This is a genomic window from Nocardioides marmoribigeumensis, from assembly GCF_031458325.1.
In the GTDB taxonomy this organism is placed as follows: Bacteria; Actinomycetota; Actinomycetes; order Propionibacteriales; family Nocardioidaceae; genus Marmoricola_A; species Marmoricola_A marmoribigeumensis.
On the sequence record NZ_JAVDYG010000001.1, the window covers coordinates 2816560 to 2929404 of the forward strand.

Sequence of the window (112845 nt, forward strand, 5' to 3'; positions counted from 1 at the left end):
GTCCCTCACCACGGTGCGCATCGGAGCCCGGGCAGTCAGCCGGCTCGTCCAGCAGCGCGCCAACTCAGCTGGCTTTGACGGCATCCCGGTCACGGGTCACTCGCTGCGGGCCGGTCACGCCACGACGGCCGCTGTCAACGGTGCCCCGATCGACCGAATCGCCGCGCAGACACGGCACCGCGACCTCGGCACTCTCCTCAACCACTACATCCGACCGGCGGAGGCACTGGCGCATACGACCAGCCGCGACCTGGGTCTCTAGGTACCTCCGAGCCCAGGGTGCAGGAGACGTGGGCCGACTGGCGAACGCCGAGCTCGTCCGATGCTTCCGCACGTGTCCTGGCAAGTGACGAGCAACCGTTGCTACCGAGCCTGGGTCAGGTCCAACCGATGGTCTCCGGGTTGCGCCACTCGGTGTCGGAGAGCTGGGCGATTCGCCAGGCGAGGGCCGCCGCTGTCGCCACCGCGAGTGCGTACTTGACGGCTGCGGCCGCCGGCACGTCGCCCGGGGCCACCACCTCGAGGACGAACGCGGTGCCGGCAAGTCCGACAACCCAGAGGGGCGCCAGTCGGCGACGGTAGAAGGCGATCGGGAGCAGGACCACAGACAGCGCGTAGGCCACGATGAGCGGCATCACGAGCAGTCCGATCGCCGCGTCGCTGTTGATGCTGTCGAGAGTCTCGAGCGCCGCTGCGCGGCTTGGTGACGCGTCCACGATCTTGATCGTGATGAGAGAGAAGGTCGCGTAGGCGACATGGCCGAGAGCGCCCATCACCCCGAAGAGGGCGGCAGCCCAGGCGAGGCGCCTCCCGCGGCCGCGGACGACACGTGCGGCACCGATCACCCCAACGACGAGCAGGATGGATGAGATGGTGATTACGACGGCCTCGACCGTCAGGCGCCCGGGGGCGGACGACGCCGCGTCGTACAGGCCAGCTGCCTGCCCGTCGTTCGGCGGCGCGATGAGCCCGCCGATGCCGATCAGCGCGGCTGTGCCGGCGAGCGCCGCTGCCGTGACCATGCGATGGGTGGGCGAGGCGTCTGCGTCGACGCGGCTCGTTCGGGACAACACCTGGGGTTCGTTCAGCATCGGAGTGGCTCCTCGTTGACGGGATCTGACCTGACAAGTCCAGCCGTCATCGCCGGCTCGCGCGTCGGTCTGAGAGGCGGTTCCGCTAGCTCGTGGCTTCAAGGATCGCGGAGCCGGTTCCACCCGCAGGTTGAGGGAACTCGCCGCAAGGTGGATGCCGCCCGCGGCGGTGTCTGGCACGCTGGCCCAATGTCGCGGGGCGGTCGTGGGCTCGACGTTCGCTCGGTCACATCTGCGGTCCGGACGATGGGTGTGGACCGTCGAGAGGATGTCCTGCTGGCGGTCATCCTCGGACTCGCTGGTCTGGTCGAGGTGGCGCTCGGGGCGGTCCCCGGCCACGCGCTGGTTGCGAGCCTGTCCCTGCTGGTCATGACCGCTGCGCTGATGGTGCGGCGGCTTCGTCCCCGGCTGTGTCTCGTGCTCGTCCTGCTGGCGCTGATCGTCCAGTCGCTCCTTGGTGTCCCTGTCAACGCTCAACTGATGACGATGCCGTTCGTCCTGGCCGCCGCGTACTCGGTCGGGGCGCACCTAGATCGGAGGGCCTCGGCGATCGGTCTCGCGATCGGTGCCACGCTGATCTCGGTTGCGATCGCGGCCGCGGGCACGGGTGGCTCCGACTATGGCTTCGGGCTGTTCCTCGTCACGGGCCCCTGGATCGCCGGTGCTCTGGTGTACGCCCGGTCCGCCGCCGAGGCGGAGGCGGTTGCCGGCGCCCGGAGCCGGGCCAGACAGGCGGCCGACGACGAACGAGAGCGCATCGCGCGCGAGCTTCACGACATCGTGTCCCACGGCCTCTCCGCGATGGTCGTGCAGGCCGCCGCGGCCGCAGAGCTGATCGACCGGTCGCCCGAGGCTGCTCGCAAGGCCATGCACGAGGTGCAGGCAACAGGCGCCGACGCGATGAGCGAGATGCGTCACATGTTGGGGCTGATGCGTGGGGGCGACTCTGCCGGACGCCGACCGCAACCGGCCCTCGAGGACGTGCAGGAGCTCATCGAGGCCGAGCGGGCCGCAGGTCGCTCGGTGACCCTGACCGTCCAGGGGACACCGCGTGAGCTGCCGCGCGGCCTGGGTCTCTCGGTCTTCCGGATCGTCCAGGAGTCACTCACCAACGTGCGCAAGCATGCGAGCGCGAGCCGTTGCGAGGTCTCCATCACCTACACCCCCGTCGCACTCGAGGTCGAGGTCGTCGACGACGGATTCGGTGGGGCTCAGCGCCCGGAGAGCCCTGGGTTCGGAATCGTCGGGATGTGCGAGCGTGCCCGGCTGTATGGCGGGGACCTCGAAGCCGGACCACGCTCGCCGGGTGGCGGCTGGGTCGTCCGGGCCCGGTTCCCGATGGAGCATCACGTGGTCGAGTCATGATCCGAGTACTCGTGGTGGATGATCAGGCACTGGTGCGTGACGGGTTCCGAGCGATCCTGGAGTCTCAACCGGACTGCGAGGTCGTGGGCGCGGCGGAGGATGGAATCGATGCCGTCGAGCAGACCCTTCGGTTGGCTCCGGACGTCGTCCTGATGGACATCAGGATGCCGCGGCTCGACGGCGTCGAGGCAGCTCGCCGGATCTGCTCCGACAAGCGCTGGACCGGACGGGTCATCGTGCTGACGACGTACGGAGACGATGAGAACGTCTGGGACGCCTTCCACGCAGGCGCCTCGGGCTTCCTCCTGAAGACCACCACTGCCGGCGACCTCGTGCAAGGCGTACGGTCCGTCGCCGCGGGCACGGAGCTCCTCGCCCCCGAGGTGACCCGGCGGCTGGTGCGCCAGTTCATGTCGAAGCCACGCCCCGGTGAGGCGGCACCTGGAATCGCTGAGCTCAGCGAGCGGGAACGGCAGGTCCTTGGGCACCTGGCCCGCGGTCGTTCGAACGCCGACATCGCCCGCGCGATGTTCGTGTCCGAAGCAACGGTGAAAACACACATCAACCGGCTCTTCGCCAAGCTGGAAGTGCGTGACCGCGTGCAAGCGGTGATCTTCGCCTACGAGTCCGGATTCGTGTCCCCTGGGCCACGTGCCGAGCAATAGCGGGGAAGTGCAGCGTCATGTGGGCGAAGCGAGCCGATGCTGCGGGCCGCAGCGGGACTTGATTGCCCTCCCCTTACCCTCCGGAATCTGTCGACCTGAGCCGGTACCGATCGGGTACGCTCGGAATCGTTCGAGACAGCGGACACCGCGACAACACAAGCGATTCGGCTGTTTCCCGCAACGTTCGGTAGCACTCGGAACGCCCTGTGCGACTCCAGAGGTCGCAGGTTCAAATCCTGCCCCCGCTACAAGATGTGAGAGGCCCGCACAAGTCACTGTGCGGGCCTCTCGCTCGTCCGCAACCATTCGCGCGTTCGTTCCGCGGGCGGCGTGCGACGATCCGATGTCGAGCGCTACTGTGACGATGCCAGTCGTGCTCCACTCGTGGAGTCAGGGAACCCGGTGAGACTCCGGGACTGACGCGCAGCGGTGAGGGTGACGGCCGGAGCACGTCAGCGATGGCAGCCACTGGGAACTCCCTGGGAAGGCGCTCCGGGCCGAACGATCCCGAGTCCGAAGACCTGCTGGCCCTAGCGGCGCCAGCCGCCAGGTCACAGACGGACCCCGCGACAGGGTCCCGGACCCGAAGGCGTTCCCGTGACGAGCACCCGCAACCGGCGCGACCAGTGCCCCGGCGTGCTCCGCCCGTGGCCGGCGGACGACGGGCTCCTCGTGCGCCTGCGGCTGGTCGGCGGGCGGCTGCCCGTGGCCGACCTGCTCTCCCTGCTCGACGTGGCCGAGAGGTACGGCGACGGGCGGGTCCACGTGACCGGCCGGGCCAACCTCCAGGTCCGCGCGTTCCCCGGCGCGGACGGACGGCTGACGGACGAGGCGCTCGGCGCGCTGCGCTCCACCGGCCTCGTGCCGAGCCTGACCCACGACCTCGTGCGCAACGTCATGGTCTCGCCGCAGACCGGTCTCGCCGGTGGGCGTGCGGACCTGCGGCCCGTGGCCGCGCGCCTCGACCGCGAGCTGCAGTCGGAGGCCTCCCTGTCGACGCTGCCGGGACGCTTCCTCTTCGTCCTCGACGACGGTCGCGGGGACCTGCTCGACCGGCCGTGCGACCTGGGCCTCGTGGCGCTGACCGACCGGCTCGCCCAGCTTCGGGTGGGACCGCGATGGGGCGAGGTGGTCGACCTGGACGGGGCCAGCGGGCACCTTCTCGCCCGGGCACGGGAGTTCCAGGAGGCACGGGGGGACGGGCCGGGGGCCCCGTGGCACGTCGCCGAGCTGTCAGCGCCGCTCGGGCGGCCGGCGGCACCCGACCCACGCCTCCCGTCGCCCGCACCGCCCCTGCCCTTCGGTGCGGTGCCCGGCGGCACGCACCGCCCGTGGCCCGAGTCCGGGCTGAGCCGAACCGACCTGCCGGCACTGCCCGGCGGCACCGACCTCGTCGTGACGCCGTGGCACGGCGTCCTCGTCCCAGGAGCACCGCGATGACCGAGCTGACCGAGCCGACCCCGCTGACCGCACCGACCGGGCTCCGCCGTCCACCCCAGCGCTACGAGTACGTCGACCGCGGTACGGCGATCTACGTCGACTCCTTCGCCACGATCCGCCGCGAGGCCGACCTGAGGGGCGTGCCGGCCCAGGCCGAGAAGCTCGCCGTGCGGATGATCCACGGCAGCGGGCAGGTGGACCTCGCGCGGGACCTGGTCATCCACCCCGGTCTCGTCGGCGCGGCCCGCGAGGCGTTGGAGGCCGGCGCCCCGATCCTCTGCGACGCGACGATGGTTGCGACCGGCGTCACGCGCAGCCGCCTGCCGCGCGACAACGACGTGGTCTGCCTGCTCAACGACCCCCGCGTCCCCGATCTCGCCTCAGCCTGGGGCACGACGCGGACCGCGGCCGCGGTGTCGTTGTGGGAGCCCGACCTCGACGGAGCGGTGGTCGCGATCGGCAACGCCCCGACCGCGCTGTTCCACCTGCTCGAGCTGCTGCTGGACGGGGGACCTCGGCCGGCAGCGGTGGTCGGCTGTCCCGTCGGGTTCATCGGGGCGGCGGAGTCCAAGCAGGCGCTGGTCGACCTCGCTGACCAGCACGGCATCGACGTCCCCTACGTCACCGTGCGCGGCCGCCGCGGGGGCTCCGCGATGACCTCGTCCGCCCTCAACGCCCTGGCCCAGGAGGTCGAGTGACCGGCCGCTTCACCGTCGTGGGCATCGGCCCCGGCGACCCCGAGCTCGTCACCATCAAGGCGGCCCGCCTCATCGGCGCCGCCGACGTCGTGGCCTTCCACGCCGGCGTCCGCAAGGAGTCGCACGCGCGGCGCATCGCCGCCGACCTGTTCCCGCCGGGCGTGGTGGAGGAGGAGCTGCGCTACCCCGTCACCACCGGCACGACCGACCACCCCGGCGGCTACGTCGGCGCGATGACCGACTTCTACGCCGCCTGCGAGGACCGGCTCGCCGCGCACCTCGACGAGGGCCGCGACGTCGTGCTCCTCGCCGAGGGCGACCCGCTGTTCTACGGGTCGTCGATGTATCTCCTCGACCGCTTCAAGGAGGTCTACGACACCTCGGTGGTGCCCGGCGTCCCCGCCTTCGCGGCGGCGACCGCCGCGCTGGCGCAGCCCCTGGTGCGGCAGACCGACGTGCTCACCGTGCTGCCCGGCACGCTGCCCGGGCCCGAGCTCGCGCGACGCCTGGCCGACACCGACGCCGCGGTGATCATGAAGCTCGGCCGCACCTTCCCCGTCGTACTGTCGGCGCTCGAGGAGGCCGGCCGGCTCGAGGGGGCGTGGTACGTCGAGCGTGCGTCCCAGCCCGAGGAGCACTGGGTGCCGGTCAGCGAGGTCGACCCCGGGTCGGTGCCGTACTTCTCCCTCGTCGTGGTGCCGGGCGACACCGCCCGAGTGGCGACCGCCGACCGGATGCGGACGATCGCGGGGCCGAGCCCCGTCCCGGCCACCAGCGACACCGCCGCGGCCGAGCTCCTCGTCGTGGGCCTCGGTCCCGGCCCCGACCACTGGCTGACCCCGGAGGCGTCGGCGGTCCTCGCCGAGGTCGACCACGTCGTCGGCTACGCGCCGTACGTCGCCCGCGTGCCGCAGCGTGCGGGGCTGACCCGGCACGCGTCGGGCAACACCGTCGAGGTCGAGCGGGCGCGCGTCGCCCTCGACCTGGCCCGCGCCGGCGAGCGCGTGGCCGTCGTGTCCGGCGGCGACGCCGGTGTCTTCGGCATGGCCGCCGCGGTGTTCGAGGCCGCCGAGGACCCGGCGTACGCCGACGTGGCCGTCCACGTCATCCCGGGCGTCAGCGCGGTGCAGGCCGTGGCCGCGCGAGCGGGTGCGCCGATCGGCGCGGACTTCGCGGTGCTGAGCCTCTCGGACCGGCTCAAGCCGTGGGAGGTCGTCGAGCGACGGCTGCGCGCCGTGGCCGAGGCTGACCTCGTGCTCGCGGTCTACAACCCCGCGTCGCGCTCGCGCACCGAGCAGGTCGCCCGTGCGCAGGAGGTGCTGCTCGAGCACCGCAAGCGCGAGACCGTCGTCGTCGTGGGGCGCGACGTCGGCCGTGCCGAGGAATCGCTGCTCGTCACCACCCTGGGCGAGCTCGTCCCGTCGAGCATCGACATGAAGTGCCTGCTGATCGTCGGCGCCGAGAGCACCCGCGTCGGCCCGGCGGGCGTGTGGACCCCGAGGTTCGTCCGGTGACGGTCCACTTCGTCGGCGCCGGACCCGGTGCGGCCGACCTGCTCACCGTGCGCGCCACGCGTCTGCTCGGCGCGGCGGACGTCGTGCTCTTCCCCGGCACCTACCTCGACCCCGACGTGCTGTCGCACGTCAGTCCGGCAGCCGAGCTGGTCGACACCCAGGACCTCGACCTGGACCGGATCACCGACCGGGTCGTCACCGCCCACCGTGCGGGCCAGGACGTCGTCCGGCTCGCCTCGGGCGACCTCTCGGTCTACTCCGCGCTGTCCGAGCAGACCCGCCGGCTCGACGAGGCGGGCGTCCCGTGGGACGTGACGCCCGGCGTCCCGGCGTACGCCGCTGCTGCCGCGCTGGTCGGGCGCGAGCTGACCGTCCCGCTCGTCGCGCAGTCGGTGGTGCTGACGCGCACGCAGGCGCGCTCGACCGCGATGCCGGCGACCGAGCAGCTGGCCGCGTTCGCCGCGACCCGCGCGACCCTCGTGCTGCACCTCGCGATCACGCGCACCCGCTCGCTCATGGCGGAGCTGGAGCCGGACTACGGGCCCGACTGCCCGGTCGTCGTGGTGCACCGCGCGAGCCAGCCCGAGGAGCTGGTGCTCCGCGGGACCGTCGCCACCATCGCGGACGCGGTCGAGGAGGCGGGCCTGCGCCAGGCGGCGGTGGTCATGGTGGGGCGCGCGCTCGACCCGTGCGGTGCGGGGGAGTCGCACCTCTACGACCCCCGGCGCGACCGGGAGCATCGGCATGACTCCTGAGCAAGGGGTCTACGACGTCATCAACCGGCGTCGCGACACCCGGCGCGAGTTCACCGGCGCACCCGTCGACCCGGAGGCGCTGCGTCGGGTCCTCTCGGCGGCCCACTGCGCGCCGAGCGTGGGCATGAGCCAGCCGTGGGACTTCGTGATCGTCCGGTCGCCCGGGACGCTCGCGCGGTTCGCGGCCCACGTCGCGCAGGAGAGGGCGACGTTCGCCGGCACCCTCAGCGGCGAGCGCGCGGAGACCTTCAGCCGGATCAAGGTCGGGGGCGTCACCGAGTCGGGGCTCGGCATCGTGGTCGGCTACGACCCCGGTCGCGGCGGGCCGCAGGTCCTCGGCCGTCACGCGATCGCGGACGCCGGGCTCTACTCGGTCGTCTGCGCGATCCAGAACCTCTGGCTGGCCGCCACCGCCGAGGGGCTGGGCGTGGGGTGGGTGAGCTTCTACCGCGAGGAGTTCCTCCGCGACCTCGTCGGCATGCCCGCGCACGTGCGGCCCGTCGCGTGGCTCTGCCTCGGCGCCGTGGAGGGCGTGCCCGACGTCCCCGACCTGGAGCGCTTCGGGTGGCGGCACCGGTCGCCGCTCTCCACCGTGGTGCACGAGGGCGAGTACGGCGTGCCGTGCTCGCTCAGCGGTGGAGCGTCCACTGGGTGACGCCCCGCGCCGGCGTCCAGCCGGTGAAGCCCCCGATCGGCGCCGCGGTCTCGACGGACAGGCGGGTCAGCTCGCCGCCGTGCGCTCGGTAGGACTCCGCGAGCAGCTGCTCGGTCTCCAGGGTGACGCCGTGGACCACGAGCCGCCCACCCGGACGCAGGGCCGCCAGGCACGTGTCGAGGACGCCGGGTCTCGTCGCGCCGCCGCCGACGAAGACCGCGTCGGGGGCGGGCAGCCCGGCCAGCGCGTCGGGCGCGCGGCCGGACACGACGGAGAGTCCCGGGACGCCGAGGGCCGAGGCGTTGCGGGCGATCCGGGCCGCCCGGTCGGTGTCGGCCTCGACCGCCGTGGCCGAGCACGACGGGTGCGCGCGCATCCACTCGATGCCGACCGAGCCGGCACCTGCACCGACGTCCCAGAGGTGATCGCCGGGGGTGGGTGCGAGTCGCGCCAGGGCGCTCGCCCGGAGGTCGCGCTTGGTGAGCTGCCCGTCGTGCTCGAACGCCTCGTCGGGCAGCCCGGCCACCCAGCCGCCGCGATGCGGGCCGGAGCACGCAATGGCCACAATCGCCAAGCGGGGTTGGGGATCCGGGTGGTCCAGCAGCTCGCGGGCCGAGGCGAACGACAGGTGCTGCTCCTGCTCGCCGCCGAGGTCGCCGAGGACGGTGACCGCGCTGTCGGCGTACCCCGTCTCGAGGAGGAGTCGCGCCACCTCGGCCGGCGTGCGCTCGTCGGAGGCGAGCACCAGCACGCGACGTCCGGGCGCGAGCTCGCGGCGCACCAGGTCGACGTCGCGCCCGACGACGCTGACCACCGCACAGGACTCGGCCGGCCACCGCATCGCCGCGCGGGCCAGCGCCACCGAGGAGACCGCCGGGACCACCGCGACCCGGTCGGCGCCGAGCAGGTCGACCAGGGTCGTCGCGATGCCGGAGACCAGCGGGTCGCCGGACGCGAGGGCGACGACGTCCTCGTCCCCGAGGGAGTCGAGCAGCGCGGGCAGGCCCTCGCGCAGGGGCGACGGCCACGGCTCGCGGCGCTGGCCCGGGACCGGCGGGAGGAGGTCGAGGTGGCGGCGTCCGCCGAGGACGACCGCGGCGGACTCGACGAGGCCCCGGGCCGGCGGCGCCAGCCCCTCCCAGCCGTCGGCTCCTGTCCCCACCACGGTGATCACGGGGGGTGACGCTATCGTGAGCGGCGCAAGGCGAGAGGTGCCCCAACGGCCCACCCATCGGAAACGGTGGCGACGGTGGCTGGGGAGAATCTGGGAAGCCGGTGAGATTCCGGCACAGGCCCGCTGCGGTGAACCGAGCCTCCGACACGAGGACTCGGCAAGTCCGAAGACCGGCCTCCCGCCCGACCAGCACGACTGGCGAAACGAGCGGGAGCCTCCCATGCCACAGCACTATCCCTTCACCGCCGTCCTCGGCTGCGACGCCAGTGACGGCACCGCCCTCGACGACCTGGGCCTCGCGCTCGTCCTCACCGCGGTCAGTCCCGAGATCGGCGGCGTCCTCGTCCGCGGGCAGAAGGGCACCGCCAAGTCCACCGCCGTGCGGGCCCTGGCCGCGGTGCTCCCTCCGATCGACGTCTTCGCCGACGACCGCTTCTCGATCGATCCCGAGGACCCCGCCGCGACCTCGCCCGACGGGCCCTTCCACGACGCCGCGACCAGCAGCCGGCCGGTGCGGCTCGTGGAGCTGCCGGTCGGCGCCACCGAGGACCGCGTCGTCGGCTCGCTGCAGCTCGAGCGCGCGCTGTCGCAGGGCAAGGTGGAGTACGAGCCCGGCCTGCTCGCCCGCGCCCACCGCGGGATCCTCTACGTTGACGAGGTCAACCTGCTGCACGACCACCTGGTCGACCTGCTGCTCGACGCGGCCGCCACCGGACAGGTGAGCGTCGAGCGCGACGGCATCTCGGTGGAGCACGCGGCCCGGTTCGTCCTCATCGGCACGATGAACCCGGAGGAGGGCGAGCTGCGGCCGCAGCTGCTCGACCGGTTCGGGCTCACGGTCGAGGTCGCGGCCCCGCGCGACCCCACCCGACGGGTCGAGGTCGTCCGCCGGCGCCTCGCGTTCGACAGCGACCCCGCGGCCTTCGTCGCGCGTCACCACGCCTCCGAGCGGGCGCTCACCGGGAGGATCGGGGACGCCCGGGACCGCTTGCCGAAGGTGCGGCTGGCCGAGGCCGCGCTGCTCAAGGTCGCCGAGGTGTGCGCCGCCTTCGAGGTCGACGGGCTGCGCGCCGACATCGTCACCGCGCGCACGGCCGTTGCGCACGCGGCGTGGGAGGGGCGCGACGAGGTCACCCTCGCCGACATCCGTCGTGCCGCCCTGCTCGCACTGCCGCACCGGCGCCGCCGCAACCCGTTCGACGCGCCCGGCCTCGACGAGGAGCTGCTCGACCGGGTGCTGGGCGACGACGAGCTGCCGCCGGACCCGCCCGAGGGGCCGCCGCCGGGTGACGGTGGGTTGGAGCACGAGTCCGACTCCGAGCCCCAGTCCGAGTCCGCGCCCGACGGTGGCACGGGACCCGAGACCGAGACCGAGCCGCCCGCCGAGCCGGGTCGGCCCGACCAGACCGGGGCTGACGCACCCGAACCGGGTCCGGGCGGACCCGCGCAGGTGCAGGCGCCGGTCGCCGCCGGGCCGGCGTACCGTCCCCGGCTGCTGTCGGTTCCCGGCCTCGGCGACGGCGAGGCCGGCCGTCGCAGCCGTGCCCGCAGCACCACCGGCCGACGGGTCGGCGCGCGGCCGGGCGCCGACGGGACGCTCGACCTCGTCGAGACCCTCAAGGCCGCAGCGGGAGCCCAGGCGGACCGCGGGGTCCAGGGCCGCGTCGCCCTGCGAGGCACCGACCTGCGGGTCGCGGTGCGCGAGGGCAAGGAGTCCAACCTCGTGCTGTTCTGCGTCGACGCCTCCGGCTCGATGGCCGCGCGGCGCCGGATGGTGCAGGTCAAGACGGCCGTGCTGTCGCTGCTGCTCGACGCCTACCGCCGCCGCGACCGGGTCGGCCTGGTGACCTTCCGCGGGTCGGGCGCCGAGGTCGCGCTGCCGCCGACCCGCTCGGTCGACGTCGCGGCCGTCCGGCTCGAGGAGCTCCCCGCAGGCGGACGCACGCCGCTCGCCGAGGGGCTGCTGGAGTGCGCGCGCGTCATCGAGCGCGAGCGGCTGCGCGACCCGCACCGCCGCCCCCTGCTCGTCGTCGTCACCGACGGCCGCGCGACCGGCGGCGCCGACGCCGTCGCCCGCTCCCAACTGGCCGCACGCCACGTCGCCTCGCTCGGGGTCGCGACGGTCGTGGTCGACGGCGAGTCCGGGCCGTTGCGCCTCGGCCTGGCCGCGCGCCTGGCCGAGCTCCTCGGTGCCGAGCACCTGCCCGTCGCCGACGTCAGCGCCGCGGTGCTGACCGAGTCGGTGCGCCACCACACCCGCACGACGAACGGAGCAGCCTGATGCCCCAGGGCAAGCCCACCACGGTCCCCGACGACGGCCTGACCACCCGGCAGCGCCGCAACCGCCCGCTGCTCGTCGTGCACACCGGCGCCGGCAAGGGGAAGTCCACCGCCGCGTTCGGGCTCGCCCTGCGCGGCTGGAACCAAGGCTGGCGGATCGGGGTCTTCCAGTTCGTGAAGTCGGCCAAGTGGCGCATCGGCGAGCAGACCGTGCTCGAGCGCCTGGGCCGATTGCACGAGGAGACCGGCGAGGGCGGGCCCGTGCAGTGGCACAAGATGGGGTCCGGCTGGTCCTGGTCGCGCAAGCAGGGCGAGGCCGAGGACCACGAGCTCGCGGCGCGCGAGGGCTGGGCCGAGATCAAGCGCCGCCTGGCCGACGAGACGCACGACCTGCTCGTGCTCGACGAGTTCACCTACCCGATGAAGTGGGGCTGGGTCGACGTCGACGACGTGGTCGAGGCGCTCACCTCGCGCCCGGGTCACCAGCACGTGGTCATCACCGGGCGCGACGCCCACCCGACGCTGGTCGAGGCCGCCGACCTGGTGACCGAGATGGCCAAGGTCAAGCACCCGATGGACGTCGGCCAGAAGGGGCAGAAGGGCATCGAGTGGTAGCCCTGCCGCGCCTCGTGGTCGCGGCCCCCTCCACCGGGCAGGGCAAGACCACGGTCGCGACCGGCCTCATGGCCGCGCTGCGCGCCGCGGGCCACCTGGTCAGCGGGCACAAGGTGGGGCCGGACTACATCGACCCCGGCTACCACGCGCTGGCCACGGGTCGCCCCGGCCGCAACCTCGATCCGCACCTGGTCGGGGAGGACCGAGTCGTGCCGTTGCTGCTGCACGGTGCGGCGGGCGCCGACGTCGCGGTTGTCGAGGGCGTGATGGGCCTGCACGACGGCCGTGTCGGCACCGACGGGTTCGCCTCGACCGCGCACGTCGCCGCCCTCACCGCGAGCCCCGTGGTCCTGGTCCTCGACGTCGCGCGCAGCTCGCGCTCCCTCGGCGCGGTGGCCGCCGGCATGGCGGCGTACGACGGGCGCGTGCGGGTCGGCGGTGTGGTCCTCAACCGTACCGGCTCGGACCGCAACACCGCCGAGGTCGTCGCCTCGCTCGAGCGGACCGGGCTGCCCGTCCTCGGCTCGCTGCCGCGCGACGAGAGCCTGGCCACCCCCTCGCGCCACCTCGGCCTCGTGACCGCGGCCGAGCGTGACGGGTCCGAGCGGCTGGTGGAGCGCCTCGGCGAGCAGGTCGCGCGGCACCTCGACCTCGACGGGCTCCTCGCCCTCGCGCGCACGGCCGAGGACCTGCCCAGCGAGCCGTGGGACCCGGCGCGCGAGGTGACCGCGAGGACCGGGTCGCGGCCCCGGGTGGCGGTGGCCGGCGGGCGCGCCTTCACCTTCCGCTACGCCGAGACCGACGAGCTCCTGCGGGCCGCGGGCTGCGAGGTCGTCACGTTCGACCCGCTCACCGATCCGACGCTCCCCGCCGGCACGCAGGCGGTCTACCTCGGCGGTGGCTTCCCCGAGGTGCACGCCGCCGAGCTGTCCGCCAACCACAGCCTGCTGCGCGACCTCCGATTGGCCGTGGAGTCCGGCGTCCCGACCGTCGCCGAGTGCGCGGGCCTGCTCTACCTCGCCCGGACGCTCGACGGCTCCCCGATGGCCGGTGCCGTCGACGCGGAGGCGGCGATGAGCGAGCGGCTCACGCTGCGCTACCCGGTCGCGACCGCGCCTGCCGACTCGCTGCTGGCCCGGGCGGGGGAGCAGGTCACCGGGCACGAGTTCCACCGCACCCGCACGAGCCCGGTCGCTGAGGGCGACGGTGCCTGGGTGGTCGACGGGGCCGCGACCGGCTTCGCGACACCGACCACGCACGCGTCGTACCTCCACGTCCACTGGGCCGGTCACCCCCGGCTCGCCCAGCGGTTCGCCGACGCCGCGCACGCCGCGACGCCGCACGTGCCGCACGCCGTCCCGGAGCCGGTCGCCGAGCCTGTCTCGGGGGACCACGGACCAGTGGACCCGTTGCGTCACCACGGCGACCGCGAGGTCGGCCCCGGCCTGCTCGACCTCGCCGTCAACGTGTACGCCGGGGCGCGCCCGGCCTGGCTGGACCGTGCGCTGCACGCGGCGATCGACGACGCCGCGAGCTACCCGGACGCGAGGCCGGCCGCGGAGGCGCTGGCCCACCACGTGGGCCGTCCGACGGGCGACGTGCTGCCGACCGCCGGCGCCGCCGAGGCGTTCACTCTCGTCGCCCGGCTGCGGGCGTGGCAGCGGCCCGTCGTCGTGCACCCGCAGTTCACCGAGCCCCAGGCGGCCCTGGAGGCAACGGGCCACCGGGTCACCGAGGTCCTCTGCCGTGCCGAGGACGGCTTCGCCCTGCGGCCGGGGTCCGTCCCCGCCGACGCGGACCTCGTCGTGGTCGGCAACCCGACCAACCCCACCGGCGTGCTGCATCCCCGCGAGACGATCGCCGCGCTGCGCCGGCCGGGTCGGCTGGTGGTGGTCGACGAGGCGTTCATGGACGGCGTGCCGGACGAGCCCGAGTCCCTCGTGGGCGAGGCGTCCGAGGACGTGCTCGTGGTCCGCAGCCTCACCAAGCAGTGGTCGGTCCCGGGCATCCGGGCCGGCTTCGTGGTCGGCGGCCCTGCGCTGGTGGAGGAGCTGGTCCGCCTGCAGACCCCGTGGTCCGTGTCGGGTCCGGCCGTCGCCGCGATCGTCGCCTGCTGCTCCGGGGAGGCGCGTGCGGAGTCGGCCGCGCGGGCGTATCGGCTCGACGCCTGGCGTGCTCACCTCGAGGCCGGGCTGCGCGACCGGGGGCTCGAGCACGTCGCCTCCGCCGCCCCGTTCGTGCTCGTCCGCCTCGGCCGCGGCGCACGGGAAGCCCTGCGGGAGCACGGCGTCGCGGTGCGCCGCGGTGACACGTTCCCCGGGCTCGACCCGTCATGGGTCCGCGTGGCGGTGCGGCCGCCCGCGACCACCGACCGCTTCCTCGCCGTCCTCGACGAGCTGCTCGTCACCACCTGACAGGAGTCCCCGATGCCCTACGTCTCCGCCCCCTCGGACGTCGTCGCCCGCCACGCCGCCCGCCGGCTGGCGGCCCTGGCCACGCCACCGGGCGCCCTCGGTCGCCTCGGCGAGCTCGGCGCCTGGATCGCCTCCTGCCAGGGCCAGGTGCCGCCGGTCCCGGTCGAGCGCGTCAGCCTGGTGATCTTCGCCGGCGACCACGGCGTCGCCGAGCACGGCGTCTCAGCCTTCCCCAGCGCCGTCACGGGTGCGATGGTCCGCACCTTCGTGCTGGGCCGTGCCTCGGTCAACGCGCTCGCCGCCCAGCACGACGTGCGGGTCCGCGTGCTCGACCTCGGTGTGGACGACGACTTCGAGGACCTGGACCCCGCGGTCCGGGCCGCGCTCACCCAGCACAAGGTGCGCCGGTCGAGCGGCGCGATCCACCTCGAGGACGCGCTGACCGAGGAGCAGGCGCGCGGCGCGATGGCGGCCGGGGCGACGGTGGCCCGCGAGGAGGTCCGGGCCGGCGCCCAGCTGCTGCTCAGCGGCGACATGGGCATCGGCAACACCACCCCCGCCGCGGCGATGGTCGCCGCCGGCCTCGGCGTGCCCGCGACTGAGGTGGTCGGACGGGGGACCGGTGTCGACGACGAGACCCTGGCGCACAAGGTCGCCGTGGTCGAGGCCGCGCTCGCCAGGGCCGGCGACCGGGCCGCCGACCCGCTGCAGACGCTGTGCGCCCTGGGCAGCGCCGACCTGGCCGCTACCACCGGCTACCTCCTCGCCGCCGCCCAGGACGGCGTGCCCGTGCTGCTCGACGGCCTCATGAGCGTGGCGTGCGCACTCACCGCCGACCGCTTCGAGCCCGGTGCTGCCGCGTGGTTCGCGGCGGGCCACCGCTCCACCGAGCCGGCGCAGAGCCTCGCCCTGGCCAAGCTCGGGCTCGAGCCGCTGCTCGACCTCGGCATGCGGCTCGGCGAGGGCTCGGGCGCGGTCGCTGCGGTGCCTCTCCTGCGCAGCGCCACCGCGTTGCTGCGCGACGTCGCGCTGCTCCACGAGCTCGGCACGTGATGCTGCTGGACTCCTGGCGGCTGTCGGTCGGGACGCTCACCTCGGTGCCCGTGCGTCCGCCGGTCGAGGTCGACCGGCGACGCGCAGGTACGGCGATGCTGCTCGCGCCGCTCGCGGTGCTGCCCCTCGGCGTCGCCGTGGCTGCGGTCGTCCTGGTGGGCACCTGGCTCGGCCTCCCGGCGTACGTCGTCGCGCTGCTGGCCGTGGCGGCCGTCGTCCTGGGCAACCGGGCGCTCCACGTCGACGGGCTGGCGGACACCGTGGACGGGCTGGCCGCCTCCTTCGACCGCGAGCGGTCGCTCGAGGTGATGCGGACGGGGACGTCGGGGCCTGCCGGCGTCGCGGCCGTGGTGCTCGTCCTCGGCCTGCAGGCCGCAGGGCTGATGGGTCTCCTGGCCCAGGACGCGACGGTCGCCACCGCGGCGCTCGCCGGTGCCGCCGTGTGCGCCTCCCGGGTCGCCCTGCTGGTCTGCTGCTCCCGCGGCGTGCCCACGGCGCGTCCTGGTGGGCTCGGAGCCGTCGTGGCCGGCACGGTCGGCCGGTCGTGGCTCGTCGGCGGATCGGTCGTGGCGGCGGCGGTCCTCGCCCTCCTCGGCGTCGCCGCGGGCCTGCCGTGGTGGCGGGGTGCCCTGGCGGTGGCCCTCGCGCTGGTCGCGGTGGTCGTGCTGGTCGCCCGCGCGGTCCGCCGGCTCGGCGGCGTGACCGGGGACGTGTTCGGCGCGGCCGTCGAGATCTCCCTCGCGACTGTCCTGGTCGCGCTGTCATGACACCGCGGGCGGCCGGGCTCGCGCTCGGCTTCGCAGCGGACCGCCTGCTGGGCGACCCGCGCCGGCTCCACCCCGTCGCGGGCTTCGGCACCCTCGCCGCCGGCCTCGAGAGACGTCTGCACGCGGACTCCCGGGCCCGCGGTGGCGTGCACACGGTCCTGCTGGTCGGCGGCGCGGTCGGCCTCGGCATCGCGGTCGAGCGCGCGTGCGCGACACCGGCGACGCGGACGGTGGCGACGGCGGCGGCCACCTGGGTGGTGCTCGGCGGCCGCTCGCTGGAGCGTGAGGCTCTCGCCGTGCAGGCGCACCTGGACGCCGGCGACCTCCCGGCCGCCCGGCAGCGGGTCACGCACCTGGTGGGCCGGGACCCGAGCACGCTCACCTCCGACGAAGTGGCCCGTGCGGCCGTGGAGTCGGTCGCGGAGAACACCTCCGACGCCGTCGTGGCGCCGCTGGTCTGGGGAGCGGTGGCCGGGGTGCCCGGTCTGCTCGGCCACCGCGCGGCCAACACCCTGGACGCGATGGTGGGCCACCGCACCCCCCGCTACGAACGGTTCGGCTGGTCCGCGGCCCGTCTCGACGACCTGCTCAACCTCCCGGGCTCGAGGCTCGCCGGCGTCCTCGTGGTGCCCGCGTCCCCGGGGACGGCCCGCGACGCGCTGGCTGCCTGGCGGAGCGACGCTCGGCACCACCCGAGCCCCAACGCAGGCGTCGTCGAGGCGGCGTTCGCCGGCGCGCTCGGCCTGAGGCTCGGCGGTGCCAACACCTACGGCGACCGGGTCGAACACCGTGCGGTCCTCGGGGGTGGGCGTGCGCCGCAAGCCGCAGACATCGGCCGCAGCACACGGTTGGCGGCGCGGGTCGGGGTCCTGAGCACCGCTGTCGCGACCGCGATCGCCCTGCGTCCGGGCCGTCGTACGACGGCCGGCGTGGACGGGTGCAGGAGCCGGTCCGGGGTGCGCTAGTCTCCGAGCACGGACACGAGGAAGCCGGTGGGAATCCGGCACAGTCGCGCTACTGTGACACCGCCTCCGGGCGGTGGAGTCAGACCCGAGTGTCCGTTCATCCCATCACGACAGGGACGCACGAATCCCTGAGGAGGACACATGTCGCAGGTCTCTGCGGCGCCGGTCGCCGGCGCCCCCGTTCCCACCGTCCCGGTCGCGCAGCTCGCACCGTGGGCCCTGTTCCTCGGCCTGCTGGCCACCCTGGTGCTGTTCTTCGTGAGCACCGACCAGGGCGCGGTCTCGGTCTTCTCCGGCACCGCCCTGCACGAGTTCGTGCACGACGGCCGGCACCTGCTCGGCTTCCCCTGCCACTGAGCAGCGGGGGGCCTGCATGACTGCACGCGCCCTGCTCGTCCGAGGACTCCTCGCCGGCCTCCTGGCCGGCCTGGCCACGTTCGTCGTCGCCTACGCGGCCGGTGAGCCGCACGTCGAGGCGGCCATCGCGCTGGAGGACGGCGGCGACGCCGCCCACACGCACGAGCACGCCACCACGGACGACCACACCCACACCCACGACGGGGACGCCGTCGTCTCCCGCGCCGACCAGCGGACCTGGGGCCTGCTCACCGGCACCCTGGCGGTGGGCGTCTCCCTCGGCGGGATCGTCGCGCTGGTCGCGGCCGGCATCGTCGGACGCATCGGCACCCTGCTGCCCGCCCAGTCGACCGCCCTGGTCGCCGTGGTGGGCTTCGTGTCGGTGGCCCTGGTGCCGTTCCTGAAGTACCCCGCCAACCCGCCCGGGGTCGGCAGCGGTGACACGATCGGCCAGCGGACGGCGCTCTACTTCGGGTTCCTGCTGCTCTCGGTCGTGTCCGCGGTCGCCGCGACGTACGCCGGGGTGCGGCTGCGCGGGCGCCTCGGGTCCTACGTCGCCGCCGTGGTCGCGGTGGTCGCCTACCTGGCGGTCGTCGTGGTGGCCGGGCAGCTGTTCGCGACCGTGGACGAGGTGGGCGACTTCCCGGGCGACCTGCTGTGGTCGTTCCGCACCGCCTCGCTGCTCACCCTGGCCACGACGTGGGGCGTCCTCGGGGTCGCCCTCGCCGGGATGGTCGGACGCCTGCACGCGCAGCAGAGCGCGGTGCTGCGGCGCCGCGAGCTGGCTGCGGCCCTCTGACGCGGCGCTCCTACGCGGCCGTGGGACGCGACCCCGGGACGAGGCCGTGGGCTGCCGGTCAGCGGGGGAGCCGACGGCCCTCGACCGGGCGCCCGTCGACGAGGTGGTCGGTCACGATGAGGCGCGCCGACGAGGCGTCGACGCCGCCGTACCAGACGTCGTCGGGCTGCACGGTGACCACGGGCGCCTGGTTGCAGGGGAGCTGGCAGCCGGTGTGGGTGACCAGCACGTCGTGGTCGCCGAGCCCGGCCTCCACCAGGCCCAGGACGAGCGCGCGCACGACGTCGTCGGAGCCCCGGGCGGTGCACCGGGGGCCCCGGCACACCAGCACCTGGTGGCGGTGGCCGTCGACGTGCTCCCAGGCGTCGCTGGTCAGGCCGGGTTCGTCGCCGCGGACGGGCCGCACGTCGACCAGGGCGGCCTCCACCTGGTCGAGCGAGGTGACCAGGCGCGTCGCGACGACGACCGACGGGCGTTGCCCCGCACGCTCGCGCCACCAGTGCGCCGCGATCCGCCGCAGCCACGAGTGACCGGGCGCCAGCAGGCCGAGGCTCACCGCGACCAGCGTGACCTCCTCGGCGCCGAGGTCGGCCAGACGCGTCAGCTCGCGCGACAGGCTGGGGTCGCCCATCTGCAGGAAGGCCACCGTCGCGTCCAGCCGGTCCGCCGCGGCCAGGAGCTCCGCCCGTCGGTCCACGTCGGAGACGGACATGCCGACCAGCACGAGCGCGCTCACAGCCGCAGCACCCGCCCCGCGACGACGAGGTGCACCTCGTCGCACGCCGCCGCCAGCCGCTGGTTGACCAGGCCGAGGAGGTCGCGGAACAACCGCCCCGACCGGTGCTCAGGCACGACGCCGAGGCCGACCTCGTTGGTCACCAGGACGACGTCGTCGGTGCGTCCGGCCAGGGCAGCGGTCGCCTCCCCAGCCAGGTGCTCGACGAGCGCGGTCACCTCCGCGGAGGGCGCCTCCCACAGGGCGTGCTGGTCGACCACCGCGGTCAGCCAGGTCCCGAGGCAGTCGACGAGGACCGGCCCCGGCGTTGCCAGCGCAGCCGCGAGGTCGTGGGTCTCCAGCGTGGTCCAGCTGCTCGGGCGTCGGGCCCGGTGGGCCGCGACGCGCGCCTGCCAGTCGGCGTCGTCGACCAGCGGGCCGGGCGCCACGTACGTCGCAGCGACGCCGTCCAGCAACGACTCCGCGTGCCGCGACTTGCCCGACCGGACCCCGCCGGTCACCAGGACCCTCACACCCGCTCCCGCACCCACGCGACGGCCTCGGCCACGTCGCTCACGCAGCGGGTCCCCTCGGGCCCGGCCGGCCGGCGTACGACGACCACGGGGACACCGAGCTCGGCGGCAGCCTCGAGCTTGGGCCGGGTGTAGGTCCCGCCGGAGTCCTTGGTCACGAGCACGCCGCTGCCGTGGCGACGCATCAGCTCCAGCTCGCCGGACAGCGTGTAGGGGCCGCGGCTGGTCACGACCTCCCACGTCGGCGGCACCTCCAGGTCGGGCACGTCGACCACGCGCGCGAGCACGGCGTGGCGGCCGAGCGCCGGCACGAAGCGACCGAGCTCTTGGCGACCCACCGTGACGAACGGACGCTCGCCCAGTCTCGCTGCCGTCGTCGCCGCCTGCTCGTGGTCGTCGACGAGGTGCCAGTCGGGCTGTGGGTCCCAGCCGGGTCGCTCGAGCCTCAGCAGCGGCACGCCGTCGAGCGCGCACGCCCGGGCGACGTTGGCCGTCATGCCGAGCGCGAACGGGTGCGTCGCGTCGACCACGGCGTCGTACTCCCGCAGCGCGGAGCGCAGGCCGTCCACGCCGCCGAAGCCGCCGATCCGCACGCGGCCGACGGGCAGCCGGGGCTGGGCGACGCGGCCGGCGAGCGAGCTCGTGACGTTGACCCCGGACCCGACCAGCGCGGCGGCGAGCTCGCGCGCCTCGCCGGTCCCGCCCAGGAGCAGCAGCCTCACGCGGCACCTCCGGGCGGGAGCACGGGAAGGCCGGCGGGTGCGCCGTCGCGGGCCAGGCCCAGCAGCGCGTCGACGTCGAGGTGCTCCTCGACCAGGTCGCCCAGCCGGTCGAGGCGGGCCTCGCGGGCGGCGGGGAAGCTGACCTCCGACGGTGTCCGGCCGAGCAGCTCGTGCAGCAGGGCGCCCCGCAGCGCGTCACCCTCCAGGGCCCCGTGCCACATCGTGCCCACGACGGAACCCGAGCGGGCACCGCCGAGCAGCTCCTCGTCCGTGCCGGGGGTGATCCGGCCGTGGTGGATCTCGTAGCCCGACGCCTCGACCCCGAGGGCGGTGCCTGTCGGCAGCCGGAGCACCTTGTCCGGCTCGAAGTCCGTGCGCACGTCGAGCAGCCCGAGCCCCTCGACCTCGGTTCCGGGGGGCCCCTCGACGCCGTGCGGGTCTGCGATCGTGCGGCCGAGCATCTGGAAGCCGCCGCAGATCCCCAGCACGGGCCGGCCGCGGCGGGCGTGGTCGAGGACCGCCACGTCGAGGCCGCGCGCACGCAGCCAGCGCAGGTCGCTGATCGTGGACCGCGTGCCGGGCAGTACGACCAGGTCGGCGCCGGTGAGGTCGCGGGGATCGGAGGCGAAGACGACGTCGAGGTCGGGCTCGAGCCCGAGCGCGTCGAGGTCGGTGAAGTTGCTGATCCGCGGCAGCCGCACGACGGCGACGCGGAGGGCCGCGTCGCCGCGGGAGCGCCGACCCTCGAGGTCGAGGGCGTCCTCGGAGTCCAGCCACAGCGACGGGTCCCACGGCAGCACGCCGAGCAGGGGGCGTCCGGTGAGGCGCTGCAGCGAGTCGAGGCCGGGGGAGAGCAGCACGCGGTCGCCCCGGAACTTGTTGACCACGAAGCCGGCCACGAGCCGCTGGTCCTCGGGCCCGAGCAGCGCGACGGTGCCGAACATCGCGGCGAAGACGCCCCCACGGTCGATGTCGCCGACGACGACCGTCGGCAGGGAGGCGTGGCGGGCCAGGCCCATGTTGACGAAGTCGCCCGCGCGCAGGTTGATCTCCGCGGGGCTGCCCGCACCCTCGGCGACCACCACGTCGACGCGCAGGGCGAGGTCGTCGTACGCCGCGTGGGCGGCCTGCGCGAGGTGGCGCCGCCCGGTCTCCCAGTCCGTGGAGGAGACCTCGCCGGCGGGGTGGCCGAGGAGCACCACGTGGCTGCGCCGGTCGCTGCCGGGCTTGAGCAGCACGGGGTTCATGGCCGGCTCGGGCGTGACCCGCGCGGCGAGGGCCTGCACCCACTGGGCGCGGCCGATCTCTGCGGTCGTGCCGTCGGCGGCCTCGCAGACCATGGAGTTGTTGGACATGTTCTGCGCCTTGAACGGCGCGACCCTCACGCCGCGGCGGGCGAACGCCCGGCACAGGCCGGTGGTGACGACCGACTTGCCGGCGTCGGAGGTGGTGCCGGCGACCAGGAGCCCGCTCACGCGACCGTTTCGGGGGCGCGGAGGAGGAAGACGTCCATGACCCAGCCGGCTGCCGCCCGGGCGCGGGCGCGGGCCTCGACGAGCCGGGGCAGCACGTCGAGGACCACGCCGGTCGCCAGCTCCTCCGACGCGGTGCCGAGGTTGGCGCCCCACCACACCGACCAGTCGGCGAGCCGGGGTGCCCCCAGCGCGCGGTCGAGGTCACCGGTCAGCATCACGCAGAGGTTGGTCTGTCCCGCAGCCACGTCGTCGTGCAGCCGGCGGGCCGTGGTCACGTGCACGGGACGGCCGACCGGGTGGAGCACCGTGCGGTGCCGGGCGGCGAGCAGCTGCGGGGCGCTGATGCCGGGCAGCACGTCGTACTCCACCCCGAGCTGCTCGACGACGCGGATCGTCGAGTCGAAGAGCGACGGGTCGCCCCACACGAGGAAGGCCGCCGTGCCGCCGCGGGACCGCAGCACATCGGCGTATGCCGCCACGCGGGCGCCGTGCCAGTTGCGCACCGCGGCGGGGTAGTCGGCGGGATCGGCGCGGTCGCGCTCGGGGTCGCGGACCGTGACCACCTCGACTCCGTGGGCGTCCGCGATCTCGCGGCGCACCGCGAGCAGGCCGTCCTCGTCGGACTTCTCGGCGGCGAGGACGTAGTCGACCGTGGCGAGCGCGGCGGAGACCTCGGGGGTGACGTGCTGCGGTCCCATGCCGATGCCCAGGACGCGCACCCTCATCCGCGGTCCTCGAGCTCGCCCTCGACGTCCAGGTAGACCGCCTGCATCGCGGCCAGGGTGTCCGGGTCGGGCTCGGCCCATAGGCCGCGCTCGGCTGCCTCGTGCAGCCGCTCGACGATGCCGCGCAGCGCCCAGGGGTTGGAGCGGCGCAGGAACTCCTGGTTGGTCTCGTCGAGGACGTACTCGTGGGCGAGCGTGGCGTACATCCAGTCGTGGACGACCCCGGCCGTGGCGTCGAAGCCGAACAGGTAGTCGACGGTCGCTGCCAGCTCGAAGGCGCCCTTGTAGCCGTGGCGCTGCATCGCGCCGATCCAGCGCGGGTTGACCACCCGTGCCCGGAACACGCGGTTGGTCTCCTCCTGCAGGGTCCGTGTGCGGACAGCGTCCGGCGTCGTGGAGTCGCCGACGTAGGCCTTGGGGTCCTGCCCGCTCAGCGCGCGGACCGTGGCGACCATGCCGCCGTGGTACTGGAAGTAGTCGTCGCTGTCGGCGATGTCGTGCTCACGGGTGTCGACGTTCTTGGCCGCCACCTTGATCCGCCGGTAGTTGGCGCGCATGTCGTCGGCCGCCGGCGCGCCGTCGAGGTCGCGGCCGTAGGCGAAGCCGCCCCAGGTCGTGTAGACCTCGGCCAGGTCCTGGTCGCTTCGCCACGTGCCCGACTCGACGACCTGGAGGATGCCGGCCCCGTAGGAGCCGGGCTTGGAGCCGAAGATGCGCGTGGTGGCACGCCGGTCGTCGCCGTGCTCGGCGAGGTCGGCCTGCGCGTGCGCCCGGACGTAGTTGACCTCCTCCGGCTCGTCGAGCGCGGCCACGAGACGGACGGCGTCGTCGAGCATCCCGACCACGTGCGGGAAGGCGTCGCGGAAGAAGCCCGAGATCCGCACGGTCACGTCGATGCGTGGGCGACCGAGCTCCTCCAGCGGCACGACCTGCAGCTCGCTGACCCGGCGGGACGCCTCGTCCCAGACCGGGCGCACGCCGAGCAGCGCGAGCACCTCCGCGACGTCGTCGCCGCTGGTGCGCATCGCGCTCGTGCCCCACACCGACAGGCCCACCGAGCGCGGGTGCGTGCCGGTCTCCTCGACGTACTTCGCGACGAGGGACTCGGCCATCGCCTGGCCGGTCTGCCAGGCCAGGCGGGACGGGACCGCGCGCGGGTCGACGGTGTAGAAGTTGCGGCCGGTCGGCAGCACGTTGACCAGGCCGCGCAGCGGCGAGCCCGAGGGCCCGGCCGCGACGAAGCCACCGTCGAGGGCGTGCAGCACGGCGTCGAGCTCGTCTGTGGTGCGGGCCAGTCGCGGCACCACCTGCGTGGCCGCGAACTCCAGCACCCGCTGCACCTCGGGGTCGTCGTGCAGGGTCGCCGCGGTCGCGACGTCCCAGCCGGCGTCGTCCATCGCTTGGACCAGGGCGCGTGCCTGGGCCTCGATGGCGTCGACCGCGGTCGTCGCCTCGGCGCCCTCCTTGAGGCCCAGCGCGGCACGCAGCCCCGGCACGGCCTGCGCCTGGCCGCCGAAGACCTGCGCCGCGCGCAGGATCGCCAGCACCAGGCTGACCCGCGCCTCGCCGGCCGGCGCCTCGCCGAGCACGTGCAGGCCGTCGCGGATCTGGGCGTCCTTGATCTCGCACAGCCAGCCGTCGACGTGCAGCAGGAAGTCGTCGAAGTCCTCGGCGTCGGGCTGCTCGTCCAGGCCGAGGTCGCGGTGCATCTCCGCGGCGTGCATGAGCTGCCAGATCTCGCCGCGGACCGCCGGCAGCTTGGCCGGGTCCATGGAGGCGATGTTGGCGTGCTCGTCGAGGAGCTGCTCGAGGCGCGCGATGTCGCCGTACGTCTCCGCGCGCGCCATCGGTGGCACGAGGTGGTCGACGATCGTCGCGTGCGCACGCCGCTTGGCCTGCGCGCCCTCGCCCGGGTCGTTGACCAGGAAGGGGTAGACCAGCGGCAGGTCGCCGAGCGCCGCGTCGGTGCCGCACCCGGCCGACAGCGCCGCGTTCTTGCCGGGCAGCCACTCCAGCGAGCCGTGCTTGCCGAGGTGCACGACGGCGTCCGCGCGGAACCCCTGGTCGAGCCAGCGGTAAGCGGCGAGGTAGTGGTGCGTGGGGGCGAGGTCCGGGTCGTGGTAGATCGCGACCGGGTTCTCGCCGAACCCGCGCGGCGGCTGGATGAGGAGGACCACGTTGCCCGCGCGCAGCGTCGCCAGCACCAGCTCGCCGTCATCGTTGACGAACAGCGACCCGGGCGCGGGTCCCCACGCCTCGACCATCGCTTCGCGCAGGTCCTGCGCCAGGTGACGCGTCCACGCGTCGTACTGCTGCGGCGTGATGCGCACGTGCGCGTCGGTCAGCTGGGCCTGGGTCAGCCACTCCTCGTCCTGGCCACCGGCGGCGATCAGCTCGTGGATCAGCGCGTCGCCGGCCTCGGTGTCGGTGCCGTCCCGGTCGAGGATCTCGACGACCGGGTTGCCGGTGCCGAGGTCGAAGCCCTCCTCGCGGAGCCGGCGCAGCATCCGCACCGCCGACACCGGGGTGTCGAGGCCGACGGCGTTGCCGATCCGCGCGTGCTTGGTGGGGTACGCCGAGAGGACCAGCCCCAGCCTCTTCTCGCGGTTGGGCACGTGGCGCAGCCGGGCGTGCCGGACCGCGATGCCGGCGACGCGGGCGCACCGCTCCGGGTCCGCGACGTAGTGGGGGAGCCCCTCGTCGTCGACCTCCTTGAACGAGAACGGGACGGTGATGATGCGGCCGTCGAACTCGGGGATCGCGATCTGCGTGGCGGAGTCGATCGGGCTCACGCCGTCGTCCGAGGCCTCCCACTCCGCGCGGCTCGAGGTGAGGCAGAGCCCTTGCAGGACAGGGATGTCGAGCGCCGACATCCTCGCCACGTCCCACGACTCGTCGTCGCCGCCCGCACTCGCGGAGGAGGGCACGGTGCCGCCGGCAGCGAGCACGGTCACCACCAGCGCGTCGAGGGTGCCCAGCGCGTCGTACAGCTCGTCGGGAGCCGACCGCAGGGAGCCTGCGAAGACCGAGACGCCGACGGCCTGACCCGTCGCATCGACCGCGTCGGCGAGGGCGTGCGCGAACGCGGTGTTGCCGCTCGCCTCGTGCGCCCGGTAGTAGAGGATCCCGACCCGGGGCAGGTCGCCCGGGACCTCGGGACGGGCCGCGAAGCCCCAGGCCGGCAGCACCTGCGGGGCGTCGAACCCCTCGCCGGTGAGGAGCACCGTGTCGGAGAGGAACGCGTGCAGCTGGCGCAGGTTGGCCGGTCCGCCCTCGGCGAGGTAGCGGTGCGCCTCCGCTGCGACGCCGATCGGCACCGACGAGAGCTCCATCAGCTCGGCGTTGGGCGTCTGCTCACCACCGAGCACGACCACCGGCGTGCCCGAGGCGGCGGTCGCGGCGAAGCCGGAGCAGAGGTCCTGGGGGGAGCCGAGCAGCCGGGCGACCACGAGGTCGCAGCCGGCGATGGTCTCCGTCATCGACTGGTGGCCTGGCCGCGCCGGGTTGGCCAGGACGTAGTCGGCGCCGGACGCCCGCGCGCTCAGCAGGTCGGTGTCGGACGTGGACAGCAGCGCGATCCGCATGGCGGCGGGTCCTCCTCCGGGGTTCTCGCCCCGTCGATCGGTCGGAAGGCCCGCGGCCAGTATCTGGCTGCACCTCGTCGGGACGAGGCGTCACAGTGGCGGAACCGCCCCGGAATCTCACCGGGTTCCTGCGCCACGGGCGTCTGCGCAGACTACGGGAGGATGCGGCACGTGACGCACCCGGTCTACCTCGTCCGCCACGGCCAGTCGGAGTGGAACGTCCTGCGCCTCACCCAGGGGCAGACCGCGCACCCTCGTCTGACGGACCTGGGGCGCGACCAGGCCCAGCGCGCGGCTCGCACGATCGAGAAGGATCTGACGGGGCCGTCGCCGAGGATCCTGAGCAGCGACCTCGTGCGTGCGCGGGAGACCGCTGAGGTGCTGGCGAGACGGCTCGGCGTGCTCGATGGGCAGGTCGTCCTCGACGAGCGCCTGCGGGAGCAGCACCTCGGCTCGCTCGAGGGCAGAGGGTACGACGAGACGTGGGCCGTCGCTGCCGAGCACGACTGGTCCGATCCGACTCTCCCGGTCGCCGGCGGCGAGTCGCTGCAGGACGTCCACGACCGGATGGCATCCATGCTGGCCGGGCTCGACCGAAATCAGGTCACCGTGCTGGTGTCCCATGGCGACGCGATCCGTGCTGTGCTCGCCCACCTGGGCGGGCTGGAACCGCACCAGGCCCCGTGGGTCGAGGTGCCGAACGGTGCTGTCGCGCGGATCGACGGCCGAGCGATCTCCTGGATCGATCCCTGATGTCCGGTGCCGGCGAGACAAGTCCGCCAGACCGTGTCGGTGTCAGGCCCTCGTGCTGTCATGACGCCATGACGAACGGGTGGCAGATGCCCTGGCAGGTGCCTAGCGCCGCGGGAGCTCGACGAGGCTCAACAGGGGGAGCGCAGGTTTGCGCTCTCCCCCCGCTACAAATCGCAGGGCCCGTACGGAAACCGTGCGGGCCCTTCTGCATGTCGCAATCAGGTCCTCAAGGAACTGGGACGTGCAGACGTCCTCCCGACCGGGAAGTTGAGAGGCGACCTGTTGCGCACAGGTCTTCCGCAACGCCGAGCATTCGTCCCCGCTGGCGCTCGGGCGGCGTACTTGCGCCGGGACTTGGGCGCGACCACGGCGCTCAGCGCGAATGCCATCTGGGCTCCGGTGTAGGCCTGGAGGGCCATCGTCTTCTCGAAGTACAAGTGCGTGAGCGCCCAGGCGTGGGCGAGCAGCTGGTTGTAGGCGACCAGGTCGGGGTCCGAGGTGCGGAGCAGCCCTGACTCGACACCGTCGCGCACGGCGTTGCGCAGGGGCTGGCTGGTCTCGACCTCGAGGCGCTTGATGCGCTCCCGTCCGGCTTCGCCGAGCGACGTCGACTCGCGCGGCACCTGCACCGCGAAGGCCGCTCCGCGAGCAACCCGCAGTCAGGAGCCGGAGGACAGCCGAAGGCCCCGGCCGAGCTGACTCGACCGGGGCCTGCAGCGGGTCGACCCCTCGCGAGGTCGCCCGACGGATCAGCGCTCCGCGGGCACCTTCGGGATCGCGTCGTCGTACGGCGCGGTGCTGCGGTCGTGGAGCGGGTGCACCGCCATGTAGACCACACCGAGGCCGAGGACCACCACGGCGGACAGGGCGACGATCCAGTTGTCGTACCACGGGGCGTCCGGGGTCCGCGGCCACGCCATGTTGACCATGGCGATGACGCCGTAGACCAGGGCGCCGATGTTGACCGGCAGCCCCCACGCTCCGAGGGTGTACTTCCCGGACGGCACCCAGCCCTTGAGGCGTGCCCGCAGCGCGGCCAGCACGACCATCTGGAAGCCGATGTAGATGCCCAGGGCAGCGAAGCTGATGATCTTGGTGATCGCGTCGGTGGAGAACTTCGAGCCGAGCACGATGACGGCCGGGACGAGCGCCGAGACCAGCAGGGCGTACGGCGGCACGTGGCGCGTCTGCGAGAACTTCTTGAGCAGCGAGCTGCCCATGATCATGTCGTCGCGTCCGTAGGAGTAGGCGAGCCGGCTCGCGGCGGCCTGCAGGCTCATCGCGCAGGAGAGGAACGAGATCAGCACGACACCGAGCACGATCTTCGACCCGACGCTGCCGAACGCGTCGTCGAGCAGCGTGCCGACGGGGTCGGTGTCGGCCCCCGAGATCACCGCGGGGATGTCGGCCACGGACAGCACCAGCGCCAGGCACACGAAGGTCGCGGCCGCCCCACCGATGTAGATCGTGCGGCGCATCGCCTTGGGGATGAGGCGACCCGGGTCGGACACCTCCTCGGCCACGTCTCCGCAGGCCTCGAAGCCGTAGTACTGGTAGACGCCGATGAGGGCGGCTGCTGCGAACGCCCACAGGTAGCTGCCGTCCCCGCCGGCTCCGAAGGAGTCGAAGAGCACCCCGAGGCCGTGCTCGCGGTGGGCGATGAGGAGCCATCCGCCGACGACGAGCGCACCGATGATCTCAGCGGTGAACCCGATGATCGCGGCCATCGCGAGCACCTTGGTGCCCAGGAAGTTGATCAGGGTCGCCAGCGCGATCAGCACCAGCGCGGCGATGATCGTGTTGTTGACCGACGGCTCGATGCCGAGCGCGGACGCGAGGTAGGGCCCGGCGCCGTAGACGACGGACGCGATCGTGACGAGCAGCGCGACGAAGTAGACCCACCCGGTCATCCAGGCGTAGCGCCGGCCCCAGAGCCGTCGGGCCCACGGGTAGACGCCGCCGGCGACGGGGAACTGGGCGACGACCTCGCTGAACACGAGCGCGACGAGGAACTGGCCGAAGCCGACGATGAGGAAGCTCCAGATCATCGGCGGACCCCCGGTGGCGAGGGCGAACGCGAACAGCGTGTACACCCCGACGACGGGCGACAGGTAGGTGAACCCCAGCGAGAAGTTCGCCCACGGGCTCATGTCCCGCTTGAACTCCGACTTGTAGCCCAGGGCGTGGAGGTGGGCGACGTCCTCGTGGTCGTGGAACTCGTAGTAGCCGTCTGTCGCGCTGACGTCGCGCGATGCTGAGTCCGTGCTCATCGATCTCCCTCGGGATAGGTGCCGGATCGTCCCGGCAGGAGGGCGCCCTGGGCGCCGCGGGGTCGTGGTGTGACCCGAGTTACACCGCGAAAAACTACAATCCTAGGTGTTTAGGCGTCAATACCCTGCGGGGATTACCGTCAAGTGCTCTAGCCTGCTCGCGGACCGACTGGGCCCGAGACCACACAGGGAGGGCGTGCGATGACGTTGCCGGCGACCCTCGTGCCGCCTGTGACCGCGGGCAGCCGCGCCGACGAGGTCGTCCAGCGCCTCTCCGAGGCGATCAGCCTGGGGTTGCTCAACGACGGGGAGAGGCTGCCGGCGGAGCCCGATCTCGCCGCTCAGTTCGGGGTGGCGCCGATGACCGTGCGCGAGGCGCTGGCCGCGCTCCGGGAGCTGGGTCTGGTCGAGACCCGTCGAGGGCGCAGTGGCGGGTCCTTCGTCAAGCGGCTCTCCTCCCCGCCCGTGGAGCCCCAGCTGCAACGGCTCACGGCCATGACCCTGTCCGACCTGCGCGACCTCGCCGACGAGCACCGGGCGGTCGCGGGGCAGGCCGCGTGGCTGGCCGCGCAGCGCGCCTCGGCGGTGAACGTGCGCCGGCTCTTCGGCCTCACCGAGCAGCTCGGCGCGGCCGCGACCCGGGGCGACCAGATCCGGGCCGACTGCCGGTTCCACATCGAGGTCACGGTGGCCGCCCACTCCTCGCGGCTGACCCGCCGGGAGGTCAGCCTCCAGGCAGAGGTCTCGGGGCTGCTGTGGCTGCCGGTCGACCCTGGCGTGGATGTGGCGGCCATGGTCGCCGAGCACCACGGCATCGCCGCCGCGGTGGTCTCGGAGGACGCCGAGGGAGCGCGACGTCTCGCCGAGGCCCACGTGGACGGCCACCTGAGCCGCCTCACCGCGCTCCACCTGCAGCTGACCTCGGACGGAGTCGTGTCGTGAGCGTGGATCAGGAGCCGGGAGCGGGTCTGGCGCAGGACGTCGCCGCGCTCGTCGAGCCGATCTACGCGAGCCTGGAGGAGGTCGCGGGCCGCGTCGAGCAGGTCGGGTCTGCCGGTGGCGGGCTCTCCGAGGCCGCGCTGCAGCCCACGGCTGACCTGCTGGTGTCCCTGGTCGCCGCGGAACCGATGGTCGTCGGGATGGGCTTCGTGGCCGACGCGGGGGTCGTCAGCGGTCACGAGCGGTTCATGTCGTGGTGGCAGCAGGCGCCGGGGGAGCGGGTCGCGCGACTGCGGCTGAACTTCGACCCGAGCAGTGTCGACGTCTACGACTACCTGCAGATGGAGTGGTTCCAGCAGGCCCGCGCCGGGCGACGACGTGTGGTCTACGGCCCCTACGTCGACTACTCCGGCTCGGAGCTCTACGTCCTGACGATGACGGTCCCGGTCCACGTCGACCAGCGGTTCCTCGGCGTCGTCGGCGCCGACCTGTCCGTCAACGAGGTCGAGCGACGGCTGGTGTCGGTGCTCAGGCGGGTCTCCCGCGAGGCGGTGCTGGTCAGTGCCGAGCGACGGGTCCTCGCCGCCAACAGCCCGCGGTGGGTCGTGGGCAACCGGTTCACGGAGCTGCCCGCGGTGGGCGAGGAGTTCTGCCGCGTGGACGAGGTGCCCAACGGCACCGGGTGGCGGGTCGCGGTCGCGCGGTCCGGAGGCGACGCGACGTAGGTCTGGTCCAGGGGGTTGACAGAAAGACTCTATTTCTAGAGTCTTTCTTCTCACACCACTTGTCGCGCCGCCCCTGGAGGCTGTCCATGTCGGCACTCGTCCCCGACACCGTCCCGTCGCTCGCCGTCGACGACCCGTCGTTCTCGATCACCTCCGAGCAGGTCCACGCCGCCCGGGAGCAGAGCTGGTACGCCACGACGCCGTACGGCATCGCGGTGCTCCGCTACGACGAGATGAGCCGGCTGCTCAAGCACCCCAAGCTGCGGCAGGGCAGCGTCGCCTGGCCGGCGCACAACGGCGTGACGGAGGGCCCGTTCGCCCGGTGGTGGGCGAGCTGGATCCTCAACAAGGAGGGCAGCGAGCACCACCGGCTGCGCCGGCTGATGAACCCCGCGTTCTCTCCCAAGCTCATCGGCGGCCTGGTCCCGCGGTTCCAGGCGCTGGGCACGGAGCTCGTCGACGGCTTCGCGAAGGCAGACGAGTGCGAGTTCGTGTCGGAGTTCGCCGAGCCCTACGCCGCCCGGGTGATCGCGATCATGCTCGGCATCCCCGAGGAGGAGTGGCCGATCATCGCCCGCGAGTCCGCCACCATCGGGCTGGCCCTGGGCGTGACCTTCCGCGAGGAGCTGCCCCGCATCGAGGCCGCGCTCGCCAACCTCTACGCCTACTGCGACGAGCTCATCGCGGACCGCCGAGCCCACCCGCGCGAGGACTTCGTGACCGCGCTGGTCAACGCCTCCCGGCCCGAGGACGGCCGGCTCGACGACACCGAGCTGCGCGACGCGATGGTCCTGCTGGTCTTCGGCGGGTTCGACACCACCCGCAACCAGCTCGGCCTGGCCATGCAGACCTTCAGCCAGCACCCGGACCAGTGGCGACTCCTCGCCGAGCGTCCCGACCTCGGCGGCAAGGCCGTCGAGGAGGTCATGCGGGTCAACCCCACGGTCCGCTGGGTCACCCGAGAGGTGCTCGAGGACTTCACCTTCCAGGACCTGGAGCTCACCGCGGGCACCACGGTCCACCTCTACAGCGAGTCCGCGGGAACCGACCCGCGGGTGTTCGACGACCGCTTCGACATCACCGCCGACCGCCGGCCGCACTTCGGGTTCGGCGGAGGAGCGCACCACTGCCTCGGACACTTCGTGGCCCGCTCCGACATGAGCGAGGCGCTGCCGCTGCTCGCCCGGCGGATGCCGGACCTCCGGCTCCTGCCGGGCGCCACCTGGATGCCGGACTCCGGCAACACCGGTCCCGTGCGGCTGTCCCTCGGCTTCACCCCCGCGTCCTGACCCGTCCGGTCACCACCCTCACACCGCCCCCAGGAGCTCTTCATGAAGGTCATCGTCGACCTGGCCCTGTGCCAGGACCACGGCCAGTGCGCGATCGCCGCGCCCGAGGTCTTCCAGATCAACGACGAGGGTCACCTCGAGTACGACGCCACGCCCGACGAGGCGATGCGGGAGTACGTCGAGGAAGCCGCCGACGTCTGCCCGGTGCAGGCGATCCTGGTCGAGGGCTGATGTCGACCGCCGAGCGGGTCGTCGTCGTCGGCGCGTCCCTCGCCGGGCTGCGCGCCGCCGAGCAGCTGCGCGCGGCCGGTCACCAGGGCCCGATCACGGTCGTGGGGGCCGAGCCCCACCCGCCGTACAACCGCCCTCCGCTGTCCAAGGAGGTGCTCGCGGCGCCCCCCGGCGGCGCGCCGGCCGACCTGCTGGAGCGCGTGCTGTTCCGCCGCCGCGCGAGCACCGCGGACGTCGAGTTCCGCCTCGGCGACCCGGTCGCCGCGGCCGCCCTCGGCGCCGGGACGCTCGTCACCGAGGCCGGCCACACCATGGCCTACGACGGGCTGGTCGTGGCGACCGGACTGCGCCCGCGCCGGCTCGCCGTGCCCGGCCCGGAGACGGGCCGTCACGTGCTGCGCACCGTCGACGACTGCCACGGCCTGCGGGCGGCCCTGCCCCCCGCCGGTCCGGCGGACGTCGTCGTGGTCGGTGCCGGGTTCATCGGCTGCGAGGTCGCCGCGACCCTGCGGACGCTCGGGCACCGCGTGACCGTGGTGGAGCCGGTCGGTGGTCCGATGGCCCGCGTCATCGGCGACGTCCTCAGCGCGGCCGTTCAGCGGCACCTCGAGGCCTCAGGCATCCGGTTCGTCCTCGGAGCGGGCGTCACGGCGTACGTCGGCGACGACCGGGTGGGGGGCGTGCTCCTCGACACCGGCGAGACCCTGGCCGCCGACGTGGTCGTCGAGGCGGTCGGCTCGGTGTGCAGCACCGAGTGGCTCGACGGCAACGGCCTGGACCTGAGTGACGGCGTGCTCACCGACAACCAGCTGCGGGTCGCGGACGCCGGGCGCGTGGTGGCCGTCGGCGACCTCGCCCGCTTCCCGAACCCCCTGTTCGACGACGTGCCCCGGCGCGTCGAGCACTGGTCCGTCCCCACCGACACCGCGAAGCGCGCGGCACGGACCCTCGCCGCGCTGCTCGACGGCGAGGCCCCCGACCCGACCCCCTTCGCCCCGGTCCCGTCCTTCTGGAGCGACCAGCTCGACCTGCGGCTGCAGAGCTTCGGCTCGCCGGCGCTGGCCGACGAGGTCCGCGTCGAGGAGGGCGACCCCGGCCACCTGACGGGAGGCGTGCTTGCCACCTACCACCGCGCAGGACACCACGTCGGCACGCTCGCCGTGAACCTCAGCCCCGCCCGCCAGCGGGACCTGCGCAACGCCTTCGCCGGCCTCGTCCCCATCGCCTGAACCGTCCCACGTCCGACACGGAGATCCCATGACCACCAGCGCACTCGACCAGCACCGCCAGGAGAACGCCGGCAGCCCGCACCTCGCTGCCGCGCTCGCCGCAATCAAGGAGCACGGCGTCGAGCACATCTACTACCAGTCGGTCACGATCACCGGCCGCGTCGTCGGCAAGGTCATGCCGGCCCGGCACCTCGAGCGGACGGCGGTCAAGGGCGTGCAGCAGCACCGCACGGCGGTCGCCAACCTGCAGACGACGCGCGAGGGGGTGCTCCTCGGCGGAGGCGTGAACGCCGCCGAGTACACCGCCGTCCCCGACCTCGACACCTTCGCGGTGCTGCCCTGGGACACCTCGTTCGCGCGGGTCTTCTGCCGCCTCTACGAGCCCGACCACCTCGCCGAGGGTGCCGGGGCGCCGTACGCCTGCGACTCGCGTGGCGTGCTCAAGCGGGTGCACCGCGAGTTCACCGAGCGCACCGGGCTGGAGATGCGCACGGGCTGCGAGCCGGAGATGACCTGGAAGGGCGAGGGGCTCGAGGGCCGCTTCCGTCCTGACTCCAGCCCGGCCTACCACATCGAGCACCTCGAGCGGAACCGACCGATCGTGAAGAAGGTCGTCGCCTACGCGCAGGCGCTCGGCCTCGACATGATCGAGGGCGACTACGAGGACGAGTTCCAGGTCGAGCTCAACTTCATGTACGACCACGCCGACCTCACCGCCGACCGGCTGATCACCTACCGCCAGCTCTGCAAGCAGGTCGCGCGCGAGCTCGGCATCGAGGCGAGCTTCATGCCCAAGCCCGCCACCGGGATGATGGGCAACGGCTGCCACCACAACTTCAGCTTCTGGCGCGACGGCGTGAACGTCCTGGAGGATCCCGGGGTCACCCAGCTCCACCTCTCCGAGGTCGGACGGCACGCCCTCGGCGGCCTGCTCACCCACACCGCCGGTGCGATGCTGATCAACGGCTCGACGGTCAACTCCTACAAGCGCTACTGGGACGCCGGCCAGTTCGCCCCCTCGAAGATCAACTGGGGTCTGGACAACAAGACCTGCACGGTCCGGCTCTCCGCCAACGGTCGGCTGGAGTACAAGCTGCCCGACGCCGCGGTCAACCCCTACCTCTCGCACGCGGTGATGATCGCGGCCTGCGAGGACGGCCTCAAGAACGCCATCGACCCGGGCGAGCCGACGCAGGGCTCGTCGTACGACGCCGTGCAGGACGCGCGCTTCCCCGAGCTGCCGATGACCCTCGGCGAGGCGATCACGGCCTTCCGCCGCGACGACGTCGTCAGGGCCGCCCTCGGCGAGGAGCTGTCCACGCTGCTGGTCGACTACCACGCCGACGAGTGGGCGAGGTTCTGCGGGCACGTCACCGACTGGGAGCGCAACACCTACTGGGACGACGCCCCGTGAGCGGCCCGGTGGGTGGCGGTCAACTGCGCCTGGCCTGCCTCGACGCCGAGGCGCCGCCGCTGTTCTCGCTCTGGTCCGAGCAGCGGGGCCGCACCGGCTTCGAGCCCGCGGTCGCCGAGCTCCTCGGCGCCGAGCTCGGCCGGCCCGTCGAGTGGGTGCGGGTGCCCTGGGTCGACATGATCCCCGCGGTGCAGCAGCACCGCGCCGACGCCGTGCTCTGCGGGCAGGGCATCATCCCCGCCCGGCAGGCGCAGGTCGACTTCACCCGCCCCTACGCGGTGTTCCACGAGGGCGTGCTCGTCCGCCGGGGCTCCGGGATCGCCTCGGCAGCGGACCTCGCGGGACGCCGCGTGGCCGCCATCGACGGCAGCACCAACATGGCGCTGGCCGAGTCGTTCGAGGGCGCGCTGCCGGTGGGCTTCGGCTCCGACGGCTCCGACGACGTGTACGCCGACATGCTGGCCGCGCTGGAGGACGGGCGCGTCGACGCCGTGGTCGACGACGACGTGGTGTTCGTGCCCCTGGGCGAGCACGACCCGCGCTTCGAGCTGGCCTTCACTGCGCGCACCGGCAACCGGTGGGGGATCGGCGTGGCCAAGGACCGGCCGGAGGTGCTGGCGCAGCTCGACGACGCGCTGTCCCGGGTGATCGCCGACGGCCGGCACCGCAAGGTCTGGGAGGAGTGGCTCCCCACCCTCGACTACCCCTTCGCGGAGGCCTGAGTGCGCCCCCTGGTGGCAGTCGTCGGTCGCCGTGCCGACTCGGTCCCGATCCTGAGGTTCAGCGCGACGCTGGCGGCCGAGGCCATCTGCGAGGCGGTGTACGCCGGCGGGGGCGAGCCCGTCGTCGTGCACGGCCCGGCCGCGGACCCGACCGAGGGGCTGCAGGAGCGGCTCGCGCGGTTCGACGGGGTGCTGATTCCCGGCGGGGCCGACCTGGGCCCGGGCCGCTACGGCCAGCAGCCGCACCCGGGGACGGTGGCGGTCGTGGACTTCCAGGACGAGCTCGACCTCGCCGCGGCGCGCGCGGCGGTCGCCGCCGACCTGCCCACGCTGGCGATCTGCCGCGGCATGCAGGTGCTCAACGTCGCCCTCGGCGGCACCCTGCTCCAGCACGTGGAGGAGACGACGGTGCGGCACCGCGACGCGCAGCACGACGTGGCGGTGGTGCGCGGGTCGCGGCTGCACGCGATCGTCGGCGGCGACCGGGTGCCGGTGTCGTCCTACCACCACCAGGCGATCGACGTGCTCGCGCCGGACCTCGTCGTGACCGCCACCGCCGACGACGGCCTCGTCGAGGCGGTCGAGCACCGCACGGCCGACGTGCTCGCCGTGCAGTGGCACCCGGAGGACCTCCACGCCATCTCGGTCTCCGACGCGGCGCTGTTCGCGGACCTCGTCGAACGGGCACAGAAGCGGAGCCAGAACCGGTGAGCGCCGTCGTCCGGCTCGAGGAGGTGACCCCGGCCCGGCCCATGCCCAGTCAGCCCACGGCCCACGTGGCCGTTCTGGTGTCGCTCAACTTCCCCGACATGGACGAGGCGGTGGCCGAGCTCGTTCGCCGGTTCACCCGGGTGGCGCTCGAGACGCTGGTCGAGCTCGGCGCGTCCTACGAGCTGTTGGACACCTCGACCCCGCTCGCCGACCCGACGGCCGCGGCCCGCTGCGACGGGCTGCTGCTGCTCGGCGGGGGAGACGTCGCCGGGAGCTGCTACGGCTCCTCGCTGGTCGACGTGCCCCACTCCTACGGGGTCGACGAGCGCGCCGACCGCGACGCGTTCGCGGCGATCGAGGCGGCCGAGCGTGCCGACCGGCCCGTGCTCGGCATCTGTCGGGGCGCCCAGCTGGTCAACGTCCACCGGGGCGGGACGATCATCCCCGACCTCCAGGACTTCGCCTTGCACCGCGGCGGCGATGGCGAGCCGCTGTTCCTCGACGAGAAGATCCGCCTCGTCCCCGACACCCGACTGCACGCGATCTTCGGCACCGACGGCGTCGTCGGCCGGTCGGGGCACCACCAGGCCGTCGAGGAGCTCGGGTCGGGGCTGCGGCTCGCGGCCGTCGCCGAGGACGGCGTCGTCGAGGGGTTCGACGACCCGGCCCGCTGGGTCGTCGGTGTGCAATGGCACCCAGAGGACGACGACGGCCCGACCTCCGACCGGCTCACCCTCTTCGGCAGCTTCGTCGCGGCCTGCGCCGAACGACGCCGAGCCACGACCCCGACGAACCCGACGACCCCGACGACCCCCTGACCGACACCAGGAACGGACCACGATGAACCAGAGCGACCCGACCCAGACCGGCTCGACCCAGTACGTCGTGCGCGACCCGCGCACCGGGCAGGCCGTCAAGAGCTACCCCACCGCGACCGCGGCCGACATCGCCTCGGCACTCGACCGCGCCTCCACGGCATACGCCGACTGGGGCCGGCGGACGTCGGTGGCCGAGCGCGCGAAGCTGATCGGACGGGTCGCCGACCTGCACGAGGAGCGCCAGGAGGAGCTCGCCGACCTCATCGTCCTCGAGATGGGCAAGCCGCGCGACGAGGCGCTCGGGGAGGTCGGCTTCTGCGCGGCGATCTACCGCTACTACGCCGACAACGCCGAGTCCTTCCTGGCCGACGAGCCGATCGACCTGCTCGACGGCACCGGCTCCGCGCTGGTCCGGCGCAGCCCCGTCGGGGTCCTGCTCGGGATCATGCCGTGGAACTTCCCCTGCTACCAGGTGGCCCGGTTCGCCGGTCCCAACCTGGTCGCCGGCAACACCGTCGTACTCAAGCACGCGCCGCAGTGCCCGTCGTCGGCCAAGGCCATCGAGCGGATCTTCGTCGACGCGGGGCTGCCGCAGGGCGCCTACGTCAACATCTACGCGACCAACGAGCAGGTCGCCGAGATCATCGCCGACCCCCGGGTCCAGGGGGTCTCCCTCACCGGCTCGGAGCGGGCCGGGGCCGCCGTCGCCGAGATCGCCGGCCGCAACCTCAAGAAGGTCGTGCTCGAGCTCGGCGGGTCGGACCCGTTCATCGTCCTGGGCGCCGGCGACCTCGACGCGACGGTCCAGGCCGCCATCGACGCGCGGGTCTACAACACCGGGCAGGCCTGCAACGCCGGCAAGCGGATCATCGTGCTCGACGAGCTCTACGACGACTTCGTCGCGGCGCTGCAGACCGCGCTCGCCGCTGCGGCCGTGGACTCGCCGCTCTCCTCGCTGGCGGCCGCGGACAACTTGGCGTCGCAGGTCGACCGCGCGGTCGCCCAGGGCGCCGAGCTGCGTACGACGGGGGAGCGCGACGGCGCCTTCTTCCCCGCCGGGGTGCTCCTCGGGGTCGACCCCAACAACGACGTGTTCCACGAGGAGCTCTTCGGTCCCGTCGCGATGGTCTTCAAGGTCGGGTCGGAGGAGGAGGCCGTGCGGGTGGCCAACGACACGCCCTTCGGGCTGGGGTCCTACGTGTTCACCGACGACCCCGAGCAGGCGCAGCGCGTGGCGGACCAGCTCGACGTCGGGATGGTCTTCATCAACGGCGTCAACGCCGACGGCGTCGAGCTCCCCTTCGGTGGCGTGAAGCGCTCCGGCTTCGGACGCGAGCTCGGGCGTTACGGCATCGAGGAGTTCGTCAACAAGAAGCTCATCCGCACGATCGCCTGAGGAGCACCCATGACCGTCACGTCCCACGACCCGCGGACGGCCGCGCCGGTGAGCGTCGCGGACGAGACCGGCACCGCCGAGCTCGCCGCGGTGCTCCGCGCGGCCGAGGAGGCCGCGTCGGTGCTCGCCACCACCGGCCCCGCGGAGCGCCGCCGGTGGCTGCACGCCGCCGCGATCGCCCTGGAGGAGCACCGCGACGAGCTCGCGGCGCTCGCCGACGCGGAGACCGCCCTGGACCTGCCCCGGCTCACCGGGGAGGTCGGGCGCGCCGCCGACCAGCTGCGCTTCTACGGCGACGTCGCGGCGGAGGGGTCCTACCTGGACGTCACGGTCGACGAGGCCACGGAGACGACCCCGCGCCTGGTGCGGGTGAACCGTCCGCTCGGGCCTGTCGCCGTCTTCGGGGCGAGCAACTTCCCGTTCGCCTTCAGCGTCCTCGGCAACGACACCGGCGCCGCGATCGCCGCCGGCTGCCCCGTCGTCGCGAAGGCGCACGAGGCCCACGTCGGGCTCAGCGTGCGCCAGGTCGAGATCGCCCGGCAGGCCATGACGAGCGCGGGCGCGCCGGACGGCGTGCTGCAGCTGGTGGTGGGCCGCGACGCGGGCGCCGCCCTGGTGAGGGCCCCGCAGGTCACCGCCGTGGCCTTCACGGGCTCGCAGGCGGGCGGGATGGCGCTGTGGCGCCTGGCCAACGAGCGCGAGGTCGTCATCCCGGTCTATGCCGAGATGGGCACCGTCAACCCGGTGGTGGTGACCCGCGCCGGGGCCGCGGACGCCGCCGCCGTCGCCGAGGTCGCGTCCGGGTTCGTGGGTTCGTTCACCCTCGGCCACGGCCAGTTCTGCACCAAGCCCGGCCTGCTGCTCGCGCCTGCCGGAGCGGGCGCGGCCGATGCCGTCGCCGCCGCGCTGCGGGACGCGGACCCTGCACCGGTGATGCTCAGCCGGGCCATCGCGACCTCGGTGGGCACCGGCATCACGGCCATGCTGGACGCGGGCGCGGAGCTGGTGGAGCGCGTACCCGCCCCGGACGCGGCCAACGGCGCCCCGGCGGCGGTGCTGCGTGCCCCGGTCAGCTCGCTGAAGCCGGGGAGCCGGCTGCTCGAGGAGTGCTTCGGGCCGGTCGTGCTCGTCTGCGAGTACGCCGCTGACGACGAGCTCGCCGACACGCTGCGGACCCTGCAGGGATCGCTGGCGGCCGGCCTCGTCACGGGCGGCGCGGACGACCCCCAGGCCCGGGAGCTCGTCCGGGTGCTCAGCGGCAAGGCGGGCCGTGTCGTCGTCGACGGCTGGCCCACCGGTGTCGCCTTCACCTGGGCGCAGCAGCACGGCGGCCCGTGGCCCGCCACGACGGTGCCGGCGGCGACCTCCGTCGGAGCCCACGGGCTGGCCCGCTTCCTCCGGCCGGTCGCGTTCCAGTCGGTGACCGACCACTGGCTGCCGACCGAGGCGCGCGAGGACAACCCGTGGTCGCTGCCGCGTCGCGTGAACGGCCGGCTGCCCGAGGCACCGCAGGGGCAACGATGAGCCTCCCGCTGGACGGCGTCCTGGTCGCCGACTTCAGCCGCGTGCTGGCCGGCCCGCTCGCCGCCGCCACGCTGGCCGACCTCGGTGCCGAGGTGATCAAGGTCGAGCGCCCGGGAGCCGGCGACGACACCCGCCACTGGGGGCCGCCGTGGACGGAGACCTCGAGCGCCTACTTCGAGTCGGCCAACCGCTCCAAGCAGTCCGTCGAGCTCGACCTCGACGACCCCGACGACCTGCGGCTCGCCCGGGAGCTCGCCGCTCGGTGCGACGTCCTGATCGAGAACTTCCGCACCGGCACCCTCGCCCGGCGGGGCCTGGGGTACGACGACGTGGCGGCGTCCAACCCGGGCGTGGTCTACGCGTCGGTCACCGGCTTCGGCAGCCGGGAGGGCGCCGACCTCCCGGGCTACGACTTCCTGGTGCAGGCCGTGGGCGGGCTGATGAGCATCACCGGCCCCGCCGAGGAGCCGACCAAGGTCGGGGTGGCGCTGGTGGACGTGCTGACCTCCAAGGACGCGGTCGTCGGGATCCTCGCGGCGCTGCGGGCACGCGACCGGCTGGGCCGCGGCCAGCACGTGGAGGTCAACCTGCTCTCCAGCCTGCTCGGCTCGCTGGTCAACCAGGCCTCGGCCTACCTCGCGACCGGCCGGCCACCGGGACGGATGGGCAACGAGCACCCCTCGATCGCGCCCTACGAGACCCTGCGTGCCAAGGACGGCGAGCTCGCCGTCTGCTGTGGCAACGACGGGCAGTTCCGCCGGCTCGCCGCTGCGCTGGAGCTGCCGGGGCTCGCGGAGGACCCCCGGTTCCGCACCAACGCGGACCGGGTGACCAACCGCCGCGCGATGGTGGCCCTGCTGGAGCAGCGGCTCGGGTGCGACACCGTCGACGCCTGGACCGGCCGGCTGACGTCGGCCGGCGTCCCGGCGGGCAAGGTCGGCTCCATCACCGACGCCCTGGACCTGGCCGAGCGCCTCGGGCTCGAGCCCACCGTGAGCGTGGGGGACCGGCACACCCTCCAGGTGCGCAGCCCCCTCACGTTCTCGGAGACCCCCATCGCCCACTACGCCCCACCGCCCCTGCTGGGCGAACACAACCACGAGGTCCGCCGCCGGCTGACAGAGGAGCCCACCTGATGAGCAAGACCACCGCCCTGCCTCCGTTCGAGCCGCTCGACCCCGCCGGCATCGACGACCTGCTGAGCGCCGACGAGCGCGCGGTCCGGGCGTCGGTGCGCCAGCTCTGCGACGCGCGCATCGAGCCCTACGTCGCCGACTGGTTCGAGCGCGGTCAGATCGACGACGTCCGCGGCCTCGCCAAGGAGCTCGGCGCTCTCGGGCTGCTCGGCATGCACCTGGAGGGATACGGGTGTGCCGGCATGTCGGCGACGGAGTACGGCCTCGCGTGCCTCGAGCTCGAGGCGACGGACTCCGGCATCCGGTCCCTGGTCTCCGTGCAGGGGTCGTTGGCGATGTTCGCGATCTGGCGCTTCGGGTCGGAGGAGCACAAGCAGGAGTGGCTCCCGCGGATGGCGAGCGGCGAGGCGATCGGGTGCTTCGGCCTGACCGAGCCCGACGCCGGGTCGGACCCCGGCAGCATGCGGACGCGGGCCCGTCGCGACGGCTCGGACTGGGTGCTCGACGGCCGGAAGATGTGGATCACCAATGGCACGGTCGCCGACGTCGCCGTGGTGTGGGCGCAGACCGAGGAGGGCGTCCGCGGGTTCGTCGTCCCCGCCGGCACCCCGGGGTTCACGGCTCCCGAGATCAAGCACAAGCTGTCGCTGCGGGCCTCGGTCACCAGCGAGCTGGTGCTCGACGGCGTGCGCCTGCCGGAGTCGGCGATGCTGCCCGAGGTGCGCGGGCTCAGGGGCCCCCTGAGCTGCCTCAACGAGGCGCGCTACGGCATCGTCTGGGGCGCGATGGGTGCGGCGCGGTCGTCGTTGGGCGCGGCGCTGTCCTACGCCAACGAGCGCACCCAGTTCGGCAGGCCGATCTCCGGCTTCCAGCTCACCCAGCAGAAGCTCGTTGACATGAACCTCGAGTACACCAAGGGCGTCCTGCTCGCGCTGCACCTCGGCCGCCGCAAGGACGCGGGCACGCTCCGCCCGGAGCAGGTCAGCCTCGGCAAGCTCAACAACGTGCGAGAGGCCCTGGAGATCTGTCGCACCGCGCGCACGGTGCTCGGCGCCAACGGGATCTCGCTGGAGTACCCCGTGATCCGGCACATGAACAACCTCGAGTCGGTGCTGACCTACGAGGGCACCGTCGAGATGCACACCCTCGTGGTGGGCCAGGCGATGACCGGACAGGCTGCGTTCCGTTGAGCGCCATCGAGAGGGTCGGTGTCGTCGGTGCCGGCCAGATGGGTGCCGGCATCGCCGAGGTCTGCGCCCGTGCCGGCGTCGACGTGCTCGTCTGCGAGGCGGACGACGAGCGGGTCGAGGCGGCGCGCAACCGGATCGAGGCGTCCCTCGCACGCGCCGTGCGCAAGGGCAAGCTGACCCACGAGGTGCGCGACCGCGCCGCGGCCCGGCTGTCCTACACCAGCGACCTCGCCGCCCTCGCCGGGCGGGACCTCGTCGTCGAGGCCGTCGTCGAGGACCCGCGGGCCAAGATGCAGGTGCTCGCCGAGCTCGACCGGGCGGTGGACGCGCACGCCGTCCTCGCCTCCAACACCTCGTCGATCCCGATCATCGACCTCGGGATGGCGTCGGGCCGGCCGGACCGGGTCATCGGCCTGCACTTCTTCAACCCCGTGCCGATCATGTCGCTGGTCGAGGTGATCACCTCGCTCAAGACGTCTCCGGAGACCGCCGAGCGCGCCACGGACTTCGTCGCCTCGACCCTCGGCAAGCAGGTCATCACCTCGCAGGACCGGGCCGGCTTCGTAGTCAACGCCCTCCTCGTGCCCTACCTGCTCTCCGCCATACGCATGCTGGAGTCCGGGCTCGCCTCCGCCGACGACATCGACGCCGGCATGCGCCTGGGCTGCGCGCATCCGATGGGCCCGCTGGAGCTGGCCGACCTCATCGGGCTCGACACCACCGCCGCGATCGCGGAGTCGCTGTACGACGAGCTCAAGGAGCCACACCTCGCCCCGCCGGCGCTGCTGCTGCGGATGGTGAAAGCCCAGCAGCTCGGCCGCAAGACGGGCCGCGGCTTCTTCGCCTACGCGGCCTGAGCCCGCGGACCCCAGACACCACCCACGAAAGGACGACCACACATGTCGAACACCCGTCCCGGAGGCCCCGGGCTACCGCAGGTCCGCCGCCTCGCCACCGCGGTGCCGGGTCCCGCCTCGGACGCCTGGGCGGCTCGCAAGGACGCCGCGGTGCCGAGGGGCGTCGGCACGACCCTGCCCGCCTACGTCAGCGCCGCGGGCGGTGGCGTGCTCACCGACGTCGACGGCAACTCGCTCATCGACTTCGGCTCCGGCATCGCGGTCACCACGGTGGGCAACAGCGCCCCGCGGGTCGTCGAGGCCGTCCGGGAGCAGCTCGAGCTGTTCACCCACACCTGCTTCATGGTCACGCCGTACGACGGCTACGTGCAGGTGGCGGAGGCGCTCAACGCACTGACCCCGGGTGAGCACGACAAGCGGACCGCCTTGTTCAACACCGGCGCCGAGGCCGTGGAGAACGCGGTGAAGATCGCTCGTGCCCACACCCGTCGCCAGGCGGTCGTGGCCTTCGAGCACGGCTACCACGGCCGCACCAACCTGACGATGGCCCTGACCGCCAAGTCCATGCCCTACAAGAGCGGCTTCGGCCCGTTCGCGCCCGAGGTCTACCGAGCCCCGCTCTCCTACCCCTTCCGCGACGGCGGGCTCGACGGTGCGACGGCCGCCGCGCACGCGATCGACGTCATCGAGAAGCAGGTCGGCGCCGAGAACCTCGCGGCGCTCGTCATCGAGCCGATCCAAGGGGAGGGCGGCTTCATCGTCCCGGCCCCCGGCTTCCTCCCCGCGCTCGCCGAGTGGTCACGCGCCCACGGCGTGGTCTTCGTCGCCGACGAGGTGCAGAGCGGCTTCGCGCGCACGGGCCGCATGTTCGCGTGCGAGCACGAGGGCGTCGTGCCCGACCTCATCGTCACCGCCAAGGGCATCGCCGGCGGACTCCCGCTCGCCGCGGTCACCGGCCGGGCCGAGATCATGGATGCCCCGCACGTGGGCGGCCTGGGCGGCACGTACGGCGGCAACCCGCTGGCCTGCGCGGCCGCGCTCGCCGTCATCGAGACGATCGAGGAGGAGCGGCTCCTCGACCGCGCCCTCGAGATCGGCAAGACGATGACCGAGCGGCTCACCTCGCTCAAGGAGCGCGACGGACGCGTGGGCGAGGTCCGAGGTCGCGGCGCGATGATCGCCGTCGAGCTCGTCCGCGAAGGCTCCCTCGAGCCGGACGCGCAGCTGGCCAAGAACGTGGCCGCGGCCGCCCATGCCCAAGGTCTCGTCGTCCTGACCTGCGGCACCTACGGCAACGTGTTGCGGTTTCTACCGCCGCTCAGCATCCCGGACGCGCTGCTGCACGAGGGGCTCGACATCCTTGACGCGGTCTTCGCCAAGCTCCGGTGACCACGACGGCGGATCGTTGCGCCCACTGGGAGTGCTGATCGAGTTCCAGCCCGGGGCAGTCCTGCTGACCATCCGTCGCTCGAAGACCGACCAGCACGCCGAGGGTCGGGTCGTCGCCGTCGTCCACGGCCAGCACGCGGCCACCGACCCGATCGCCGCCCTCGACGCTTGGCTCCGCCACCGAGGTACCGAGCCCGGGCGAATGTTCACCAGCCTGCGCAGCGGGTCGGTCACCAGAGAACCGATCTCCGGGGAGGCCATCTCGATCGTGTTGCGCAAACGCGCTCGCGGCGCCGGGCACGCCACCAGCGCCGCCGTCGCCGGCGTCGCCCTGGACCGGATCGCCGCCCAGACCCGCCACAAACGGCTCTCCACCCTCATCGAGCGCTACATCCGCCCAGCCCAGGCCATGGAGCACACCTCCAGCCGCGACCTCGGACTATGAGACGGGGGGGGGGGGGGGGGGGGGGGGGGGGGGGGGGGTCCAAGCCGGGGCAGCCGCCGCGTCCTAGTACAGCTGATATGTAGCGGCTTCCTGTCAAGAGGCAGGGTGAGGCGCCCGTCCCCGAACGTGGGGGCGGGCGCCTCTGGCTTCGTCGCTGCTGTCGGTGGTGAGCGTGTCGACCCGACGGATCTACCTGGAACCATCCGGCGACGGCTATCTGATCAGCGGCGACGAGATCCGCTGACCCCGCTCAGGTCCGCAGGGTCGCCGAGTCGGACGTCGTCTCCAGGTCCTCGCTGCGGGCCTGATGGTCTCGACAGGAGCGGGTTACTGTGGGAGAACGGCCGCGGATTCCAGGCATGCAGTCTGTGACGCGCAAATCGTGAGGCGGCGGTCCTGATGGACACGCTCGACAAGGCACGACTGGCGCTGAAGGCGTCAGCAGCTCGACCAGGGTTCGACGGGGCGTGGTGGCCGCACAGCCGCACGCTGAGCGAGGAGCTCGTCCACCTGTTCGCGGCCTGGCCGGTCGAGGCTGGCTACCTGTCCCGGGTCTACGTCGCCCCGCGCGACTGGGACGACGCCCCGAGCAGCGTGGCGATCCCTGGCCGACGAGGCCGGGTGAAGATAGGTCTGCTCCCTCCAGACACCACGCACCAGCTGGTGGTCATCACGATCGACGGACAGCGACGGGCGCTGGCGGTCATCCCGTCGAGCGCGCCGTCCCAGACCGTTGCGACGTACCTGGAGAGCTTCGACGACCATCTCGCCGTTGCGTCGGAAGGTGCCGCTCCGACGATCGGCAGCTGACGCTCAGCCGGTGTGGCGGGGCCCCGTGGCGGATGGACAGAGCCCCGACCTCACCCTGCTGCCCGACCCGGTGGAGCTCGTCGACGCCGCCGGGCAGCTGGTGGTCGACGGGTTCGCGGTCTTCGCCTGCACCAACGCCGACCCGATCACCGCGAGACGGCTGGCCGACCTCGGTTGCGCGGCGGTGATGCCCCTCGGTTCTCCGATCGGCAGCGGGCTGGGCATCCGCAACCCCGCACAACATCGCGCTGATCCGCGAGCAGCTCGAGGTGCCCGTCATCCTCGACGCCGGCACCGGCACCGCCTCGGACGCCGCGCTCGCGATGGAGCTGGGGTGCGACGCGGTCCTGCTCGCGTCCGCGGGCACCCGCGCCCAGGACCCCGAGCAGATCGCCGTGGCGATGCGGCACGCCGTCGAGGCCGGGCGGCTGGCTGCTCGCCCTCACCGACCGCACCCAGACGCAGGGAGCGCCCCTGGAGGACGTCCTCGTCCGGCTCGCCGAGGCGGGCGTCCGCGCAGTGGTGCTCCGCGAGAAGGACCTTCCCCCGGACGAACGGCGCCGGCTGCTCGAGCGGGCACAGCGCCGGCTCGCGGCGTACGACGTGCGGCTGCTGGTCGGCACCTCGCTCGACCACGACACCACCGACCAGGACGTGGCCTCGCCGTGGGTCCACCTCCCCGCAGGCGCGCCGTTCCCGACCCCGCGACCCGAGGTCGTGGGCCGGTCCTGCCACGGCGCCCGCGAGGTCCGGCGTGCCGCGGAGGAAGCCTGCGACTACGTGACGATCTCGCCGGGCTTCCCCAGCGCGTCCAAGCCCGGCTACGGGCCGTGCCTGGGCACGCCCTCGGCGGCGTCCTGCCGCAGCACGTCGAGGCCTGCCTGGCCGCAGGTGCCGCCGGCGTCGCGGTCATGGGCCCCCTCATGCGTGACCCCGCGCTCGCCGCCGACCACCTCGTCGCCCTGCCCCAGGAAACCCGACGACCCCGATCGTCGCCCTCACCATCGCCGGGTCGGACCCCTCCGCCGGTGCCGGTAGGCGAGGCCGCGACGACCCCGCCGACCTGGCCGCCGCCGGACGCCTGCCCCACCTGGTCGTCGACCCGGTGATGGTCTCCTCCACCGGCGCCCGCGGCTCGAGCGCCGCGCCGAGGGCGACTACCGAGACCGGCTCCTTCCGCACGCCACGGTCCTCACCCCGAACCTCCACGAGGCCGAGGTGCTGCTCGAGCACCCCATCGGCACCCTCGCCGAGCAGCACGAAGCGGCCCGGGCGCGCGCCTCGAGGCGACCAACAACCACGGCACCGGCTGCACCTTCGCCTGCGCGGTCGCCGCGGGCCTCGCCCGCGGCCTCGACCTGGAGCAGGCCCTGCGACAGGCCAAGGCGTACGTCGCACGGGCGATGACCACCTCCGCGCGATGGGACCTCGGCTCCGGGCACGGACCGCTCGACCACTTCGGCTGGGGCGAGCGCACCGGTTGACAACCACGGCCCCACCCCGATTGACTGGTGAGTCAGTCATAGGAGGCGGGGGTCGCATGCCACGGGTGAGTGTCGAGGCCGAGCGGAAGCACGAGATCCTGAGCGCCGCGTGCGAGGTGGTCTCCGAGGTCGGCTTCAAGTCGCTGCGGGTCTCCGACGTGGCGAAGCGCGCCGGGATCAGCACCGGCTCGGTGCACTACTACTTCGACACCAAGCGCGACCTCATGCACGCGGCCTTCGAGTGGAACTTCGAGCGGTCGATCGAGCGGCGGCGCGAGCTGCTGGAGAGTCCCGAGCCGCCGGCGCGACGACTCCGCGCGTTCATCGACTCCTACCTGCCGGCGGACCCGACCACGGTCGCCGCCTGGCACGTGTGGGCGGAGCTGTGGGTCGAGGCTCTGCATGATCCTGACCTGCAGGAACTGAACGAACGGGTCTATGGCGAGTGGCGGCGCACGGTCGCGGCCATCATCCGCGACGGCCAGGACCAGGGCCACTTCGGAGCGGGTGACCCGGTGCACCTGGCCAACGGTCTGGTCGGCATGATCGACGGGCTGAGCCTGCAGGTGCTCATGCGGTCGAAGTCGATGACCGTGGCACGGATGCGCGAGGTCTGCGAGCTGTTCGTGGAGCTGGTCACCCACCCGCGGTGAGACGCGCGGACGTCGCCAGCGCACGTCGACGAGGGGCCGGTGGAGTGACTCCACCGGCCCCTCGTCGCGTCCCTGCAAGTTTTCCGCGCGGGGCTCTTGACACTCACCGTGACGGGGCTCACGCTAGGGGCATTCATAACTGACGCACCAATCAACTTTGAAAGGTCGGGTGCCAGATGACGCGGGTTCTCACTGCCGGAGTCGCCCTCACGAGCATGCTCGCCCTCGCCGCGTGCGGTGCCGCGAGCACGGGCGCCACCAGCGACGGCGGCGGCGGCGAGATGACCGTGGTCATGTGGGGTGGCGAGGACCAGAAGACCAACGTCAAGGCGGCCATCGCCCCGTGGGCCGAGCAGAACGACGTCACCGTCAAGCAGGACTCCCCGAGCGACTACGCGAAGATCCGCGCCCAGGTCGAGTCGGGCAAGGTCAGCTGGGACGTCGTGGAGGTGGAGCCCAACTTCGCCTACACCGCGTGCAAGAAGGGGTGGGCCGAGAAGCTCGACCTCGACAAGATCGACACCGACCGGCTCAAGCCGGAGATGGTCACCGACTGCGCCATCCCGGTCCTGGAGTACGCCTTCACCATCGGCTACAACACCGAGTCCTTCCCCGACGACCACCCCACCACGTGGGCAGAGTTCTTCGACACCAAGAAGTTCCCTGGCAAGCGCGGCTTCTGGAAGTACGCCACGGGTGCCATGTTCGAGGCCGCGCTGCTCGCCGACGGCGTCGCCCCCGACGAGCTCTACCCCCTCGACATCGACCGGGCCTTCAAGAAGCTCGACACCATCAAGGACTCGATCGTCTTCTACGAGACCGGTGAGCAGCAGCAGCAGCTCGTCGCCAGCGGCGAGGCACCGCTGGTGCAGGCGTGGAACGGCCGCATCTACTCCGCGGCGAAGGAGGGCCAGCCGGTCGCCAACGAGTGGGGAGAGCACCTGCTGTCCTACGACCAGCTGATCATCCCCAAGGGCTCGAGGAACGCCGACACCGTGCAGAAGTGGGCCGCCTGGTTCGTCGAGCACCCGGAGGCACAGGCCGGCTACAGCAACGCCACGGCGTACAGCCCGGTGACCAAGGAGGCGCTGGAGCTGATCGACGACGACGTGCTGCCGTTCCTGCCCAGCGCGCCCGAGAACGTCGGCAAGCAGGCCGCGATCATCGACTACTCCTACTGGGCCAAGCACTACGACGAGGTCTCCGAGCGGCTCAACGAGTGGGCCGCACAGTGAGCGTGACCGCCACCTCCCTCCGGCGGCAGGGCCAGACGCCGCCGGAGCCGGAGGTCCAGCACCCCGGACCTGGCCGGGTGGCGCGCGTGCGTGCCGCCGTCCTCCCCGATCGGTGGGGGTGGCTGATGGCGCCGCTGCTGGTCTTCCTGCTGCTGGTGTTCGTGGCGCCCCTCGCCACGATCCTGGCCCGCAGCTTCACCGACCCCGGCGTCGGTCTGCAGAACTACCGGGCGTTCTTCGACTCCTCGGTCTATGCAGACGTCCTGCTCAACACCTTCCGCATCTCCGGGCTCGTCACGCTGATCACCCTGCTGCTCGGCTTCCCCTACGCCTACCTGATGACGCTGGCGACGCCCTTCTGGCGCGGCGCGATGCTCGTCGCGGTGCTGATCCCCTTCTGGACCAGCCTGCTGGTCCGCACCTTCGCGTGGGTGCTGATGCTCAACAACACCGGCGTGGTCAACGAGTTCCTGCTCTCGATCGGGGTCATCGACGAGCCGCTGACGTTGATCCGCAACCAGACCGGGGTGGTCATCGGCATGGTGCAGGTGATGCTCCCGTACGCCGTGCTTCCCCTCTACGCGACCATGCGGGGGGTCGACCGGCGCCTGGTCCAGGCGGCCGAGGGACTCGGTGCGCGACCGATCTTCGCGTTCTGGCGGGTCTACGCACCCCTGACCGCGCCGGGCGTGGTCGCGGCCGCGCTCCTGGTGTTCATCTCCTCGATCGGCTTCTACGTCACGCCGGCCCTGCTCGGCGGCCCCAAGGACGTGATGATCGGCGAGCTCATCGTCCAGCAGCTCTCCGCCGTCCTGCGCTGGGGCTTCGCCTCCGCGCTCGCCGTGATCCTCCTGGTGGTCACCGCCCTGCTCCTGCTGCTCGTCTCCCGCGTCGTCAACATCGGCAAGTTCCTCGGAGGTGACCGATGACCACCAGCAGGCTCCTGGGCCGCTCCGGACTCGTCGTCCTGGCCGTCCTCACCGCCGTCTACCTCGTCGCGCCCGTGTTCGTGGTGGTGCCGACGTCCTTCAACGACAGCTCGTTCCTCGAGTTCCCGCCCAAGCAGCTCTCGCTGCGGTGGTACGAGTCGTTCTTCACCGATCCGGCGTGGGTCAACAGCGCGCTGAACTCGCTCCAGATCGGCCTGTGGGTGACGGTGCTGGCCGCCGTGCTCGGCACGGCCGCCGCTCTCGCCGTCGTCCGGGGGCGCTACCCGCTCCGCGCCGCCGTCAGCGCGCTCCTCGTGGCCCCGATCCTGGTGCCCTACGTGATCCTCGGGCTCGCGGTCTACGCGGTCTTCCTCCAGCTCGGACTGACCCAGACCATCCTCGGCTTCGTGCTGGTGCACACCGCGCTGGCCGTCCCGTTCGTCGTCATCAACGTCAGCTCGGCACTGGTGAGCTTCGACGATCGCCTGGAGATGGCCGCGATGAGCCTGGGAGCCAACCGGTTCTCGACGTTCGTGCGGGTGACCCTGCCCAACATCCTCCCCAGTGTCGCCGCGGGTGCGCTCTTCGCCTTCATCACCTCGTTCGACGAGGTCGTCACGAGCATCTTCCTGGCGGGTCCCGACGTCAGCACGTTGCCGGTGCAGATGTGGAGCGGGGTGCGGGTCCAGATCGACCCGACCGTCGCCGCCGTCAGCACGATGCTCCTGCTGATCACCCTCGCCCTGTTCGCCACCGCCGGCCTGGTGCGGGCGCTCGGGACCCGGCGCGCGCAGAAGGCGCTCGCCGCGGACGCCTGAGCCGCCCCGCCCCCGACTCTTCCGCCACCACACGAAACGGACCCGACCATGGCCTCAGCCACCGCCACCGCCTCAGCCGCCTCCGCCGCCTCAGCCACAGCGGCGGCCTCGCCCACGCCGCTCGCCGGCACCGGGGTGTCCATCGAGATCGACCAGGTCGTCAAGCGCTACCGCACGATGACCGCGGTCGACCACGTGTCCCTCGTCGTCGAGCCGGGCGAGTTCCTCACCCTGCTCGGCTCGAGCGGGTCGGGGAAGTCCACGCTGCTCAACATCATCGCGGGCTTCATCTCCGCCGACTCCGGGCGCGTCGGCGTCGGCGGTCGTGACCTGACCAGGGTCCCGCCGCACAAGCGCGACCTCGGCATGGTCTTCCAGCACTACGCCCTGTTCCCGCACATGGACGTGTGGGACAACGTCGCCTTCCCGCTGCGGCGCCGCAGGATCTCCAAGGCCGACGTGGCCACGCGGGTCCAGGCGGCTCTCGACGTCGTCGAGCTCGGCGGCCTGGCCAAGCGTCGTCCCTCCCAGCTCTCGGGCGGCCAGCAGCAGCGCGTGGCCCTGGCTCGGGCCCTGGTGTTCCAGCCGCAGGCACTGCTCATGGACGAGCCGCTGGGCGCGCTCGACAAGCGGCTCCGTGAGCAGCTGCAGGTCGAGATCAAGCGCCTGCACCGCGAGCTCGGCACGACCTTCGTCTTCGTGACCCACGACCAGGAGGAGGCGCTGGCCATGTCGGACCGCATCGCGGTGCTGCGTGACGGTCGCCTCGTCCAGGTCGGCACGCCCGTGGAGCTCTACGAGCGCCCGTCCAGCCGCTACGTCGCCGAGTTCCTCGGCGAGTCCAACATCTTCACCGGCTCCTGCGCCGGGGGCAGGTTCGTCGACGAGGCGACCGGCGCCGTCTTCGCGGTCGCCGACCACCACGTGGGCGACGCGCTGGTCGTCCGTCCCGAGCACGTCGCGTTGGCGCCGGTGGGCGGGCCGGTCCCCGCGAGCCACAACGCCGTCACCGGACGCACCCGGGAGGTGACCTACCTCGGTGCCGGGCTCCGCATCGACCTCGACCTTCCCGACGGTCGCCGCCTCATCGCCCGCACCGGCACCCGCGACACCCACGTGCCGCAGGTGGGCGACAACGTCGTCGCCCACTGGAAGCCCGACCACGCGCTCGCGGTCACCGACGACGTCGCACCGGCCGGCGCCAGCGCCGGCACCTCCGCCTGACCACCCTCACCCCAGACCCAGAAGGACTCTCACCATGACGCACCAGATCCGCGACGGCATCGAGCTCTCCGAGGAGCAGCGCGAGTTCGTCGCCCTTGCTCGCGACTTCGCGCTCAACGAGATCCGCCCGCGAGCCCGGGAGGTGGACGAGGCCGACGTCGAGAGCCCGCTGGAGCTGTGGCACAAGGCGGCCGGGATCGGGCTGGGTGCCTACATGCTCCCCGCGGAGTACGGCGGCGGGGGCGTCACCGACCTGGTCACGCAGTGCCTGGTGCAGCAGGAGCTCTGCTACGGCGACGTCGGGATCGGCAACTTCCTCACCTCCAGCGCCTTCTTCGCCGGCCCGCTGGAGGCGATGGGCACCGAGGATCAGAAGAAGAGCTGGCTCACGCCGCTGACCTCGGCGACCCCGCCGATCACCGCCCTCGCCGTGACCGAGCCGGGCGTCGGCTCGGACTCCGCCGCGCTGCAGACCCGCGCCACCCGCGACGGGGAGGACTACGTGCTCAACGGCCAGAAGACGTGGATCTCCAACGCGCCGTACGCCCAGTGGATCATCGTCTTCGCGACCGTCGACGCGAGCCTGCGCGCCAAGGGCGTGACCGCCTTCCTCGTCGAGCGCGACATGGCCGGCGTCACGATCGGACAGCCGATGCGCAAGATGGGCCAGCGCGGCATCGTCAACGCCGAGGTCTTCCTGGACAACGTCCGGGTGCCGGCCAGCCACCGCATCGGCGAGGAGGGCAAGGCGTTCTACGGGCTGATGCGCACCTTCGACGCCTCGCGCATCCTCATCGGGGCCGGCGCCACCGGGCTGTCCCGCGCGGCGCTCGACGCGACCGTGGCCTACGCGCAGCAGCGCACCCAGTTCGGCAAGCCGATCATCGAGCACCAGGCCGTGGCGTTCAGGATCGCCGACATGGCGGCCCGCACCGACGTCTCGCACCTGGTGACCATGCGCGCGGCGCGCCTCTACGACCAGCGTGAGTTCGTGGCACGGGAGTCCGCGGTCGCCAAGCTCGTCGCCTCCGAGAACACCACCTGGGTCACCAACGCCGCGCTCCAGACGCACGGCGGCTGGGGCTACAGCCGCGAGTACCTCGTGGAGAAGTGGGTCCGTGACGCCAAGCTCGAGGAGCTCGAGGAAGGCACCAGCGACATCCAGCGCCTGATCATCTCCCGCGCCGTGGGCTCGTCGCGATGAGCGACCTGTCGGTCTTCAGCGACCCGCGATCGGTCGCCGTCGTCGGTGCCTCCGCCGACCCGGCGAAGTGGGGCTACTGGCTGGCCCGCGGCGCCCTGCGCGGCCGCGAACGGCGTGAGGTGCACCTGGTCAACGCCCACGGCTCGGTCATCGAGGGGGTCTCCTCGGTCAGGTCCCTCGACGACCTCGACACCGCGCCGGAGCTGGTGGTCCTGTGCGCGCCGGCGCGGTCCGTGCCCGCTGTGGTGGACCAGGCCCTCGCGGCCGGGGTCAAGGGGTTCCTCGGGATCACCGCGGGTCTCGACCACGCCGACGACCCCGGTCTGGAACGCCGTCTCGCCGAGCGGATCCGCGCCGCCGGTGCACGCCTGGTCGGGCCCAACTGCCTGGGCCTCTACGACGCCTCCACCCAGCTCTCCCTGGCCTGGGGCACCTTCACCCCGGGCAGCCTGGCGATCGTCTCCCAGTCCGGTCAGCTCGGGCTGGAGCTGGCCGGACTGGCGGCGCACGCCGGCCTGGGGGTCGCTCGGTTCGTCTCCGTCGGCAACCAGGTCGACGTGACCGCGGCGGAGCTCCTGGACGACTTGGTCGACCACGCCGAGACGCGCGCGGTGGTGCTCTACCTCGAGAGCTTCCAGGACGGTCGCGCCCTGGTGGGCACGCTGGCGCGGCTGCGCGCGGCCGGCAAGCCGGTCGTCGTCCTGACGGTCGGCGCCAGCGAGGCCAGCCGGGCCGCTGCTCGCTCCCACACCGGCGCCCTGACTGCTGCCACCGACGTCGTCGCGGCCGCCTGCCGCGCCGCCGGTGCGGTGCTGGCCGAGACCCCGGCGCAGGCGATCGACCTGGCTCACCTGCTGGTCGGCGGCCCGCTGCCGGCCGGCCGCCGGGTCGCGGTGGTCAGCGACAGCGGCGGCCAGGGCGCCCTCGCCGCGGACGTGCTGGTCCGGCACGGCCTGGTGGTGCCCCGTCTCGGTGACGAGACGCGCGCGCGGCTGGCTGCCCTGCTCCCCACGGCCGCGGCCGTGGCCAACCCGGTCGACCTGGCCGGCGCCGGCGAGCAGGACCTCTCCACCTACCACCGCGTCGTCGACGCGATCGCCGGCAGCGGCGAGGTCGACACCGTGGTGATGTCCGGCTACTTCGGCTGCTACGGCGCGGACACCCCTGAGCTGGAGGACCGCGAGCTCGAGGTCGTCGAGGACCTCGCCGGGGTGACCCGCAGGCACGACCGACCGGTGGTCGTGCACAGCATGAGCCACGACTCCGCGGCCGTCCGCTCGATGCGGGCCCAGGCCGTGCCGACGCTCCACACCATCGACGCGGTGGCCCGCTCGCTCGACCTGGCTGCGCAGCTGGCGGCCGAGCCGGTCGCCCCCTTGCCGTCCGTGGCGCCCGCGACCTCGGCCGCCGTGGCCGGTCTCGCCGCCGGCTACCTGGACGGCCGCACCCTGCTGGCGTCGTACGGCGTCGCCTACCCGGACGCGGCAGGCGTCCGCAGCGAGGAGGGCGTCCGCGAGGCAGCAGGGCGCCTGAGGGGTCCCTTCGTGCTGAAGGCCGGCTGGATCGAGCACAAGACCGAGGTCGGCGGTGTCGCGGTCGGCCTGCCTGACGCCGACGCCGCGGTCGCGGCGTACGCCGACATGCGTGCCCGGCTCGGTGAGGGCGAGTACGTCCTGGAGGAGATGGATCGCCAGGACTCCGTCGTCGAGCTGATCGTCGGCGCCCGGCGCGACCCGTCCTTCGGCCCCGTCGTGCTGGTCGGCCTGGGCGGGGTCCAGGCCGAGCTCCACCGTGACGTCCAGGTGGCGCTGGCCCCCGTGGACGAGGCGCGGGCCTCGGAGATGGTTCGGTCGCTGCGGTCCTTCCCGCTGCTCGACGGGTGGCGCGGACGTCCGGCCGTGGACGTCAGGTCCGCGGCTCGCACGGTCGTGGCGCTCTCGCGCGTGCTGGCCGAGCGTCCCGACGCGGTCGAGGCGGAGGTCAACCCGCTGCGGGTCGGACCCGCCGGCGCCACCGCCGTCGACGCCCTGGTCGTCCTGGCCGAGCACGCCGATCCCCTTCCCACCCACCCCGGCACGGCATCCGTGCCCGAGCCCGCCGAGCTGACAGGAGCCGTCCGATGATCGACCGGACCACCGAGTTCCACGACAAGGTCGCCCTGGTGACCGGAGGAGGCTCCGGCATCGGCCGGGGCATCGCCGAACGCTACGCGGCCGGCGGTGGCGACGTCGTCGTCCTCGGCCGCCGGCAGGAGCCGCTGGAGGAGACCGCCCGGATCGTGGAGAAGTACGGCGTCCGCGCCGGCGTCGTCTCCTGCGACGTCCGCGACGCGGCCGCTGTGACCGAGGCGGTCGACGGCGTGGTGCGCGACTTCGGCCGCCTCGACGCCCTCGTCAACAACGCTGCCGGCAATTTCGTCGTGCCCGCGGAGGACCTCTCGCCCAACGGGTGGAAGGCCGTCATCGACATCGTCCTCAACGGCAGCTTCTACGCGACCCGTGCCGCCGCCCAGCACATGCTCGCCGCAGGGAGCGGCTCGATCCTCAACGTGATCGCCAGCTATGCCTGGCACGGCCACCCCGGCACCGTGCACAGCGCCGCGGCCAAGGGCGGGGTCCTCGCCATGACCCGCACCCTGGCCTCCGAGTGGGGCGGGCGCGGCGTGCGGATCAACTGCATCTCGCCCGGACCCACCGAGACCGAGGGCGCCGGCGCGGCGCTGTGGCCGACCGAGGAGGACCGCCGTCGGGTGCTGGGCAGCGTCCCGGCGCAACGGTTCACCTCGCCGGCCGAGGTGGCCGAGTCCGCGGCGTTCCTCCTCGACGACCGGCGTGCCGGCTACGTCACCGGCGACGTGCTGAGCGTCGACGGCGGCCAGTGGCTCGGCAAGGCCGTCTACGCCGACTCCTCGGGAGGGCGCTGAACCATGACGAGCACCCAGATGACCGGGGGACAGGCGCTGGTCGCCGCCCTCGTCGACCACGGCGTGGACGTGGTGTTCGGCATCCCGGGCACCCACAACCTCGAGATCTACAAGCACCTGTCCGAGCAGGGCGTGCGGCACGTCAGCACCCGGCACGAGCAGGGCGCCGGCTATGCCGCCGACGGCTACGCGCGCACCACCGGCCGGGTGGGGGTCGCGGTCGTCACCAGCGGTCCCGCGCTGCTCAACACCGCGACGGCGGTGGCCCAGGCCTGGTCGGACTCGGTGCCGGTGCTGGTGGTCTCGCCGGGCCTGCCGCTGCGGCACCCGGCCAGCGGCAACGGGCTGCTCCACGAGACGCGTGACCAGGGCGCGGCCCTGCGCGCGGTCGCCCAGGCCAGCCTGCGAGCCACCAGCGTCGCGGAGATCCCGACGGTCGTCGCCCAGGCGTTCGCCCTGATGACGTCCGGGCGGCCCCGCCCGGTCCACCTCGAGGTCCCGCTCGACGTCCTCGCCGAGACCGGCGAGGTCACCCCGGTGGCGCCGTTGCCGCGCGCCGTCGCGCTCCCCGGCGAGGCGGCCCTGACCTCGGCTGTCGCCCGGCTCGAGGCAGCTCGGCGTCCGCTGCTCGTCGTCGGCGGAGGTGCCCGCGCCGCCGCCGCGGAGGTGCAGGCGCTGGCCGAGCGGCTCCGCGCGCCGGTGGTCACCACGACCAACGGCAAGGGGGTGCTGGCCGAGGACCACGAGCTGAGCCTCGGCGCCGGTGTGCACCTGCCCGCCGTCCGGGCGCTGGTCGAGGAGTCCGACCTGGTCCTCGCGATCGGCACCGAGCTGGCACCGGCCGACCTGTGGTTCGGCCCGCTCCCGGTGGACGGCAAGCTGGTCCGGGTCGACGTCGACCCGGTGGGCATGGTGACCAACGCGTCCCCGGACGTGGCGCTGCTCGGCGACTGCGCAGCGACGCTGGGAGAGCTGGCCAAGCGGGTCGGCCACCGGTCCACGGACGCGGTCGACGTGCCGCTCTGGCGCGACCGCAAGCGCACGGACTCCCGTCGGGAGGGTGCGGAGTGGACCACGCTGGTCGACGCGATGGGCCGGGTCCTGCCCCGCGACGTCGTGCTGTCCACCGACAACGCGATGGCCTGCTACTACGGCGCGATGGCCAACGTGGCCACGCACACCCCCGCGTCGTTCCTGTTCCCGACCGGCTACGGCACGCTCGGGTACGGCCTGCCGGCCGCGATCGGCGCCAAGGTCGGCGACCCCGACCGCCCCGTGGTCGCGATGCTCGGTGACGGCGGAGTGATGTTCACCGTGCAGGAGCTGGCGACCGCAGCCGTGCTGGCCCTTCCTCTGCCCGTCGTGGTCGTCGACAACGGCGGCTACGGCGAGATCCGCAACGAGATGGCCGACCGGGACGACCCGGTCCACGCCGTCGACTTCCCGGCTCCCGACTTCGCCGCTCTCGGCCGTGCCCTGGGCTGCCACGGCGTCACCGTCGACGACCCCGCCGCGGTGGGCAGCGCCCTCGAGGAGGCGCTCGCCGCCGACCGTCCCACCGTCATCCACGTCCGCATGCCTGAAGGAGTCACCGCATGAGCTCCCTGCTCGAGATCACCTGGACCGACCCGGTCACCGGCCGCCACGGGTACGTCGTCATCGACACCCTCGTCCGCGGCCTCGCCAGCGGCGGACTGCGGCTGCGGCAGGGGTGCACGCTGGAGGAGGTCCGCGGGCTCGCCCAGGGCATGACGCGCAAGGAAGCGCTGGTCTACGACCCGAGCGACCGCTACGTCCCGCTCGGCGGGGGCAAGGGCGGCATCGACATCGACCCGGCCGACCCCCAGGCCACCGAGGTGCTGACCCGGTTCCTGGCGGCGGTGCGCCCCGTCGTACGCGAGCAGTGGAACACCGGCGAGGACTTCGGCCTGCGGCAGGAGACCATCGACAAGGTCGCCGCAGACCTGGGCCTTGCCTCCACCGTCGAGGCCGTCTTCGCCCAGCTCGAGGACGCACAGGACGCCCGCCGGCGCCTGGCCGAGGCGTTCGCCGTCACCGTCGGTGGCGTGTCCCTGGGTGACCTGGTCGGCGGGTACGGCGTGGCTCGGGCCGCGCTCGAGATGGCCCAGCGGGAGGGCATCACCGACCCGACGGCGGTCGTCCAGGGCTTCGGCTCCATCGGCGGCGCCGCGGCCCGCTACCTCGCGCGGGCCGGCGTGCGGGTGGTCGCCGTCGCCGACCGGGACGGCCTGATCCGTGACGACGACGGCCTCGACGTCGAGGCGCTCCTGGCCGCCCGGGACGGTCTGGGCGTCGTCGACCGGTCTGCCGTGCCGGGCGCCGTGCTGGGCGACCGCGAGGCCTGGCTCGAGGTGCCGTGCGACCTGCTGGTGCCGGCCGCCATGTCCTACGTCATCGACGTCGACGACGTGGCTCGCATCGACGCCCGTGTGGTGGTCGAGGGCGCCAACATGCCGACGCTCCCCGCCGCGGAGGCGGCCCTGCGCGAGCGCGGGATCCCCGTCGTGCCCGACTTCCTGGCCAACGTGATGACCAACGCCTGGTGGTGGTGGATCGTGTTCGGGGACATCGACCCGACCGAGGCGTCCTCGTTCGCCAAGATCGACGCGGTGATGCACCGTCTGGTCCACACCGTGGCCGACGCGGCGCAGGCCTCGGACCGCTCCCTGCGCGAGTGCGCGCTGGAGGTGGCAGCACAGAACTCCCGCGCGGTGACCGAGCGCGTCGGGATCACGGGATGACCGCGACCGCGACAGCGACGACGACGGCGCGCACCGAGCTGCTCGTCGACGGTACGTGGCGCCGGCCGGCGTCCGGTGGCGTCACCGAGGTGGAGAACCCCGCCACCGGCGAGGTCGTGGGGACCTCCGCCGAAGGGACCGCCCCGGACGTGGACCTGGCCGTGGAGGCAGCACGCCGGGCGTTCGCGGGATGGTCCACCACCGCCCTCGAGGCGCGCCTGGAGGTGCTCGGCCGCTGGGCCGCCCTGCTCGACCAGCGCCGGGAGCTGCTCGTCGAGACCGTCGTGGCCGAGGTCGGGGCCCCGGTGGCCCTCGCCCGCGAGGCCCACGTCGGCATGGCGCTCGAGGTGCTCGGGGCCTACCTCGCCGAGGCCGCCGCGGTGCCGTGGGAGCAGCGCATCGGCAGCTCGCTGGTCCTGAGGGAGGCGGTCGGGGTCGCGGCCTGCATCACGCCGTGGAACTGGCCGCTCTACCAGGTGCTCGCCAAGATCGGCGGCGCCCTGGTGGCGGGCAGCACCGTCGTCCTCAAGCCCGCCGAGCTCACCCCGCTGTCGGCCTACCTGCTCGCCGACGCGGCCCTGGACGCCGGGCTGCCGGCCGGCGTCCTCAACCTCGTCCCCGGCAGCGGCCGGGTGGTGGGGGAGGCCATGGTCACCCACCCCGACGTCGACGTGGTGTCCTTCACCGGCTCCACCGGCGTGGGCGTGCGCATCTCCCAGCTCGCGGCTCCGGACGTCAAGCGGGTCTGCCTGGAGCTGGGTGGCAAGTCGGCGAGCGTCGTGCTCCCCGGCGCCGACCTCGACGTCGCGGTGCCGGCGAGCGTCCAGGGCGCCATGCTCAACTCCGGGCAGACGTGCAGCGCCTGGTCCCGGCTCCTGGTGCCCGACGAGCTGCTGCCCGCCGTGCTCGAGCGGGCCGCCGCGGAGGCCGAGCAGCTGGTGCCCGGCGACCCTGCCGCGCCCGGCACGTCCTTGGGGCCGGTGGTCTCGGCAGCACAGCGCGCCACCGTCACCGGGTTCGTCGAGCGAGCGCGAGCCGCAGGCGCGCGCGTGCTGACCGGCGGGGAGCGCAACCCGTGCGACCGAGGGCACTTCGTCGCCCCCACGGTGGTCACGGACGTCGCGCAGGACGCCGAGATCGTCCAGCAGGAGGTCTTCGGCCCGGTGCTCACCATCCAGGGCTACGCCGACGTGGACCAGGCGGTCGCGCTCGCGAACGACTCCGCCTACGGCCTGCACGGAGCGGTGTGGGCCGAGGACCGCGAGCGTGCGCTCGGGGTCGCCCGGCGGCTGCGCACCGGTCAGGTCGACGTCAACGGGGCCGCCTTCAACCCGGCCGCCCCGTTCGGTGGCTACGGTCGGTCCGGCAACGGCCGTGAGCTCGGCAGGTACGGCATCGAGGAGTTCCTCGAGACCAAGTCGGTCCAGCTGTGACCCTCACGGCGGTCCGTGCGGACCGTCGTACGGCACGGGTCGCGGCGGGTGCCCTGGTGGTCGTGACCGCGGTGTGGGGATCGACGTTCGGGCTGTCGAAGGACCTGCTCGAGCGGCTCCCCGTCACCGACTACCTCGGGCCCCGCTTCCTGCTGGCCGCGGCGGTCGTGGTGCTGGTCCGGCCGCAGCTCGTGCGCTCGCTGACCCCCGAGACGCTCGTCAGCGGGGCGGGGCTCGGTGTGCTGTACGCCGTCGGGCAGCTGCTGCAGTTCCAGGGGCTGCTGCACACCGCGCCCACGGTCTCGGCGTTCGTGGTGTCGCTCTACGTCGTGTTCACCCCGCTGCTCGCGGCCGTGCTGCTGCGCGTCCGACCCGGTCGGACCACGATGGTCGCGACGGGGCTCGCCGTCGCCGGAGTGGCCACGATGTCGTTGCGGGGCTGGTCGTTCGGGACGGGCGAGGTGCTCACCGTGGTCTCGGCCGCGCTCTACGCCGCCCACATCCTCGCCATGGCGGCCAGGGCGCGTCCCGGGCAGGCGTTCCCGCTCACGTTCGTCCAGCTGGTCACCATCGGCGCGCTGCTGACGGTGGCGGCCGCGGGCGACGGCGTGCAGCTCCCGGCAGGTGCGGACGTCCCGGCCTTCCTCTACCTCGCCGTCGTCGCAGCCGGCGGTGCCCTGCTGGTGCAGACGTGGGCGCAGGCACGGCTCTCCTCGTCCCACGCGGCTGTCCTCATGGTGCTGGAGCCCGTCTGGGCCGCAGTCTTCGGCGTGGTCCTCTGGGCCGAGTCCGTCGACGCGCGCACCCTCCTGGGCGGTGCGCTGATCCTCGCCGCGATGGTCCTCGTCGTCGCCCGCCCCGGCGCCGACCGGCTCGACGAGGCCCTCGTCGAGCCGTCCCCGGCACATCCCTGACCCGGCCTGACCTGACCTGACCTGACCCGGCCTGACCTGACCTGACCCGACCTGGCCCGACCTGGCCCGACCGTCCGAGGAGGACTCATGGAGCACTACGACGTGGTGGTCGTCGGTGGCGGCATCGCCGGCGTCTCGATCGCCCACGAGCTCGCCGCCGACCGCTCGGTGTGCGTCCTGGAGGCGGAGGACGAGCTCGCCCGCCACACCACGGGGCGCTCGGCCGCCACCTGGGTCGCGGGGTACGGCCCCGCGGGCGTCCAGGAGCTCACCCTGCTCAGCCGCGCGTTCTTCGACGACCCGCCCCTCGACGTCGACGGCGCGTTGGCCACACCCCTTCCGTGCCTGTACGTCGGGACCGCCGAGACGCCGGACGCGGAGGCCTCGGCCGCCGAGGTGGTGGCTGCCACGGGTGCCTCCGCCCTGACGCCGGAGGAGGCCGAGCGCCTGCTCCCCGTCCTGCGGCCCGGGGTGGTCACGACTGCCGTGCTCGACCCCACCTGCGCCGAGCTCGACGTGCACGGTCTGCACCAGGGCTTCGTGCGGGGCCTGCGGGCCCGCGGCGGGGTGGTACGACGCCGGGCTCGCGTGCTGTCGGCGCGCCGGCGGGTCGGGAGGTGGTCGGTCGGCACCACGGACGGCGACCTGTCAGCCGACGTCGTGGTGAACGCCGCCGGCGCCTGGGCCGACCAGGTCGGCCGTGTGTTCGGCAGTGAGGGCCACGCCCTGGAGGCACGCCGACGCAGCGTCTTCGTCTCGCCGACCCGCGAGCCCCTCCGGGACCTGCCGTTCACCTGCGACCTCGCCGGGGGCTGGTACGCCAAGCCCGAGGGCGATGCCGTGCTGTGCTCGCCGGAGGACGCCGAGCCGCACCCGCCAGGAGACCCGCGCCCGGACGAGCTGGAGGTGGCTCGGGCCCTGGAGGCGATCAACGAGGTGACCACGCTGGGGCTGCGCAGCGTCCGCACGAGCTGGGCCGGGCTGCGGGTCTTCGCGCCCCACGGGGAGCCCGTGGCGGCCTGGGACGAGGAGGTGCCGCAGCTGTTCTGGCTGGCCGGGCTCGGCGGTTACGGCATCCAGGTCGCCCCGGCCCTGGCTGCCAGGTCGGCCGAGCTGGTGCTGGCCGCTTCCAGGTGAGCGCCTGTGCTCGTGGTGCTCAGGGCGCGCGGTAGAGCCGGGCGACCAGCGCGGCGGCGATGACGGCGAACCCGGTGAGGAGCTCGTTGGCCGCCATGCGCTCGAGGTCGTGCTGGGCCCACACGCCGAAGGCGAGGAGGCCCAGCCCTGCGGCCACGGCGACGACGGTGGCCGGCGTGTTGGAGGGGTGCTTCACCAGGACGAGCCCGGCCAGGATCACCAGGACCGAGACCATCTCGTCCCGCAGGGCGGTGTCCCACCCGGTCCCCGTGAAGGGGCTGGCCAGGACAGGGTTCGCGAGCCAGAGCCAGAACCCGAGCAGCAGCACCAGCGCCGAGCAGATGGACGCCAGGCGGAGCGGACCTCCGGTGCTCGCGCTGAGCTCCGAGTCGGTGCGTGCGGCGAGATCTGCGGCGTGGCGGGCGGCCTGCTCCCCGTAGGGATGTCGGGAATCGGTCATCGCTACCTCCTGGCGGTCGAGTGACGCTGGCGTGTGCAGGACCCCAACATACATGCGCATGCGCAATGATTGCGCGGCGCGCGGATGGTGTGGGCTCGCGTGGTCGCGCCGTCAGGACGCGTCGGTCCGGCTCACGCCATCCAGCTCAGGAGGTGCTGGTCGACCAGCTCGTCCGCGCCGGCGTCGACGTCGTCGGCCGCCGCGGCGAAGGCCGTGAGGGACCGGCGCAGCTCGGCCTGCTGCCTCTCGGAGAGTCGCGAGGCGATCCGCTCCAGCTCCGTGCACCGGTGCTGCATCACCGAGTCGATGAGCGCCTGTCCCGCCTGCGAGGGTCGGAGGACGACGTTCCTCCGGTCGTCCTCGGACTGCTGTCGGGTCAGCAGGCCTGCGCGCACCAGGCGGTCGCACGCGCGGCTCGCGTTGGAGGCGTTGGTCCCGAGACCTTCGGCGACGGCGTTGACGTTGGCGCTCCCGAGGCCCGAGACGAGCACCAGCACCCGGAGCTGGACGACGCTGAGCCGAGGGGTCACGGAGTTGAGGGACCGGACGACGACCGCGGTGATCACGGTGCTGGCACGCATCAAGGCCGCGAGGGCCGCTTCGTCCGATGCCATGGGCTCAACGTAGCCGAGGCGCGACGTCGGGGGCACCCACCTCGGGCCCGACTGCCGGAGCAGGTGTTTAGCGACCGCGCGGTCCGGGGTAACCCATGCTCAAGCGCATCGATTGCGCGACGACACATAATCCTGAGACAGAGGAGGTCGGGTGATCCCACCGGAGACCCTGCGGCAGTACGCGCTGCTGGCCGATGGTGAGCGGGGCGCGCTGATCGGGCCGCGCGGCGAGATCGCCTTCCTGTGCGCTCCGCGCTGGCACGACGACGCCGTCTTCTCCGGGCTCCTCGGCGGGCCGGGCTGCTACGCCGTCACCCCGCGGGACCAGCACTTCGTGTGGGGAGGCCACTACGAGCAGGGATCCCTGGTGTGGCACAGCCGCTGGGTGACCACCCGCTCCGTCATCGAGTGCCGCGAGGCACTGGCCCTGCCCACCTCGCGGGACGGCCTCACGCTGCTCCGCCGGGTCGAGCCGGAGCTCGGGCCCGCACACGTCCGGGCGACGCTCGACGTGCGCGCCGGGTTCGGCAGCCAGGAGATGACGGTGCGCCACGTCGGGGACGGCGTGTGGGAGGGACGATCCGGAGCCCTGTCCTTCCGCTGGTCCGGGGCCGCGGGCGCACGGCTGGAGGACGGCGTGCTGGTCCTGGACCTGGAGGTGCCCGAGCACCAGCAGCACGACCTCGTGCTCGAGATCCACCGCGGGTCCGTGAGCGGTCCGCTCCCGGACCCGGCGGACGCCTGGCGCGCGACCGAGGAGGCCTGGCGCCGCTCCCTGCCCGACCTCAGTGCCTCCGTGGCGCCGCAGGAGTCCGCCCACAGCCTCGCCGTGCTGCACGGGCTGACCAGCATGGACGGCGGCATGGTCGCGGCCGCCACCACCTCGCTGCCCGAGCGGGCCGACCGCCACCGCAACTACGACTACCGCTTCGCCTGGATTCGCGACCAGGCGTACGCCGGCCAGGCGGCCGCCGCGGTCGGCGCCGACGAGCTGCTGGGTCGAGCGGTCGGCTTCGTGACCGAGCGGGTGCTCGCGGACGGCCACCGCCTGCGGCCGGCGTACACCGTCGACGGCGGGCCCGTGCCCGGTGAGCGCGACCTGGACCTGCCGGGCTACCCCGGTGCGCCGGTGCGCGTGGGCAACCACGTCAACAACCAGTTCCAGCTCGACTCCCTCGGCGAGGCGCTGCTCATGCTCAGCGCGGCCGACGCGCGGCACGGCCTCGACCCCGCTGCGCTGCGAGCGGTGGAGACGCTCGTCGGGGCGATCCGTCGCCGGTGGACCGAGCCCGACGCCGGCATCTGGGAGCTCGAGCCGCGCCGGTGGGCGCACTCCCGGCTGATGTGCGTGGCCGGGTTGCGGGCCGCGGCGTCCCGGCGGGGTGGGGCAGGCGGTTGCGAGTGGGAGTCCCTCGCCGACAAGATCCTCGACTCGGTCGACGACGACTGCCTGCACCCGAGCGGACGCTGGCAGCGCGCTCCCGATGACCCCCGCGTCGACGCCTCACTGGTGCTCGCCGGCGTGCGCGGTGCCGTCCCCCCTGACGACCCGCGCCAGCGCCGCACGGTGGAGGCGGTCGTCGACGAGCTCGCCGACGACGGCTACGTCTACCGCTTCCGCCAGGACCCCGACCGTCCCATGCACGAGGAGGAAGGGGCGTTCGTCCTCAGCGGGTTCCAGCTGTCGCTGGCACTGCTGGCTTGCGGCTGCTCCGCCGACCGCACAGCGGCGTTGCGGTGGTACGAGCGCAACCGAGGTGCGCTCGGGCCCCCTGGGTTGTTCGCCGAGGAGTTCGACGTCGTGCAGCGCCAGCTGCGCGGCAACCTGCCTCAGGCGTTCGTGCACGCCCTGGTCCTCGAGGCCGGGCACCGACTGGCCGAGCGAGGGCTCGGCGACCGTGGATTCAACGAGGAGGACAGATGAGCAAGCACCCTGCACCACCCCGCACCATCGTCGTCACGGGCGCCTCTGGAGGCATCGGGCGGGCGACCGCCCGGATGCTCGGCGCCCGCGGTGACCGCGTGGGGCTCCTGGCCCGAGGCACGCTGGGCCTGGAGGGCGCCGCGCGCGAGGTCCAACGAGCGGGCGGTCGGGCGCTCCCGGTCTCGGTGGACATGGCCGACCACGACGCGGTCGAGAAGGCAGCCGACGAGGTCGAGGCGACCCTGGGTCCGATCGACGCGTGGATCAACGTCGCCTTCACCTCGGTCTTCGCCCGCTTCGAGGACATCGAGCCCGAGGAGTACCGCCGGGTCACCGAGGTCACCTACCTCGGCTACGTCAACGGCACCCGGGCCGCGCTGCGACGCATGCGCCCACGCGACCGCGGCGTCATCGTGCAGGTCGGTTCCGCCCTCGGGCAGCGCGGCATCCCGCTGCAGTCGGCGTACTGCGGTGCCAAGCACGCCCTCGAAGGCTTCCACGAGTCGCTGCGCACGGAGCTGATGCACGACCGCAGCGGCATCGACGTGACCATCGTGGAGATGCCGGCGGTCAACACGCCGCAGTTCGACTGGGTGACGTCGCGGCTGCCGAACCACGCCCAGCCCGTGCCTCCCATCTACCAGCCGGAGGTCGCCGCCCGCGGCGTGCTCAAGGCCCTCGACCACCCGCAGCGCCGGGCCCGCTGGGTGGGCCTCAGCACCGCCGGCACGATCATGGCCAACCGCGTGGCCGGAGGGTTGCTGGACCGCTACCTCGCCCGCACCGGCGTCGCGTCCCAGCAGACCGACGAGCCCCGCGACCCCGAGCAGCCGGAGAACCTCTGGCACCCCGCGGACGGCCCGGACGGCCGGGACTTCGGTGCCCACGGCGCCTTCGACGACCGCGCCCACGCGCACGGGTTCATCGGATGAGCGCCACGAGCACCCGCCCCGTCGACCTCGCCCGGCTCGCCGCCGGGGCCGTCGCGGTCGCGCGACCCCAGTGGCTGATCAGGGCGACCGGGTCCGCCGACGGGACCTGGCCGCGACGGGTCACCCGCATCCTCGGCGCCCGCTACGCCGTGCAGTCCGCCGGCGGGATGCTGGTGCACGAGCGCTGGGTCCCCGAGGCCGACGGGACGATCGACCTGATCCATGCCGTCTCGATGCTCGGGTTCGCCCGCGGGTTCCCCCGTCACCGGCGACTGGCGCTCTCCAGCGGGGTCGTCGCCCTCGGCTTCGCCGTCGTCGACCTGACGGAGCGGACCAGGGGCCCGCGATGAGCCACCTGCTGCTCGACGCCACGCTGGCCACCGCCGAGCGCCAGCTCTCCGAGCGCGTGGACGGGGAGGTGAGCTTCGACGCCGGCACCCGCGCGGCGTACAGCACCGACTCCTCGAACTTCCGCCAGGTGCCGATCGCCGTGGTCTGCCCGCGCACCGTCGAGGACGCCGTCGAGGCGGTGGCGGTCTGCCGCCGTCTCGGCCTGCCCGTGGTCTCGCGCGGTGGGGGCACCAGCCTCGCCGGCCAGTGCTGCAACGAGGCGGTCGTCCTGGACTTCTCGCGGCACTGCCACCGCCTGGTCTCGGTCGACGCGGAGGCTCGCACCTGCGTCGTCGAGCCGGGCATCGTCCTCGACGACCTCAACCGCCAGCTGGCCCCCACCGGGCTGCGCTTCGGTCCCGAGCCCGCCACGCACCCCAACTGCACGATCGGCGGGATGATCGGCAACAACTCCTGCGGAGCGACGGCCCAGCGCACCGGCAAGGTCGTCGACAACATCCGCTCGCTCGACGTCCTCCTGCGCGACGGCACCCGGTTCACCGCACGCGCCCTGGACGACGAGGCGTACGCCGCCCTGGTCGACGGGCGGACCGACCGCGTGGCCGAGGTGCACCGCGAGCTGCGCCGGATCCGAGACGAGCACGGCGACCTGATCCGCGAGCGCTACCCCGACATCCCGCGCCGCGTCTCGGGCTACAACCTCGACTCCCTCCTGCCCGAGCACGGCTTCGACGTCGCCGGGTTCCTCGTCGGCAGCGAGGCGACGCTGGTGACGGTGCTCCGCGCCGAGCTCGAGCTCGTGCCGGTGGTCCGGGCCCGCACCCTGGTGGTGCTGGGCTATCCCGACATCGCACGGGCGGCCGACGCCGTCCCGTCGATCGTCGAGCACGACCCGATCGCGCTCGAGGGGGTGGACCACAAGCTGGTCCACGACGAGCAGCTCAAGGGCATGAACCCGGACGCGCTCGAGGAGCTCCCCGACGGCACCGGCTTCCTCATGGTCCAGTTCGGGGGAGAGGACACCGAGGAGGCCGACGCCCGGGCGCACGCGATGCTCGAGGCCATCGGCCACACCGAGCACGAGCCGACGGTCGCGTTCTACGACGACCCGGAGCGCGAGCAGGAGCTCTGGGCGGTGCGCGAGGCCGGCCTCGGGGCGACGGCCCACGTCGCCGGGCAGCCCGACACCTTCGAGGGCTGGGAGGACTCCGCCGTCCCGGTCGACCGGCTGGGCGACTACCTGCGTGACCTGCAGGCGCTCTACGACGAGTTCGGCTACAGCAGTGACACCGGACCCGCGCTCTACGGCCACTTCGGGCAGGGCTGCGTCCACACCCGCATCCCCTTCGGTCTCTACTCCACCGAGGGCGTGGCCACCTACCGGCGCTTCATGGAGCGCGCGGCCGACCTCTGCGTGTCGTACGGCGGCTCGCTGTCCGGGGAGCACGGCGACGGGCAGAGCCGCGGCGAGCTGCTGGTGAAGATGTTCGGCAGCGAGGTGGTCGGCCTGTTCGAGCGGGTCAAGACGCTGTTCGACCCCGACGACATGCAGAACCCCGGCAAGGTCGTCCGCCCGGCGCCGCTGGACCACCACCTGCGGCTGGGCGGCACCTGGTCGCCGCGTCGTGACGTGGCGGGCCTGCCGCTGCACTTCGACTTCCCCCACGACGGCCACTCGTTCGCGCAGGCCGCCAACCGCTGCGTCGGGGTGGGCAAGTGCCGCCAGCTCGCGCACGACGGCGGTGACGTGATGTGCCCGTCGTACCAGGTGACCGGCGAGGAGCGCTTCTCCACCCGCGGTCGCGCCCGCCTGCTGTTCGAGATGCTGGACGGCCACCGGGACAGCCCGATCACCGACGGGTGGCGCTCGGACGAGGTGAAGGACGCGCTCGACCTCTGCCTGGCCTGCAAGGGCTGCAAGTCCGACTGTCCCGCCTCGGTCGACATGGCGACCTACAAGGCCGAGTTCCTGGCCCAGCACTACCGCCACCGGCTCCGCCCGCGGGCGGACTACGTCACCGGCTACCTCCCGGCCGGTGTCCGTGTGGTCGACCGGCTGCGGCTGGCGCCACTGGTGAACCGGCTGGCCGGGGTCCGGCCCCTGCGCAGGGCGGGATCCCGGCTGGCCGGTCTCGAGGACCGCGACCCCCCGGCGCTCGCCACGCGCAGCCTCCAGACCTGGTGGCGTGACCGGCCCTCGACCGCGCGCCCGGAACCGGCGCGGGGGTCGGTGCTGCTGTTCCCGGACACCTTCACCAACTACTTCCACCCGGAGGTCGGCCAGGCCGCCGTGCGGGTGCTCGAGGACGCCGGCTGGGACGTCACGATCCCCTCCGAGCCGCTGTGCTGCGGCCTGACCTGGATCTCGACCGGCCAGCTCGACGTCGCCAAGCGGCGGCTGCGGCGCACGATCGACGCGCTCGCGCCGCACGTGCGTGCCGGAGGCCTGGTGCTCGGTCTGGAGCCCAGCTGCACCACGGTCTTCCGGTCCGACGCCCCCGACCTCTTCTCCGGCGACCCCGACGTGGACCGGCTCCGCGACCACACGGTCACGTTCGCCGAGCTCCTCACCGAGCACAGCGACGGCTACGAGCCGCCGCGCCTCGACGGGACCTCGGCGGTCGCGCAGGTGCACTGCCACCAGCACGCGGTCCTCGGCTGGGACGCCGACCGCACGCTGCTCGAGCACAGCGGAGCCGACGTGGAGCGGCTCGAGTCGGGCTGCTGCGGGCTCGCCGGCAACTTCGGCTTCACCGCCGGCCACGGCGAGGTCAGCGAGGCCTGCGCCGAGCGGGTCCTGCTCCCGCGGCTGCGGGCTGCGGACCCCGGCACGGTGGTGCTCGCCGACGGCTTCTCGTGCCGCACCCAGATCAGCCAGCTCGACAGCGGCGGAGCGGAGGGGCAGCACCTCGCCCAGGTGCTCGCCGGCGCCCTCGACCGCCGTACCCAGGACCACACCGGGGACCACACCGGGGACCACACCGGAAGGAGCACGACATGACCACCGTCGCCGACCAGCTGCTCGCCCGTCTGAGGGAGTGGGGCGTCGACCACGTCTTCGGCTATCCCGGGGATGGCATCAACGGCCTCCTCGGCGCGTTCTCCCGCGCCGACGACCAGCCGCGGTTCGTCCAGTCCCGGCACGAGGAGATGTCCGCCTTCGAGGCGGTCGGGTTCGCCAAGCTGAGCGGCCGGCCCGGGATCTGCATGGCCACGAGCGGCCCGGGTGCCGTCCACCTGCTCAACGGGCTGTACGACGCCAAGCTGGACCACGTGCCCGTCGTCGCGATCGTGGGGCAGACCGCGAGGTCGGCCATGGGCGGCAGCTACCAGCAGGAGGTCGACCTGCTCAGCCTGTTCAAGGACGTCGCGAGCGACTACGTGCAGATGGTCACCGTCCCCGAGCAGCTGCCCAACGTGCTCGACCGGGCCATCCGCACGGCCATGAGCCGGCGTGCCCCGACGGCGGTGATCATCCCCAGCGACGTGCAGGAGCTCGACTACAGCGCGCCGACGCACGAGTTCAAGATGGTGCCCTCGAGCCTCGGCGTCACGTGGCCGGACGTGGTGCCGGACGACGCGGGCGTCCGGCGCGCAGCGGAGGTGCTCAACGCCGGCAGCAAGGTCGCGATCCTCGTCGGCCAGGGGGCGCGCGGGGCGGCCGCCGAGGTCACCGAGGTGGCCGACCTGCTGGGAGCCGGGGTCGCCAAGGCCCTGCTGGGCAAGGACGTCCTGAGCGACGAGCTGCCGTGGGTCACCGGCTCCATCGGGCTGCTGGGCACGCGCCCGAGCTATGAGCTGATGCGGGACTGCGACACCGTGCTGACCATCGGCTCGAGCTTCCCCTACACCCAGTTCATGCCCGGGTTCGACCGGGCCAGGGGGGTGCAGATCGACCTCGACGGCGCGATGATCGGCATGCGCTACCCCTACGAGGTCAACCTGGTCGGTGACGCCGCCACCACGCTGCGCGCCCTCGTCCCGCTCCTCGAGCGCAAGGAGGACCGCTCCTGGCAGGACAAGGTCCGCTCCGACATCGAGGACTGGTGGCAGACCATGGACGCCGAGGCGCACGTCTCCGCAGGGTCGGAGGGGCTGGTCAACCCGATGCGCATGTTCAGCGAGTTCTCGCTCCAGGCGCCCGAGGACGCGATGGTGCTCGCCGACAGCGGCTCCGCGGCCAACTGGTACGCCCGGCAGGTCCGGATGCGCGGCTCCATGCGCGGGACGCTCTCGGGCAACCTCGCCACGATGGGCCCGGCCGTCCCCTACGCGATCGGCGCGAAGTTCGCCCACCCCGACCGGCCCGCGATCGCGTTCGAGGGGGACGGCGCGATGCAGATGAACGGTCTGGCCGAGCTGCTCACGATCTCGCGCTACTGGCAGGACTGGGCGGACCCGCGCCTGGTCGTCTGCGTGCTGCACAACAACGACCTCAACCAGGTCACGTGGGAGCTGCGCGCCATGGGGGGCACCCCGAGGTTCGTCGAGTCCCAGGCGCTGCCGGACGTCTCCTACGCCGAGGTGGCGACCTCCATGGGTCTCGGCGCCCTGACGGTGACCGATCCCGAGGAGCTCGCGGGTGCCTGGAAGACCGCGCTGACCGCCGACCGGCCCTACGTCCTCGACGTCCACTGCGACCCCGACGTCCCCCCGATCCCGCCGCACGCCACCCTCGACCAGATGACCTCCTCGGCCAAGGCGCTGATCAAGGGCGACCCCAACCGCTGGGGCGTCGTGAAGGAGGGGATCAAGACCAAGGCGCAGGAGCTGCTGCCCCACCGCGACGACGGGGACGGGTCGTGACCTCGGCCCCGGCGGTCGCCTCGCTGCGTGCCTCGGCCTACACGGTGCCGACCGACCGACCCGAGGCCGACGGCACCCTCGCCTGGGACTCGACCACCATCGTCGTGGTCGAGGCCGAGGCGGGGAGCGTCACCGGGCTCGGCTGGACCTATGCGCCGGCCGTGGGGGCGCAGGTCGTGACCGACCTGCTCGCCCCGGCGGTGACCGGGCGGCCGGCGCTCGATCCGGAGGACTCCTGGAGCGCCATGGTGCGTGCGGTCCGCAACGCCGGTCGCCCCGGACTGGTCGGCTGCGCGATCTCGGCGACCGACATCGCCCTGTGGGACCTGGCAGCTCGTCTGCGCGGGGTGCCGCTCGTCGAGCTGTGGGACCAGCCCGCCCGGCCGGTCGAGGTCTACGGCAGCGGCGGCTTCACGACGTACGACGACGCGACGCTCGAGGCGCAGCTGCGCGGCTGGCTCGACCTCGGGTGCAGGCGGGTGAAGATCAAGATCGGCGAGTCGTGGGGCACGTGCACCGAGCGCGACCTCGAGCGGGCAGCCCGTGCGGCGGTCGTCACTGCCGGCGAGGCCGAGCTGATGGTGGACGCCAACGGTGCCTACGACGTCGAGCAGGCGTGCACGGTGGGCAGGCGGCTCGACGCGCTGGGCGTGACGTGGTTGGAGGAGCCGGTCAGCTCCGACGACCACGAGGGTCTCACCGCGGTGCGCGAGCACCTCCGTGCCGACGTCGCGGCGGGGGAGTACGGCTGGGACCTGGCCGGGCTGGTCCACCTCGCACCCCACGTGGACTGCCTCCAGGTCGACGTGACCCGCTGCGGCGGCTACACCGAGTGGCGCCGCGTGGCTGCCGACCCGCGCCTGGCGGGAGTCGACCTCTCCGGCCACTGCGCGCCGTACGCCTCGCTCCCGGTGGCCGCCACCACCCCTCAGCTGCGTCACGTGGAGTACTTCCACGACCACGTCCGGATCGAGCGGAGGTTCTTCGACGGCTGTGTCGGGATCCGCGACGGACGCCTGGTCGTGCCGGACGGACCCGGCCACGGACTGTCCTTCCGGAGAGGCGAGGCCGAGCAGCACCGCGTCGCCTGACGAGGCTGCGAGACTGCGAGGTGCCAGGCATGCCGACGAAGGGATCCACCGGTGTCACTCGACGGGCTCGACAGGTTCGACCGCTATCCGCTGCTGTTCGGGCCCAGCCCGGTCCACCGCCTCGACCGGCTGACCCAGCACCTCGGCGGCGCGGACCTCTGGGCCAAGCGCGAGGACTGCAGCTCCGGGCTCGCGTACGGCGGCAACAAGACCCGCAAGCTCGAGTACATCGTCCCCGACGCGCTCGCGAGCGGCGCGGACACCCTCGTCTCCATCGGCGGCTACCAGTCCAACCACACCCGCCAGGTCGCCGCGGTCGCCGCCAAGCTCGGTCTCAAGGCGCGTCTGGTCCAGGAGCGCTGGGTCGACTGGCCGGACGCGGTCAACGACAAGGTCGGCAACATCCTGCTCTCGCGGATCATGGGTGCCGACGTCCGGCTCGACCCGCGTGGCTTCGACATCGGCATCCGCTCGTCGTACGAGGAGGCGATCGAGGACGTGCGCGCGTCCGGCGGCACGCCGTACGGCATCCCGGCCGGGGCGTCGGAGCATCCCCTCGGTGGACTGGGTTTCGCCAACTGGGCAAGGGAGGTCGAGCAGCAGGAGGCCGAGCTGGGCGTCTTCTTCGACACGATCGTGGTGTGCACGGTGACCGGCTCGACGCACGCCGGCATGATCGCCGGGTTCGCGGGCCTCGACCGTCCGCGCCGGGTGATCGGCATCGATGCCTCGGCCACGCTGGAGAAGACGCGCGCCCAGGTCGAGCGGATCGCCCGCCGCACCGCCGACCTCATCGGCATCGGCCGCGACCTCCGCGACGACGAGATCACCGTGCTCGAGGGCTGGGCAGGGGACCTGTACGGCATTCCGGTCCAGTCGACCGTCGACGCGATCCGGCTCAGTGGCGAGCTCGAGGGCATGATCATCGACCCGGTCTACGAGGGGAAGTCCATGGCCGGGCTGGTCGACCTCGTCCGGAGCGGTGAGATCCCGTCGTCCTCGACGGTGCTCTACGCCCACCTCGGCGGCCAGCCCGCGTTGAACGCCTACTCCGGCGTCTTCTCCTAGCCGAGCGTGGTCAGCGGCTCCGGTCAGCGGCTCCGGCCGGCAGCGAGGCGGACGAGCACGTCGGCGACCGGCGGGAGCTGCACTCCGTCGCGCCACACGACGGAGAGCGGGCGCCGCAGGTCGAGGTCCTGCAGACCGACCGCGACGAGCCGGCCGGAGCCGAGCTCGTCCACCACGGCGAGGGCGGACAGCACCGCGGGTCCGATGCCGACGAGGGCGGAGCTCTTCAACGCCGCGTTCGACGCCAGCACCTGCGCCGGGGTGAGCTCGAGCCCCCGGGTCCGCAACGCCTCGTCGAGGGTCTCGCGCGTGCCCGAACCGGGCTCGCGCACGAGCAGCGGCTCCCGGGCGAGGTCCGCAGCGGTGACGGGCCGGGTGCGCCCCGCCCACGGGTGGGGGTCGGCGACCACGACGACGAGGTGGTCCCACGCCAGCCGCCGCCGGCGGACGCTGCGCCGGATGGTCGGTGACTCGACGAACCCGAGGTCCGCGCGGCCGTGCTCGACGGCGTCGGCGACGTCGGTGGAGTTGGTGACCGACATGGCCACCACGGCGTCGGGCTCCACGTCCCGCAGCCTGCTCAGCCAGGTCGGCGCGAGGTGCTCGGCGATCGTCATGCTGGCCGCGACGCGCAGCGTGCTGGAGCGGTGCTCCCGCAGCACGGCCACCGACTCCTCGAACCGGCGCGCGGCACCGAGCACCTCCTCGGCCCAGTCGACCACCACCCGTCCGGACGGCGTCAGCGTCGTCCCGCGCGGCCCTCGCTGGAGCAGCGTGAGCCGCAGGCCTCGCTCCAGCCGCGCCATCCTGCGGCTGAGGCTCGGTTGGCTCAGCCCGACCTCCTCCGCGACCCGGCCGAGACTGCCGAGCTGTGCGACCCGCACCAGGAGGGCGAGGTCGCCGAGGTCGGAACCGGACGTGCTCATGCACGCAGCGTATGACTTCATGCGGAAGCGACGTCTACCGTCGTCAATCGCGCCGGCAGAGCCTGGGTGTGTGCTCCTCTCCGTCGTCGTCGCCGACTCCACCACGCAGACCCCGGGGCCCGTGCGTCGCCACGGGCCGGGGGTCGCCGTCGCCGTCGCCGGCGTCCTGGCCTCCGTCCTCGCCCACCGGCTCCTGAGCCCGGTGGGGACCCTGACGTGGGCGGTCCTGCTCGGCGCCGCGGCAGCCAACGTCGGGGTGCTGCCCGAGGCGGCGCGTCCAGGGCTCGCGCTGGCCACCCGGAGGCTGCTGCGGCTCGGTGTCGTGCTGCTCGGTTGCTCGCTGTCCGTGGTGGCGATCGTCCGGCTGGGTGGACCCATGGTCGTGCTGGTCGTGGTCACCTTGGTCAGCACGCTCGTGGTGCTGGCTCGGGACGCGCCTCGGCCTGGGGGCCGCCACCAGCCTGCTGATCGCGACCGGGTTCGCGATCTGCGGCGCCTCTGCCGTGGCCGCGATGGGGGACACCGCCGAGGCGGAGGAGGACGACGTCGCGGTCGCGATCGCGATGGTGACGATCTGCGGCACCGTGGCGATGGTGGTGCTCCCGCTCCTCCAGCAGCCGCTGGGGCTGAGCGACGCGCAGTACGGCGCCTGGGTCGGCGCGAGCGTGCACGAGGTCGGCCAGGTGGTGGCCGCTGCCGGACCCGCGGGCGGGGCCGCGGTGGGGATCGCCGTCGTGGTCAAGCTGACGCGGGTGCTGCTCCTGGCGCCGGTGGTGGCCGGGGTCGGGATCCTGCGCCGCAGGCGGCCGGCGTCCTCGGGCGCGACCGGGACCCGGCCACCGCTCGTCCCCCTCTTCGTGGTCGGCTTCCTGGCCTGCGTGGCCCTGCGCAGCGCGGGGGTGCTGTCGCCTGCGGCGCTGGAGGTGGTGGGCACGGCACAGACCCTGGTCCTCGGTGCGGCCCTCTTCGCCATGGGCACCGGGGTGCACCTGCCCTCGCTGGTGCGCAGCAGTGGCCGCGCGCTGGTGCTGGCCGCCGCGTCCACGCTCGTCGTGGCCGGCGTCTCCCTGGCAGGAGTCCACCTGCTGGTGTGAGCGGGCCGTCGCTGCCCATGGACCGACCGCGGCAGCGGACGCCCTCAGCCGTGGCTGCGGGGAGTGAACCGGAGCGGGTACGAGATCGCGCCGGTGTTCCCGGACACGGGCAGCCACTCGCCGCCCGCGAGCGCTTCCGCGTCGGGCATCGCCGCGGCGAGCATCGGCAGCGCGACGGCCATGTCGACGCGGGCCACGAAGTGCCCGAGGCAGTGGTGGACCCCCTTGCCGAAGCCGAGGTGGGGCGGGCGCTCGCGTGCGCGGGTGATGTCGAGGTCGGGGTCGGTCACGGCTGCGGGGTCGGTGCCGGCCGCGTGGGAGAGCACCTGCAGGATCGAGCCGGCCGGAAAGGGCACGCCGCGGAACTCGACGTCCTCGACCGCCTCGCGGGTCACCCACGTCACCGTCGGGTTGACCCGCATGACCTCCTCCACCGCCGGCTCGCCGAGCTCGGGCCGCTCTCCGAGGAGCCGCCACTGGTCGGGGTGACGGAGCAGGGTCTGCACGGCCAGGCCGATCTGGTTGCGCGTGGTCTCCATGCCGGCGAAGGCGAGGAAGACCAGCGCGACGACGAGCTCGTCGCGGGTGAGCCTGGCGTCCCGGGCGTGCGCCTCGACGAGTGTGGTCACCAGGTCGTCCCGCGGGTGGAGGATCCGGTCGTCGATGGCGGCCTCGACGTAGGAGGTGAGTCCTTCGAGGGCTGCCTCGATGAGGGGGAGGTCCTCGGCCACCTTGATCCCGAAGGACCGGCCGAGGTCGTCGGCCCAGTGCGCGACCTGCTCCCACTCCTCCTCGGGCAGGCCGAGCAGCAGGCACAGGATGCGCGAGGAGTAGGGCTCGGCGAACTCCTTGATCAGCTCGACCTCGCCTCGACCGGCGAAGCCAGCGATGAGGTCCTCGGCGATCGCGACGAACTGCGGCTGCATGCGCAGGATGCTCTGGCGCTTGAAGGCGGGCAGCAGCAACCGTCGGAGCCGGTGGTGGTCGTCGCCCTCGATGCTCAGCAGCACCCGCTGCCACCACTCCAGGAACGGTCCTTCGGTCACGCCGTTCTGCTCGGGCCAGCGTGCATTGCCCTGGCGGAACCGCCGATCGGTCAGCAGCTCGTTGGCGGCGTCGTACCGCAGGACGGCGAAGCCGTAGGACGTGGTGGCCAGCCAGCCCGCCTCGCGCGCGGCCCGGACCTCGGCCGAGGTGGTGTCGAAGCGCGGGTCGGCCAGGTCCAGGTGGGCCAGGTGGTCCTGCCCGGTGGCGGCGGCGGAGGGCATCGGCGGTTCCTCTCGGGGGTGGGACCAGCTGCGGCGGGCGCTCGACAGTCAGGATCTACTTCTGGAACAGTGCTGACGCTAGGTCGTCGTCCCGTCAGGAGTCAATCGATGTTCGGTCATGACACGGAGATGGCGCTGCGCGGCGCGGTCGCCCTGGTCAACACGATGCCGTCGGAGGTCGACCCGACCGCGGGGGAGGGCCTGCCCGACCTCGCGGCCCTGCGCTCCTTCCTCGTGGAGTGGTCGTGGAGCGGCCTGGTGCCGACCCGGAACGCCACCCTGGACGAGGTGCGCGACCTCCGCCCGCGCCTGCGGGCCTGGTGGACCTCCCCGGAGACCGCGGTCGTGGACGACCTCAACGCCCTCTTCGCGGAGTACGACGCCACCCCGCGCGTCGTGCGCCACGGGCCCTACGGGTGGCACCTGCACGCCGCCGCGGAGGACGCGCCACTGGCCCACCGCATGGCCGTCGAGGCCGCGGTGGCGGTCGTGGACCTGCTCCGCGCCGAGGACCTGGGTCGCCTCAAGACCTGCCACGCGCGGGGGTGCGACCGGGTGCTGGTGGACCTCAGCCGCAACCGCTCACGGGCCTTCTGCGAAGGCGCGTGCGCCGACCGGACCCATGCGGCGGCCTACCGCGCACGTCGCTCCGCGCGCGATCCCGGCACGGCGCTCCGCTGACCGCGCTCGGGGTCAGCGCGCCTTCCGGAGGCCGGCCCCCACGGCCTGGAGGTGCCGCAGCCCCGCGGCGTACGACGCGAGCGGGGGGACCTCGGTGTAGGTGACGCCTCGCGAGCGGCAGAACTCCCGGACGACCGGCTGGGCCAGCCGCAGGTGGGGGCGCGGCATGCTCGGGAACAGGTGGTGCTCGATCTGGTAGTTCAGCCCACCCAGCGCCGTGTCGAGGACCCGGCTCCCACGGAGGTTGCGTGAGGTCATCACCTGGCGCAGCAGCGGGTCGGCCGCCTGCTCGCCGTCCAGGACCGGCATCCCCTTGTGGCCGGGCGCGAAGGACACCCCCAGGTACAGGCCCTGCAGCGCCTTGTGGATCGAGACGAAGGCCAGGGCCTGCGGCCACGTCAGCGTGGCCAGCAGCAGGCCGACGTACCCCACGGCGTGCAGCGCCAGCAGGATGGCCTCGGCGCCTCGCCACGGCACCCCGCGCCGGAGCACGTGGCGCACGCCCGAGACGTGCAGGTTGACCGCCTCGACCAGGAGCATCGGGAAGAACAGCGCTGCCTGGTGACGGGTCACCCAGGCCGCGAACCCACGGCGCTCTCCCGCCTGCCGGGCGTCGAAGACGAGCGCCCCGGCGCGCACGTCGGGGTCGGTCTCGAGGTCGTTGGGGTGGGCGTGGTGGGCGTTGTGCTTGGCGACCCACCAGTCGTAGCTGAGTCCCGTCATGAGGTTCCCGCTGAGCAGCCCGAGGATCCTGCTCCGGCGGGGGTCGCGGGTGACCTGGCGGTGCCCCACGTCGTGACCGAGGAAGCCGAACTGGGTCGAGACGACGGCGAGGGCGGGGGCCAGGGCCAGCAACGCCCACGAGTCGCGCCACCGCACCATCGCGGCCACGGCGAGGGCGGTGGCGACGAGCAGCAGCGCGGCGACCTTCACGTAGAACCACGGTCGCGGGGCGAGCAGCCCGCGCTCGCGGATCTCGCGGGCGAGGTCGCCGTAGCCGGTGCCGTGCTGCGGGGAGGATGTGAGGGACATGGCCGACCTCGACTCGTGCGGAACGGTGCCGCCGAGGTCCGGGGTGGCCTGAGTGCCAGGCTACCCGGCGTCGACCCAGGCGAGGCCTGTCGTCGTGGGCTAGCCACGGGTCGGTGTTCCCAGCGCAATGGCGCGGCCGGCTGGGCTTTTCGGCCTTCCAGGAGGACGGTGGGGGCAGGAGGTCCCGGAACACGCTTCGGGGACCTGGCCTCATCACCTGTTGCCGCCTGCGACCGATCCGGGTCGCGGGCGGCGCAGCGAGAGGAGTGAGGTGATCCGTCCATGGACCGGGGCCCCGATCCGCATCCCGACCACGACGCCGCGCAGCTGACCGCGGCCGACCCGCTCACGGTGCACAACGCCGCCGTCGACGAGGGTGCGGCCCGCGGCGGAGGATGTGCGCAGGTCCACCTGCCCACCGGAGCCACCTGCATCCTGCCCCGCGGCCACGAAGGGTCGTGCGCGTTCAGCGAGGGGGGCTGAGTCCGGCAGAGTGTCAGCATGGACAGGGTGTCGAACTCACCCGGCGGCTCACCGCCGGAGCTTCTCCAAGCCCGCTCGACCGAGGCCGGCGCAGCCGTGCTGCGCCGGCTCTCGACCCTCGACCGGTTCCTCCCGGTCTGGATCATCGCCGCGATGGTGCTCGGCCTGGTGCTCGGCCGGGCCGTGCCGGGCCTGGACGACGCGCTGGCCTCGGTCGAGATCGGGTCGGTCTCCCTGCCGATCGCCGTCGGCCTGCTGGTGATGATGTACCCCGTGCTCGCCAAGGTGCGCTACGACGAGCTCGGACATGTCACCGGGGACAAGCGCCTGCTGGTGACCTCGGTCCTGCTCAACTGGGTGCTCGGGCCGGCACTGATGTTCACCCTGGCCTGGCTGCTGCTGCCCGACCTCCCGGACTACCGCACCGGCCTGATCATCGTCGGGCTGGCCCGCTGCATCGCGATGGTGCTGATCTGGAACGACCTGGCCTGCGGCGACCGTGAGGCCGCGGCCATCCTGGTCGCCCTCAACGCGGTGTTCCAGATCCTGGCCTTCGCGGTGCTCGGCTGGTTCTACCTCCAGGTGCTGCCCGGGTGGCTGGGCCTGGAGCAGAACGCGCTCGACGTCTCCATGTGGGGCATCGCGCGGTCCGTCCTGGTCTTCCTCGGCATCCCGCTCCTGGCGGGCTACCTGACCCGGACCTTCGGCGAACGGGCCAGGGGACGCGAGTGGTACGAGTCGACGCTGCTGCCCCGCATCGGGCCCGCCGCGTTGTACGGCCTGCTGTTCACCATCGTCATCCTCTTCGCCCTGCAGGGCGACACCATCACCAACCGGCCCCTCGACGTGGCCCGGATCGCCGTGCCCCTGCTCGTCTACTTCGCGCTGATGTGGGGCGGGTCCATGGTGCTGACCCGGGCGCTCGGCCTGGACTACCAGCGCGCCACCGCGGTCTCCTTCACCGCGGCCGGCAACAACTTCGAGCTCGCCATCGCGGTCGCGATCGGCGTCTTCGGCGTCGCGTCCGGCCAGGCGCTCGCCGGGGTCGTGGGACCGCTGATCGAGGTGCCCGCCCTGGTCGGGCTGGTCTACGTCAGCCTGTGGGCCCGCCGCTTCTTCCCGGCGGCGCCCGTCGCCGACCGAGCTGCTGCCTGAGCTCGAACCGGGCCTACCGTCCAGCCGGGCGGAGGCGCTCCCCGGTGCGCCCGCGCTTTTCTCTCCCTCCTCTGCTGCGGGCACCTCACGAAATGCACGATCTCGAACCCGCAGGTCAGCGAGCGTGTCGCGCCGAAGGTAAAGAATCCGGGGCGGGTCGGCTAAACACCGTGACTGCATTCCGCAGGATTCCGTGTGACTGGAGTGATGCAACGATTTGATTTCTTCTGCATTTCCCGGCGTGTTTCAACAATGTGATTCCCCCCACCCCCTACGGTCCTCGAACACCTCACCGCGGAGACGCCGCGGTGTTCCTGGGAGGCCCAGTCACATGAACAACACCCTCACGCTCCTCTGCGTCGCCGGGGTCTCCGGCCTGGCGATGCTCACTCCTGCCGCGGCGTACGCCGCCACCGACGACGGCGCCCAGGCGGACGCCAACGCCCTCACCGCGACGATCCTCGGCCAGTCCGGCGACACCGGCCAGGTCAAGGCCTCCAACGACGGCACGGGCGAGAAGAAGACCAACGACACCGTCAACCCGCCGGTCGACGTGCTCAGCGGCCAGCCCTACGCCGGGATCGGGGTCCTCGCCCAGGACGCCACCGCCGCGAACAACGGCCGCAGCGCCGCCTGCTCGGGGGTGGCCGGTGACGGCGGCGTCGCCAACGTCATCGAGATCGGCGACACCAACTGCCTCACCCCCGGCGACAACATCAACCTGCAGCTGGCCAACCTCGAGCTGGACACGCTGCTGGACGCCGAGGTGGTGCGCGGCACCGGCACCTCGCTCGACACCCTGCTCGACGCCCTCGGCGCGCTGCCGGGCGGCGCCGACGCGGTCCAGCAGGTGACCGACGGCCTGCAGGCGGCGGTCGACCAGGTCCAGGCCAACCTCGGCAACGCCGGCCTGGTGCTCGACGTCGGGGCGGTCGAGGCCTCCTGCCGGTTCGACGGGCAGTCCTCAGGCCGCACGGTGCTCGCCAACGGCGACGTGCGCCTGGTCATCCCGCAGGTCGGCGACGTGCCGCTGACCCAGGGCTTCGACCCCGAGCCGGCGCCCAACACCCACGTGATCGCCCAGTCCGACCAGATCGTGGCGCTGATCCTGGACGACCTGCGCGCGGCGCTCAACGACCAGCTCGACCAGATCACCGACCCGGTGTTCGCCAACCTGATCGACCCCGTGCAGGACCAGGTCGTCACCCAGGTCGTCACCCAGCTGCAGCCCGCCCTGCAGGCGGTGCAGGACAACCTGCTCGACATCACGCTCAACAAGCAGACCCGCACGGGCCGCTCCATCGACGTCACCGGGCTCTCGGTCGAGGTGCTCCCCGGCGCGCAGCAGTTCGGCGCCCCGGTCGTGGTCGACCTGAACATCGCCAACGTCGGCTGCGGGCCGGCCGCCCGAGCCGTGGTGGCACCGACCCCGACCCCCAACGGCCCGCAGGGTGGTGACCGGCCCGACGTGCCGACCGCGGTCGACGCCGGCACCGAGGGTGGCGGGCACGGCGGGCTCATCGGGCTGGTCGCCGCGGGCCTGGCGGCCCTCGGTCTCGGCACCGCGCGCGCCCGACGCGTCGCTCGTCGTTGAGCCGAGCACGGACCAGCGGACCGCACGAGACCGACCGGACCGAGCGCATGTCGACCCCCCCGGGCAGCACGCGCACCCTGGCCGGTGACCTGGCAACACTCCGTGCAGAAGCCGCCACCCGGCCAGGGGCCTCCCTGGCCGTGGTGGCGGCTCTGCTGTGCAGCCTGGTCTCGTTCGGCACCGCGGCGTTCACCGACCTCGACGAGGACACCCCCCTCACCGCAGCCGGTCACGACGTCGCGTTCCCCGAGCTCCCGGGCGAGAACCACCACGCCCGGCACGGCAGGCACCACACCAGGCCGGCCGCGCAGTCCCCGATGCTCAAGGTCGCGCGGCTGCACGTCGACGCCCCGATCGTGCCGATCGCCCTCCAGGACGACGGCGTCCTGGCACCTCCCGCCGACGTCGACCACGTCGGGTGGTGGGACGCCAGCGCCGGGGCCGGCGCCAAGCACGGCCAGACCGTCCTGACCGGCCACACCGTGCACGAGGGCGGCGGCGTGATGAACGACCTGGCCAGGCTGACCGAGGGTGACCTGGTCAGCATCACCGACCAGGGTGGCGAGGTCGACTACAAGGTCACGCGCGTGGTGACCTGGTCCAAGAGGAGGCTGGCCCGTCGCGCGGTCGAGGTCTTCGGCCAGGACCGCCACCACGGCCGGCTGGTCATGGTCACGTGCGCGGACTGGGACGGAAAGACCTTCGACAGCAACGTGATCGCCTTCGCCCAGCCGACCGGCCCCCTGGCCCGGCCGGCGTCGCCCGAGCAGGAGGCCCGGGCCACCTGAGCGCGCCCGGCCCGGTCGCGCTCCGCCTTCTCCTGACGGTGCCCGTGGGCGCAGGGTGGGAGGGACGGGTCGGCGACCCGACCCGCCCCCCACCCCACCGAACGGAGCGCACCATGGGTCCCGATCGCGTCGGCTACTTCGTCGGCAGCCTGCCCCTCTACAGTCCCGACTCCGACTGGGCCTCGCGCCCGTGGGGCCAGAACTCCTTCGACCACCTCCCCGCGGCGGTCATCGGGGCCTCGGTCGGCCAGATCGGGACCGCCGTGGCGCAGCAGAGCCTGCGCGGGGTGCTCAGCTTCTGCAACGCACGACAGATGACGGCCCCCGAGGCCTACGTGCACTTCCGGCCCGAGTACTTCGGGCCGGACGGCGAGGTCCTCGACGAGTCGACGGCGGGCTTCCTGAGCGGCTTCATGCAGGAGTTCCGCGTCCACACCGAGCGGGTCCTGACGGTCATCCCGCGGTCCTAGGGGAGACACCCCTCCGGCGCCGGCACGCAGCGGCCCCCGGACGTGTCCGGGAGCCGCTGCGGGAGTGTCGCTGCGAGTGCTCAGAAGGCAGGGGCCCGAACGGAGACGTCGAAGGCGCCGCTGCCGAGGAGACGGGTCGCGATGTCCTGCTGGCCCGCGAGGTTGGCGTGCCACGAGCCGTTGAAGTTGCCCTGGCGGCCCCTGGACTCGGTGGGGCTCACGACCCACGGGTTGGTCGCGCAGAGGCCGTGGCGTCGGAAGTCACCCATGATCCCGCCGACATAGTGCCAACCGTGCTCGCCGGCGGCCCGCTGGATGTGGGCGTTGAGAGGCACGACCACGTTGCGGTAGCCCCACTTGCGGCTGGAGGCCGCGGGCGCCATCGCGTCACGCGGGCACCACCAGGAGTAGCCGGGACCTGCGATGGGGTCGGTCGTGGCGGTCCGGTCGTCGTGGGTGGCGTCCCAGTACTCGGTGAGGTAGATGCGACTGTCCGGAAGGTCCGGGAGCTGGGTGTGAAGGCGGTTGGAGAGCTGGCGGAACGCGGGCTCGACCAAGCCGAGCCTGGCCTGGACGTCGTACCCGAGCTCGCGCTCGCAGACGACAAGGCCGAGGCCGATCTTGTTCATCCAGTAGCACTGGATGACCAGGTCCGCCCACCCGGTGTCATTGGCTCCCGCGGTGACCAGCACGGCGTCGGGCTGGCGTCCGCTGGCACTCATCAACGCGCGGAGCTGGTCGACCTGGGGCGGCAGCACAGGGCCGTAGGCGGGCTGCTGCCCGCCGTAGGGACGGAGCACCCCGCCGTGACCGTTGGGCGCGGTGACGATGGCCGCCCCCGAGCAGGCGAGGTTCCACAGAGTGAGCGTCGCGTGGGGCCCCAGCTGGCTCCGCCGTCGGTTGGCGGCCAGCTGCGCGGCCGCATTGCTCGAGCGGTCGCACTGGTTGTCGTCGAAGGCTGCCGGCCTGGCATGGGTCGGGTTGCCCTCGCCGGAGGCGGCCGAGTCCCCGAGCTGCACCACCAGGGAGTCGCGGAAAGGCAGGTCGTGGCTCGCGGTCGCCACGGAGCCGTCGTTGGCCACGACGCGCAGGTCGGCGGTCCAGTGCCCGTTGAGGGGACGGCCTCCGACGGTGGTCCGGCAGGACGTGGAGCTGTAGGAGGTGGTGCGACCCGAGGCGACGTCGTGGATCGCCCACTGGTAGGCCGCAGTCCCGCTCGGGCCGCCGTTCGAGGCGCATGCGTCGAGCACCAGGCTTCCGGTCGAGGCCGGAGAGGGGGTGGAGACCGTGCCGCCGAGGGAGGGAACGCGCCAGCCGAAGCGCGCGACCGGTTGCACCGGCGGCGGAGGTGTCGGGTCGGCCGGGTCGACCGGGTCGATGTCCGGCCCGCAGTCCGTGTCGTCGCGGGGGCACAGTGCCTGGGCGGGGGAGGCAGCGAAGGTGGTGAGAGTGAAGGCACCGGCGGCCAGGCCGAGCGTCAACGCGAGACCGGAGGCCACCGCTGTGCGGCGGGCTGCGGACCGGCGGGGGAGGGGGATCATGGTGGGCTCCTCTCGTTGTGCGTAGTACGTACTACGCAATCTGTGATGCGACGAGTGTGAGGTGCCCGCTTCGGTGCTGTCAAGGAATTCGTAGTACGAACTACGTACTTTTCACTACGCACTCACTACGATGGTGTCCATGGCGAAGTCACGCACCTCCCACGACAAGGCGTCGAGCCAGACTCGGGCCGAGCTCCTCGAGGCCGGGCTCACCCTCTTGATGGAGCAGCCGGCCTCCGCGGCCTTCGGCCACCTGACAGCGGCCAAGGTGGCGAACCAGGCCGGTCGCACGACGGGAGCGTTCTTTCATCAGTGGCCGACCCTCGAGGCCTACCTGCAGGACTTCATCGGGTTCGTGCTGAGGCCCTCGATGTCGAAGAACCTCAACGACACCGTCGAGCGGCTCCTCGTCGAGCTCGGTGCGGGGAAGCCGTTCGCCGAGGCCCTCACGGCAGCCGGCGGCCCGGTCCCAGAGGAAACCGCACGCGACCCGCAGACGGTGACGGAGCTGCTCATGTGGAACCGCGCCCTCCACGACGACGAGTTCCGTGAGGCGGTCGCGACGCACTACGAAGGCCTCGACGGCGAGGCGCGACTCACCTACGAGGGCCTCATGGAGCTGCTCGGGCGAGAGGTCCGGCCACCCTTCACCACCGAGACCATCGGCTCCGCCGTCACCGCCGTGGCGCAAGGCCTCGCGCTGCGCGCCTCGATGACGCCCGGACACTACCCGCCGCAGATGTTCGGCTGGATGGTGCTGGCACTCATCCCGTTGTTCACGCGCGAGCCGGGCGACGGCAGGGAGGCGCAGGCCTACGTCGACGGGCTCGGCGTGGACGTGGTCCCCGACGCTGACGGCGAGGACCTCTCGGCCTGAGCCGGCTGGACGCCCGCCGCCGACGGGCTGCTCAGCCGCCCTGCTCCTCGCGCATCGCGTCCGCCGCCTCGTCGATGATGCGGCGCATCGCCCGCTCCGCGCCGGGTGCGTCGCCCCGTCGTACGGCGCTGCCGACCTCGTCGTGCAACGCGATGGCGACCGGGTTGGGGCGCGCCGGCATGAGGTCGTGGTGGGTACGACCGGCCAGCACCTCGTCGACCGTGCTCGCCAGGGCGGCGATCATCTCGTTGCCGCTGGCCTCCAGCAGCGTGCGGTGGAAGACCTGGTCCGCGACGAGGTAGGCCTCGAGGTCGCCGCTGCGGCCGTGGACCTCCATGTCGGCCACCGCCGCGGCGAGGGCGCGGCCCTGTGCGGGGGTGGCGCGCTCGGCCGCGAGGGCGGCAGCGACCGGCTCGAAGCCGCGGCGCAGCTCGGAGAGGGACAGCAGCTGGGCGGTGCGGTCCTCGCCCTCGAGGCGCCAGCGGATCACCCGGGGGTCGAAGACGTTCCAGGCCGACCGGGGCTGGACGGTCACGCCCACGCGTCGCCGCGAGGTGACCAGGCCCATCGACTGCAGGACGCGGACGGCCTCGCGGGCGACGGGCATCGAGACGGCGTGCGCGCGGGCGATGCCGTCGAGCGTGAGGACCGCCCCCGTGGCCAGCGCGCCGGAGGCGATGCGCGTGCCGAGCGCGTCGAGCACGTCTCCGTGCAGGGCTCCGTGCGGGCGTCGGTCCACGCAAAGATCGTAGTTAATCGCCAGTAGGTCTTGCAAAGATCATATCTTTTGCCGCACCCTGTGGGAGCCGTCACATCGCCGTCCCGAGGAGTTCCCATGACCAGCCAGCCGCCTCTCGTCGTCGTGATGGGCGTCTCCGGGTCGGGCAAGTCGACCGTCGGGGCCGCGCTCGCGCAGCGCCTGCGGGTGCCGTTCGCCGACGCCGACGACTTCCACCCCCCGGCCAACATCGCCAAGATGTCGGCCGGCGAGGCCCTCGACGACGACGACCGCGGCCCCTGGCTCGACGCCATCGGGGCCTGGCTCCACGAGCACCGCGAGCAGGGCGGGGTGATCAGCTGCTCGGCCCTCAAACGGTCCTACCGCGACCGGCTGCGTGAGCACGCCCCCGACCTCGAGCTGCTCCACCTGCACGGCGACCGCGACGTGATCGCCCGTCGCCAGGCCAGCCGGCCCGGCCACTTCATGCCCGCCTCGCTGCTCGACTCGCAGTTCCGCACCCTCGAGCCGCTCGCACCCGACGAGCGCGGGCTCGTCGTCGACGTCGACCAGGGCGTCGACGCGATCGTCGACCACTACGCCACCCGCACGACCAGCACCACCACTCCGGAGGAGACCGCATGACCGTCCCGTTCGTCCCGCTCGCCGACCCGGCACCGCTCGTGGAGCCGGTCGCCTCCGGCACGCAGCTCGTCGTCGCGGCCCTCGTCGCGATCGGCCTGATCGTCGCGCTCATCACCGCGGCCAAGCTGCACCCGTTCCTCGCGCTGATCTTCGGTGGACTCGCGGTCGGCATCCTGGCCGGCCAGAACGTCAACGACGTCATCGCCAGCTTCTCCACCGGCTTCGGTGCGACGGCCGCGGGCGTCGGCGCGCTCATCGCCCTGGGCGCGATGTTCGCCAAGCTGCTGGCCGACTCCGGCGGCGCCGACCAGATCGTCGACACCATCGTCGGGCGCTCCTCGCGCCGTGCCCTGCCCTGGGCGATGGCCGGGGTGGGGGCGCTGATCGGCCTGCCGATGTTCTTCGAGATCGGCCTCGTGCTGCTCATGCCCGTGATCTACCTCGTCGCCCGCCGCGCCCAGCTCTCCGTCATCGCGATCGGGATCCCCACCCTCGCGGGCCTCTCCGCGATGCACGGCCTGGTCCCGCCGCACCCCGGTCCGCTGGTGGCGATCTCCTCGCTGGGGGCGGACCTCGGCACCACCCTCATGCTCGGTGTGCTCGTGGCGGTGCCGACGGTCGTCGTGTCCGGTCCGCTGTTCGGCCGCCTCGCCGGGCGCTGGGTCGACGTGCCCGCCCCCGAGCTGTTCGAGGCCCGGGAGGAGCGCGCCGAGACCACCCGCCCGGCGTTCGCCAGCACCGTCGCGACCGTCCTGCTGCCCGTCGTGCTGATGATGGCCAAGGCGATCGTCGACATCGTGGTCGACGACCCGGAGCGCCGCGTGCAGCAGGTCTTCGACGTGATCGGCAACCCGTTCGTCGCGCTGCTGGCCGCGGTCGTCGTCGCGATGTTCACCCTCGGGCACGCCTCCGGCATGGACCGCGCCGCGGTCACGACGTCGGTCGAGAGCTCGCTGCCCGCGATCGCCGGGATCCTGCTGATCGTCGCCGCCGGCGGTGGGTTCAAGCAGGTGCTCGTCGACACCGGCATCGGCACGTTGCTGGCCGACTGGGCCAAGGGCGCCGACGTCTCGGTGCTGCTGCTGGCCTGGGTGCTCGCCGTGCTGATCCGCCTCGCGACCGGTTCGGCCACCGTCGCCACGATCACCGCCTCGGCGCTGATGCTCGGCCTGGTCGAGGGCCTGTCGACGGGGGAGACCTCGCTGGTGGTGCTGGCGATCGGGTCCGGCTCGGTGTTCTTCAGCCACGTCAACGACGCCGGCTTCTGGCTGGTCAAGGAGTACTTCGGGCTCTCCGTCGGCCAGACGATCAAGTCGTGGTCGCTGATGGAGACCGTGCTGTCGGTCAGCGGCCTGGTGTTCGTGCTGCTGCTCGGCGTGGTGATCTAGCTGGAAGAGCCGAGGACGACAGGGGCGGGTCAGAGGAGCGACGGCGTGCGCCGCAGCAGCAGGGCGGCCGCGACCGTGACGCCGAGCAGGCCCGTGGTGAGCGCGACCACCCCGGCCCACGCGTGGGTCGACCAGGCATAGCCGGCCAGGCTGCCGAAGACCGACGAGCCGAGGTAGTAGGCCACGAGGTAGAGCGAGGCGGCCTGGCCGGCCGACACCCCACCGGCGTGCGCCCGCACGGGCACCCAGCCGCTGGCGATGCCGTGCACGGCGAAGAACCCCGCCGTCAGCAGGCCGATGCCGGCGACCACCAGGGGGAGCGGCCGGGCGAGGGTGAGACCGCGAAGGCCTGGCTCAGCTCGGGCAGGATCGCCTGGGTGCTGGAGAGCAGCGCGAACGTCGCGAGGCCGGCGGCGACGAGGGCGCCGACCACCCGGCGGTAGCCGGGCGTCCCCGGCCGGTGCCCGGGGAGCCCCACGGGGCCGCGGTCGCCGTCGGTCACGCTCAGGAGCCGGGGGTGCCCGTGGGCAGGAGCCGCGAGGGGTCGGCCTCGCCGCGGGGGGCCGTGCCCGGGTGGAGGTAGAGGCCGGCCGACGCGGCCGCGCGGCGGAAGGCGTCGCGCGCCTCCGCGACCAGGCCGAGGTCGTCCATGCAGGCGCCCAGCTCGTACCACAGCTCGGCGACGCTGCGGTCGGCCCCGCTCGAGGTCAGCAGGGCCACGGCTCGCAGGAACTCGGCCTGCGCCAGGTCGGGCCGGTCCTGGCGGGCGGCCGCCTGGCCGAGCACGGACCGGGCGTCGGCCTCGACGAGCGGACCGCTCCCCGCGACCAGGTCGACCGCCTCGTTGCCCAGGCGCTCGGCCGCCACGAGGTCGCCCTTCATCAGGTGGATCCGCGCCAGCCCCGCGGCGTTGCGCCCCAGGTCGACCGGGCTCGCGCTGGTCGCACGGAGCTCCTCGGCGCCACTGGTCAGTGTCGCGAACGCCTCGTCGAGCTGGGGCGGGTCGCTGCGCAGCTGGAGCACTCCGAGCATGCAGCGCAGCCGCGCCAGGTTGCGGGCGTCCCGCCCCTCCGAGAGCAGCGCGAGGGCCCGCTTGGCCAGCGGGAGCGCCTCGGCGACGTGGCCCTGGTGGGCCTCGACCATGCTCGCGTTCCAGTACGCCGCGGCGCGGGCCTTGGCGGACCCCAGGGCCTCGGCCGAGGCGATGGCCTCGCGGCAGAGCCGGGCGGCCACCGCGACCGCACCGGTCTCGAAGTACGCCGCGGCGACGGTCACGACGAGCTGGACCGCGTCGTCGGTGCCCATGAGGCCGGAGTCGCGGAGCGTCTGGAGGACGTCCTCGCCGACCTCGATCGAGCGGGCGAGGTCACCGGTCTCGCGCAGGCAGCGGCACAGCGCGACGGCGGCGTTGGCGCTGCTGACGGTGCCGGAGACCGCGAGGGGCTCGAGCTCGGCCACGGCCTCCCGCAACCGGCCCTGGGCCTCCAGGGCGCGGGCGTGGAGGAACGCCGCGCGGGCGCCCAGGGGGTGCCCGACCGGGAGCGCCTCGATGGCGGAGCGCGCGTGTCGCTCGGCCGCCCGGGCGTCGGCGTTCTCCAGCGCGAGCTCGGCGAAGTCGATCTCGAGCCGGGTCTCGTCGCCCACGTCGCCGTAGGGGGACCACAGCAGGTCGTCGACCGAGAGTGAGAGCCGCTGCGCGAACGACTCGAGCAGGGCCGGCGACGGGCGCCGCTTGCCGGCCTCGATCCGGGAGACGTGCGCGACCGAGACGTCCTTGCCCCCGATCTCCGCCTGGCGCAACCCACTGCGCACCCGGGCCGCCTTGATCCGCTCGCCCAGCGCGACCGGGTCGACGGCGCGCAGCGCGGCTTCCTGGGCGGGGTTCATGGGGGTGAGTCTGCTGGGCCGCGGCCCGGTTCTTCAATCGATGGACCGAAGCATGGGCATTTCGGCCGTTCCGATTGACAACTCTTGGTCAATTGCAGTTGTCTCTGGTGGGAAGTCGCAGCCGTCCCCTGCTCGGGGCGGAACGGCTGGTGTCGCGCGTGCGAGAGGGGACGTACCGCTCGAACGGCGTGGCCTCCGGTGCAGGGGTGGGCCGGAGGCCCGGCCGTCGGCCTCCGCACCAGCCCCGCGCCACCGGACCGCCCGGCATAGCCGCGGCGCGTGCGGTGTTGCACGGACATGACCGACCGGCGCCCCCTCGAGCCCCTCGAGCCACTCGACACGGTCGTCGTCGGGGCGGGCCAGGCGGGCCTGTCGACCTCCTACCACCTGCAGCGGCTGGGCCTGGCGCACGTCGTGCTGGACGCCGAGGAGTCCGCCGGCGGCGCCTGGCAGCACCGCTGGGACTCCCTGACGATGGACGACGTGCACGGCGTCGCCGACCTCCCCGACGGCCCGGCTCCCGGGCGGGGGCGCCACCGGGCCAACGACGTCATCCCGGCCTGGTTCGCCGACTACGAGCGCGCACACGACCTGCCCGTGCTGCGCCCGGTCCGCGTCGACCGGGTCGAGAGCAGCGGCGACCTGCTCGTGGTCCGCGCCGGCGACCGCAGCTGGACCACGCGCACCGTGGTCAACGCGACCGGCACGTGGAGCCGCCCGTTCGTGCCGTCCTACCCCGGGCGATCGTCGTTCCGCGGCGAGCAGCTTCACACCGCGGACTACCCGGGTGCCGAGCACTTCCGGGGCAGGCGGGTCCTCGTCGTCGGCGGTGGGGCCAGCGCCATCCAGCTCCTCGGTGAGCTGCGGCCCGTGACCGACACGGTCTGGGCCACCCGTCGCGAGCCCGTCTGGCGCGACGCCTCGGACCCCTTCGACGGTCGTGCGGCGATCGCCCTGGTCGAGGAGCGCGTACGCCGCGGGCTGCCGCCGGCCTCGGTGGTCTCGGTCACCGGTCTCGCCCTGCGGCCGCAGGAGCAGGAGGCGGCCCGGCTGGGCGCCTACGACCGGCGGCCGATGTTCGAGCGCATCGAGCCCGACGGGGTCCGCTGGGCCGACGGCACCGTCGAGCCGGTCGACGTCATCGTGTGGGCGACCGGCTTCCGCCCGGCGGTCGGGCACCTCGGCCCCCTCGGCCTGCGCACCCCTGCCGGCGGCATCCGCCTGGTCATGTCCACCCGTGACGTGCAGAGCGCGACCACGGCAGCCGCGGACCCGCGGGTGCAGCTGGTCGGCTACGGCCCGTCGGCGAGCACGATCGGCGGCAACCGCGCGGGGCGCGCGGCCGCGACCGCGGTGGCCCGGCACGTCCGGGAGGCCCGGCAGGCACGGCAGGACGCAGAGGTCGCCTGAGCTCGACGGGGGCCGACGGGTCAGGCGGGTCAGGCGGCGAGCAGCTCGCGCAGCACGACGGGCAGCCGCGCCGGCTTGGTCTTGTCGAGGCAGGCCGCGACGCCGAGGTCCTGGGCCTGGGCCCGGGTCGCGTCGTCGAGGTGCGCGGAGAACATCACGATCTTCTGCTGCGGGTTGCGCTCGAGCATGCGCGCGGCGGCCTCGAGGCCGGTCATCATCGGCATGCGGTTGTCCAGGACGACCACGTCGGGCAGCGGCGGGGGGTCGAGGGCGAGGTACTGCTGCACGGCCTCCGCGCCGTCGACCGCCTCGGCGACGACGTCGAAGCCGCCGATCTCGAGGAAGGCGCGCACCATCTCGCGCACGTCGGGCTCGTCGTCGACGACCAGGACAGTGGCGGGATGTGTGGGCTGCATAACCCGAACCCTAGTCCGCCTCATGCGTCCCACCTATGCCGACTGCCGCAGTCAGGACGTCCGTCCTGCCAAGAGGTACCGGTCGGCACCCGCCCCGGCTGATTTGTCCCGTTGACCCCTGCGAGGCTGAGGCGTGCTCGCCGTGGTCCTCGATGACGTCCGGTCCCGACCCGAGGTGCGGGAGGTGGACGCCCCCGTCGCGCCGTACGACGGCGTGGTGGTCGAGGTCGGGGCCACCGGCATGTGCCGCAGCGACTGGCACGCCTGGGCCGGTCACGACGAGCTCGTCTTCCCGCACGTGCCGGGCCACGAGCTGGCCGGCGTGGTGGTGCAGGTGGGCGCCCAGGTGGGGCGGTGGCGCGTCGGGGACCGGGTGACGGTGCCGTTCGTGTGCGGCTGTGGCCGCTGCGAGTGGTGCCGGGCCGGCGAGGCGCAGGTCTGTCCCGACCAGCAGCAGCCGGGCTTCACGCACTGGGGCTCCTTCGCCGAGCAGGTCGCCCTGCACGCCGCCGACACCAACCTCGTGGCCGTGCCCGAGGGCGTCGACCTCGCCACGGCCGCGAGCCTGGGCTGCCGCTTCGCGACGGCCTACCGCGCCCTGCGGCACCGGGCCCGGGTCGCGACCGGCGAGTGGGTCACGGTGGTCGGGGCCGGAGGGGTGGGGCTGAGCGCGGTCATGGTCGCCCGGGCCCTGGGGGCACGCGTCGTGGCGGTCGACCGCAACCCGGCCGCCCTGGAGCTCGCTTCCGAGCTGGGTGCGCACACGGTCCTCGTGACCACCGGCGGGACCGACGTGCCCGCAGCGGTGGCCGACCTGACCGGAGGAGGGAGCCACGTGGCCGTCGACGCCGTGGGCAGCGAGCAGACCTGCGCGGACGCCCTCCGGAGCCTGCGTCGCCGGGGCCGGCACGTGCAGGTGGGGCTGCTCCCCGCGGCGGCCGGGCACCCCCGCCTGCCGATGGACCGCGTCGTCGCGTGGGAGCTCGACGTCCTCGGCAGCCACGGCATGGCGGCCGCCGACTACCCCGAGATGCTCGCGCTCATCGCCGACGGGTCGTTGCAGCCGCAGCGCCTCGTCCGGCGCACGATCGGCCTTGCGGGGGCCGCCGAGCTCCTGCCCCGGCTCGACTCGGCCGAGCTCGCGGGCATGACGATGGTCGACCCGCGGGCCTGACCCCGGTGCCGCCCCGGAGGCCGGGCCGCCCGGGTCAGTACTCGCCCTTCACCACGAAGTAGGAGCCTCGGATCGTGCCGGCCAGCTTGGACTTCTGCCGCGCCCACTTGAAGGCCGACAGCTCCTCCGGCGGGTCCATGCCCTCGGCCAGCTTGAACCCGACGGCCCGCTTGCCGCCGTCCTGCTTGGTGTAGAGCACGTTGACCGCCAGCCCGGACTCGTGGAACACGTGCGTCCACCGGATGCCGTCGACGTCGAGCTCGGCGGCCTCGAGGGCCGGCGAGGCGATCACGATGCCGCGCTCCTCCTCGAGCACGCGGGCGACGTGGTCGGCGAGCTCCTTGCCCCGTCCGGAGGTCGCCGGCTCGGTGGCGAACGTGGCGTCGTACTTGTTCTTGAAGTAGCGCGCCTCGTTGGCGCGCAGGCCGGCGAGGGCCTCGGCGACGGGCGAGGACTCCAGGCCCTCGGTGGAGACGTCGGTGAAGTCGACGACGTGGGTCATGGGTCTCTCCTCTGGTCCGGTGGCGCCGGTGTGGCGCTTGTCATCACGTACGACGACCGGGAGCGCCCGAGTGTGACAGTAGGCTCCGGCGCATGCTGGGGACGCGTGCTGACGGGCCGGTGACCGTGCTGGAGCTGCGGCGCGAGGAGCGGCGCAACGCGCTCGACCTCGCGCTGTGCCGCGAGCTCGCGGCGGCCTCACGCCAGGCCGTGGACGACGGCGCGCGCGTCATCGTGGTGACCGGCGCCGGCACGGCGTTCTGCTCCGGTGCCGACCTGGGCGGCGTCTACGGCCAGGAGTTCCTCGACGCGCTCTACGGCATGCTCCACGGCCTGACCCGGCTGCCGGTGCCGCTGGTGGCCGCGGTCAACGGGCCCGCGATCGGCGCGGGGACCCAGCTCGCGCTGGCCTGCGACCTGCGCGTCGCCGACCGCACCGCGAAGTTCGGTGTGCCCACCGCCCGCAACGGCATGGCCGTCGACGCGTGGACGATGCGCACGCTGGCCGCCGTCGCCGGAGGGGGCATCGCCCGCCGGCTCATGCTGGCTGCCGAGACGGTCGACCGCGACCAGGCCCTGGCCTGCGGGCTGGCCGACCGGGCAGGCGACCTCGACGCGGCGATGGCGTGGGCGCACGAGATCGCCACGCTCGCGCCGCTGACGCTGGCGCACAACAAGCTCGTCCTCAACGGGGGCGAGCAGGCCGCGATCGACGAGAGCTTCGCGCGGTGCTGGGCCAGCGACGACGTCCGTGAGGCCGCCGCCGCCCGCGCCGAGAAGCGCGCCCCGGTCTTCCGGGGGCGCTGAGCCGCTGCCGGGACCCCCCCGGCGTCCCGTGACGCCCCGACGACGCCCCGTGACGCCCCGGGCGGCCCGTGACGCCCCGGGCGGACGTACGGTCACAGGAGGACGAGACGCGGGAGGACGCACATGGTCGGACAGGCCGGACAGGCCGGACAGGTCGGACAGGTCGGCATCATCGGCGGAGGGCTGATGGGCTCGGGCATCACGGAGGTCTGTGCCCGCGCAGGCCTGGACACCGTGGTCGTCGAGGTCGACGACACGGCGTCGGCGGCCGCCGAGCGCCGCGTCCGCGACAGCCTCGGTCGCGCGGCGAAGCGCGGCAAGCTCACCGAGGAGCAGGTCGCCGAGACACTCGGGCGGGTCACCTTCACCACCGATCTCGGCGCGCTCGCCGACCGCGACCTGGTGGTCGAGGCCGCCAGCGAGGACGAGGAGGTCAAGCTCGAGCTGTTCCGCACGGTCGGCGCGCTCCTCGAGAAGGCCGACGCGCTGCTCACCTCCAACACCAGCTCGATCCCGATCGTCAAGCTCGGTGCGGTCTCCGGCCGTCCCGACCGGGTCATGGGCGTGCACTTCTTCAATCCCGCCCCCGTCATGCAGCTGGTCGAGCTGATCCCCTCGCTGACCACCTCGACCGAGACGCTGCAGCGGATGCAGGGCTTCGTCGCCGACCAGCTCGGCAAGCAGCCGATCGAGGCGACCGACCGCGCCGGGTTCGTGGTCAACAGCCTGCTCGTGCCCTACCTGCTGTCGGCGATCCGGATGTACGAGGCGGGCTACGCCAGCGCCGCCGACATCGACAAGGGCATGGTGCTCGGCTGCGGCCACCCGATGGGCCCGCTGGCGCTGTCGGACCTGATCGGCCTCGACACGGTCCGCGCGATCGGCATCTCGATGTACCAGGAGTTCAAGGAGCCGCTCTACTCCCCGCCGCCGCTGCTCGACCGGATGGTCGACGCCGGCCTGCTCGGCAAGAAGAGCGGCCAGGGCTTCTACCGCCACGACGGCTGAACGGGAAGGAGCCCACGCATGGGCAAGTGGCTGCTCCTGGCCGCCGCGATCGGGAGCGAGGTCGCCGGCACGCTGAGCCTCAAGGCGGCGCTCACCCAGCGCGGCTGGTACGCCGTGGTGGTGGTCGGCTACGTCGCGTCGTTCTTCCTGCTGAACGCCACCTTGGCGCAGGGGATGCCGCTGGCCATCGCCTACGCCATCTGGGCGGGTTTCGGGGTCGCGATCACCGCCGTGCTGTCGTCGGTGCTGTTCGACGAGCGGGTCTCGGCGGTCATGTGGGCCGGGATGGCCCTCATCGTCCTCGGCGTGGTGGTCGTCGAGCTGGGTGCGGGGCACGACCCGACCTGAGGCGGGACGGCTCGTCAGGCCGCCGCCACCGAGCCCTCCGTGGCGGACTGGTGTCGTGTCCTCCCTTGTCGAGCCGACCCTTCGAGTGTTCTCCCGCACCTGCCGAGCGTCAACGCGGGACCGGACCACCTACGCTCGCGACATGGAGCTCTACGACGTGATGCGCACGACCGCCGCGGTCCGCGAGTTCACCGACGACCCGCTGCCCGACGAGGTGCTGCACACGATCCTCGACAACGCGCGGTTCGCGCCGAGCGGGGGCAACCGCCAGGGGGTGCAGGTCGTCGTGGTCCGTGACCCGGAGACCCGCGAGCGGCTGGTCGAGATCACCGGGCCGGGTGCCCGTCGCTACGCCGCCCAGGGCGCGGCGGGGGAGACGCCCTGGAGCGCGGCCGTCCCGAGCAGGGTGAGCGAGGAGGAGGTCGCGCGGACCGACGTGCCGGCCTACGTCACCGAGCCGCTGCGCCGGGCCGCCGTCGTCCTCGTCGTCTGCGTCGACCTGCGCTCGGTCGCCGCGCTGGACAAGGAGCTCGACCGGGTCGGGATCGTCGGCGGCGCCTCGGTCTACCCCCTGGTGTGGAACCTCCTGCTCGCCGCCCGCCACGAGGGGTTCGGCGGCACGATCACGACGATGGCGATCGCCGAGGAGCCCGCGCTCAAGGAGCTGCTGGGCATCCCCGAGCCGTTCGCGGTCGCGGCCGTCGTCCCCCTGGGCAAGCCGGTCAAGCAGCTGACCAGGCTGCGCCGGGTCGAGGTCGAGGACCTCACTCACGTCGAACACTGGGACGGCGAGGGCCTGCGGACCTAGCCTGCGGTGAGGGGTGAGGACCATGAGCCAGAGCGACCTGCCTGCGATCGAGCGTGAGCGCGAGCGCATCCGCGAGACCTACCTGCGACCCGAGGGCGACCGGCCCCCGTCGAGCGCGCGCGGGCTGCACCACGTCGCGGTGGTGGCGCGCGACGTGGAGGAGACCGTGCGCTTCTACCAGGACGTGCTCGAGTTCCCGCTGACCGACATCTTCGAGAACCGCGACTACCCGGGCTCCAACCACTTCTTCTTCGACATCGGGCACGACAACCTGCTGGCGTTCTTCGACTTCCCCGGCCTCGACGTCGGGGAGTACGCCGAGGTGCTCGGCGGCCTGCACCACATCGCGATCTCCGTCGAGCCGGAGCAGTGGACCAGGCTCAAGGGGAGGCTCGAGCAGGCCGGCGTGGAGTACGCCGAGCTGAGCGGCACCTCGATCTACTTCCGTGACCCCAACGGCGCTCGCCTGGAGCTGATCGCCGACCCGCTCGGGGAGATGTACGGCACCAAGGTGCTCTGAGCGGCTTTGGGCCGGAGCGGGACCTGGAGCAGGTGTGTCTAGCCCCTCCGGACCATCTTGCCGGTCGTCCCGCGTCCCTCCCTTGCCGCTCCGGACAACCCAGGAGTAGGGCGGGAGGTGTTCAGCCCACGCGTCGCTCCCACCGGCGCGTGGAGGCGAGAGGGGACCTCCCATGACCATCTCCGTACGCCCGCCCTCAGGACCCCGCCGCCGTGCCGTGCTGGCAGCCGCCGTCACCCTGGCGACGACCGCGGCCCTCGTCGGCATCGCACCAGCCGCCGCCGACGCGTCGTCCGTGGCGACGAGCAGCGCCGCGACCGCGTCGCAGGGCAAGGGGCCGAAGGCGCCGCGCCTGCTCTACACGAAGGGCGCCAAGGGGCAGCGGCACGCCCCGCAGAGCGGGCCGCACTTCGACACCACGACCGACATGACCTACCACAACGGCGTGGTCATGCGGGACGTCACGAACTACCTCATCTTCTGGAACCCGACGACGCAGCCCACGGGCTACTCCGGCGCGATGTTCGACTCGAACTACCGCAGCATCATCGAGCGCTACTTCCACGACATCGGCGGGACGCCGTACTTCGACATCCTCACGCAGTACGGCGACAACAGCGGCCTGCCGGTGCCCAGCACGACGCACTACGGCGGCACGTGGACCGACACCACGACCTTCCCGCACGCCGGCACCAACACCGACCCGCTGGTCGACGGCGACATCCGCGCCTCGATCGACCGCGCCATCGCGGCCAACCCGACGTGGCAGGCGCCGAGCAACTCCACGATGTACTTCGTCTACACCGGCAAGAACGTCATCGAGTGCGACGGCAGCGGCGCGACCCGCAACTGCTTCACGGCCACCGACTACGCCGGGGGCGCCAGCGTCCGGGGCAAGTTCTGCGCCTACCACTGGAGCAACGGCAACAAGATCTACGGCTACATCCCCTACGCCTCGACCGGCAGCTGCTACGGCGACGAGACCACGTGGCCCAACGGCTCGGGCGTCGACATCTCGCTGGACGTGACCTCCCACGAGCAGTTCGAGGCCTACACCGACCCCTTCGGCGACGGGTGGTTCGACGACGTCGACAACGGCGCCGGCGAGAACGGCGACAAGTGCAACTTCAACTACGGCCCCTACGAGGACGACGGCACCAACATCGTCCTCAGCGGCCACGCCTACCAGCTGCAGCGGGAGTGGAGCAACGGCTCGCCCCACGGGTGCGTCAAGCGCTACGGGGCACGGCCCAGCACCTCGATCACCGGTGACCTGAGCTTCGGCCAGGTGCCCCGCGGTTCCTCCGCGACCAAGGAGATCGCGGTGACCAACACCGGACCGGGCGACCTCGACCTCCTCGACGTCAAGCTGGCGTCCGGGTCGAGCAGCGCGTTCTCGCTGACCCCGGCCGCCCCCAACCACGCGACCCTGCACACCGGCGACGCCGCGTTGTACGACGTGAGGTTCTCGCCGCCGGCGAACGCGACCCTGGCCGCGCCGTACACCGCGACGCTCGCGATCGACTCCGACGACACCGTCCCCAACGACACCGGGTCACCGACCAACGCCCAGCTGACGGCCACGACGAACGTGTCGGCCTCGGGCAGCGCCGGGCTCCCGGAGCTGACCGTCACGGGCTCGCTGAACTTCGGGACCGTGCCGCGCGGGACCAGTGCGTCGCGCAACGTCGTCATCCAGAACACCGGGTCCGCGGACCTGCACGTCAGCGGCGTCACGATGAGCGGCGACAGCGCCTACAGCATCAGCCCGGCCGACGCGAGCGGGGCGACCCTGGCGCCGACCGACAGCCTCACGGTCGAGGTGACCTTCGCGCCGCCGAGCAGCGCCACCAGCCCGGGGCCCCGCACCGGGACGCTGTCGATCACGACCGACGCCCCCTCGGGTGGCTCCGCGACCGTCCCGGCGACGGGCACGGTGGGCATCCCCAAGGTCGCCCTCTCGCCGGCGTCGCTCGGCTTCGGGGTCGTCTGCCCCGGCGCGACGTCGGACCGCCAGCTGACGGTCACCAACACCGGGACCGCGCCGCTGACGATCTCCTCGATCACCATCGATGGCGGGAGCACGCCGGGACTCTCGGTCGTCGCGCCGCCGGGGCTGCCCCAGACGCTGCCCGTCGGAGCTCACCTGGAGTTCACGGTGCGGTTCCAGCCGAGCGGCCCGACGGGCGGACCGGTCACGGGCACCGTGGTGGTCACGACCGACGACCCGGACAACCCGCAGGTGTCCGTGCCGATCACCGGTGAGGTCGGCCAGCCGGCGCTCACGCTGAGCACGACCGCGCTGGACTTCGGTGGGGTGGCCACGGACAACCGGACCAGCCCCAGCACGAGGACCAGGTCCCTGACGCTGTCCAACACGGGCAGCTGCGGGATGACCGTCTCCGCGCTGACCGTGGCGGGTGCCGCCGGCACCGACTACACCGTGGTCGGCGGGCCGAGCCTGCCGCTGACGCTGGCGGCCGGGAGCTCGGTGACGATCGACGTCCGGTTCAACCCGACCGCAGCGGGGCCGCGCAACGGCACCCTCACGGTGGCGTCGAGCGACCCGGCGACCCCCTCGGTCGTGGTCGCCCTCACCGGCACCGGTCTGGTGCCCGCGATCCTGACCTCACCGGCGTCGCTGACCTTCGGGCCGACGGTGATCCAGAGCCAGGCCCCGGGCTACCCGGGGGTGACGCAGACCGACACGGTCACCAACACCGGGCAGTCGGAGCTGATCGTCGACGCCCTGGGCACGACGGGCGCGCCGTTCGGCGCACCAGGTCCGGCGAGCCCGCCGTCGAGGTTCGCGACGAGCGACCACTTCGGTGAGCCGGTGACGTTCGCCCCGACCACCACCGGCAAGTTCGTGGGCTCGTTGGCGGTCGCGGACAACGACCCCGAGGGAGGCGCGAGTGCCACGGTGCCGCTGTGCGGCGAGGGAGTTCGCCGGGGCATCCGGGTCCTGGCGGTCAACGCCGCCGGCACGCCGTTCGCGACGATCAAGGCGCTCAAGCTGCAGTCCAAGGGCACGGCGCAGAACGTCAACGTCAACCTCAGCAACCTGGCGCTGACCGGCGTGACGTCGTCGTGCGTCGCCGGGCAGCAGCGGCACTACGAGAACCAGGCCCTGCCGGCGACGGACACCCTCAACCAGCGGGCGTCGTACTACACGCTCTCGGTCACCGCGGGTGGGAAGTCGACGACGATCACCTTCACCCTCGGGGTCAGCGAGTTCAAGACCCTCACGGTGACGATCAAGTAGGGACGTGCAGGACGGGGCCGGACGTGCGCGTCAGGCTGCTCGCGGGGGCGGCGCTCTCCGCCCTCGCAGCCCTGGCCGCGTGCGGGTCGGACGCGTCCCGGCCGGTGGCGACGCCGACCGGGGCGACCGGGGCGACGGGGTCCTCGGTCTCCGCGACCACGCACGTGGTGCGACTGTCGGAGGCGACGGCCGGGCGCACCGTCCGGGTGCGGCGCGGCGACCGGGTCACGCTCACGCTGCACAACACCTACTGGCGCATCGCCCCGGCCGCGGACGGCGCGCTCGAGCAGGTCGAGCAGCAGGTGGACCGTCCCGCCCCGCCGGGCACCTGTCGACCGGGGGTGGGGTGCGGCACGGTGCGCACCCGCTACGTCGCGGTGTCCCCGGGCGCCGTGCGGCTCACGGCGTCGCGGACCTCGTGCGGGGAGGCGATGGCCTGCCCGCCCGGTCAGGGCCGCTACGCCGTGACGGTGGAGGTCGGCTGAGGCTCCCGTGGCGCTGTGCGACCGTCAGCGGCGGGACGGGTCGCAGCCGAACCCTCCACGCAGCACGCCGACTGCGACGTCACCGGCACCGGAGCACCAACCCTCGCGCCTGCACGACCGTGACGCGCCCTGCAGCCGGTCAGGCGGCCGTGACGACGCCTCCGCCGGAGGCCGCCGGCTCCAGGGCCGTCGCGAGGATCTCGCGCACGTCGCCGACGAGGTGCACGGTCAGCGCCTCGAGCACCTCCGCCGGGACGTCGTCCAGGTCGGGCCCGTTGCGTGCCGGCAGGAACACCTCGGTCAGTCCCGCCCGCTGGGCGGCCAGGAGCTTCTGCTTCACCCCGCCGATCGGCAGCACCCGGCCGGTCAGCGAGACCTCGCCGGTCATGCCGACCTCGCCCCGGACGGTCCGCCCGGTGGCGAGCGAGACCAGCGCGGTGGTCATCGTGACGCCGGCCGACGGCCCGTCCTTGGGGACCGCGCCCGCGGGCACGTGCAGGTGGATCGGGCCGGACAGGCGTGCGAGCGCGTCCGCGTCGAGACCGAGCTCTCCCGCGTGCGAGCGGACGTAGGTGAGCGCGATGTGCGCGGACTCCTTCATCACGTCGCCGAGCTGACCGGTGAGGTCGAGCCGAGGTGAGTCGCCGGGCTGCGCCGAGGCCTCGATCCAGAGCACGTCGCCGCCCAGGCCCGTCACCGCGAGCCCCGTCGCGACGCCGGGCACCGACGTGCGCTCGTGCGCCTCGGGGGTGAACCGCGCGCGACCGACCAGGGCCTGGAGCGCCGGCCGGTCAACGACCACGGGGGTCTCGGCCCCGGAGGCCAGACGCGTGGCCACCTTGCGGAACGCCTTGGCGACGAGCCGCTCCAGCTGGCGCACCCCGGCCTCGCGGGTGTGGTTCGCGGCCAGCTCGCGGAGGGCCTCGTCGGTGATCGTCACCTCGTCCTCGCCGAGGGCCGCGCGCTCCCGCTGGCGCGGCACGAGGAAGTCGCGGGCGATCGCGACCTTGTCCTCCTCGGTGTAGCCGTCGATGCCCACCAGCTCCATGCGGTCGAGCAGGGCCGGCGGGATCGTCTCCAGCACGTTGGCGGTGGCGATGAAGAGCACGTCGCTCAGGTCGAGGTCGAGCTCGAGGTAGTGGTCGCGGAACGTGTGGTTCTGCGCGGGGTCGAGCACCTCGAGCAGCGCCGCCGCCGGGTCGCCGCGGTAGTCCGAGCCGACCTTGTCGACCTCGTCGAGCAGCACGACCGGGTTCATCGAGCCGGCCTCCTTGATCGCGCGGACGACGCGACCGGGCAGCGCGCCGACGTACGTCCGCCGGTGGCCGCGGATCTCGGCCTCGTCGCGCACGCCGCCGAGCGCGACACGGACGAACGTGCGTCCGAGTGAGCGGGCGACGGACTCGCCGAGCGAGGTCTTGCCGACGCCGGGCGGGCCCGCGAGCAGGACCACCGCGCCGGACCCGCGTCCGCCGACGACCTCGAGGCCGCGCTCGCCGCGCCGGGCACGCACGGCCAGGTGCTCGATGATGCGGTCCTTGACGTCGTCGAGCCCGTAGTGGTCGGCGTCGAGGACCGCACGGGCGCTCGCGATGTCGGTCGTGTCGACGGTGCGGACGTGCCAGGGCAGGTCGAGGACGGTGTCCAGCCAGGTGCGGATGTAGGACGACTCCGGGCTCTGGTCGCTGGCGCGCTCGAGCCGGTCGACCTCGCGCAGCAGCGCGGTGCGCACGTCGTCCGGCACGTCGGCGGTCTCGACCCGGGTGCGGTAGTCGTCGGTCCCGTCGGGCTCGCCCTCGCCGAGCTCCTTGCGGATCGCAGCGAGCTGCTGGCGCAGCAGGAACTCGCGCTGGCCCTTCTCGACGCTGTCGCGCACGTCCTCGCTGATCTTCTCGTTGACCTCCAGCTCGGCGAGGTAGGTCTGGGTCCAGTCGACCAGCAGCTCCAGACGCCGTTGCACAGAAGGCGTCTCGAGCAGCTCGCGCTTGCGGTCCACCGAGAGGTACGGCGCGTAGCCGGCCGTGTCGGCGATCACCGACGGGTCGGTCAGGGCGACCACCTGGTCGACGATCTGCCACGCCTCGCGCTTCTGCAGCACGGCGACGACGAGCTTCTTGTAGTCGGCGGCCAGCTCGTGGGCCCGCTCGGTCAGGTCCTCGTCGTCGACCGGTGTCGCCTCGACCCACAGCGCGGCGCCGGGGCCGGTGACGCCCGACCCGATGCGGGCGCGGCCGGCGGCACGCAGCACCGCGGCGGGGGAGCCACCTCGGAACCGGCCGACCTTCTCGACCGTGACCACGACGCCGTACGACGCGTAGCGGTCCTCGAGCCGGGGCGCGACGAGCAGCCGGTCGCCGCCCTCGTCGCCGGCGGCGCGCGCCGCGTCGATCGCGGCCTGCGCGGCCTCGTCGAGCTCGATGGGGACGACCATGCCGGGCAGCAGCACGCCGTCGGAGAGGAAGAGCACCGGGAGGCGCTGGGAGGTCTGGGTCATGCCTTCACCTCGTTCTGATGAGTTGAAGGCTCAACCACGTCGGACCCCCGAGGTGTTCCGGCGTTCGCCGAGGGCGAAACCGGGCGCCTCCCGCCGGGCGTGCTCCTCGACTGTTCTGGATTTATTGCTCAGTAGGTATTGCCATATTCCTCCGGAGGAAATACTTTTCTCGTGACGGGCACCACAGCCCGGCCCCGAGCAGTGAGGGAGGGACCTTGAGCGAGACGACGACCGTCGACCGGCCCATCGAGCAGATGCCGCTGGTGCGCATCGAGAACCTGTCCAAGACCTTCCCCGGCCAGCGAGCGCTGGACCAGGTCGACCTGGACATCCGGGTCGGCGAGGTGCACGCGCTCCTCGGCCAGAACGGCTCGGGCAAGTCGACCCTGATCAAGGTCCTCACCGGTTTCCACGCCCCCGACGACGGCGTCCGGGTCAGCGTCGACGGGGCCGAGGGCGCCTTCACCCGCACCGGACCCTCGCCGCTCGACGGCGAGGTGCTCAACGTCCGCGCCGTGCACCAGCACCTCGGCCTGGTGCCGCAGCTCAGCGTCGTCGACAACGTCGCGCTGTGCACCGGCTACCTCCGCGCGCCCGGCGGCCGCATCGACTGGGCCGCGCAGGCGAGCCTCACCCGCGAGCTGCTCGCAAGGGTCGGCCTGGAAGGCCTCGACATCCACGCGGGCGTCGACGTGATCTCCCCGCTCGAGCGCACCCAGGTCGCCATCGCACGGGCCCTGCACGGCTGGAGCGAGGGCGCCCACGGGCTGCTCATCCTCGACGAGCCGACCGCCGCGCTGCCGGCCGAGCAGGCCGAGGACCTCTTCACCCTCGTCCGCCGGCTCCGCGACACCGGGGTGGCCATCGTCTACGTCTCCCACCGGCTCGACGACCTGGTCTCCATCGCCGACCACGTGACCGTCCTGCGCGACGGCCGCTCGGTCGCCACCACCTCGATGGAGGGGCTGACCCACGACGACCTGGTCGGGCTCATGCTCGGCAAGGAGGCGGCGGCCAAGGCCCACGCCGTCGTGCGCTCGCACGCCGTCGAGGACGGGCGTCCCCCGGCCGTCGTCGACGGCAAGCACGGCCGCACCCTGCGCGTGTCGGGCCTCGTCGGCGCGGAGCTGCGGGGCCTCGACTTCACCGTCGCTCCCGGCGAGGTGGTCGGCGTGACCGGCATCGTCGGCGCCGGGCAGGACGAGCTGCCCTACCTGCTGGTCGGCGCCCGCAAGGCCGCGGCCGGCACCGTCGAGATCGACGGGACGACGTACGACGTGACGCGGCTCGACCCGCGCCGCTGCGCCGGTCTCGGTGTGGCCCTGGTGCCGGCCGACCGGGCCAACGAGGCCGTCCTGCCGCAGACCGACATCACCGACAACATCACGCTCCCTCGCCTCCGGCTGTTCTCCAAGGGGGGCTGGCTGCGCCGCTCCTCCGAGCGTGCGGAGGCGGTGCGCTGGATCGAGCGGCTGTTCATCCAGCCGCAGGACCCGGGCAAGCTCGTCACCGAGCTCAGCGGCGGCAACGCTCAGAAGGTCGTGCTGGCCCGGTGGCTCGGGGTGGCCCGCAACGCGCTGCTGCTCGCCGAGCCCACGGCCGGGGTCGACATCGGCGCCAAGAGCCTGATCTACAGCCATCTCCGGGCCGCGGCCGCGGAGGGACTGCCCATCGTCGTGTGCTCCACCGACGCCATGGACCTCGAGCAGCTCTGCACCCGGGTCCTCGTGCTCTCGGACGGTCGGCTCAAGGCCGAGCTCACCGGGGCCGACATCAACGAAGACACCATCAACCACGCTGTTCTGTCCGCGACGGAGGCATCCGCATGACCACCCTGACCATCGACCGCAGGGCCGAGTGGAAGCGTCGTCTGAGCTTCTCGAACCTCAGCGTCGTCTACATCCTCGTGGCGCTGGTGGTCTTCTTCGGAGTCTGGAAGACCGACCTCTTCCTCACCTACGACACCTTCAGCGGGATGCTCAACCAGAACGCCATCCAGGCGCTGATGGCCCTCTCGCTCATCATGGCGCTGTCCAGCGGGGTCTTCGACCTCTCGATCGGCTACGTCATGAGCCTGACCTCGATGCTCACCGCCTACCTGGTCAGCCCGCAGTACGGCAACCTCCTCCCGAGCTCGGCGATCGCGATCGCGCTCGCGGTGGCGCTCCTGGCCGGCGTGGTCAACGCGATCGTCGTGGTGATCTTCAAGATCGACTCGTTCATCGGCACCCTCGCGACCGGCTCGATCTTCTACTCCGCGGCGGTCTACGTCACCGACAACGTGCCGATCTCGGTGGGCACCTCGACGATCCGCAGCCTCGGCAGCTGGAACGTCGCGAGCCTGGGTGCCCCGGTCTTCGTGGTGGCCGTGGTGATGGTCGTGCTGTGGTATCTCATGGGCCACACGCCCACCGGCCGCGCCGTCTACGCCACCGGGCTGGGCCCGGAGGCCGCCCGTCTGGCCGGCATCCGCACCAAGCGCATCCAGTTCACCTCGCTGCTGGTCTCGGCCCTCGTCGCCGGGGTCGCCGGGGTCCTGGCGACGGCGAAGTTCAGCCAGGGCTCGGCGGGCGTCGGCGCGCCGTACCTCATCCAGGCGTTCGCCGCGGTCTTCCTCGGCGCCACGCTGTTCCGCGGCAGCCTCTTCAACGCCGTCGGCACCGTCATCGCGGTCATCATGCTCGGCACGATCACGGTCGGCCTGGCACTGGCCGGCGTGGTCCAGCAGTGGGTGCCCTACGCCTTCCAGGGCCTCATCCTCATCTCCGCCCTCGGCCTCGGCGGACTGCGCCGCCGGCCCAAGGCGCCGACCGCCGCGGAGGTGGAGCCCGCTCCGTCCGCGGAGGTGCCCGCCCAGCCCGACGGCGTGCCCACGCACGTCTGACCCAGCCCGACACCGCACGTCCCCCGATCGCCCAGAGCCTCTGTGCGACACCTGTTCCGCGCACGGCGGAGCTCACCAAGGAGAGAACATGAAGATGTCCACCAGGTCCGGCGGTCTCGCCGCGGCCCTCGCCGGCTTCGCGCTCGTGCTGAGCGCCTGCTCGGCCCAGGCGCCCGCCGACTCGAAGGGCAGCGGCGACTCGTCGTCCACGTCGTCCTCCGGCGGCGACGCGCTGCCCAACACCACGGGACAGAAGACCCTGGACGCGATCGAGGCCAACACCGGCGTCGACGGGGCCAAGAAGCTGCTGGCGATGTGGACCGCGACCCCCACCACGATCGGCATCACCGAGCCGGTCAAGGGCAAGATCCCGAGCGGCAAGAAGATCGCCTTCATGAACTGCGGCGTCGAGGTCTGCATCGCCCTCGGCAAGGCCGTCAAGGAGGCCGCCACGGTGCTCGGCTGGACCGTCGAGGACGTCAACGTGGGCGCGAGCCCCGACGAGATCAGCGGCGCCTGGAACCGCGTCGCCGCCGGCGACTACGACGGCGTGATCGCCTCGGGACTGCCGAGCGTGCTGTTCGCCGACGCGGTCGACAAGCTGAAGAAGAAGGGCGTGCCGATCGCCGAGTGCTGCGTGGCCGACGACAACCCCGGCATCACCGCCATCGTGGGCGACTCCACGGTCCCGCCGACCGGCAAGCAGTACGCCGCCTGGGTCGCCGCCGACTCCGACGGCAAAGCCAACACCCTGTGGGTCGGCTCCGCGGACTTCCCGATCATCGCGACGCTGAAGTCCAACTTCGACGAGGGCATGAAGAGCTGGTGCCCCGACTGCAAGGTCGCCGACATCGACATCCCGGCCGCCGAGATCGGGACCACGATGCCGACCAAGATCGCCGCCTACGTCCGCTCGCACCCCGACGTGAACTACATCGCCCTGGGCTACGACGGCTTCGCCACCGGCCTGCCGCAGGCGCTCCAGGACGCCGGCGTGGCCGACAAGGTGAAGTTCATCGGTGACGACGCGCTGCCCATGAACAAGCAGATGGTGATGGACGGCCAGCAGGGCGCGAGCATCGCGTTCCCGATCTACGAGGAGATGTACGCCGCGGTCGACGCCCTCGCCCGGACCTTCGTCGGCGAGTCGGTGGAGCCCTCCCTGTCGATGATGCCCCTGCAGATCTACACCAAGGACAACATCAACGACCCGTCGAAGTTCGAGCCGCTGGTGCCCGACTACAAGGAGCAGTTCATGAAGCTGTGGGGCAAGTGAGCCCTCACCGCTCGAGCTGACCCGAACCCGGGTCCGGCCGGCCGTCTGCACGCCGGCCGGACCCGCCACCACCGAAGGGGAACCATGTCGCGTCCCGAGGTCGACACCGACGTCGACGAGTTCCGAGCCCGGAGTCGAGCCTGGCTCGAGTCCACCGGGCTCGACCGCAGGGATGGGCGCTGCGACGGGCGGCACGACGTGGTCTCCGTGTTCCACGACCTCCCGCACGACGAGGAGCTCGCCCTGCTGGAGCGGCTCTGCGCCTGGCAGCGCACCAAGCACGACGCGGGGTTCGCCGCGATCACCTGGCCGGCGCCGTACGGTCCCGGGCTCTCCCCGGCGCACGAGGAGGCCTTCGTCTCCGAGGAGCTGGCCTGGGCGACCCCCGGGGCGCACGAGCTGCTCACGGTGACGCTCAACCTGGTCGCGCCCACGCTGCGCGAGCTCGCCTCGCACGACCTGTGCGCGGAGCTGGTCGGCCCGTTCCTGCGCGGGGACCAGCTGGCCTGCCAGCTCTTCTCCGAGCCGGGCGCGGGCTCCGACCTGGCCAATGTTTCGACCCGTGCGGTGCGCGACGGAGACGACTGGATCGTCACCGGGCAGAAGGTGTGGTCCTCGGGCGCGCAGTTCGCCGGGTGGGGCGAGCTGATCGCACGCACGGACCCGGCGGCCCCCAAGCACAGCGGGCTGACGGCCTTCATGGTCCCGCTCGACAGCCCGGGTATCGACGTCCGGCCCCTGCGCCAGATGAGCGGGGGCCAGAGCTTCAACGAGGTCTTCCTCGACTCGGTGCGCATCCCGGACCGCTATCGCATCGGCGAGGTGGGACAGGGCTGGAAGGTCGCGCTCACCACGCTCGGGTTCGAGCGCGGTGACAGCGCCAACCAGGCCCTGGTCGGCGGCGACTGGCGGCGGGCGTTCGCGGTCGCGCAGCGCACCGGCGCCGACCGGGACCCCCTCGTGCGGCAGCTCATGGCCGAGACGTACGTCGCGTGGCGGCTGGGCGCCGTCGCCTCGGCCCGCGACGAGAAGGACGAGGCCGAGGGACGCGCGTCCGGCGCGATCGGCTCCGTGCGCAAGCTGCAGTGGCTGCACCGGATGCAGAGCGTGTCCGACCTGACCCGCGAGGCGCTCGGTGCCGACCTCGCCGTCGACTCCGGGGCGCCCGACGCCTTCGAGTGGACCCAGCAGCTGCTGGGCGTGCCGGGCTACCGCATCGCCGGGGGCTCGGACCAGATCCAGAAGAACATCATCGGGGAGCGCCTCCTCGGCCTCCCCGCCGAACCCCGGACAGACCGGGACAAGCCGTGGCGGGAGACCCGACGATGAGTGCTCATGCAGGTGTGCTGGACGGCAAGGTGGCGCTGGTCACCGGAGGCAGCCGCGGGCTCGGACGCGAGATGGTGCTGGCCTTCGCCGACGCCGGCGCCGACGTCGTGATCGCCAGCCGCAAGGTCGAGAGCTGCGAGGCCCTGGCCGAGGAGGTCTCGGAGCGGACCGGGCGCAAGGCGCTTGCCGTCGGCGCGCATGTCGGCGACTGGTCCTCCATCGAGCACCTCGTCGACCGGGCCTACGAGGTCTTCGGCCGCGTCGACGTGCTGGTCAACAACGCCGGCATCGCGCCGACGTACCCCAGCCTGCTCGAGGTGGGGGAGGACCTGTGGGACAAGACCTTCGCGGTCAACGTCAGGGGGCCGTTCCGCCTCGTCGCCCTCGTCGGTCCGCGCATGCGCGAGACCGGTGGTGGGTCGATCATCAACGTCAGCAGCATCGCCTCGGTGCGCCCCGTGCCGGAGTTCCTGCCGTACGCCGCGTCCAAGGCCGCGCTCAACACGCTCACCCAGGGCTTCGCCTCGGCGTACGGCCCGACGGTGCGGGTGAACTGCCTCATGGCCGGACCGTTCCTCACCGACATCAGCTCGGCCTGGGACATGGAGGCCTTCGAGCGCGACGCCCAGCACATCCCGCTCCGGCGTGCGGGGAGGCCGGAGGAGGTCGTGGGAACGGCGCTCTACCTGGCCTCGGACGCCTCGAGCTACACCACGGGCGTCGTCCTGCCCGTCGACGGCGGACGGTCAGCCTCTGCCTGGTGATAAAAGATCATGATAAATACTTGATCTAATTCATACCGAGGAATAGAGTTCGGATGACACGGACCACCGAAGGAGACGCGATGGAACAGCAGCTGGACCCCCGCTCGCCGGCACGCCGGAGCGGCCTGCTGTCCGGGATCCGCGTCGCCGACTTCTGCTGGATGGGCGTCGGCTCCGTGGCCACCCGCATGCTGGCCGACTTCGGTGCCGAGGTGATCAAGATCGAGGACCGCACGCGGCTCGACATGCCGCGCCGGCTGCCGATCTACAAGGGCGACCTGCGGTCCTACGGCGAGGAGGACCCGAACCCGGACCCGAACAAGGGCGGCCTGTTCAACAACTACTGCCGCAACAAGCTCGGCGTCACGATCAACATGCGCACCCCCGAGGGCAAGGAGCTGTGCGAGCGGCTCATCGCCAGCAGCTCGGTGGTCACCGAGAACTTCGCCCCCGGCGTGATGGAGCGCTGGGGCCTGACCTACGACACGGTCAAGGAGATCCGGCCGGACGTGATCATGGCCCGGATGAGCGGCTACGGCCACGACGGCCCGCACAGCGGCCACAAGTCCTACGGCCCGGTGATCCAGGCGGTCTGCGGCCTGTCGTTCAACAGCGGCCTCGCCGGCCGCGAGCCCTCCGGCTGGGGCCTGTCCTACATGGACAACCAGGCGGCGTACTACAACTCCGCGGCCCTGCTGCTCGCGATCTACCACCGGATGCTCACCGGCGAGGGCGGCGAGATCGACGTCTCCGCGGTCGAGGTCGGGATCAACCTGCTCGGTCCCGACCTGCTCGACACCCTGGTCAACCAGCGGCCCAGCCGCCGGGCCGACTTCCCGCGCGGCAACCGCCTCGAGTTCGAGGGCGCCGCCCCGCACGGGGTCTACCCCGCCTCGGGTGCCGACGAGTGGGTTGCGGTCGCCGTCTTCGACGACCGTGCCTGGGAGTCCCTGGTCGAGGTGCTCGGCAGCCCCGACTGGGCGACCGATCCGAACCTCGCCACCGTGGCGGGCCGCGTCGCCCGGCAGGACGACCTCGACGCCCACCTGTCGCAGTGGACCAAGAATTTCGACAAGCACGACCTCATGCACCGGCTCCAGGCTGCGGGGGTCCCCGCCGGCGCCGTCCAGAACTCCCGCGACCTCGCCGAGGTCGACGCCCAGATCGCCCACCGCGGCACCTTCTTCGAGCTCGACCACCCCGTCATCGGGCCCGCGCTCTTCGAGGGCAATCCGATGAGCTTCTCCCGCACCGAGCAGCACAACTGGCGCTCCGCGCCGCTGCTGGGCGAGGACAACGACTACGTCTTCGGCGAGCTGCTCGGTCTCTCGGCCGACGAGCGCGCCGACCTCACCGACCGAGGAGCGATCTGATGTCCGCCGCGCGTGCCCTCGCGGGCTCCCTGCCCTTCGCCGGCCTGCGGGTCGTCGAGCTCTGCGACACCCCGGCGGGGGAGCAGCTGGGCAAGCTGGTCGCCGACCTCGGTGGCGAGGTGGTCAAGGTCGAGCCGCCGGGCGGCGTCGCCAGCCGCCGGCACGGTCCGTTCCGCACCGGACCGGATGGCGTCCCCACCGAGGAGAGCCTCGCCTTCGTCGCCTACAACTCGAGCAAGCGCAGCGTCGTGCTCGACGACGGCGAGGCGGGCCGTGCCCTGCGCGACCGGCTGGTCGCCGGCGCCGACGTCCTGCTCACCACGGGCTCGCCGCGCGAGCTGGCCGCCGCGGGGCTCGACCTCGACGCGCTGGTCGAGCAGCACGAGCGCCTCGTCGTCGTCTCCACCTCGCCGTTCGGGCTCACCGGTCCCTGGAAGGACTACCTCACCAGCGACCTCGTCGGTCTGGCCGCAGGAGGCCCGCTCGCCTCCTGCGGCTACGACGACCACAGCATCCCGCCGATCCTGCCCGGGGGCGGGCAGGCCTTCCAGACGGCGGCCAGCTTCGGCTACTGCGGCCTGCTCCTGGCCCTCATCGAGCGCGAGCAGTCCGGCCGCGGCCAGCTCGTGGACGTGTCGATGCACGAGGCCAACGCCGTCAGCGGTGAGCTCGCCAACCCCTACTGGTTCTATCCCAAGGCGATCGTGCAGCGGCAGACCTGCCGGCACGCCCAACCGGTGCCGACCCAGCCCGCGCTCTTCCAGTGCGCAGACGACGTGTGGGTCTACTTCGCGCTGATCCTGGCCGAGCAGCGGTCGTGGAAGGCGCTCGTCGCGTGGATGGACGAGGTCGGCCTCGCCGACGACCTGGGCGACCCGGCGTACGACGACCTGGCCCATCGCCAGGCGAACTTCCCGCACGTGCAGGAGATGCTCGACGTGTTCTTCATGCTCCAGACGTCCGAGGACGCCTACAGCGAGGGGCAGCGGCGCGGTCTGCCGATCGGCCCGCTGCGGGCCTTCGAGGACCTGCCGCACGACGAGCACCTGGTCGCACGGAGCTTCTTCGTCGACGTCGCGGACGACGACGGCACGGTCACGACGCTGCCCGGGCTGCCCTACCGCTTCAGCGCCTTCGCCGCGGAGCCCGGGCCTGCCCCGCGCCTGGGTGCCGACCAGGGCCTGGTGACGGCATGACGTGGCGGCCCGGCTCCTGTGCCGTCGTCGGCATCGGCGCCACCGACTTCTCCAAGGACAGCGGGCGCT

104 protein-coding genes, 4 pseudogenes and 4 riboswitches (2 of these 112 cut by a window edge) are annotated in these 112845 nt (G+C 73.0%); of the genes and pseudogenes, 85 read left to right on the top strand and 23 right to left on the bottom strand.

Features of this window, described 5'->3' with window-relative positions; genetic code table 11:
* A protein-coding gene (locus J2S63_RS13540) for a tyrosine-type recombinase/integrase (RefSeq protein WP_310303127.1) crosses the window boundary here: on the top strand, positions 1–262 show its end. Its footprint begins 728 nt before the window's first position; 262 of the gene's 990 nt are visible here — the last part of the coding sequence; its start codon lies off the left edge, out of view; the stop codon is at positions 260–262.
* Positions 263–377: 115 nt separating this feature from the next.
* Here the strand turns inward: J2S63_RS13540 and J2S63_RS13545 are convergent, their stop codons facing one another.
* Positions 378–1091 (bottom strand): hypothetical protein, encoded by a 714-nt coding sequence (locus J2S63_RS13545; protein ID WP_310303129.1) that lies wholly within the window; start codon positions 1089–1091, stop codon positions 378–380.
* Positions 1092–1343: 252 nt separating this feature from the next.
* On the opposite strand from J2S63_RS13545, the gene J2S63_RS13550 reads away from it, so the two are divergent.
* From J2S63_RS13550 to bluB, 7 genes are all read left to right on the top strand, one after another.
* Positions 1344–2456, top strand: a complete 1113-nt coding sequence (locus tag J2S63_RS13550; protein ID WP_310303131.1) for a sensor histidine kinase — start codon at positions 1344–1346, stop codon at positions 2454–2456.
* Complete coding sequence (locus J2S63_RS13555; RefSeq protein WP_310303133.1) at positions 2453–3121, top strand: response regulator; 669 nt, start codon at positions 2453–2455, stop codon at positions 3119–3121. The genes J2S63_RS13550 and J2S63_RS13555 overlap by 4 nt, the downstream gene beginning before the upstream one ends.
* Before the next feature lie 351 nt (positions 3122–3472).
* Positions 3473–3664: riboswitch (cobalamin riboswitch) on the top strand.
* A gap of 54 nt (positions 3665–3718) precedes the next feature.
* Positions 3719–4561: a ferredoxin-like domain-containing protein gene (locus J2S63_RS13560; protein WP_310303135.1), complete on the top strand. Its 843-nt coding sequence runs from the start codon at positions 3719–3721 to the stop codon at positions 4559–4561.
* Positions 4558–5259, top strand: a complete 702-nt coding sequence (locus J2S63_RS13565) for a precorrin-8X methylmutase (protein WP_310303138.1) — start codon at positions 4558–4560, stop codon at positions 5257–5259. The genes J2S63_RS13560 and J2S63_RS13565 overlap by 4 nt, the downstream gene beginning before the upstream one ends.
* Positions 5256–6773 carry a precorrin-3B C(17)-methyltransferase gene (gene cobJ, locus J2S63_RS13570; RefSeq protein ID WP_310303141.1) on the top strand — a complete coding sequence of 506 codons (1518 nt, stop codon included), beginning with the start codon at positions 5256–5258 and terminating at the stop codon, positions 6771–6773. The genes J2S63_RS13565 and cobJ overlap by 4 nt, the downstream gene beginning before the upstream one ends.
* On the top strand, positions 6770–7528 hold the full coding sequence (gene cobM / locus J2S63_RS13575) for a precorrin-4 C(11)-methyltransferase (protein ID WP_310303143.1): 759 nt from the start codon (positions 6770–6772) through the stop codon (positions 7526–7528). Before cobJ ends, cobM begins: the two co-directional genes overlap by 4 nt.
* Entirely contained in the window at positions 7518–8183 is a 666-nt protein-coding gene (gene bluB / locus J2S63_RS13580) for a 5,6-dimethylbenzimidazole synthase (RefSeq protein WP_310303145.1), read from the top strand. The genes cobM and bluB overlap by 11 nt, the downstream gene beginning before the upstream one ends.
* Here the strand turns inward: bluB and cbiE are convergent.
* On the bottom strand, positions 8158–9357 hold the full coding sequence (gene cbiE / locus J2S63_RS13585) for a precorrin-6y C5,15-methyltransferase (decarboxylating) subunit CbiE (RefSeq protein ID WP_310303147.1): 1200 nt from the start codon (positions 9355–9357) through the stop codon (positions 8158–8160). The genes bluB and cbiE overlap by 26 nt on opposite strands.
* A 59-nt stretch (positions 9358–9416) precedes the next feature.
* Positions 9417–9550, top strand: a riboswitch (cobalamin riboswitch).
* A gap of 27 nt (positions 9551–9577) precedes the next feature.
* On the opposite strand from cbiE, the gene J2S63_RS13590 reads away from it, so the two are divergent.
* From J2S63_RS13590 to J2S63_RS13625, 8 genes are all read left to right on the top strand, one after another.
* Complete coding sequence (locus tag J2S63_RS13590; RefSeq protein ID WP_310303149.1) at positions 9578–11638, top strand: VWA domain-containing protein; 2061 nt, start codon at positions 9578–9580, stop codon at positions 11636–11638.
* A complete protein-coding gene (gene cobO, locus J2S63_RS13595; RefSeq protein ID WP_310303151.1) occupies positions 11638–12252 on the top strand; it encodes a cob(I)yrinic acid a,c-diamide adenosyltransferase in 615 nt (204 codons plus the stop codon). Before J2S63_RS13590 ends, cobO begins: the two co-directional genes overlap by 1 nt.
* Positions 12246–14666 carry a bifunctional hydrogenobyrinic acid a,c-diamide synthase/histidinol phosphate aminotransferase CobBC gene (gene cobBC / locus J2S63_RS13600; protein ID WP_310303153.1) on the top strand — a complete coding sequence of 807 codons (2421 nt, stop codon included), beginning with the start codon at positions 12246–12248 and terminating at the stop codon, positions 14664–14666. The genes cobO and cobBC overlap by 7 nt, the downstream gene beginning before the upstream one ends.
* A 12-nt stretch (positions 14667–14678) precedes the next feature.
* Positions 14679–15719: a nicotinate-nucleotide--dimethylbenzimidazole phosphoribosyltransferase gene (cobT, locus tag J2S63_RS13605; protein WP_310303155.1), complete on the top strand. Its 1041-nt coding sequence runs from the start codon at positions 14679–14681 to the stop codon at positions 15717–15719.
* The gene (locus J2S63_RS13610) at positions 15719–16486 is read left to right on the top strand and encodes an adenosylcobinamide-GDP ribazoletransferase (protein ID WP_310306703.1); all 768 of its coding nucleotides are present in this window, start codon (positions 15719–15721) and stop codon (positions 16484–16486) included. The genes cobT and J2S63_RS13610 overlap by 1 nt, the downstream gene beginning before the upstream one ends.
* Positions 16483–17451 carry a cobalamin biosynthesis protein gene (locus tag J2S63_RS13615; RefSeq protein ID WP_310303157.1) on the top strand — a complete coding sequence of 323 codons (969 nt, stop codon included), beginning with the start codon at positions 16483–16485 and terminating at the stop codon, positions 17449–17451. Before J2S63_RS13610 ends, J2S63_RS13615 begins: the two co-directional genes overlap by 4 nt.
* A 9-nt stretch (positions 17452–17460) precedes the next feature.
* Positions 17461–17548, top strand: a riboswitch (adenosylcobalamin (AdoCbl) riboswitch).
* 44 nt (positions 17549–17592) lie between these two features.
* Positions 17593–17808: a CbtB domain-containing protein gene (locus J2S63_RS13620; RefSeq protein WP_310303160.1), complete on the top strand. Its 216-nt coding sequence runs from the start codon at positions 17593–17595 to the stop codon at positions 17806–17808.
* Positions 17809–17824: 16 nt separating this feature from the next.
* The gene (locus J2S63_RS13625) at positions 17825–18607 is read left to right on the top strand and encodes a CbtA family protein (RefSeq protein WP_310303164.1); all 783 of its coding nucleotides are present in this window, start codon (positions 17825–17827) and stop codon (positions 18605–18607) included.
* Positions 18608–18665: 58 nt separating this feature from the next.
* On the opposite strand, the gene J2S63_RS13630 is transcribed toward J2S63_RS13625, so the two are convergent.
* Genes J2S63_RS13630 through cobN form a run of 6 tightly spaced genes read right to left on the bottom strand, consistent with a single transcriptional unit; the run spans position 18666 to position 26361 of the window.
* Positions 18666–19343 carry a (2Fe-2S) ferredoxin domain-containing protein gene (locus J2S63_RS13630; protein WP_310303167.1) on the bottom strand — a complete coding sequence of 226 codons (678 nt, stop codon included), beginning with the start codon at positions 19341–19343 and terminating at the stop codon, positions 18666–18668.
* Positions 19340–19855 carry a bifunctional adenosylcobinamide kinase/adenosylcobinamide-phosphate guanylyltransferase gene (locus J2S63_RS13635; RefSeq protein WP_310303170.1) on the bottom strand — a complete coding sequence of 172 codons (516 nt, stop codon included), beginning with the start codon at positions 19853–19855 and terminating at the stop codon, positions 19340–19342. Before J2S63_RS13635 ends, J2S63_RS13630 begins: the two co-directional genes overlap by 4 nt.
* Complete coding sequence (locus J2S63_RS13640) at positions 19852–20577, bottom strand: cobalt-precorrin-6A reductase (protein WP_310303174.1); 726 nt, start codon at positions 20575–20577, stop codon at positions 19852–19854. Before J2S63_RS13640 ends, J2S63_RS13635 begins: the two co-directional genes overlap by 4 nt.
* Positions 20574–22052, bottom strand: a complete 1479-nt coding sequence (locus J2S63_RS13645) for a cobyric acid synthase (RefSeq protein ID WP_310303175.1) — start codon at positions 22050–22052, stop codon at positions 20574–20576. Before J2S63_RS13645 ends, J2S63_RS13640 begins: the two co-directional genes overlap by 4 nt.
* A complete protein-coding gene (cobF, locus tag J2S63_RS13650) occupies positions 22049–22777 on the bottom strand; it encodes a precorrin-6A synthase (deacetylating) (RefSeq protein WP_310303178.1) in 729 nt (242 codons plus the stop codon). The genes J2S63_RS13645 and cobF overlap by 4 nt, the downstream gene beginning before the upstream one ends.
* Positions 22774–26361 carry a cobaltochelatase subunit CobN gene (cobN, locus tag J2S63_RS13655; RefSeq protein ID WP_310303181.1) on the bottom strand — a complete coding sequence of 1196 codons (3588 nt, stop codon included), beginning with the start codon at positions 26359–26361 and terminating at the stop codon, positions 22774–22776. The genes cobF and cobN overlap by 4 nt, the downstream gene beginning before the upstream one ends.
* A gap of 37 nt (positions 26362–26398) precedes the next feature.
* Positions 26399–26533: riboswitch (cobalamin riboswitch) on the bottom strand.
* On the opposite strand from cobN, the gene J2S63_RS13660 reads away from it, so the two are divergent.
* Complete coding sequence (locus J2S63_RS13660) at positions 26533–27114, top strand: histidine phosphatase family protein (protein ID WP_310303183.1); 582 nt, start codon at positions 26533–26535, stop codon at positions 27112–27114. It overlaps the preceding riboswitch by 1 nt.
* Before the next feature lie 218 nt (positions 27115–27332).
* On the opposite strand, the gene J2S63_RS13665 is transcribed toward J2S63_RS13660, so the two are convergent.
* Positions 27333–27743, bottom strand: coding sequence for a hypothetical protein (locus tag J2S63_RS13665; RefSeq protein ID WP_310303185.1), 411 nt, complete (start codon positions 27741–27743; stop codon positions 27333–27335).
* 120 nt (positions 27744–27863) lie between these two features.
* On the bottom strand, positions 27864–29384 hold the full coding sequence (locus J2S63_RS13670; protein ID WP_310303187.1) for an APC family permease: 1521 nt from the start codon (positions 29382–29384) through the stop codon (positions 27864–27866).
* A gap of 201 nt (positions 29385–29585) precedes the next feature.
* Here J2S63_RS13670 and J2S63_RS13675 point away from each other — a divergent pair, with 201 nt between their 5' ends.
* The 34 genes and pseudogenes from J2S63_RS13675 to J2S63_RS13830 all read left to right on the top strand — a co-directional run bounded on the left by J2S63_RS13675 (position 29586) and on the right by J2S63_RS13830 (position 62925).
* Complete coding sequence (locus J2S63_RS13675) at positions 29586–30326, top strand: FadR/GntR family transcriptional regulator (protein ID WP_310303189.1); 741 nt, start codon at positions 29586–29588, stop codon at positions 30324–30326.
* Positions 30323–31048, top strand: a complete 726-nt coding sequence (locus tag J2S63_RS13680) for a cache domain-containing protein (protein WP_310303191.1) — start codon at positions 30323–30325, stop codon at positions 31046–31048. Before J2S63_RS13675 ends, J2S63_RS13680 begins: the two co-directional genes overlap by 4 nt.
* 86 nt (positions 31049–31134) lie before the next feature.
* Positions 31135–32337 (top strand): cytochrome P450, encoded by a 1203-nt coding sequence (locus J2S63_RS13685; RefSeq protein ID WP_310303194.1) that lies wholly within the window; start codon positions 31135–31137, stop codon positions 32335–32337.
* A 42-nt stretch (positions 32338–32379) separates the two neighbouring features.
* Entirely contained in the window at positions 32380–32568 is a 189-nt protein-coding gene (locus J2S63_RS13690; RefSeq protein WP_310303196.1) for a ferredoxin, read from the top strand.
* Complete coding sequence (locus J2S63_RS13695; RefSeq protein WP_310303199.1) at positions 32568–33797, top strand: NAD(P)/FAD-dependent oxidoreductase; 1230 nt, start codon at positions 32568–32570, stop codon at positions 33795–33797. The genes J2S63_RS13690 and J2S63_RS13695 overlap by 1 nt, the downstream gene beginning before the upstream one ends.
* 28 nt (positions 33798–33825) lie before the next feature.
* Positions 33826–35211 carry a glutamine synthetase family protein gene (locus tag J2S63_RS13700; RefSeq protein WP_310303201.1) on the top strand — a complete coding sequence of 462 codons (1386 nt, stop codon included), beginning with the start codon at positions 33826–33828 and terminating at the stop codon, positions 35209–35211.
* Positions 35208–35933 carry a substrate-binding periplasmic protein gene (locus J2S63_RS13705; protein WP_310303207.1) on the top strand — a complete coding sequence of 242 codons (726 nt, stop codon included), beginning with the start codon at positions 35208–35210 and terminating at the stop codon, positions 35931–35933. The genes J2S63_RS13700 and J2S63_RS13705 overlap by 4 nt, the downstream gene beginning before the upstream one ends.
* Positions 35934–36644, top strand: coding sequence for a gamma-glutamyl-gamma-aminobutyrate hydrolase family protein (locus J2S63_RS13710; RefSeq protein ID WP_310303210.1), 711 nt, complete (start codon positions 35934–35936; stop codon positions 36642–36644).
* The gene (locus J2S63_RS13715) at positions 36641–37462 is read left to right on the top strand and encodes a gamma-glutamyl-gamma-aminobutyrate hydrolase family protein (RefSeq protein ID WP_310303213.1); all 822 of its coding nucleotides are present in this window, start codon (positions 36641–36643) and stop codon (positions 37460–37462) included. The genes J2S63_RS13710 and J2S63_RS13715 overlap by 4 nt, the downstream gene beginning before the upstream one ends.
* Before the next feature lie 22 nt (positions 37463–37484).
* A complete protein-coding gene (locus J2S63_RS13720; RefSeq protein ID WP_310303216.1) occupies positions 37485–38858 on the top strand; it encodes an NAD-dependent succinate-semialdehyde dehydrogenase in 1374 nt (457 codons plus the stop codon).
* 9 nt (positions 38859–38867) lie between these two features.
* On the top strand, positions 38868–40382 hold the full coding sequence (locus J2S63_RS13725) for an aldehyde dehydrogenase family protein (RefSeq protein ID WP_310303219.1): 1515 nt from the start codon (positions 38868–38870) through the stop codon (positions 40380–40382).
* Positions 40379–41518 carry a CaiB/BaiF CoA transferase family protein gene (locus tag J2S63_RS13730; protein ID WP_310303222.1) on the top strand — a complete coding sequence of 380 codons (1140 nt, stop codon included), beginning with the start codon at positions 40379–40381 and terminating at the stop codon, positions 41516–41518. Before J2S63_RS13725 ends, J2S63_RS13730 begins: the two co-directional genes overlap by 4 nt.
* Positions 41518–42708, top strand: coding sequence for an acyl-CoA dehydrogenase family protein (locus tag J2S63_RS13735; protein ID WP_310303225.1), 1191 nt, complete (start codon positions 41518–41520; stop codon positions 42706–42708). Before J2S63_RS13730 ends, J2S63_RS13735 begins: the two co-directional genes overlap by 1 nt.
* On the top strand, positions 42705–43565 hold the full coding sequence (locus J2S63_RS13740; RefSeq protein WP_310303228.1) for a 3-hydroxybutyryl-CoA dehydrogenase: 861 nt from the start codon (positions 42705–42707) through the stop codon (positions 43563–43565). The genes J2S63_RS13735 and J2S63_RS13740 overlap by 4 nt, the downstream gene beginning before the upstream one ends.
* Before the next feature lie 42 nt (positions 43566–43607).
* A complete protein-coding gene (gene gabT / locus J2S63_RS13745; protein WP_310303231.1) occupies positions 43608–44954 on the top strand; it encodes a 4-aminobutyrate--2-oxoglutarate transaminase in 1347 nt (448 codons plus the stop codon).
* A gap of 16 nt (positions 44955–44970) precedes the next feature.
* Positions 44971–45399 (top strand): site-specific integrase, encoded by a 429-nt coding sequence (locus tag J2S63_RS13750; RefSeq protein ID WP_310303233.1) that lies wholly within the window; start codon positions 44971–44973, stop codon positions 45397–45399.
* Between the two features lie 399 nt (positions 45400–45798).
* Positions 45799–46209: a DUF5994 family protein gene (locus J2S63_RS13755; protein ID WP_310303235.1), complete on the top strand. Its 411-nt coding sequence runs from the start codon at positions 45799–45801 to the stop codon at positions 46207–46209.
* 100 nt (positions 46210–46309) lie between these two features.
* Positions 46310–46372: pseudogene (locus J2S63_RS21305) on the top strand (hypothetical protein); the annotation flags it as partial.
* 106 nt (positions 46373–46478) lie between these two features.
* Positions 46479–46595 (top strand): annotated as a pseudogene (gene thiG / locus J2S63_RS21310) (thiazole synthase); the annotation flags it as partial.
* Positions 46596–46683: 88 nt separating this feature from the next.
* Positions 46684–47247 (top strand): thiamine phosphate synthase, encoded by a 564-nt coding sequence (locus tag J2S63_RS13765; RefSeq protein WP_310306705.1) that lies wholly within the window; start codon positions 46684–46686, stop codon positions 47245–47247.
* Between the two features lie 108 nt (positions 47248–47355).
* A pseudogene (locus J2S63_RS21315) lies at positions 47356–47693 on the top strand (bifunctional hydroxymethylpyrimidine kinase/phosphomethylpyrimidine kinase); the annotation flags it as partial.
* Positions 47694–47749: 56 nt separating this feature from the next.
* Positions 47750–48346, top strand: a complete 597-nt coding sequence (locus J2S63_RS13770; protein WP_310303238.1) for a TetR/AcrR family transcriptional regulator — start codon at positions 47750–47752, stop codon at positions 48344–48346.
* A gap of 215 nt (positions 48347–48561) precedes the next feature.
* Positions 48562–49581 (top strand): ABC transporter substrate-binding protein, encoded by a 1020-nt coding sequence (locus J2S63_RS13775; protein WP_310303242.1) that lies wholly within the window; start codon positions 48562–48564, stop codon positions 49579–49581.
* A gap of 2 nt (positions 49582–49583) precedes the next feature.
* The gene (locus J2S63_RS13780) at positions 49584–50510 is read left to right on the top strand and encodes an ABC transporter permease (RefSeq protein WP_310303245.1); all 927 of its coding nucleotides are present in this window, start codon (positions 49584–49586) and stop codon (positions 50508–50510) included.
* On the top strand, positions 50507–51328 hold the full coding sequence (locus J2S63_RS13785; protein ID WP_310303248.1) for an ABC transporter permease: 822 nt from the start codon (positions 50507–50509) through the stop codon (positions 51326–51328). Before J2S63_RS13780 ends, J2S63_RS13785 begins: the two co-directional genes overlap by 4 nt.
* 48 nt (positions 51329–51376) lie before the next feature.
* Positions 51377–52552: an ABC transporter ATP-binding protein gene (locus J2S63_RS13790; RefSeq protein ID WP_310303250.1), complete on the top strand. Its 1176-nt coding sequence runs from the start codon at positions 51377–51379 to the stop codon at positions 52550–52552.
* 34 nt (positions 52553–52586) lie between these two features.
* A complete protein-coding gene (locus J2S63_RS13795) occupies positions 52587–53756 on the top strand; it encodes an acyl-CoA dehydrogenase family protein (RefSeq protein WP_310303253.1) in 1170 nt (389 codons plus the stop codon).
* Complete coding sequence (locus J2S63_RS13800; RefSeq protein ID WP_310303255.1) at positions 53753–55879, top strand: acetate--CoA ligase family protein; 2127 nt, start codon at positions 53753–53755, stop codon at positions 55877–55879. Before J2S63_RS13795 ends, J2S63_RS13800 begins: the two co-directional genes overlap by 4 nt.
* Positions 55876–56679 carry an SDR family oxidoreductase gene (locus tag J2S63_RS13805; protein WP_310303257.1) on the top strand — a complete coding sequence of 268 codons (804 nt, stop codon included), beginning with the start codon at positions 55876–55878 and terminating at the stop codon, positions 56677–56679. Before J2S63_RS13800 ends, J2S63_RS13805 begins: the two co-directional genes overlap by 4 nt.
* 3 nt (positions 56680–56682) lie before the next feature.
* On the top strand, positions 56683–58278 hold the full coding sequence (locus J2S63_RS13810; protein WP_310303260.1) for a thiamine pyrophosphate-binding protein: 1596 nt from the start codon (positions 56683–56685) through the stop codon (positions 58276–58278).
* Positions 58275–59441 (top strand): Glu/Leu/Phe/Val dehydrogenase dimerization domain-containing protein, encoded by a 1167-nt coding sequence (locus J2S63_RS13815; RefSeq protein WP_310303263.1) that lies wholly within the window; start codon positions 58275–58277, stop codon positions 59439–59441. Before J2S63_RS13810 ends, J2S63_RS13815 begins: the two co-directional genes overlap by 4 nt.
* Positions 59438–60874: an aldehyde dehydrogenase family protein gene (locus J2S63_RS13820; protein ID WP_310303265.1), complete on the top strand. Its 1437-nt coding sequence runs from the start codon at positions 59438–59440 to the stop codon at positions 60872–60874. Before J2S63_RS13815 ends, J2S63_RS13820 begins: the two co-directional genes overlap by 4 nt.
* Positions 60871–61788, top strand: coding sequence for a DMT family transporter (locus tag J2S63_RS13825; RefSeq protein ID WP_310303270.1), 918 nt, complete (start codon positions 60871–60873; stop codon positions 61786–61788). The genes J2S63_RS13820 and J2S63_RS13825 overlap by 4 nt, the downstream gene beginning before the upstream one ends.
* 87 nt (positions 61789–61875) lie before the next feature.
* Positions 61876–62925, top strand: a complete 1050-nt coding sequence (locus J2S63_RS13830; RefSeq protein WP_310303273.1) for an NAD(P)/FAD-dependent oxidoreductase — start codon at positions 61876–61878, stop codon at positions 62923–62925.
* Positions 62926–62944: 19 nt separating this feature from the next.
* Here the strand turns inward: J2S63_RS13830 and J2S63_RS13835 are convergent, their stop codons facing one another.
* Together J2S63_RS13835 and J2S63_RS13840 are read right to left on the bottom strand one after the other, a co-directional pair.
* Entirely contained in the window at positions 62945–63385 is a 441-nt protein-coding gene (locus J2S63_RS13835) for a hypothetical protein (RefSeq protein ID WP_310303276.1), read from the bottom strand.
* A gap of 131 nt (positions 63386–63516) precedes the next feature.
* Positions 63517–63999 carry a MarR family winged helix-turn-helix transcriptional regulator gene (locus J2S63_RS13840; protein ID WP_310303279.1) on the bottom strand — a complete coding sequence of 161 codons (483 nt, stop codon included), beginning with the start codon at positions 63997–63999 and terminating at the stop codon, positions 63517–63519.
* A 151-nt stretch (positions 64000–64150) separates the two neighbouring features.
* Here J2S63_RS13840 and J2S63_RS13845 point away from each other — a divergent pair, with 151 nt between their 5' ends.
* Genes J2S63_RS13845 through J2S63_RS13875 form a run of 7 tightly spaced genes read left to right on the top strand, consistent with a single transcriptional unit; the run spans position 64151 to position 74171 of the window.
* Positions 64151–65923, top strand: a complete 1773-nt coding sequence (locus J2S63_RS13845; protein ID WP_310303282.1) for a glycoside hydrolase family 15 protein — start codon at positions 64151–64153, stop codon at positions 65921–65923.
* Positions 65920–66855, top strand: coding sequence for an SDR family oxidoreductase (locus J2S63_RS13850; RefSeq protein WP_310303285.1), 936 nt, complete (start codon positions 65920–65922; stop codon positions 66853–66855). Before J2S63_RS13845 ends, J2S63_RS13850 begins: the two co-directional genes overlap by 4 nt.
* Positions 66852–67205: a hypothetical protein gene (locus J2S63_RS13855; protein ID WP_310303288.1), complete on the top strand. Its 354-nt coding sequence runs from the start codon at positions 66852–66854 to the stop codon at positions 67203–67205. The genes J2S63_RS13850 and J2S63_RS13855 overlap by 4 nt, the downstream gene beginning before the upstream one ends.
* Positions 67202–70207: an FAD-binding and (Fe-S)-binding domain-containing protein gene (locus J2S63_RS13860; RefSeq protein ID WP_310303291.1), complete on the top strand. Its 3006-nt coding sequence runs from the start codon at positions 67202–67204 to the stop codon at positions 70205–70207. Before J2S63_RS13855 ends, J2S63_RS13860 begins: the two co-directional genes overlap by 4 nt.
* Positions 70204–72012 (top strand): thiamine pyrophosphate-requiring protein, encoded by a 1809-nt coding sequence (locus J2S63_RS13865; protein WP_310303294.1) that lies wholly within the window; start codon positions 70204–70206, stop codon positions 72010–72012. Before J2S63_RS13860 ends, J2S63_RS13865 begins: the two co-directional genes overlap by 4 nt.
* Positions 72009–73103 carry an enolase C-terminal domain-like protein gene (locus J2S63_RS13870; protein WP_310303297.1) on the top strand — a complete coding sequence of 365 codons (1095 nt, stop codon included), beginning with the start codon at positions 72009–72011 and terminating at the stop codon, positions 73101–73103. Before J2S63_RS13865 ends, J2S63_RS13870 begins: the two co-directional genes overlap by 4 nt.
* Before the next feature lie 51 nt (positions 73104–73154).
* Positions 73155–74171 carry a 1-aminocyclopropane-1-carboxylate deaminase gene (locus J2S63_RS13875; protein ID WP_310303301.1) on the top strand — a complete coding sequence of 339 codons (1017 nt, stop codon included), beginning with the start codon at positions 73155–73157 and terminating at the stop codon, positions 74169–74171.
* Positions 74172–74194: 23 nt separating this feature from the next.
* On the opposite strand, the gene J2S63_RS13880 is transcribed toward J2S63_RS13875, so the two are convergent.
* Positions 74195–75097 (bottom strand): LysR family transcriptional regulator, encoded by a 903-nt coding sequence (locus J2S63_RS13880; RefSeq protein WP_310303303.1) that lies wholly within the window; start codon positions 75095–75097, stop codon positions 74195–74197.
* Positions 75098–75116: 19 nt separating this feature from the next.
* Here J2S63_RS13880 and J2S63_RS13885 point away from each other — a divergent pair.
* Positions 75117–76191, top strand: a pseudogene (locus J2S63_RS13885) (YeiH family protein).
* A gap of 44 nt (positions 76192–76235) precedes the next feature.
* On the opposite strand, the gene J2S63_RS13890 reads toward J2S63_RS13885, so the two are convergent.
* Entirely contained in the window at positions 76236–77459 is a 1224-nt protein-coding gene (locus J2S63_RS13890; RefSeq protein WP_310303310.1) for a cytochrome P450, read from the bottom strand.
* Positions 77460–77567: 108 nt separating this feature from the next.
* On the opposite strand from J2S63_RS13890, the gene J2S63_RS13895 reads away from it, so the two are divergent.
* Positions 77568–78140: a CGNR zinc finger domain-containing protein gene (locus tag J2S63_RS13895; RefSeq protein ID WP_310303313.1), complete on the top strand. Its 573-nt coding sequence runs from the start codon at positions 77568–77570 to the stop codon at positions 78138–78140.
* A gap of 12 nt (positions 78141–78152) precedes the next feature.
* Here J2S63_RS13895 and J2S63_RS13900 read toward each other — a convergent pair whose 3' ends face one another.
* Positions 78153–79172 carry a fatty acid desaturase family protein gene (locus J2S63_RS13900; protein ID WP_310303316.1) on the bottom strand — a complete coding sequence of 340 codons (1020 nt, stop codon included), beginning with the start codon at positions 79170–79172 and terminating at the stop codon, positions 78153–78155.
* Between the two features lie 282 nt (positions 79173–79454).
* On the opposite strand from J2S63_RS13900, the gene J2S63_RS13905 reads away from it, so the two are divergent.
* The 5 genes from J2S63_RS13905 (at position 79455) to J2S63_RS13925 (ending at position 83662) form a co-directional block, all read left to right on the top strand.
* On the top strand, positions 79455–79655 hold the full coding sequence (locus tag J2S63_RS13905; RefSeq protein ID WP_310303319.1) for a hypothetical protein: 201 nt from the start codon (positions 79455–79457) through the stop codon (positions 79653–79655).
* A gap of 18 nt (positions 79656–79673) precedes the next feature.
* Positions 79674–80810: an ACR3 family arsenite efflux transporter gene (gene arsB, locus J2S63_RS13910; protein ID WP_310303322.1), complete on the top strand. Its 1137-nt coding sequence runs from the start codon at positions 79674–79676 to the stop codon at positions 80808–80810.
* A 331-nt stretch (positions 80811–81141) separates the two neighbouring features.
* Positions 81142–82404, top strand: a complete 1263-nt coding sequence (locus J2S63_RS13915; RefSeq protein ID WP_310303325.1) for a hypothetical protein — start codon at positions 81142–81144, stop codon at positions 82402–82404.
* Positions 82405–82451: 47 nt separating this feature from the next.
* The gene (locus J2S63_RS13920) at positions 82452–83192 is read left to right on the top strand and encodes a class F sortase (protein WP_310303328.1); all 741 of its coding nucleotides are present in this window, start codon (positions 82452–82454) and stop codon (positions 83190–83192) included.
* A gap of 113 nt (positions 83193–83305) precedes the next feature.
* Positions 83306–83662, top strand: coding sequence for an NADPH-dependent FMN reductase (locus tag J2S63_RS13925; RefSeq protein ID WP_310303330.1), 357 nt, complete (start codon positions 83306–83308; stop codon positions 83660–83662).
* 80 nt (positions 83663–83742) lie between these two features.
* On the opposite strand, the gene J2S63_RS13930 is transcribed toward J2S63_RS13925, so the two are convergent.
* Positions 83743–85203, bottom strand: coding sequence for an SGNH/GDSL hydrolase family protein (locus tag J2S63_RS13930; protein WP_310303333.1), 1461 nt, complete (start codon positions 85201–85203; stop codon positions 83743–83745).
* Between the two features lie 139 nt (positions 85204–85342).
* Between J2S63_RS13930 and J2S63_RS13935 the strand changes: the two genes are divergently transcribed.
* Positions 85343–86080: a TetR/AcrR family transcriptional regulator gene (locus J2S63_RS13935; protein ID WP_310303335.1), complete on the top strand. Its 738-nt coding sequence runs from the start codon at positions 85343–85345 to the stop codon at positions 86078–86080.
* 31 nt (positions 86081–86111) lie between these two features.
* On the opposite strand, the gene J2S63_RS13940 is transcribed toward J2S63_RS13935, so the two are convergent.
* Positions 86112–86819 (bottom strand): FadR/GntR family transcriptional regulator, encoded by a 708-nt coding sequence (locus J2S63_RS13940; protein ID WP_310303339.1) that lies wholly within the window; start codon positions 86817–86819, stop codon positions 86112–86114.
* A 96-nt stretch (positions 86820–86915) separates the two neighbouring features.
* Here J2S63_RS13940 and J2S63_RS13945 point away from each other — a divergent pair, with 96 nt between their 5' ends.
* The gene (locus J2S63_RS13945) at positions 86916–87443 is read left to right on the top strand and encodes a gluconokinase (protein WP_310303342.1); all 528 of its coding nucleotides are present in this window, start codon (positions 86916–86918) and stop codon (positions 87441–87443) included.
* On the top strand, positions 87440–88831 hold the full coding sequence (locus tag J2S63_RS13950; protein WP_310303345.1) for a GntP family permease: 1392 nt from the start codon (positions 87440–87442) through the stop codon (positions 88829–88831). Before J2S63_RS13945 ends, J2S63_RS13950 begins: the two co-directional genes overlap by 4 nt.
* A gap of 29 nt (positions 88832–88860) precedes the next feature.
* Here the strand turns inward: J2S63_RS13950 and J2S63_RS13955 are convergent, their stop codons facing one another.
* Genes J2S63_RS13955 through J2S63_RS13965 form a run of 3 tightly spaced genes read right to left on the bottom strand, consistent with a single transcriptional unit; the run spans position 88861 to position 90718 of the window.
* Entirely contained in the window at positions 88861–89142 is a 282-nt protein-coding gene (locus tag J2S63_RS13955; protein ID WP_310303348.1) for an MFS transporter, read from the bottom strand.
* Complete coding sequence (locus J2S63_RS13960; protein WP_310303351.1) at positions 89118–89333, bottom strand: hypothetical protein; 216 nt, start codon at positions 89331–89333, stop codon at positions 89118–89120. The genes J2S63_RS13955 and J2S63_RS13960 overlap by 25 nt, the downstream gene beginning before the upstream one ends.
* A gap of 2 nt (positions 89334–89335) precedes the next feature.
* Complete coding sequence (locus tag J2S63_RS13965) at positions 89336–90718, bottom strand: helix-turn-helix domain-containing protein (protein WP_310303354.1); 1383 nt, start codon at positions 90716–90718, stop codon at positions 89336–89338.
* A 297-nt stretch (positions 90719–91015) separates the two neighbouring features.
* On the opposite strand from J2S63_RS13965, the gene J2S63_RS13970 reads away from it, so the two are divergent.
* The gene (locus tag J2S63_RS13970) at positions 91016–92128 is read left to right on the top strand and encodes an NAD(P)-binding domain-containing protein (protein ID WP_310303356.1); all 1113 of its coding nucleotides are present in this window, start codon (positions 91016–91018) and stop codon (positions 92126–92128) included.
* A 29-nt stretch (positions 92129–92157) separates the two neighbouring features.
* Here J2S63_RS13970 and J2S63_RS13975 read toward each other — a convergent pair whose 3' ends face one another.
* A complete protein-coding gene (locus tag J2S63_RS13975; protein ID WP_310303360.1) occupies positions 92158–92544 on the bottom strand; it encodes a response regulator transcription factor in 387 nt (128 codons plus the stop codon).
* A 184-nt stretch (positions 92545–92728) separates the two neighbouring features.
* On the opposite strand from J2S63_RS13975, the gene J2S63_RS13980 reads away from it, so the two are divergent.
* Positions 92729–93718 carry a zinc-binding dehydrogenase gene (locus tag J2S63_RS13980; RefSeq protein ID WP_310303363.1) on the top strand — a complete coding sequence of 330 codons (990 nt, stop codon included), beginning with the start codon at positions 92729–92731 and terminating at the stop codon, positions 93716–93718.
* A 34-nt stretch (positions 93719–93752) separates the two neighbouring features.
* Here the strand turns inward: J2S63_RS13980 and J2S63_RS13985 are convergent, their stop codons facing one another.
* On the bottom strand, positions 93753–94220 hold the full coding sequence (locus J2S63_RS13985) for a DUF8821 family protein (RefSeq protein WP_310303366.1): 468 nt from the start codon (positions 94218–94220) through the stop codon (positions 93753–93755).
* Between the two features lie 92 nt (positions 94221–94312).
* On the opposite strand from J2S63_RS13985, the gene J2S63_RS13990 reads away from it, so the two are divergent.
* The 7 genes from J2S63_RS13990 to J2S63_RS14020 all read left to right on the top strand — a co-directional run bounded on the left by J2S63_RS13990 (position 94313) and on the right by J2S63_RS14020 (position 101460).
* Positions 94313–95026 (top strand): enoyl-CoA hydratase, encoded by a 714-nt coding sequence (locus tag J2S63_RS13990; RefSeq protein WP_310303370.1) that lies wholly within the window; start codon positions 94313–94315, stop codon positions 95024–95026.
* 123 nt (positions 95027–95149) lie between these two features.
* A complete protein-coding gene (locus J2S63_RS13995; RefSeq protein ID WP_310303371.1) occupies positions 95150–96034 on the top strand; it encodes a 3-hydroxybutyryl-CoA dehydrogenase in 885 nt (294 codons plus the stop codon).
* 18 nt (positions 96035–96052) lie between these two features.
* A complete protein-coding gene (locus J2S63_RS14000) occupies positions 96053–96382 on the top strand; it encodes a DMT family transporter (protein ID WP_310303374.1) in 330 nt (109 codons plus the stop codon).
* A gap of 142 nt (positions 96383–96524) precedes the next feature.
* A complete protein-coding gene (locus J2S63_RS14005) occupies positions 96525–97190 on the top strand; it encodes a nitroreductase family protein (RefSeq protein WP_310303378.1) in 666 nt (221 codons plus the stop codon).
* A 22-nt stretch (positions 97191–97212) separates the two neighbouring features.
* Positions 97213–97710 carry a VOC family protein gene (locus tag J2S63_RS14010; RefSeq protein ID WP_310303381.1) on the top strand — a complete coding sequence of 166 codons (498 nt, stop codon included), beginning with the start codon at positions 97213–97215 and terminating at the stop codon, positions 97708–97710.
* A gap of 172 nt (positions 97711–97882) precedes the next feature.
* Positions 97883–100975: a choice-of-anchor D domain-containing protein gene (locus J2S63_RS14015; RefSeq protein WP_310303384.1), complete on the top strand. Its 3093-nt coding sequence runs from the start codon at positions 97883–97885 to the stop codon at positions 100973–100975.
* Positions 100976–100998: 23 nt separating this feature from the next.
* Positions 100999–101460: a hypothetical protein gene (locus J2S63_RS14020; protein WP_310303387.1), complete on the top strand. Its 462-nt coding sequence runs from the start codon at positions 100999–101001 to the stop codon at positions 101458–101460.
* A gap of 139 nt (positions 101461–101599) precedes the next feature.
* Here J2S63_RS14020 and lon read toward each other — a convergent pair whose 3' ends face one another.
* A complete protein-coding gene (gene lon / locus J2S63_RS14025) occupies positions 101600–103954 on the bottom strand; it encodes an endopeptidase La (protein WP_310303390.1) in 2355 nt (784 codons plus the stop codon).
* A gap of 215 nt (positions 103955–104169) precedes the next feature.
* Here lon and J2S63_RS14030 point away from each other — a divergent pair, with 215 nt between their 5' ends.
* The 8 genes from J2S63_RS14030 to J2S63_RS14065 all read left to right on the top strand — a co-directional run.
* Positions 104170–105783 carry a sugar ABC transporter ATP-binding protein gene (locus J2S63_RS14030; RefSeq protein WP_310303392.1) on the top strand — a complete coding sequence of 538 codons (1614 nt, stop codon included), beginning with the start codon at positions 104170–104172 and terminating at the stop codon, positions 105781–105783.
* Positions 105780–106838 (top strand): ABC transporter permease, encoded by a 1059-nt coding sequence (locus tag J2S63_RS14035; protein WP_310303396.1) that lies wholly within the window; start codon positions 105780–105782, stop codon positions 106836–106838. The genes J2S63_RS14030 and J2S63_RS14035 overlap by 4 nt, the downstream gene beginning before the upstream one ends.
* 88 nt (positions 106839–106926) lie before the next feature.
* Positions 106927–108114 carry a sugar ABC transporter substrate-binding protein gene (locus J2S63_RS14040; RefSeq protein WP_310303399.1) on the top strand — a complete coding sequence of 396 codons (1188 nt, stop codon included), beginning with the start codon at positions 106927–106929 and terminating at the stop codon, positions 108112–108114.
* A gap of 84 nt (positions 108115–108198) precedes the next feature.
* A complete protein-coding gene (locus tag J2S63_RS14045) occupies positions 108199–109443 on the top strand; it encodes an acyl-CoA dehydrogenase family protein (protein WP_310303402.1) in 1245 nt (414 codons plus the stop codon).
* A complete protein-coding gene (locus J2S63_RS14050) occupies positions 109440–110207 on the top strand; it encodes an SDR family NAD(P)-dependent oxidoreductase (protein ID WP_310303405.1) in 768 nt (255 codons plus the stop codon). The genes J2S63_RS14045 and J2S63_RS14050 overlap by 4 nt, the downstream gene beginning before the upstream one ends.
* 80 nt (positions 110208–110287) lie before the next feature.
* Positions 110288–111580 carry a CaiB/BaiF CoA transferase family protein gene (locus tag J2S63_RS14055; protein WP_310303407.1) on the top strand — a complete coding sequence of 431 codons (1293 nt, stop codon included), beginning with the start codon at positions 110288–110290 and terminating at the stop codon, positions 111578–111580.
* On the top strand, positions 111580–112776 hold the full coding sequence (locus J2S63_RS14060) for a CaiB/BaiF CoA transferase family protein (protein WP_310303410.1): 1197 nt from the start codon (positions 111580–111582) through the stop codon (positions 112774–112776). The genes J2S63_RS14055 and J2S63_RS14060 overlap by 1 nt, the downstream gene beginning before the upstream one ends.
* On the top strand, positions 112773–112845 hold the 5' portion of the coding sequence (locus J2S63_RS14065; protein WP_310303413.1) for a thiolase C-terminal domain-containing protein. Its footprint extends 1109 nt past the window's final position; only the first 73 of its 1182 coding nucleotides appear in the window; it begins with the start codon at positions 112773–112775; its stop codon lies off the right edge, out of view. Before J2S63_RS14060 ends, J2S63_RS14065 begins: the two co-directional genes overlap by 4 nt.

Coding starts and splice junctions, on each gene's coding strand:
- J2S63_RS13840 (WP_310303279.1), bottom strand. CDS start 63,999: ATGGCATCGGACGAAGCGGCCCTCGCGGCCTTGATGCGTGCCAGCACC.
- J2S63_RS13690 (WP_310303196.1), top strand. CDS start 32,380: ATGAAGGTCATCGTCGACCTGGCCCTGTGCCAGGACCACGGCCAGTGC.
- J2S63_RS13625 (WP_310303164.1), top strand. CDS start 17,825: ATGACTGCACGCGCCCTGCTCGTCCGAGGACTCCTCGCCGGCCTCCTG.
- cobF (WP_310303178.1), bottom strand. CDS start 22,777: ATGAGGGTGCGCGTCCTGGGCATCGGCATGGGACCGCAGCACGTCACC.
- J2S63_RS14045 (WP_310303402.1), top strand. CDS start 108,199: ATGTCGCGTCCCGAGGTCGACACCGACGTCGACGAGTTCCGAGCCCGG.
- J2S63_RS13795 (WP_310303253.1), top strand. CDS start 52,587: ATGACGCACCAGATCCGCGACGGCATCGAGCTCTCCGAGGAGCAGCGC.
- J2S63_RS13865 (WP_310303294.1), top strand. CDS start 70,204: ATGACCACCGTCGCCGACCAGCTGCTCGCCCGTCTGAGGGAGTGGGGC.
- J2S63_RS13815 (WP_310303263.1), top strand. CDS start 58,275: ATGAGCTCCCTGCTCGAGATCACCTGGACCGACCCGGTCACCGGCCGC.
- J2S63_RS13730 (WP_310303222.1), top strand. CDS start 40,379: ATGAGCCTCCCGCTGGACGGCGTCCTGGTCGCCGACTTCAGCCGCGTG.
- gabT (WP_310303231.1), top strand. CDS start 43,608: ATGTCGAACACCCGTCCCGGAGGCCCCGGGCTACCGCAGGTCCGCCGC.
- J2S63_RS13950 (WP_310303345.1), top strand. CDS start 87,440: ATGACCGTCCCGTTCGTCCCGCTCGCCGACCCGGCACCGCTCGTGGAG.
- J2S63_RS14055 (WP_310303407.1), top strand. CDS start 110,288: ATGGAACAGCAGCTGGACCCCCGCTCGCCGGCACGCCGGAGCGGCCTG.
- J2S63_RS13895 (WP_310303313.1), top strand. CDS start 77,568: ATGTTCGGTCATGACACGGAGATGGCGCTGCGCGGCGCGGTCGCCCTG.
- J2S63_RS13785 (WP_310303248.1), top strand. CDS start 50,507: ATGACCACCAGCAGGCTCCTGGGCCGCTCCGGACTCGTCGTCCTGGCC.
- J2S63_RS14040 (WP_310303399.1), top strand. CDS start 106,927: ATGAAGATGTCCACCAGGTCCGGCGGTCTCGCCGCGGCCCTCGCCGGC.
- J2S63_RS13880 (WP_310303303.1), bottom strand. CDS start 75,097: ATGAGCACGTCCGGTTCCGACCTCGGCGACCTCGCCCTCCTGGTGCGG.
- J2S63_RS14005 (WP_310303378.1), top strand. CDS start 96,525: ATGGAGCTCTACGACGTGATGCGCACGACCGCCGCGGTCCGCGAGTTC.
- J2S63_RS14060 (WP_310303410.1), top strand. CDS start 111,580: ATGTCCGCCGCGCGTGCCCTCGCGGGCTCCCTGCCCTTCGCCGGCCTG.
- J2S63_RS13850 (WP_310303285.1), top strand. CDS start 65,920: ATGAGCAAGCACCCTGCACCACCCCGCACCATCGTCGTCACGGGCGCC.
- J2S63_RS13905 (WP_310303319.1), top strand. CDS start 79,455: ATGGACCGGGGCCCCGATCCGCATCCCGACCACGACGCCGCGCAGCTG.
- J2S63_RS13975 (WP_310303360.1), bottom strand. CDS start 92,544: ATGCAGCCCACACATCCCGCCACTGTCCTGGTCGTCGACGACGAGCCC.
- J2S63_RS13990 (WP_310303370.1), top strand. CDS start 94,313: ATGCTGGGGACGCGTGCTGACGGGCCGGTGACCGTGCTGGAGCTGCGG.
- J2S63_RS13805 (WP_310303257.1), top strand. CDS start 55,876: ATGATCGACCGGACCACCGAGTTCCACGACAAGGTCGCCCTGGTGACC.
- J2S63_RS14035 (WP_310303396.1), top strand. CDS start 105,780: ATGACCACCCTGACCATCGACCGCAGGGCCGAGTGGAAGCGTCGTCTG.
- J2S63_RS13695 (WP_310303199.1), top strand. CDS start 32,568: ATGTCGACCGCCGAGCGGGTCGTCGTCGTCGGCGCGTCCCTCGCCGGG.
- J2S63_RS13900 (WP_310303316.1), bottom strand. CDS start 79,172: ATGTCCCTCACATCCTCCCCGCAGCACGGCACCGGCTACGGCGACCTC.
- J2S63_RS13945 (WP_310303342.1), top strand. CDS start 86,916: ATGACCAGCCAGCCGCCTCTCGTCGTCGTGATGGGCGTCTCCGGGTCG.
- J2S63_RS13935 (WP_310303335.1), top strand. CDS start 85,343: ATGGCGAAGTCACGCACCTCCCACGACAAGGCGTCGAGCCAGACTCGG.
- lon (WP_310303390.1), bottom strand. CDS start 103,954: ATGACCCAGACCTCCCAGCGCCTCCCGGTGCTCTTCCTCTCCGACGGC.
- J2S63_RS13810 (WP_310303260.1), top strand. CDS start 56,683: ATGACGAGCACCCAGATGACCGGGGGACAGGCGCTGGTCGCCGCCCTC.
- J2S63_RS13915 (WP_310303325.1), top strand. CDS start 81,142: ATGAACAACACCCTCACGCTCCTCTGCGTCGCCGGGGTCTCCGGCCTG.
- J2S63_RS13930 (WP_310303333.1), bottom strand. CDS start 85,203: ATGATCCCCCTCCCCCGCCGGTCCGCAGCCCGCCGCACAGCGGTGGCC.
- J2S63_RS13685 (WP_310303194.1), top strand. CDS start 31,135: ATGTCGGCACTCGTCCCCGACACCGTCCCGTCGCTCGCCGTCGACGAC.
- cobN (WP_310303181.1), bottom strand. CDS start 26,361: ATGCGGATCGCGCTGCTGTCCACGTCCGACACCGACCTGCTGAGCGCG.
- J2S63_RS14015 (WP_310303384.1), top strand. CDS start 97,883: ATGACCATCTCCGTACGCCCGCCCTCAGGACCCCGCCGCCGTGCCGTG.
- J2S63_RS13770 (WP_310303238.1), top strand. CDS start 47,750: ATGCCACGGGTGAGTGTCGAGGCCGAGCGGAAGCACGAGATCCTGAGC.
- cobT (WP_310303155.1), top strand. CDS start 14,679: ATGCCCTACGTCTCCGCCCCCTCGGACGTCGTCGCCCGCCACGCCGCC.
- J2S63_RS13860 (WP_310303291.1), top strand. CDS start 67,202: ATGAGCCACCTGCTGCTCGACGCCACGCTGGCCACCGCCGAGCGCCAG.
- J2S63_RS13820 (WP_310303265.1), top strand. CDS start 59,438: ATGACCGCGACCGCGACAGCGACGACGACGGCGCGCACCGAGCTGCTC.
- cobO (WP_310303151.1), top strand. CDS start 11,638: ATGCCCCAGGGCAAGCCCACCACGGTCCCCGACGACGGCCTGACCACC.
- J2S63_RS13995 (WP_310303371.1), top strand. CDS start 95,150: ATGGTCGGACAGGCCGGACAGGCCGGACAGGTCGGACAGGTCGGCATC.
- J2S63_RS13725 (WP_310303219.1), top strand. CDS start 38,868: ATGACCGTCACGTCCCACGACCCGCGGACGGCCGCGCCGGTGAGCGTC.
- J2S63_RS13855 (WP_310303288.1), top strand. CDS start 66,852: ATGAGCGCCACGAGCACCCGCCCCGTCGACCTCGCCCGGCTCGCCGCC.
- J2S63_RS14000 (WP_310303374.1), top strand. CDS start 96,053: ATGGGCAAGTGGCTGCTCCTGGCCGCCGCGATCGGGAGCGAGGTCGCC.
- J2S63_RS13545 (WP_310303129.1), bottom strand. CDS start 1,091: ATGCTGAACGAACCCCAGGTGTTGTCCCGAACGAGCCGCGTCGACGCA.
- J2S63_RS13835 (WP_310303276.1), bottom strand. CDS start 63,385: ATGACCGATTCCCGACATCCCTACGGGGAGCAGGCCGCCCGCCACGCC.
- J2S63_RS13610 (WP_310306703.1), top strand. CDS start 15,719: ATGCTGCTGGACTCCTGGCGGCTGTCGGTCGGGACGCTCACCTCGGTG.
- J2S63_RS13985 (WP_310303366.1), bottom strand. CDS start 94,220: ATGACCCACGTCGTCGACTTCACCGACGTCTCCACCGAGGGCCTGGAG.
- J2S63_RS13675 (WP_310303189.1), top strand. CDS start 29,586: ATGACGTTGCCGGCGACCCTCGTGCCGCCTGTGACCGCGGGCAGCCGC.
- J2S63_RS13800 (WP_310303255.1), top strand. CDS start 53,753: ATGAGCGACCTGTCGGTCTTCAGCGACCCGCGATCGGTCGCCGTCGTC.
- J2S63_RS13700 (WP_310303201.1), top strand. CDS start 33,826: ATGACCACCAGCGCACTCGACCAGCACCGCCAGGAGAACGCCGGCAGC.
- J2S63_RS14050 (WP_310303405.1), top strand. CDS start 109,440: ATGAGTGCTCATGCAGGTGTGCTGGACGGCAAGGTGGCGCTGGTCACC.
- J2S63_RS14010 (WP_310303381.1), top strand. CDS start 97,213: ATGAGCCAGAGCGACCTGCCTGCGATCGAGCGTGAGCGCGAGCGCATC.
- J2S63_RS13970 (WP_310303356.1), top strand. CDS start 91,016: ATGACCGACCGGCGCCCCCTCGAGCCCCTCGAGCCACTCGACACGGTC.
- J2S63_RS13720 (WP_310303216.1), top strand. CDS start 37,485: ATGAACCAGAGCGACCCGACCCAGACCGGCTCGACCCAGTACGTCGTG.
- J2S63_RS13925 (WP_310303330.1), top strand. CDS start 83,306: ATGGGTCCCGATCGCGTCGGCTACTTCGTCGGCAGCCTGCCCCTCTAC.
- J2S63_RS13920 (WP_310303328.1), top strand. CDS start 82,452: ATGTCGACCCCCCCGGGCAGCACGCGCACCCTGGCCGGTGACCTGGCA.
- J2S63_RS13790 (WP_310303250.1), top strand. CDS start 51,377: ATGGCCTCAGCCACCGCCACCGCCTCAGCCGCCTCCGCCGCCTCAGCC.
- J2S63_RS13755 (WP_310303235.1), top strand. CDS start 45,799: ATGGACACGCTCGACAAGGCACGACTGGCGCTGAAGGCGTCAGCAGCT.
- J2S63_RS13735 (WP_310303225.1), top strand. CDS start 41,518: ATGAGCAAGACCACCGCCCTGCCTCCGTTCGAGCCGCTCGACCCCGCC.
- J2S63_RS13965 (WP_310303354.1), bottom strand. CDS start 90,718: ATGAACCCCGCCCAGGAAGCCGCGCTGCGCGCCGTCGACCCGGTCGCG.
- J2S63_RS13590 (WP_310303149.1), top strand. CDS start 9,578: ATGCCACAGCACTATCCCTTCACCGCCGTCCTCGGCTGCGACGCCAGT.
- J2S63_RS13775 (WP_310303242.1), top strand. CDS start 48,562: ATGCTCGCCCTCGCCGCGTGCGGTGCCGCGAGCACGGGCGCCACCAGC.
- J2S63_RS13565 (WP_310303138.1), top strand. CDS start 4,558: ATGACCGAGCTGACCGAGCCGACCCCGCTGACCGCACCGACCGGGCTC.
- bluB (WP_310303145.1), top strand. CDS start 7,518: ATGACTCCTGAGCAAGGGGTCTACGACGTCATCAACCGGCGTCGCGAC.
- J2S63_RS13890 (WP_310303310.1), bottom strand. CDS start 77,459: ATGCCCTCCGCCGCCGCCACCGGGCAGGACCACCTGGCCCACCTGGAC.
- arsB (WP_310303322.1), top strand. CDS start 79,674: ATGGACAGGGTGTCGAACTCACCCGGCGGCTCACCGCCGGAGCTTCTC.
- J2S63_RS13670 (WP_310303187.1), bottom strand. CDS start 29,384: ATGAGCACGGACTCAGCATCGCGCGACGTCAGCGCGACAGACGGCTAC.
- J2S63_RS13830 (WP_310303273.1), top strand. CDS start 61,876: ATGGAGCACTACGACGTGGTGGTCGTCGGTGGCGGCATCGCCGGCGTC.
- J2S63_RS13620 (WP_310303160.1), top strand. CDS start 17,593: ATGTCGCAGGTCTCTGCGGCGCCGGTCGCCGGCGCCCCCGTTCCCACC.
- J2S63_RS13615 (WP_310303157.1), top strand. CDS start 16,483: ATGACACCGCGGGCGGCCGGGCTCGCGCTCGGCTTCGCAGCGGACCGC.
- J2S63_RS13555 (WP_310303133.1), top strand. CDS start 2,453: ATGATCCGAGTACTCGTGGTGGATGATCAGGCACTGGTGCGTGACGGG.